This is a genomic window from Duganella sp. OV510, from assembly GCF_900100205.1.
GTDB lineage: Bacteria > Pseudomonadota > Gammaproteobacteria > Burkholderiales > Burkholderiaceae_D > Rugamonas.
Genome location: NZ_FNEQ01000002.1, coordinates 285,301 through 400,643, shown reverse-complemented (window position 1 = coordinate 400,643; position 115,343 = coordinate 285,301). Strand labels below are relative to the sequence as shown.

Below are 115,343 nucleotides of genomic sequence, written 5' to 3'. Positions count from 1 at the left end.
CCATTGACGGTGAAGGAAAGTTATTTTTTCTACCATGCGCATGCGGGAACGGCATATCACTTAGTGCAGCGCAATAATTGGTGAATTTTATTGAATGTGCCTACAATGAGCCTTACTTCAAATCAACGGGAGCGCAGATGGATGTCGTGATACGCAACGCCAATCTGGCGGATGGGCAGCAGGGCGTGGACGTCGCCATCCAGCACGGCCGTATCGCTGCCGTCGGCCCGCATTTGCCACTGCAGGCGGCGCAGGAGATCGACGCCACCGGTGATCTGCTGAGTACGCCTTTTGTCGATGCGCACTTTCACATGGACGCCACCCTGAGCTACGGTCTGCCGCGCGTCAACGCCTCCGGCACGCTGCTGGAGGGCATCGCGCTATGGGGCGAGCTGAAGCCGCAGCTGACCCAGCAGGCGCTGATCGACCGTGCCTTGCAGTATTGCGACTGGGCGGTGGCGCGCGGCCTGCTGGCCATCCGCTCCCACGTCGATGTCTGCGACGACCGCTTGCTGGCAGTGGAGGCGCTGCTGGAGGTGAAGCGCCTGGTCGCGCCTTACCTGGACCTGCAACTGGTGGCCTTCCCGCAGGACGGCGTGCTGCGTGCGCCGAATGCGCTGCTGAACCTGAAGCGCGCCATCGCCATGGGCGTCGATGTGGTGGGCGGGATTCCGCACTTCGAGCGCACCATGGCGGAGGGCACCGAGTCGGTGCGCATCCTGTGCGAGTACGCCGCCGACCAGGGCCTGATGGTCGACATGCATTGCGACGAGTCCGATGATCCGTTGTCGCGCCACATCGAAACGCTGGCCTATCAGAGCAACCGCCTGGGCCTGCACGGCCGCGTCACCGGCTCGCACCTGACTTCGATGCATTCGATGGACAATTATTACGTCAGCAAGCTGCTGCCGCTGATACGCGAGGCCGGCGTCAACGCCATCGCCAATCCGCTGATTAACATCACCTTGCAGGGCCGGCACGATACCTATCCGAAGCGGCGCGGCATGACGCGCGTGCCGGAACTGCTGGCAGCCGGCATCCCGGTCGCCTTCGGCCACGATTGCGTGATGGACCCGTGGTACAGCCTGGGTTCGGGCGATATGCTGGAAGTGGCGCAGATGGGCCTGCATGTGGCGCAGATGACCGGCCAGGACGCCATGCGTGATTGCTTCCGCGCCGTCACCAGCACGCCGGCCGCCATCCTCGGCCTGGAGGGCTATGGCATCGCGCCCGGCTGCCACGCCGACCTGGTGCTGCTGGACGCCGGCGATCCGGTGGAAGCGATCCGGTTGCGCGCCGCACGCCGAATGGTGATGCGTCGAGGAAAAATTATTGCGGAATCGCCACGCGCACATGCACGCCTGGCGCTGCCGGGACGGCCGGAGCAGGTGAATTTCCGTCTCGGGCGCTAAGCCTCAAGCTGGACTTGCTTGCGGAAATACATGACAATTGGACACTGTTAAATCCGCCCGGAGTTGCCTTGAAAGAAATCGCCATCCGACCCGCAACGGAAGCCGACTTTGCCGCCATGTGGGAAATATTTCAGGCGCTGATCGCCAGCGGCGATACCTATTATTTTGCCGCCGATACCAGCCGTGAAGATTGCCACGCCTACTGGTTCGGCCCCGGCATCCAGAGTTTTGTTGCCGTGCTCAACGGCGAGCGCCTGGTCGGCATGTACCGCCTGATCCCCAATCAGCGCGACCGTGGCGCGCATGTCGCCAACGCCTCCTTCATGGTGAGCCCTGCGGCGCAGGGCGTCGGTGTCGGCAAGCTGCTCGGCGCTGATTGCCTGGACCGCGCCCGCGCCCAGGGCTATCTGGCAATGCAGTTCAACTATGTGGTCAGCTCGAATATGCCGGCGGTGCTGCTGTGGAAGAAGCTGGGCTTCTCCATCGTCGGCACCTTGCCGCGCGCTTACCGTCATCAATATCTGGGCTACGTCGACGTTTACGTGATGTATCAGCTGCTTGAAGATCCAACCCATTGGCCGGACGCATGAAAATACTGGAAACCGAACGCCTGACGCTGCGCACCATTCAGCCGGATGATGCGGCTTTTTACTACGAACTGGTCAACGATCCCACCTGGCTGGAACATATCGGCGACAAGGGCATCCGCAGTGTCGAGGGGGCGCGTGCCGCCATCATCGACGGTCCCTGTGTAATGCAGGAGCGCCACGGCCATTCGCTGTATGTGATGGAGCGCAAGAGCGACGGCAAGCCGCTGGGCTTGTGCGGCCTGATCAAGCGCGACACCTTGCCTGACGTCGATATCGGCTATGCCATCCGCCCGGCGTACTTCGGCCAGGGCTACACCTATGAGGCGGCGGTGGCGGTGGTGGCGTATGCGCGCGATGTGCTGCGCCTGAAGCGGCTGATGGGCATTACGAATCCGGCGAACACGGTGTCGATCAGCTTGCTTGGCAAGCTGGGCCTGACGTTTATGGAACACAAAGCGATGCCGCCTGATGATCGTCCTACCAATATTTACCAGCTTGACTTGCAATAAGCTGTTGTAATTTCCGCGTCCTCCTTGGCATTTGTGCACCACACGTGCATGATGGATCACATCCCTTGCCGAGGAGGAAACGATGAAACTCGCCAATCTCAAGATAGGCGTGCGCCTGGCGCTGCTAGGAGCATTCTTCTTTGTCGCACTCGCGATTGTGGCCTTCGCTGGCTGGCGCGCGCTGGAAAACAGCAATGTGCGCAGCGCCGACGCGATGGCGCGCTCGATCGCCTTGAGCCAGGCGATCGATACGGCGCGCAGCGCGCAGGTCGAGTTCAAGATCCAGGTGCAGGAATGGAAGAACATTCTGATACGCGGCAATGATACGGCGCAGCTGGACCGCTACAGCCAGGCCTTCGTCAAGGGCGGCGCAAGCACCCGTAGCGAGTTGCAGAAGCTGGATGGCCTGCTTGGCAAGCTGGATCTGAAAACGCCACTGGTGGGCGAAGCCATCAGCACCCAGAACGAGCTGGTCGCGCGCTACCTGGAGGCGCTGAAGAAATACGATCCCGCCAATCCGGAAAGCGCACAGGTGGTCGATGCGCTGGTCAAGGGCATGGACCGCGAACCCACCAGGAAAATCGATGATATCGTCGACTTCATCGGCAAGGAGTCGGTGCGCCTGACCGCTGCCATGGAAGCGGAGAATGCTGCCGCCCACGCCCGCACGCTGGCCACCATGGGCGTGACGCTGCTGGTGACGCTGGTGGTCGGCTGCGTTACCGTGATGTCGCTGATACGCAGCATCACGCGGCCGCTGGATGCGGCGGTCAGCATGGCGCAGACGGTGGCATCCGGCGATTTGAGCAGCGAGGTGCGGGTCAGCACCCGGGATGAGATTGGCGATTTGCTGGGCGCCTTGAAGGCCATGCAGCACAACTTGAGCAATATCGTCGGCCAGGTGCGCTCGGGGACGGAGACGATACATCTGGCGGCGACCGAAATCGCTGCCGGCAATCTGGATCTGTCGGGCCGCACCGAAGAACAGGCCAGCTCGCTGGAGCAGACCGCCGCTGCGATGGTTGAACTGACCACCACTGTGCAGCAGAATAACGCCAACGCCAGCGAGGCGTGCAAGCTGGCCGATACCGCTTCCTCGGTTGCCGCCAAGGGCGGCGATGCGGTGGCGCAGATGGTGCAGACCATGGGCGAGATCAATGACAGCTCACGCAAGATTGTCGACATCATCGGCGTTATCGACGGCATCGCTTTTCAGACCAATATCCTGGCGCTGAATGCGGCGGTGGAGGCGGCGCGCGCCGGTGAGCAGGGACGCGGCTTTGCCGTGGTGGCGTCCGAGGTGCGCAATCTGGCGCAGCGCTCGGCTGCGGCAGCCAAGGAGATCAAGGAGCTGATCGGCACGTCGGTGGGCCGGGTGGAGGAGGGCAGCCGGCTGGTGGGTCGCGCTGGCGAGACGATGACCGAGGTGGTGGCCAGCGTGCAGCGCGTGACGGCCATCATTGGCGAGATTTCGGTGGCCAGCGTGGAGCAGCGCGATGGCATCGAGCAGATCAGCATTGCCATCAGCCAGATGGATAGCGTGACGCAGCAGAATGCCGCGCTGGTGGAGGAGGCGGCGGCTGCCGCCGATTCGCTGGAGCAGCAGGCGGCGGGGCTGCGCGATGCGGTCAGCATCTTCAAGCTGAATGAGCAGGCTGGCGCGGCTTCCTTGCCGCGCTCGCGCAGCCGCGCCTTGCAGCTTACTTCCTGAAGAACCAGGTCAGCGGAATGTCGACGCGCGCGGCCCACGATTTTTCATTGTGGATGCCGCCTTCGGCTTCGTGGTAGTACAGGTCATAGCCTTTGGCCTGCATGGCGTCGCGCATTTTTCGGGTGTCTTCGATGCCGTCGTTGTTGGTGCCGGCGTCGAGGTAGAACTTGACCGGTGAGCGCGGCGGCAGCTGTTTGATGAACATCTGCTCATTCCACCAGAACGAACTGGATACGCCGGCGGCCTTGGAGAATACCTGCGGGTATTTCTGGCCGATGTACACCGAGGCGATGCCGCCCAGTGAGGAGCCCATGATCGCGGTGTGCTCGCGGTCCTTCAGCGTGCGCAGTTGGGTATCGGCCCAGGGCTTGACCGTGTCGACGATGAAGGCGGCGTAGGCGTCGATCTTGCCGCCGCCGTATTGCTTGTCGCAGCAGGGCGTGTATTCGTTGATGCGCTGTTCGCCGGCGTTGTCGATGCCGACCACGATGATCGGTTCGATGGCGCCGGTGGCGATCAGCTTGTCGACGGTGGTGCCGATTTCCCAGGCGGCGCCGAAGGCGGCGGTCTTGGGATCGAACAGGTTCTGGCCGTCGTGCAAGTAGAGCACCGGATAGCGCTGTTGCGGGTTGGCGTCGTAGCCGGGCGGCAGGTAGATGCGCAGCTTGCGGCTGTTGCCCAGTTGCGGCGAGGCGAAGTTGTCGACGATGCGCAGCGTGCCGGTGCCGATGGCCTTGTTTGCGGCCTCACTTTTCGGTACGGGCATAATGCGCACGCCCTGGATGTCGAACTTGTTGGATGGGCCTTTGACGCCGCCCGCATCGCTGTAGGTGGCGTTGTTCTTCATGTAGCTCATGTTGTAGAAGTCGTCCAGTTGCAGCGTGTAGCTGCCTGGCTTCAGGTTGGCGCGCAGCGGCGTCGAATACTTGGCGCCTTCTTCGGCCGGTGAGTGCGGCAGTTGCACGACGGCGTTGGCGACGGTGTTGCCGCTGCTGTCTTTCAGCGCTGCCCATTTGACGCCGCCACTGACGCCCAGGTTGATCTGGTGGGCGGTGTTGCGGTATTTGATCTGGATGGCGTAGCTGCCTTCGCGGTCGATCTTGAGTTCTTGTGCGAAGGTGTCGGCAGGGGCGCCCCAGGCCGGGCGCTCGACGGCGATTTCCTGGCCGTTGTTCAGGCAGACCGGCATGCTGTGGTGGCTGCGGTTGCCGGAGCGGACGTAGACTGCTTCGACGGCGTAGCAAAGATTGTCTGCAGCGACAGCGTTGCGATCAGCCCACGTCGCCGCCGAAATGCGCGCGCCGACCAGTTGGCCGTTGCGGTAAATGTTGTACACGATGCCGCCGGTGCCCGCAGCTGCCGCCCCCGCCGTCGCGTCCGGGGTGGCGCCTGCGTTGCCGCTGGCGATATGCAGCGTCGGCAAGCCGTAGCTGCCGCGTTCCAGTTGGGTGATGCGCGGCTCGGCCGGCGCGTAGACTGCCGCATCCTGCACCAGCGGCTTGCCGCTGACGCTGCGCTTGGTCTGCTGGCCGGCCGCCAGCTTGCCGAGACGGATCTCGACCACGTTGTCCTCGCCGAGCGCTTCCCACGCCAGCGACGCGCCGGCCGGCTTGCCGTTCAGCGTGATGCGGTCCACCGTGTAGTAGCCGTTGCCCTTGGCCGCAGCCGGCAGCGCGATACGCACGCTGATGCGCTTGCCGCGCAGCGCCAGATTATTCAGTGTAATCGCATCGCTGCCGGCAAACGCTTCGCGCCGCAGCTTGGCGGTAATGAATGGCCGCAGCGCGATGCCTTCGTTGGTGGTCTGCACGCCAAACACGCTGCCGACCACCATGCCGAGATAGCCACCGACAGACCACAACTGACGACGCGAGTTGACCACCGGGCCACTCAGCTTGCCATCATCCAGCATTGGCTGGCCGGACAGCCATTCCAGGTTTTCCATATTGGACAGATTGGTGGCGGCGCCGCGCATCAGCGTATCGTAAGCCGCATCGGCCACGGCGACGTTGCCGCCAAGCGCCGCTGCCTTCAGGCCGTAGGCGGTAACGAATGGCCACATCGCGCGGTTGTGATATACGGCGGTATCCGACTGCTGCGGCCAGATGACCGGCGCGCCCAGCGGGCCATGCGGATAATGCGCAAGAATGCTCTGCGCCTGTCGCTGATCGGCGATGCCGGTAACGATCGCCAGCGACTGGCCCAGCCAGTCGTACTTGTACATGGCCGCGCCGTCGAAGTGGCCGGCCGTCACGCTGCTGTACATGCCGCTGTCGGCTTGCCAGAAGCGTTTGTTGATGGCGGCTTTCAAGGCAGTCGCCCAGCCGCCATAACGTGCTGCGGCGGCGCGGTCGCCCTGTTCGGCGGCCAGTTGCGCGGCCAGCGTCAGCGCCTTGTAGTGCGCCGCATTGGTGGACAGCGCTTTCGAGGTCGCCATGAAGGACAGCTCGTTCGGCATCCACGCAGCATAAGTCTGGTCGCGCCAGTCGAGGAAGGATTCTTCGCCGTTGTACAAACCGTCGGCAGCGTCCCAGATGGCAATGCGGTCATTCTCCAGCGTGTTGCGCAGCGCGCGCAGGGCTTTTTCGGCGAAGACTTTGCGTTCTGCTGGCGGCAGCGCTTTCAAGGCTTCGTCGGCGCCAAAGGCCCAGGTGACGCGGTCGGTGCTGACTGGCCAGCTGCCGCCGCTGCCGGTGTCCTGCACGATCTGATAGCCGTTGTCGTTGTTGACGGCGTGCAGGCCGCCTTGCACGCCGTCGCGGTAGCCGGCCATTTTGAACTCCAGTGAATTGCGGGTGCGCTGCGGGTCCAGCATGCCCAGGCCCAGCGAAGCAGCGTAGGACAGGTCGCGCGTCCAGACGTAGTGCCACAACTCGCCGGTTTCAAAGCACTCGCAAGGGATGGCGTTGCCGCCGTTATAGCTGCCGTCGCGGATTTCGCTGACCGAGTCCAGTTTCATCTCGGCGCCGGCCAGCGCGAACAGCGCATCAAAGGCCAGGTTGCCGCTGCGGACCGTTGGCAGCGCGGCAGATTCCGTGTAGCTGATTTCCTGCTTGCCGCCTTCGCGCACGCGCATGGTGGTGGATTGCGTATAGCTGCGCAGTGCGGCGCCGTCATCCGGCGTGGCGTAGCGGACGGTTTCCTGCTTGCCGTCCCAGGTGGGATAGCTTGCATTGGCGGTGCCCGGTGTGGCGTGTGCGGTCAATGCGAGCGAGCCGATGGCCAGCGCCACAGCGCGCATCACGGCAGACGGGCGGAGCGCGGCAAGCGGGGCAGGGTGGCGTTGTGTGCGCGCGGTGGTTTGCTTCATTGTTCGATCTCCAGTATCAGTGCGGAACGTGCCGGCAATGTCACTTGTCCGTCCAGCGATACACGCTGGCCGCTGATGACATCCACACCTGCGCGCGCGCCATTCAGCATTTCATGGAAGCGCGCGGTTGGCAGCGTGGTGTCGGTCTTGTTCTTATTCAGCGCCACCATCACTTTTTTGGCACCGTCGTAGCGGAAATACACATAGGTGTTCTGTTCCGGCCCATAGTGCATCAGCTTCCCGTGATGAATCACGCCGGCGGTTTTGCGCCAGTTGAGCAGCTTGCGGATGTAGGCCTGCGCGCTGGCCTGCTGCTGCGTCAGTCCCTCGCCGGTGAAGGCGTTCACCTTGTCGCCCGCCCAGCCGCCAGGGAAGTCGCGGCGATAGGAAGCGTCGTCGCGGCCCTTGGTGGTGCTGGTCATCTGGATCTCGGTGCCCGCGTAGAACTGCGGAATGCGCGGCAGCGTCGCCACCACCGCCATCGCCATGCGGAACAGATCCTGGTCTTCGTCGAGCGCGTTGTAGATGCGCGACAGGTCATGGTTGCCTTCAAACAGGACCAGATTGGCCGCATCCGGATACAGATAATCCTGTGACAGCGTTTCGTACAGCGTGGTCAGGCTTTGCTCGGCGCCGTCCGGCGCCACCAGCGCGCGGCGCAAGGCGTCGTTCAGGGGGAAGTCCATCATGCTTGGCATGTGCGACACGTAGCCGTCGAAATTCCGCTTGCCGCGCTGCCAGTGCGCCACCACCGGTATCAGCGGGCTCCATTCCTCGCCCACCAGGTTCAGTTGCGGATACTCGGCCATCACCGCGCCGGACCAGCGGCTGAGGAAGTCGGTATTCGAATAGCCGTAGGTATCCACGCGCAGGCCGGACAGGCCGGCGTATTCGATCCACCAGATGCTGTTCTGGATCAGGTAGTTGGCCACGTAGGGATTGGCCTGGTTCAGGTCCGGCATGCCCTGCACGAACCAGCCCTGCGTGAAGTTGCGCTTGTCCTCGTCCGATGCATACGGGTCCTGCACCGCCACGCGGTGGTGCGCAGTCGGCACATACTTGCCCTGGTAGGTCAGCCAGTCCGGCATCGGCATGTCCTGCATCCACCAGTGCTTGTTGCCGATGTGGTTCAGCACCACGTCCTGTATCACGCCGATGCCTTTGGCGCGCGCCTGCGTCACCAGCTGGCGGAAACCTTGGTTGCTGCCGTAGCGCGGGTCGATGCGGTAATGGTCGGTGGAGGCGTAGCCGTGGTAGGAGCCGTGCGGCATATTCGATTCCAGCAGCGGCGTCGGCCACAGCTGGGTGAAGCCCATGCCGGCCACATAGTCCAGATGATTGATGATGCCCTGTATGTCGCCGCCGTGCCGTCCCGAGCCATCGGCGCGATTCAGCTGGTCGGCATAGCGGGCCACGCTGTCGTTGCCCTGGTCGCCGTTGGCAAAGCGGTCCGGCATCACTTGATAAATGGCGTCGGCGCTGTTGAAGCCGGCGCGCTGCGCCGAGCCGGCTGCCCGCGCCAGCAGTTCATACGGGTAGCGGATGCTTTGCGTACCGCGCTGGAATACCAGCTCCAGCTTGCCAGGCCTGGCCTCGGGGGCGATCTCCAGATCGATAAACAGGTAATTACGGCTGGCCACGCGCGATACGCTGGCGATGCGCACGCCCGGATAGTTCAGTGCCGGGTCCAGATCCGCAATTTGCGGACCGTGTACCATCAGTTGCAGCTTGCTGTTGTGCATGCCGGTCCACCACAGCGGCGGATCCATGTGATCGATGCGGTAGGGGTGTGGTGCGGCGCCGGCGATGGCGGGCGTGAGGGCGGCGAATAAGGTCGCCAGCAGGGCTTTTTTCATGCGGTCTCCGTTTTAGGTAGTCGTACTACATGCCCGTATTTTTTTGCTTGATCAGGCTTAGTGCGTTGATTTTTCGAGAGAATACGCGTAAATCGCTGCGATATCAAACGCATTCACGACGATAAAATTTACTCCAGATACATATTCTTCGTTATTTTCCTTCAAAATTAGTTTCACGTCGGAAAATCCTGTCAATTTGCTTGCCTGAACCTGGTTGTAGCGTGAGTTTTGTTTTCATAAAAGCTGCTATTTGGTGTGTGGCCTGTAGTTCTACTACAAGTTGGCGATCATTCTCTTGTAGCCGAAATACAACGTCAATGCGGCTATCGTAGGGCAAGCCTTGATGTGCGAGGCTTGTAATCCGTAGTGGCAGGGAAGTTTGATTGACACACAATCTAGTTTTAGTACAGAATTCTTCCCCAGAACGTCTTTAGAACGTCGTCATTCCTTGGTTCCCGTGTAGTGCAGCTCTTTGCGGGACTTAAATTTTGTGTCATGAGAGGGGACATTAAATGAACATCTTCGCAAATAAGCGTAGCCACACCGCATTCCCATTGAAACCTGTCGCCGCTGGTTGCGCCCTGCTGATCGCTGCTGCCGCCGCGCCAGCCTATGCGCAAACCACCGCCGCCGAAGCGCCAGCCGCCGAAGAGCCGAAAGTCATGTCGGTCACCGTGGCCGGTATCCGCCGCGGTATCGAAGACGCGATCTCGGTCAAGAAAGACGCCAGCTCGATCGTCGAAGCCATTTCGGCCGAAGACATCGGCAAGCTGCCGGACGTCTCGATCGCTGAATCGATCTCGCGCCTGCCAGGCCTGGCCGCCCAGCGCGTTGCCGGCCGTGCGCAAGTGATCTCGGTGCGCGGCCTGTCGCCGGACTTCGCCACCACCCTGCTGAATGGCCGCGAGCAAGTCTCGACCGGCGACAACCGCAGCGTCGAGTTCGACCAGTACCCATCGGAACTGATGGCTGGCGTCACCGTCTACAAAACTCCGGACGCCAGCCTGGTTGGCCAGGGCCTGTCCGGCACCATCGACATGCAAACCGTGCGCCCACTGAACTTCAGCGGCCGCACCGTGGCGCTGAACGCCCGTGGCGAGAAGAACTCGCTGGGCAAGATCGCCAACGCCAAGGACACCGGCACCCGCTTCAGCGCCAGCTACATCGACCAGTTCGCCAACCGCACGATCGGTATCGCACTGGGCTACGCCCGCCTGGAAACGCCTATCCTGTCCAATGAAACCGGCTTGTATGAGCCATGGACGCTGGACTCGCGCACCGGCCTGCCGGCCAACACCTTCTCCGCCAACGGCATCAAGGCGGTGGCGCGCAGCGGCCGCAACGAACGTGATGGCCTGATGGGCGTGCTGCAATACCGTCCGAACAAGCAATGGACCAGCACTCTGGATGTCTACGCGTCGCGCTTCAAGGCTGAAGAAACCGCCAACCAGCTGGAGATTTCGCTGTCGCAGGGCGAGTCCAGCTACAATCCGGTCACCGTCGCCGACGGCACCATCGCCAGCGGCACGATGAACAATGTGCGTCCGCTGGTGCGCGGCATGTACAACAAGCGCAAGGATGATATCCGCGCGATCGGCTGGAACAATGAATTCAAGACCCAGGACTTCAGCGTTGTCGCCGACCTGAGCTACTCCAAGGCCAAGCGCGATGAGCTGAGCCTGGAAAACAATCTGCAATACAGCAACGGCGGCGCCTCGGCCCTGCTGGACAAGGTCAACCTGGTGTACGGCAATGGCGGCTTCTCGCAGATGACTCCAGGCCTGAACTATGGCAACGCCAGCAACCTGTACATCGGTAATACGATCTATGGTTCCGGCTACGGCAAGACGCCGAGCATCGAAGATGAACTGAAGAGCGCCAAGCTGGCCATCAACGTGCCGATCACCGGCTCGTGGGAAAAGGCGTTCTCCAGCGTCGACTTCGGCATCAACTACGCCGACCGCAGCAAGAGCAAACGCCAGCCTGAGGGTTCGATCAATCTGGTGGGCGCGGACGTTTCCGTGCCGGGCAACCTGCAATACGGCCTGGCCGACCTCGGCTTCGCCGGCGCCGGTTCGATTCCAACCTGGAACGTGCCAGCCATGGTCAGCCAGTATATGTCGTTTGCACCGGTCGACGACCTGAACTACCTGATTCCGAAAACCTGGGTCGTGAACGAGAAGATCGCCACCACCTACGCCAAGGCCAATATCGATGCTGAACTGAGCCCATCGGTCAGCCTGCGCGGCAACATCGGCGTGCAGATCCAGCACACCAACCAGTCGTCGGATTCGCGTTACTACGACAATACTGCGGCAGCCGGCACCAACCCGGTCAAGCCTGTGCATGACGGCAAGAGCTATACCGACTACCTGCCAAGCATGAACCTGGCGTTCGGCTTCGAGAACCAGCAGACCGTACGTGTGGCACTGGCCAAGCAACTGGCTCGCCCACGTATCGATCAGCTGCGCTCGGCACTGGAAATCGGCATCGACAACACCAAGCGTGAACCTGGCGCCAGCGGCGGCAACGCCCGTCTGGATCCATGGCGCGCCAAGGCGTTCGATATCTCGTACGAGAAATACTTCGACAAGAAGGCGTACTTCGCTGTGGCGGGCTTCTTCAAGAAGCTGGATACCTACATCTTCACCCAGGGCCGTCCATATGACTTCTCGGCCTATCTGCCAACCACCTACCCAACCGGCACGCTGCCACCGCTGACCAACATCGGTACCTACACCGCTGCGTACAACGGCAAGGGCGGTATCCTGAAGGGTGTTGAACTGTCGGGCTCGATGCCGCTGAACATGATCAGCAAATCGCTGGACGGCTTCGGCATCAGCGCCAGCACCACCTACACCGAAAGCGCGATCTCGATCCAGGACCCGAGCAGCAATATCGGCTCGAACATTCCGCTGCCAGGCCTGTCGAAGCGTACGACCAACCTGACCGCTTACTACGAGAAAGATGGTTTCGAAACCCGTGTCAGCCAGCGTCGCCGTTCGGACTTCGTCGGTGAGATCGGCAACTTCTCCAACGACCGCACGCTGCGTTATGTCGTCGGTGAAAACGTGATCGACTTCCAGGTTGGTTACACCTTCAACAGCGGCGCGATGAAGGGTGTCGGCCTGGTGCTGCAGATTAACAACCTGCGCAACGCCGCCTACGAGACCTACAACGGCGACCGTTCGCAACAGCTGGAATACGCGAAATACGGCCGCACCGTGCTGGCCGGCCTGAACTACAAGTTCTAAGCTGATTTAGCCGGAAACAAGAATGGCGTCCCAGGGGACGCCATTTTTTTCATGGGTATCAAGGTATGGCTCTCTGTACCGCCTCCCTGTGGTAAACCTTCTGCTTCGCCTTCTCTTTTCTTCTCTTTTCCTCTTTTTTGAACTCTTTTCGCTTCTGCAGATCTAAATAGGAGAAAAGAGAAGAAAAGAGAGGAGAAAAAAGAATGTTTACCACAGTGAGTGTGCAGCTACCTACGGACACCCTGCTCAGTCTTGTTGAACAACTGAAACGCCGCCAGGGCACGCAAGACATCTCGGAGGCCATTACTACGGCGGTAGAGTTGTGGTTGGCCGACCTGACGCAACGCCACAAGACTGCCGATCCGAATGGACTACACGGCTACCAATGGAAAAGCGTGTTTCTTCCGGAAGGCACTGTTGTGCGTTCATGGAGCTACGGAGAGCACAATTACGCGTGCGTTGAGGGCGATCAGCTTGTCCACCAAGGCAAGGTAATGTCACCAAACCAATTCGCTCGCTCGTTTGCGCGCTCGAATCGAAATGCCTGGAGCGACCTCTATATCCGACGGCCTGGCGACAAGCAGTTCAAGCTGGCTTGTGTGCTGCGCAGAGAAATCTTCCGTGAACAGGAAGAAGTGCGCAAAGCACATCCTGCTGCGGCAATCGCGCCGCAGCAGGACGTGGTCGCGGTGACAGCGGTAACATCAACTGCGGCACCGGTTCCCGCCGCCCCGCGCGATACGTCTCCCGGTGAAGGCTGGACGCTGCCGGAGCGCCGCAAGTTCCGCTTCCGTCTTGAAGACGTCGCTTTTGAATAAACAGAACAGGGCAGCAGAGCTGCTGCCCTGGTGGAGGCTTACTTCTTCTCGGCCGCTGCGAAAGCAGCGTTTTGCTGATCCAGCCAGGTCTTCAGCGGTGCGAAGTATTCGAGCAGCGCGTTGCCGTCGATCTTGTCTTCGCCCGAGATGGCTTTCAACGCTTCCGGCCATGGCTTCGACGCGCCCAGTTCCAGCAGCTGTTGCAGCTTGGCGCCAGCCTTGGCATTGCCGTAGACCGAGCAGCGGTTCAGCGGGCCGCTATAGCCGGCCTCGCGGCACAGCGCACGGTGGAACTGGAATTGCAGCATGTCGGCCAGGAAGTAGCGTGCGTACGAAACGTCAGCGGCCACATGGTACTTGGCGCCGGCGTCAAAGCCCTTGGCGTCATCACCGGGCGCCGGGCGCTTCATGCCCATGTACTCCTCGCGCAGCTGCCACCAGCGCTTGTCGTAATCAGCAGGCTTGGTCTTGCCGGCGTAGACATCCCAGCGCCATTTGTCCATGGTGTAGGCAAACGGCAGGATCGCCACCTTGGACAGCGCACGTTCCAGCAGTTGCGGGATATCGGCGTTGACGTCCGGCTCCTGGTCCATCAGGCCGACCTGCTTCAGATAGGCTGGCGTGATCGACAGCGCCACGGTGTCGCCGATGGCTTCATGGAAGCCATCGTTGGCGCCATTGCGGAACAGGAAAGGCTGCCTGGTGTAGCCGAGGAAGTAGTAGACGTGGCCCAGTTCGTGGTGAATGGTGGTGAAGTCTTCCGCAGTCGGCGTGATGCACATCTTGATGCGCACATCATCCTTTTCGTTCATCGGCCAGGCGGAGGCGTGGCACACCACGTCACGGTCGCGCGGCTTGGTCAGCAGCGAGCGCTCCCAGAACGTCGCCGGCAGCTTTTGCATGCCCAGCGAAGTGTAGAAGCCCTCGGCATACTTGGTCATCTGTTTGGCGTCGGTCTTGCGCTGTTCCAGCACTTTGCCCAGGTCGTAGCTGCTGGTGCTGTTGGCCGGCTTCAGGATCGGGTACAGATTGTTCCAGCTCTGGCTCCACATATTGCCGAACAGGTGGGACGGAATCGGGCCGGTCAGCGGCACCACGTCGGCGCCGTAGGTGGCGCGCAGCTTGTAGCGGGTGTAGGTGTGCAGCGAATCGTACAGCGGTTTGACCTGCTGCCACAGGCGCTCCATCTCGGCCGAGAAAGCCTCAGGCGGCATGTCGTACTGCGAGCGCCACAGGGCGCCGGTGTCGGCAAAGCCCATCTGTTGCGCGCCCTTGTTGGACAGGGCAATGTAGTCGGCGTATTTCTGCTTGTAGTCTTGCGCCTGCGCGTGCCAGCCCAGCCACATCTCTTTCAGCTTGGCCTCATCGCGGCTGGTGGCCAGCACTTTTTCCATTTCGCCCAGCGCCATGCAGTCGCCGGTTTGCGGGCAGTATTTGGCTTTGCCGTAGGCGCCGTTCAGCGCCGCTTGCAGCGTGGCGAACTGCTCGCGTTCCTTCGGATCGGCAAATACCACGGTCTGTTGCAGCAGCATCAGCTTGCGTGCCGATGCTGTTGACAGCTTCAGGCCATTGAAGCGGCGCGCGCCGATGGCGGCTTCGCCGGAAGCGCTGAGGTAGCGTTCGGCGAAGTAGGAAGCGATCGCTTCGGTATCGTCGGTGATGAAATTCGAGCCGACCCACGCGGCGCGGGCCTGTTCATTGTTCAGCTTATTGAGTTTGGCTTCGGTGTCGGCGAGGAAGCGTTCGGCTTCGGCGGCGGTCGGTTTGGCGGTGGGGGCGGCCAGCGCGGTGGCGCTGGCGGCTGCGAGGGCGGTGGCCAGCAGCGTGCTGATAATTTTTGGTGTCACAGACATCTCCCTGGGGTTTTATCTAAGCCATCGAACCGATTGTTCGATAGCGCACAATCATACCCGGAGTTGGTTTTACAATAGGCTTTTTATTACGGCGTTCACCATATGGCTCATCTTCACCCTACTGGCTGGCAAGAGATGTCGGCAACCGGCGCGGCGGCGCGTGAGATTGAAACGCTGGCCTACCTGAATGCGACCTTGGCGGAGGCGCCGTATCACATCTACCACGGCGTCCACTGGACCAATGTGGAGAAGGGCTACTCGGCCTTCGATCAGGTGGACTTCGTCATCGTGGCGCCGAATGGGCGCGTGCTGCTGATCGAGCAGATCGCTGGCTTCCTCAACGAGACGCCGGACGGCCTGGTGAAGCAGTACGCCGGCAAGCCGCGCAGGGTGGCGCAGCACATCATGCGTTCCATCAGCGTGCTGACCGAGCGTTTCGGCGCCGAGCTGTCGATCGACTATGTGCTGTACTGCCCTGACTACATCGTGCGCGAGCCGCATCTGGCCGGGCTGGACCCGCGTCACATCATTGACGCCAACAGCAAGCACAACCTGGCGCAGATGGTACGCGACATCTTGCCGGTCACCGATCCCAAGCCGGACGCGCAGTTCGACAAGGTAACGCGCTTCCTTGGCAATATGCTTAGCCTGCGTCCCGATCCCAGCGCGATGATCGGTAATGCCGCGCGCATGGTGGCGCGGCTGTCGGGCGGCCTGGCGACATGGGCACACCGGCTGGAGTTCGAGCCGTTCCGCCTGCGCGTGGTGGGCACGGCCGGCAGCGGCAAGACGCAGCTGGCGCTATCGGAATACGGCGCCGCCATCGACGCCGGTCTGCGTCCGCTATACGTGTGCTACAACCGGCCGCTGGCCGATCATATCGAAAGCCTGATGCCGCCTGGCGGCCGGGTAACCAGTTTCCATTCGCTGAGCGACGCCTTTGCCCGCCAGCGCGGACAGATCCCGAATTACGCCGCGCCGGATGTGTGGAGCGAAATCGAAGCGCAGATGGCGTCCTCCGAGCTGCCGGAAGACTGGCGGTACGACGTGCTGATCGTCGACGAGGGCCAGGACTTCTCCGAGACCTGGCGCGACATCCTGCTGCGCATGTTGAAGGAGGACGGCCGCGCGATCTGGCTGGAAGACCCGAACCAGAACCTGTACGGCAAAGACAGCGTGGCGCTGCCCGGCTGGGTCACGATGCACTCCGACACCAACTACCGCAGCCCGCGCCAGATCGTCGACATCCTGGCCTCAATCGGCGCAACGCAAACGCCGGTGGAAGCGGGCAGCCCGTTCAAAGGCGCGGACATCGAAGAACTGGTGTATCCGCACGGCGATACCGAAGCGATGCTGGCGCAGACGCGCAAGGCCATCACCTCATGCCTGTCGGCCGGCTTCGCGCGGCATGACATCGCGATCGCATCGTTCCGCGGGCGCGAGAAGTCGGTGATCCTGCATCTCGACCAGCTAAGCGAGGTGCATACGCTGAAGTCCTTCACCGGCGAATACGACTTGTTCGGCAATCCGCAGTACCGCGATGGCGGCTTGCTGGCGGAATCGGTCTACCGCTTCAAGGGCCAGTCCGCGCCCGCCATCATCTTTACCGAAATCGATTTCGAAAACATGAACCAGCTGGTGCTGCGCAAACTCTTCGTCGGCATGACGCGCGCGCGCCTCAAACTGGTGCTGGTGTTGAGCGACCGCGCCGAACAGCAACTGCTGGACCGTCTTTGAGCTTGCGCAAGATTGGTAAGATCGCCAGAAAAATCCCAATCCTGAGGCAGGGAGGTAACTCGTCAATCTGGAAGGATGTAGGTAGTTGGATTGTAGTCGCCATACTCCGCAACAATGATGTGCTTGCTTGGTACCTCAACTACGGTGTTGTTGTACCAGAACAGGGAGGTAAGGTACAGCACATCCTTCTCGCTATGCAGTAAACGCGCATAGTATTTGTGTCCCTGATATTTTGGAACGTTGTTCGATATGTCGAATCGTGACGTGATCACATAGGGGGTGTCCTTGTCGAATTCTATACGCATGACAGGGAAGTCTCCGCCACCCAATGCAAGAGGAATGCGTGGGTAGACAGCTGTACTAAAAGCCAGGAGCGACACCAGGACGCTAATTGATAGCCTGACGAGTACGCTGAGAGTGGTGATGCCTTGTTTTACTTTCAGATGAGCTGAAAGCGAATGAAAAGCGATCGATGCCGCTAGAAAGAAAAATAGCCCTTCGCCTTTGTCGAAGACAATCAAGGAGAAATGACTATTGGGTATATGCGTGCCATTGTGTCCCATGAGGTAGGCCAGCTGATTGAGAAACTGCTTATCGAAGATTAGCAGTATCGCTGCTGCCAACTGAATCAACCAGCCAATGACTGAGCGCACTCCCAGTCGCGCTGGAACAAGCAGGGTCAGTCCAGTGAGTACAAGATAAAGTCCGCCAAGGAATATCTGTTGTACGCTGACAGGCTCGAACGGGCGAAGCGAAACGGAGGCAAAGTAGAAGGAGGTGCACAGTAGTCCAATGGCGAAGCAGACAGCCGATATCGCAGATACGCACTTCGCCAGTTGTTCAAGTGAGAATTTTGCGTGCAGATGTTTTGCCGTGCGAACTTTATCTACCGCGAAAATGGTCTTGAGAAAGTCGATCCAAGTCAGGTGACTCGTGTCCGAAGCATTTGGATGTGAATTTTTTGATGTCGCCAAAGCGCCCTCTTGCGTAAAAGATTCGGTAATGGCGACATTCTAGCTTCCCCGTTTCGTGAGCGGGGAACTGGATTACAGCGCTATGTTTATGCTGCGGTTGGCGGCATCACTGGCTGGAAGCTCCACCGTGAGCTGGAAGGTATTTTCATTCCAGGCGAAGACCACGACCTTGCCGTCCACGCGCACCGACGATGGTGCCGAGGTGACATTGTGCACGGTCAGCGCGATCGCCCGTTCCGGACGCTGATACTGCTTGCCGACTTCCGACGCTACCCGCAGTGACAGCGCCTTGCCTTGCAGCTTGCTGCTGAAGCGTACCAGCTCGTACTTGCCTTGCTCGTAGGCTTGCGCGGTCAGTCCATCGTCGTCATACAGCTTGCCGGCAGCGCTGCGCACGGAAGCGTCGTGCCAGTAATGCAGTTCGAGATTGCGGGTGTTGTAGTCGCGCGTGGTCTGGACTACTTTCACCATCGGGATGAATGCGCCGGCGCGGACGTAGACCGGCACATGGTCCGGCGTCAGCGTAACGGCGCGCGTGGCGCCACCGGCCTGCTGCTCGCCGGTGTAGAAATCGAACCACGCGCTGCGGGCAGGGAAGTAGACCTCAGCCGTCTTCTGACCCCGCTTCAACACCGGCGTCACCAGCATGTCCTTGCCCCACAGGTAGGTCGATGACATTGCGCGTACCTTGGCGTTGCCCGGTTCCTCGTACAGCATCGGACGCATCAGCGGCAAGCCTTGCTGGTTGTTGTCGAAGCCCAGCGTGTAGTTATACGGCAGCAGGCGATAGCGCAGGCGGATCGCTTCGCGCGCCAGCGCCTTGGTCTTCTCTTCGCGATACACCGGCTCCGACGGCACTTCTTCCTGCGCGTGCGGACGGAACACCGGCTGGAACACGCCGTACTGCAACCAGCGCTGATACAGCTCGTCGTCCCGCACCGGATTGGCGAAGCCGCCCAGGTCCGAGTGCATATAGCCCAGGCCCTGCATGCCCATCTGCAGCGCGATCTCCGGCTGCGATTGCAATCCATCCCAGCCGCGATTGACATCGCCAGACCACGGCAGGATGCCGTAGCGCTGCGTGCCCGAGTAACCGGCGCGCATCAGGATGAATGGCCGCTCGGCCGGGAAGTCTTTCTGATAGCCCTCCGCTACCAGGCCAGCCCACTGGTGGCCGTAGATGTTGTGCAGCTGGTCGGCCGTGCCGGTGGCGTGACGCAGCTCGGTCGGGTGCACTTCCGGCTCCCCGAGATCGCCCCACACGCCGGCCACGCCCTGCTGGCGCAAGCCTTTGTAGATATCCCAGAACCAGTCCTTGCCCGGCTGGCTGAAAATATCGATCAGCCCAGTGTGGCCGAAGAAGAAGTCATACGCCAGTGGCTTGCCATCCGCGCCGGTGCCCAGCACTTTCTTGTCGACGGCTTCCTGCCAGCGCTTCGAGGTGTCGACCACAAACGGCTCGGTAATCACCACCGTCTGCACACCTTTGTTGCGGAAGTCGGCAATCATCGCCTCCGGCTGCGGGAAGCTATCCTTGTCCCAGGCCAGGTTGCCCATCGTGCCTTTGACTTCCTTGCCGAACCAGTACAGGTCAAACACGATCGCATCCAGCGGGATATCGTCGGCGATGAACTTGTCGACCGTGTCGCGCGCTTCCTTCTCGTTGTGATAGCCGAAGCGCATGGCGAAATTGCCGAAGGCCCAGCGCGGCGGCAATGGCTGCTTGCCGGTCAGGCTGGTGTAGTTGCCGACTACGTCTTCCCACGTGTCGCCAGCGATCACCTGATAGGTCTTGCGGCCGCCAATGGCTTCATAGGTCAGGCTGTTGTTCTTCTTGCTGTCGAAATCGAGGTAGCCGATCTGCGGATTGTCGAAGTGGATCGCGTACAGTTTCGACGACAGCGCGACCGGCATCGTATAGCCCATCAGCTCCGAACGGTCGCCGTAGCCGTAGTGCGCCTTGTTATACAGCGTGAAGCGATGGCCGCGACGGTCCATGCCGACCGCGCGCGAACCAGCGCCGTACAAGGCCTCGTTCTTGTCCAGCGCGAACTCGATGGCTTCCAGTTCGCGCGCCTCGCCTTTGTTGATATCCTTGCTGCCGGTGGCCACATCGTCCTTGACGCGGATGTAGCCGCGCTTCTCGGCGACCAGCGGCTTGCCCTTGTATGCATAAGCGATGCGGAAGGGCGACTTGGTAATGGTGACCACCAGCCCAGGTGTGGCATATTCGATGCTGCCGGCTTTTTGCTTGAGCGAGGTCTTGACGGCTTGCGGCGCCAGCACCACGGCGTGCGACGCCGGATCGGCGCTTTCGCCGTTCGGCACGAAGGTGGTTTCGATGATGCCGGCAGAGTAGGGCTTGATCAGGTAGCTGCCGTCGCTGGTGCGGACTTCCAGGTGGCCGTCGCGCTGGGCGACGCTGTCGAACTTGCGGTCGGCGTTTTGCGCCAGCGCGGTCTGGCTGGCCAGCAGCGTAACGGCGGCCATTGTTGCAAAGGAGTTAATGGTCATGAACTCGGTCTCAGTGGTTGTCTGGGGTTTTGTTGTTTGGCTACATTTGACACCATAGCCAGCCCTCTGAACAGGCTTTTCCCTTTATTTTACTAGGAAGTTCTTGAGATTGACACGCATAGGTCAGCGTGTTATTTTGCTACAAATTTTTAAAATCGGGACGCGCAGCATGCATTCTTCCAGCCACAACAAGCCCATCCTGTCGTTCTGGCAGCTGTGGAATATGAGCCTCGGCTTCTTCGGCATTCAATTTGGCTTTGCGCTGCAAAACGCCAACGTCAGCCGGATTTTCTCCACGCTGGGCGCGAATCCCGACGAGCTCTCGCTGTTCTGGCTGGCCGCGCCGGTCACCGGCCTGCTGGTGCAGCCGATCATCGGCCACCTGAGCGACAACACCTGGCACCCGACCTGGGGCCGCCGCCGCCCATTCTTCTTCATCGGCGCCTTGCTGGCGTCGATCGCGCTGTTCCTGATGCCGAATTCCACGTCGCTGTGGATGGCGGTGGTGGTCCTGTGGCTGCTGGATGGCGCCATCAACGTTTCGATGGAACCGTTCCGCGCCTTCGTCGGCGACAAGCTGGGTCCACGCCAGCAGACCGCCGGCTTCGCGATGCAAACCTTCTTCATTGGCTGGGGCGCGGTGATCGCCTCGCTGCTGCCAACCATCTTCACCCACTTTGGCGTCAGCAATGAAGCCATCAACGGCACGATTCCAGAGACCGTGCGCTATTCCTTCTACGCCGGCGGCGCCGTCTACTTCCTGGCGGTGTTGTGGACCGTGCTGACCGCCAAGGAACTGCCACCGCAAGACCTGGCCGCGTTCCGCGCCGCGCAGCAGCGCAACAAGGGGCTGGGCAAGGCGCTGACCGAAATCTTCAGCGGCTTCACCAAAATGCCGAAGACCATGGTGCAACTGGCTGTGGTGCAGTTCTTCACCTGGATCGCCCTGTTCGCGATGTGGATCTACACCACCAACGCCGTCAGCGAAAACGTCTTCGGCACCGCCGACGCGCAATCGACCGCCTTCCAGGAAGCCGGCAACCATGTGGGCGTGATGTTTGCCGTGTACGGTGGCGTCTCGGCGCTGGCGGCGTTCATCCTGCCGGTGTTCGCGCGCTACACCAGCCGCAAGTTCGTGCACCTGGCCTGCCTGGTCATCGGTGGCGTCAGCCTGTTCAGCATCTATGCGATTCACGACCTGAACACGCTGTTCTACCCGATGATCGGCGTCGGCATCGCCTGGGCCAGCATCCTGACCATGCCGTACGCGATCCTGGCCGGCTCGCTGCCGTCGGACCGCATGGGCTACTACATGGGCGTGTTCAATTTCTTCATCGTCATCCCGCAGATCGTCAGCGGCCTGGTGCTCGGCTTTGTCACCAAACACTGGTTTGCGGGGCATAGCGTCAAGACGCTGATGCTGGGCGGCGTGTGCATGGTCATTGCCGGTGTGTTGACCCTCATAGTGCGCGACGAAGCGGACCCTGTCTGATGTAATATTGTTCGCGAGATAAGGCATTCACCTACCTATGCGGAGCGAACATGAGCATCACGACGATCAATACTACTTCTTTCCCCGGCCAGCGGCCGGGTACTTCCGGCCTGCGCAAGAAAGTCACGGTTTTCCAGCAGGCCCACTATCTTGAAAACTTCGTCCAGAGCGTGTTCGACACGCTGGGCGATGTGCAAGGCAAGACGCTGGTGCTGGGCGGCGATGGCCGTTTCCATAACCGCAGCGCGGTGCAGACCATCCTGCGCATGGCGGCGGCGCACGGCTTTGCCAGGGTGCTGGTGGGGCAGGGCGGCATCCTGTCGACGCCGGCCGTCAGCTGCGTGATCCGCAAGCACGGCGCGCTGGGCGGCATCGTGCTGTCGGCCAGCCACAATCCCGGAGGCCCGGACGGCGACTTCGGCATCAAGTACAACATCGCCAATGGCGGCCCGGCGCCGGAGAACGTCACCGAAGCGATTTTCCACCGCACCGAAACCATCAGCGCCTACCGCATCAGCGATGCGGCCGAGATCGACCTGAATCGCCTCGGCGCCACCCGCGTCGAAGACACCGAGGTCGAGGTGATCGATCCGGTAGCCGACTATGCGGACCTGATGCAGCAGCTGTTTGATTTCGACGCCATCCGCAAGCTGTTCGCCGGCGGTTTCCGCATGTGCTTCGACGGCATGCACGCCGTCTCCGGCCCGTATGCCAAGGCCATCATCGAAGACGAGCTTGGCGCGCCGGCAGGCACCGTCATCAACGCCGTGCCGCTGGAAGATTTCGGCGGCCACCACCCGGACCCGAATCCGGTCAACGCCGCCCAGCTGATCGACATCATGGCCGCCGATAATGCGCCGGACTTCGGCGCCGCCTCCGATGGCGACGGCGACCGCAACATGATCCTCGGCCGCAAGTTCGACGTCACGCCATCCGACAGTCTGGCCGTGCTGGCCGCACATGCGACCGTGGCGCCGGGCTACCGCGCCGGCCTGAAAGGCATTGCCCGTTCGATGCCAACCTCGCAGGCGGCCGACCGCGTGGCGCAGGCGCTGAGCATCCCGTGCTTCGAAACGCCGACCGGCTGGAAGTTCTTCGGCAACCTGCTGGACGCCGGCAAGGCCACGCTATGCGGCGAGGAAAGCTACGGCACCGGCTCGGATCACATCCGCGAAAAGGACGGCCTGTGGGCAGTGCTGTTCTGGCTTAACCTGCTGGCGGCCAGCGGCAAATCGGTCGAGCAGCTGGTCAGCGAGCATTGGGCACGCTTCGGCCGCAATTACTATTCGCGCCACGACTACGAGGCGGTGGAAACCCACGCCGCCAATGAACTGATGGCTTCCCTGCGCGTCAAGCTCGCCACGCTGGTGGGGCAGGACCTGGGCCACTACGTGGTGGCGCTGGCGGACGATTTTGAATACACCGATCCGGTCGACGGTTCGGTATCGAAGCAGCAGGGCGTGCGCATCGTGATGACCAACGGTTCGCGCGTGGTGTTCCGCCTGTCGGGCACCGGCACCGAAGGGGCGACGCTGCGCGTCTACCTGGAACGCTATGAACCTGATCCGGCCTTCCACCATCTGCCGACGCAGCAGGCGCTGTATCCGCTGATATTGATCGCCGAGCAGGTCGCCGGCATTGCCGACTGGACCGGCCGCGCCCATCCCACCGTAACAACATAAAGGACGACAGCATGAAATTGACGACACTCGCATTGACCCTGGCACTGGCCACGACCTCGGCATACGCCGCCGAAAAGCCGAAGCCATTCCTGTGGGAGAATGCGACCGTCTATTTCTTGCTGACCGACCGTTTCAGCAATGCCTTCACCGGCAACGACCTGGCCTACGACCGCCAGAAGGATGCTGCGCCGCTGCGCGGCTACATGGGCGGCGACCTGGCCGGCGTCATCAACAAGATCAACGAAGGCTATTTCGACAGCCTGGGCGTGAACGCCATCTGGATCACGCCGCCGGTGGAGCAGATCCATGCCGGCACCGATGAAGGCACCGGCAAATCCTACGGCTTCCACGGTTACTGGGCATCCGACTTCACCGCCGTCGACGCCAACCTCGGCACCGAGAACGACTTCCGCAACCTGGTCGACGCGGCGCACGCGCGCGGCATCCGCGTGCTGCTGGATGTGGTGATGAACCACACCGGCCCGGTCACCGACGTCGATCCGGTATGGCCAAAAGAGTGGGTGCGCACCGCGCCGCAATGCACCTACAAGGATGCCAGGACCACCATCGAATGCACGCTGGTGAAGAACCTGCCGGACTTCCTGACCGAGAGCGACCAGCCGGTCGAACTGCCGGAACGACTGATGGCCAAGTGGCAGCAGGAAGGCCGTTTCGAGCAGGAGATCAAGAGCCTCAACGAATTCTTCGCCCGCACCGGCTACCCGCGCGCGCCGCGCTACTACCTGATCAAGTGGCACACCGACTGGATCCGCAAATACGGCGTCGATGGCTTCCGCGCGGACACCGTCAAGCACGTGGAAGCGAAAGTATGGAAGGAACTGCAGAAGGAAGCCGCCATCGCCTTCGAGGACTGGAAGAAGGCCAACCCGGACAAGAAGCTGGGCGATGACAAGTTCTACACCACAGCGGAAGTCTACAACTACAAGATCAGCGACGGTCTGTATCACGACCTGGGCGGCGGCCAGAGCGTCAACTACTATCAGGCCAACTTCAACAGCATGATCAATTTCTCGCTGGTGAAGGATGCGGAGAAGGACTACGAAAGCATTTTCAGCAGCTACTCGAACGCGCTGCACGGCGGACGCCTGAACGGCTATTCGGTGCTGAACTATCTGGATTCGCATGACGACGGTGCGCCATTTGACCCGTCGCGCAAGAAGCCGTTTGAAAGCGCCACCAAGCTGCTGCTGGCGCCGGGCGCCGCGCAGATCTACTACGGCGACGAAACCGCACGCAAGCTGGATATCGCGGAAGCCAGCGGCGACGCCAAGCTGCGCTCCTTCATGAACTGGAATGAACTGGCGCAAAACGTCGTGCGCGATGGCTACAGGATCGGCGATGTGCGCGCACACTGGGCCAAGCTGGGGCAGTTCCGCAAGGCGCACGTTTCAGTCGGCGCCGGCGTGCACCAGCAGCTGCAAGCGAAACCGTATGTTTTCAAGCGCACCTACGACAAGGACGGCCTGCGCGACAAGGTAGTGGTGGCGCTCGACCTGCCAACCAACAAATCCACCACCATCAAGCTGCATGGCGTATTCGCCAATGGCCAGCGGGTGAAGGACTACTACTCCGGCAAGACCGCCGTGGTACGCGGCGACAGCGTCAACTTCGGCACGCGCAATGCGCTGGTGCTGATCGGGCAGGAATAAGCGGCAAAATCCGCCGCTTCCAGCGGGGCGGCAAACAGGTAGCCCTGCGCCTCCTCGCAACCGGCGTGGCGCAGGAACGCCAGCACCGCATCGCTTTCCACGCCTTCGGCCACCACGCGGTGGCCGAGATCCTGCGACAGCGTAATCATCGCCGTCACCAGCGCCTGCTGGCGCGTATCGCGCTCCAGGTTGCGGATGAAGGACTGGTCGATCTTGACCACGTCGGCCGGCATCTTCTGCAAATAGGACAGGCTGCTGTAGCCGGTGCCGAAATCGTCGATGGCCAGGCCGACGCCCAGCGCGGCGATTTCCGCCAGCGTCGCATGCGCTTTCACCGGTTGTTCCATGATGGCGCTTTCGGTGATTTCCAGTTCCAAACAATCTGCCGGCAGATGATGACGCGCCAGGCAGGCCGCCACGCTGGCGGCAAAACCGTTCTCGGTCAGGTTGGCCGCCGATACGTTCACCGACACCTGCAACGCCAGGCCGGCGTGCCGCCAGGCCTGCTGGTGGCGCAGCGCCTCTTCCAGCACCCAGGCGGTGGTGGCCTGTGCCAGTCCCGAACGTTCGACGATGGGAATGAATTCGGCCGGACCGATGGCGCCCAACGTCGGATGAATCCAGCGCAGCAGCGCTTCTGCGCCGATGCACTCGCCGCTGGCGACATCGATACGCGGCTGGAACACCAGACGCAACTGATCGCGACTTTGCAGCGCCGCGCTAAAGTCGTTGAGCAGGCTGAATCGGCGCTGGTACAGCGCATCCTCTTCCTGCGAATATACCGCCACGTGATTGGGGCTGGCCATGGCGTCAAAGGCGGCGCTGCGCGCCTTGCGCAACACCGACAGGGCGTCGTCATGGTTGACATCAAACGGCACCACGCCGGCCGATGGCGTGGCCATGTGATGCGAGCGGGCGATGATCTGCGCCTTCTGCATGCGTGCTTCCACGCGCGGCAGCCAGCTTGCCAGCGTTTCGCCGGGTGACGACAGCAGCATGAACTGCGCGGTGGCGACGTGATACATGCGGTGGCCCGGACCGATTTCCGCACGCAGCCAGCGCGCGCCCTCGGTCACCAGCTCGTCCAGGTAGGTCGACTTCATGGCGCGTGCGGCGTGCGTCAGCTGGTCCGGCGTGGCCAGGTTGAGCAGCACTGCCAGCCGCTGTTCGCCTTCGCCGGCGTCCAGTTGCAGGTCGTCGAAGTCCTCGATGAACTGGTGGCGGTTGGGCAGGCCGCTGACGGCGTCGACGCGGCCCAGCGCGTGCTGCAATTCGATCTGCGCCATCACCATGCCGGCCAGATCGCATAGCGCTGTCAGTTCCTCGGGCGTGGTGTCGCGCGGTTCGGTGCCAAGCACGCACATGGCGCCGAGGCAATGGCCGTCGGTGGTGGTCAGCGGAGCACCTGCGTAGTAGCGGATGCCTTTTTCCGCCAGCACGCTGTTGCGATAATAATCGTCCTGCGCCAGGTCGGGGATCACCAATACATCGCTGCTGTCGGCCACCTGGCCGCACGGTGCGCGCATGCGCGGAATCGAATCATGTTCGACACCGACGCGCGACTTGAACCACTGGCGATCGGCATCGGTCAGCGAGATGGCGGCAATTGGCAGCTTGAACAGGTTGGCTGCCATGCGCGTGATGCGATCAAAAGCTTCGCTGGCGGGTGTGTCCAGCAAATTCAGTTTGTACAGTGCGTCGAGGCGGCGTGCCTCGACAGTTAAACAGGAAGTCGGCATATGCGGGTCCGTAAAGCAGGTCAGGCGCAATGCGGGGCGGGGCACTGTCGAGGATCGGGAGCGGGATAAGGCTCAGGATGGTGAAAATATAAACTTTATTTCCACAAGGAAATCACATGGTATCACGAGACGGATTTGCGCGCTTGAAACCAGTTTCAATCATGCTCATAAAAATTTACAATCGACAGCTTTGTCACCCGCCTGATGGTGCCGACATCGAATAAGGCGCATCTGCCGGCGCGGTGCCGCGCTTCTGGTTGGGCTGTGCGCGCATGTCGAAGTCCAGTACCGCGCCTTTTTGCAGCGCGGTGTGATCGAGCCAGTTGTGGGCATACGGTTTGCCATTCACCTTCAGTGTGTTCACGTAGCGGCGTTCGTCGCTGTTGGACGGCGCGTTGATGGTGATGGTGTTACCGTTCTCCAGATGCAGCGTGGCTTTCTTGAACAGCGGTGCACCCACCACATACTGCGGCACCGCCGGCGTGACCGGATAGAAGCCCAGCGCGGAGAACACATACCAAGCCGAGGTCTGGCCGTTGTCTTCATCACCACAGTAGCCGTCCGGTGTCGGCTTGTACATGCGGTTCATGGTTTCGCGCGCCCAGTATTGCGTCTTCCACGGCGCGCCGGCATAGCCATACAGGTAGATCATGTGCTGGATAGGCTGGTTGCCGTGCGCGTACTGGCCCATGTTCGCAATCTGCATTTCGCGGATTTCGTGGATCACCTGTCCGTAATAGCTCTCGTCGTAGATGGGCGGCAGCGTGAACACCTGATCCAGCTTGGCGACGAACTTTTCGCGCCCGCCCATCAGCTCCATCAGGCCGTTGATGTCCTGGAAGACCGACCAGGTGTAGTGCCAGCTATTCCCCTCGGTGAAAGCATCGCCCCACTTGAAGGGATTGAATGGCGACTGGAAGCTGCCATCCTGGTTCTTGCCGCGCATGAGGCCAGACTCCGGATCGAACAGCTTCTTGTAGTTCATGGCGCGCTGCTTGTAGATGCCGATTTCCGATTCCGGCTTGCCCAGCGCTTTGCCCAGCTGCCAGATGGCGAAATCGTCGTAGGCATATTCCAGCGTGCGCGCAGCGTTCTCGTTGATCTTGACGTCGTAGGGCACGTAACCCAGCTCGTTATAGTAGCTGACGCCCTTGCGGCCGACGGCGTCCATCGGCCCCTCGTTGTTGGCGCCGTGCTTGAGCGCCTGCCACAAGGTGTCGATATCGTAGCCGCGCAGGCCCTTGATGTAGGCTTCCGCCACCACCGAGGCCGAGTTATTGCCGATCATGACATTGGCCAGGCCGGGACTGGACCATTCCGGCAACCAGCCGCCTTCCTTGAAGTCATTGGCCAGGCCTTCCTGCATCTCCTTGTTGATCGACGGGTACATCAGGTTGAGGAAGGGATAGAGCGCGCGGAAGGTGTCCCAGAAGCCGGTGCCGGCAAACATATAGCCGGGCAGGATCTCGCCGTTGTAAGGGCTCCAGTGGACGATCTGGTTGTTGGCGTTGATCTCGTACAGCTTGTTCGGGAAGAACAGCATGCGGTACAAGCTGGAATAGAAGGTGCGCGTCTGATCGACGCTGCCGCCTTCAACGCTGATGCGGCTCAGCGTCTTGTTCCAGATATCCTTGCCCTTTTGCGCGGTGGTGTCGAAGCTGTCGCTGGCCAGTTCGCGCCTCAGGTTCAGCTCCGCCTGTTCTTCGCTGATGAAGGACGAGGCAACCCGCATGCCAACCTTCTCGCCTTTTTCGGTCTTGAAGCCGACCACCGCGCCACTGTGTGCGCTGGCCAGTTCGGTCACACCTTCCACCAGCTTGTCGCCGCTCCAGATGTGGGTGGACGTAAATGGCTTGTCAAAGTAGATGACGAAGTAGTTCTTGAAGTTCTTCGGCAGCGGGCCGCGTGCATAGCGGGTGCTGTAGCCGACGATCTTGCGCTGCTCCGGCAGCACCTTGATATAAGAGCCCTTGTCGTAGGCGTCCACCACCACCCAGGCCTCATCGGTCTTCGGCCAGGTGAAGCGAAACTGTGCGGCGCGTTCGGTCGGCGTGATTTCGGTGGTGACGTCGGCGTCCGCCAGATAGACGCTGTAGTAGTAAGGCTTGGCCACTTCCGCCTTGTGCGAGAACCAGCTGGCGCGATCGTCCTGATTGAAGCGCAGCTTGCCCGTCACCGGCATGATGGCGAACTGGCCGTAATCATTCATCCATGGCGATGGCTGGTGCGTCTGCTTGAAGCCACGCAGCTTGTCGGCGTCGTAGGTATAGGTCCAGCCATGGCCCATCTTGCCGGTTTGCGGCGTCCAGAAATTCATCCCCCATGGCAGGGCGATGGTGGGATAGGTATTGCCGTTGGAGAGTTCCGGCTTGCTTGCTGTGCCCATCAGCGGATTGACCCATTCGACCGGATCTTTGACAGGCTCGGCGAAGGCGGTGAGCGTGACCAGCAAGGCTGGCAGTACAAGCGTATACAGTTTCAACAGTTTCATATCCGGGACAAGAGGCGGCTGGCGACGGACCAGTGTAGCAGCCTCGCGCCGCCGCCTGGGCGGAATGTCCTTGTTTAGCACCTTCCACTAAACATCTGGACGCCTTGCGGTCATCAATGTTCGACGAAAACCACCGCGCTGCGTGCAGGGATCGTGTAGCTTCCGCTGGTCTTGTCATACCTGGCTTCCGAGGCCACGCGTTTGTCCGCTGCGGCGATGCCGGTGTGAACAGGATGCAGCGCGTAGTTGCGATTCTTTTCTTCCGCCACGGTGATCGTCTGCGCTGTTTTGTCGACGTTGATCAGGTAGATGATCGACTTGAAGCGCGCGCCTGGATAGCCCTTGCCGTCGATGTGCGCCGCGATCACGGTCGCCACCTGCTGCGGGCCGTTATTGAAGAAGCGCAGGCGCTGCTTGATGTCTTCGGAACTGCGCAGGCGGAACAGCGTGCTGCTGGAGCGGATGGACAGCAGGTCGCGGAAGGCGTCGCGCGCCCAGGCGATGTCCGCTGGCGCTGGCTTGATGGCGGCGTTGCGCAGGATAGGCTTGATCAGCGCATAGTCCTTGCTGTTGTCGGCGGCCGGCGGCAGGCCGGTTCCGTAGTAGTTGTCCTGATAGGTCCAGTCTAGCCGATTGAACCAGTCGCCGGACTCGAAGCTGTTGCGGTCCAGCGATTTGGAACGCAGGATGTCGAAGCCTGCGTGGAAGTAAGCCACGCCCTGGCTGAAGGCGTTGATGGCGGCGCCCAGCATCTGCACCTGCGCGCGTTCGCGTGCGGTGGTGGCTTGCGGCAGCTTGAAGGCGTTGATGTCGTACAGCGTCTGGTTGTCGTGGTTCTCGACGTAGTTGACGGTTTCACCCGGCTCGCTGGCGTATCCGGCCGGCTGGTTGCCACCGTAGACGATGTCTTGCAGTGCGACGGTGCGGCCATCGGTGGTGGTGAGCGGATAGCTGCGGATGGTGCCGGCCAGGCCGGCCTTCACCATGTCCGAGGCTTGCAGCAGGTCCGCCAGCGGACGCCTGGAAGCCTGTTCGTTGGCGTCGTAGACCAGGCCATTGATGTAGCCTTGCTGCGTGATGAGCTGCACACCGCTGTCGCCGGCGCCACCACCACGCACGGCGTCGCGCCCGCGGTCGCTGAAGGTGCCGATGCCGCTGCCGTTCAGCGACAGCTGCGACGCTTGCACGAAGCGCGCGCCATCGGCCACTTCGCCGAAGTTCCAGCCTTCGCCGATCAGGTTGATCTGCTTGCCGACGCGGGCTTGCAACTGTTCCATCGTCGCGCGCGGCTGATGGCCCATCAGGTCGAAGCGGAAGGAGTCGATCTTGTAGTGCTTGACCCACAGCGCAGTCGAATCCACCATCAGCTTGCCCATCATGAGGTTTTCGGTGGCGGTGTTGTCGCAGCAGGTCGAGCGTTCGATGTCGCCCTTGGCGTTGAGGCGGTGGTAGTAGCCGGGCACCACGCGGTCCAATACCGATTTCTCGTTCTGGCCGGCGATGTAGGTGTGGTTGTAGACCACGTCCATGCCAACGCGCAGGCCGGCCTTGTGCAGCGCCTGCACCATCTGGCGGAATTCGATGATGCGCTTGGCGCCGTTGGCGGGATCGGTGCTGTAGCTGCCTTCAGGCGCGTTGTAGTGGTAAGGGTCGTAGCCCCAGTTGTAGCAGTCCTGGAACTTTACCTTTTCGACGGCGGCTTGCTGCGTGTCGCTGTCCGGCGCGGCCGGGGGGATCTGCGGCACGACGCAGCCTTGTTCCGGCACGCTGCCGATGTCGTACACCGGCAGCAGGTGGATGTCGGTCATGCCGGCTTTGCTCAGCGCTGCCAGGTGCTTCATGCCGTTCGACTTCGTCTCGGTGAACGCTGTGTACTTGCCGCGATTGGCCGCGCTGACGGTGTGGTCGTTGATCGAGAAGTCGCGCACATGCAGTTCGTAGACCGTCATGTCGGTTTGCGCGGCGACTTTCGCTGGTGCGGCTGTCTTGTCCCAGCCGGCGGGCTTGAGTTTCGCGGCGTTCAGGTCGACGATGTAGCTGCGTTTGGAGTCTGTCGTCAGGCTGACGGAATAAGGATCGGTGACCAGATTGCGCACCAAACCAGCCGATGGCGCAACCACGTCGACAAGGTATTGATAATACTGGCCATCGCGGCCGGCGCTTGCGGACCAGATGCCGGTGGCGGCGTCGCGCGTCATCGGCGTGATGGCGGCGGCCTTGCTGCTGCCGCTGTCGTAGGTGCACAGCGCGACGTTTTGCGCGGTTGGCGCCCACAGCTTGAAGCCGGCGTCACGCTTGCCGACGGTGACGCCGAGATCATCGGCTTGTGCCGCGCCAGCATAGATATCATCCAGCGCGCCGGCGATTTGCAGCGAAGTCGCATCGCGCACGGTGCCATCGGCGGCTTCCTGCACCAGCAGCACCTGCTGCGTCAGCAAACGGGCGACATCGGCTTGCGCGGCCGCCAGCACCGGGCCGGCGCCGACGAACTTGAAGCGCTGGGCGGCATCCGCTGGCACCGCGCCCTCAAAGCGCGACAGCGTGACGGCGCCATCCGCGCCAGTGACGCGCGCACCGCGCGCAGCACGCAACTGCGCGCCAGCGGAGTAATACAGCTTGAAGACGCCATCGGTGGCAGCGGACGGCCATTTGATCAACTGACGGTTCAACCAATAAGCCCGCGCATCGACGGCCGGCGCAGCGTTCAGCGTGGTCGCAAACGCCCCGTCGCACTCCGCCAGCGATGGCGCCGCTACCGCCGTCAAACAAGACAGCGCCAGCGCGCCCCCCAAACCAACCACCGCCACGTGTTTACCAGCCATACCGTCTCCCAAATCGTCTATATTGAGTAGTGCAGTTACAAAATCTGCAAAATACTCGTGAATTTGGTGATTATGGTACTCCAGAATCTGTAGTTTTACTACTTTGTTGGCGGTTTATCGATACACCTTCCCTCTATGGCCGATGTTAATAACGAGGATGCGTAATACGCTATCTTGTATGTCGCAGATAATGCGGTAATCGCCCACGCGGTAGCGCCAGTAGCTGCCGAGTTTTTGGCCAACTAGCGCTTTGCCGAACAGCGAGGATCGGACTGGAGTCCGACTTGCTGATCCATATAGTCAAGGATTCGCCGCGCGACGGCCTTGTCCAGCTTTGCTAGCTGGCGCTGTGCCTGACGGGTGTAGTCAATCTGCCAGGCCAAGATTTTTCCTGACCTGGGCTGATGAGTAAATGGGTTCTTTTCCGCTAGCAACACGCTGCATTGTGGACTTGGCTAGATAAAGATCTTCCAGATCCTCGATGCCATGCGCGATAAGTTCCTGAAGATGGAAGTCGGGCGTTTTGCCGGTGCGCTTGGCCAGCTCCTTCAAGCGCTGTTCTGTTTCCGAATCAAGCTCAAATGAAATGGCCATAGCTACCTCTCTGTTGTTATGCCGATTTCCGGTAATTATCCACCATCTTGTAGCGCGTGGCGTACAGGGCGAAGATGGCGGTGACGACGGCGGCGAAGGCGGCGAAGAAGAACATCTGGAAGGCGATCGGGCTCAGGCCGCTGCTGGCGATCCAGCCGCCGACCACGTCATTCTTGACCGCCGAATTGACGATCAGCACCCACAGGTTGCCAACCGTAACGGCCAGATACCAGAAGCTCAAGATGATGCCTTTCATCGACGCCGGCGCCTGGCTGTAGGCGAACTCCAGCCCGGTGGCGGACACCAGCACTTCACCCAGCGTCAGCAAGGCATACGGCAGCAGCTGCCACAGGATCGACACGTGATCGCCACCGTCCATCCACAGCTGGATCATGCCAATCACCACCCATGACGAAGCCGACAGCGCAATGCCCAGGCCCATGCGGCGCAGCGGCGTCGGCGTGATGCCGATTGCGCGCATCAGCGGGAACAGCAGCACGTTGTTCAGCGGGATCAGCAGCATCACCAGGATGGGATTGACCGCCTGCATCTGCGCCGGCAGCAGCTTGAATTCCCAGCCAAAGATCGACAACAGCGGGCTGTCCATCGTATTGGCCTGCACGATCCAGGTCGACGCCTTCTGGTCGAACAGCGACCAGAACGGCGTAATCATGGCGAACACGATCAGGATGCGCAGCACCGCGCGCACGCCTTCCACCGCCGCATCGGTATGCACGCCGCGCGCACGATCCAGCTGCATCGACACGCCGATGCCGCCAAACGCCAGCAACAGCACCAGCGCCGTGCAGGCGGCAATGACGAAGCCCCAGGCCGGCGTCATGCACAGCGAGATCAGTGCGGCGACAGCGCCCGCGCCAGCCACCATCAGGCCAGGACGCGATTGGCCCGGTGCGCGTGCCAGCAGGGCAGTGCGGGCGACGCTGCTGAACGAATCCGGATTCGGCGCCGCCGGCGGCACGTGCACATACTTCTTGCGGCCCATCCAGAACACCACGGTGGCAATCGCCATCAGCAGGCCAGGGATGCCGAAGGCAACACTTGGGCCGTAATCGCGCAACAACACCGGCATCAGCAGCGAGGCAAAGAAGGAGCCGAAGTTGATGATCCAGTAGAAAGCGTCGAACACCAGCTTGGCGCGGTTCTTGTTGGTCTGATCGAACTGGTCGCCGACAAAGGCCACCACCAGCGGCTTGATGCCGCCCGAGCCGAAGGCGATCAGCGCCAGGCCGAAGTAGAAGCCTTCCAGGTTGTGCTCAAAGATGGCCAGGCAGGCATGGCCGGCCACGTAGATCAGCGAAAACCAGAACACTGTCTTGTACTTGCCCCAGAAACGGTCGGCGATCCAGCCGCCCAGCAGCGGGAAGAAATACACGCCGATGACGAAGGTGTGGAAGATGTGCTTGGCTTCGGCAGTGCGGTCGCCGATCGGAATGAATAACAGCAGTGTACTGAGCAAGAAAGGCGTCAGGATATTGCGCATGCCATAGAAGCTGAAACGTTCGCAGCCTTCGTTGGCGATGATGTAGGGAATTTGCCGGGGCATCGGCCCGTTGCCGTTGTTGCTCACTATATTCACTCCTGTATTTGTGTAGTTTGACTACTATTTTTATCTTGAAAATTCCGGTAAAAATTCCCAAGAGTTTGTTTTTAAACGATTATTTATGATAATCGCCTAGCGGGTCCATGATTGAAAAAACTGTTTTCGTGATGTATATTCTCTACAAAATCAAATACACCAGACAGCCAACCCCGGATTCTCTTATGACTAAGCAACTTACTCAAGTCTCCCCGCACTCTCCAGACTGGTATCGCGATGCGATCATCTACCAGGTTTACCCACGTAGTTACATGGATAGCAATGGCGATGGCGTGGGCGATCTTCCGGGGATTACGGCAAAGCTGGACTATATCGCATCGCTGGGCGTGGACATCGTGTGGATTTCGCCTTTCTTCAAATCACCGATGAAAGATTTTGGCTACGACATCGCCGATTACTGCGACGTCGATCCGTTGTTCGGCACGCTGGCCGATTTCGACACGCTGGTCGCCACGGCGCATAGCCTCGGCCTGAAGATCATGATCGACCAGGTGATGGCGCACACCGCCGAAGATCACGCCTGGTTCAAGGAAAGCCGTTCCAGCCGCGACAATCCGAAAGCCGACTGGTACGTCTGGGCCGATCCGAAAGCCGATGGCAACCCACCGAACAACTGGCTGTCGGTGTTTGGTGGCTCGGCCTGGCAGTGGGACACGCGCCGCCGCCAGTACTATATGCACAACTTCCTGACCAGCCAGCCGCAACTGAACTTCCACAACCCGGCCGTGCAACAGGCGCACCTGGACGCGCTGCGTTTCTGGCTGGAGCGCGGCGTCGACGGCATCCGTCTGGATGCCAGCAACTACCACTTCCACGACCGCCAGCTGCGTGACAACCCGCCGGCCACCAACCGCGACTCGATCACTGTCACCGACGTCAATCCATACGGCATGCAGGCGCACAACTTCGACAAGACCCAGCCGGAGAACGTGCCCTTCCTGCAAAAGCTGCGCGCGCTGCTGGATGAGTACAAGGCGGTATCGATCGGCGAAGTCGGCTCCGACGATTCGCTGGCGACGATGGCCGAGTACACCGAAGGCGGCGACAAGCTGCACATGGCGTACAGCTTCAACCTGCTGGTCAACCTGCTGTCGTCGCACTACATCCGCGAGCAGGTCGAGCAGTTCGAGAAACGTGTGAAGGGCGGCTGGGCCTCGTGGTCGGTCGGCAATCACGACGTGCCGCGCGTAGCGTCGCGCTGGGGCGGCCCGAGCGCGCCACAGGCGTTTGCCAAGCTGGCGCTGGCGATGCAGCTGTCGCTGAAAGGCACGCCGTGCCTGTACCAGGGCGATGAGCTGGCCTTCGCCGAAGCGGACGTGCCGTTCGAGCTGCTGCAAGATCCGTATGGCATCACCTTCTGGCCGGAGTTCAAGGGCCGCGATGGCTGCCGCACGCCGATCGCGTGGACCGATGAAGCCAATGGCGGCTTCACCACCGGCAAGCCGTGGTTGCCGGTATCGCCGGATCACCTGGCCAAGGCGGCTTCGGTGCAGGAGGCGGATGCGCAATCGTCGCTGGCCTTCACCCGTGCATTCACCGCGTGGCGCCGCCAGCATCCGCAACTGCTGCGCGGCGAGATCGCCTTCTTCGATACGCAGGACAGCGTGCTGGCGCTGCGCCGCGATCTGGCGGGTGAGCGCAGCATCCTAGCGGTGTTCAACCTGAGTGGCGAGGCACAGACGGTGGACCTGCCGGCATCGCAGGACGCCGAAGCGCTGCAAGGCCACGGCCTGCCGGGCAGCGCCGCCGGCGGCAAAGTACAGCTGCCGCCATACGGCGCCTGGTTCGGCTACGCGCAGTAATCCGTCATTCCGCCCACTGGGCGAAATGACTTGCGGCGTAGTGGTAAATCAACATTTCGGGTATGCTTCCGCCAACTGTTTTGACTGAATCGATGATGAAACAAGCTGAAGTGGATCAAAAACTCAACCGTACCGCCTTTGCCGACGGCCCGCGCCTGCTGGCCGACATCGGCGCCACCCACGCCCGCTTTGCCTTGCAGACCGCCCCCGGCGAGTTCCGCGCCGTGCGCGTGCTGAAGTGCGACGACTATCCAGACATCGTCGCCATGCTGCGCTCCTACCTGTCGGACCATGCTGGCGTCAATCTGAATCACGCGGCGCTGGCTGTGGCCAACCCGGTCAGCGGCGACTACATCCGCATGACCAACCGCGACTGGGAATTTTCCACCGACGAAGTGCGCCGCGCGCTTGGCCTGCACACGCTGCTGGTGGTGAACGACTTCACTGCGCTGGCAATGTCGCTGCCGGGCCTGAAGCCGGCCGACCTGATGCAGGTCGGCGGCGGCAAGCCGGCATCGAATTCCGTCATTGGCGTGCTTGGCCCCGGCACCGGCCTCGGCGTGTCGGGCGTGATCCCGACGGTCGACGGTTTCGTCACGCTGGGCTCGGAAGGTGGTCACACCAACTTCGCGCCAGCCGACGAGCGCGAATACGCGATCCTGCAATACGCCTGGCAAACCTGGTCGCACGTATCGACCGAGCGTTTGATCTCCGGCCCTGGCATGGAAATCATCTACCGCGCGATTGCCAAGCGCAACGGCCGCCAGGTGCGCGACCTGAGCTCGCAGGAAATCATCTCCGGCGCATTGACCGACAAAGACCCGCTGTGCCTGGAAGTGCTGGAATGCTTCTGCGCCATGCTGGGCGGCGCCACCGCCAACCTGGCGGTGACATTGGGCGCATTCGGCGGCATGTTCATCGGCGGCGGCATCGTGCCGCGCCTGGGCGACTGGTTCACCACCTCGCCGTTCCGCGCACGCTTCGAAGCCAAGGGCCGCTTCACCAGTTACCTGGCGGAGATTCCGACTTACGTGATTACCACGCCGAATCCGGCGTTCTACGGCGTCGCAACGATACTATCCGAGCACCTGCGCGGACGCAGCGGCGCCAATACGCTGATGGAGCGCGTGCAGCATCTGCAACACGAGCTGACGCCGGCCGAGCAGCGCGTCGCGCAACTGGTGCTGGAACAGCCGCGCCTGGTGCTGAACGAGCCGATTGCCGACATCGCGCGTCTGGCCGAAGTCAGCCAGCCGACCGTGATTCGTTTCTGCCGCTCGCTGGGCTTCCTCGGACTGGCCGACTTCAAGCTGAAGTTCGCCAGCAGCCTGACCGGCGCGATACCGGTGCGGCACAGCCAGGTGCGCGTCAGCGACAGCACGCACGACCTCAGCGCGAAGGTGATCGACAATACCGTTTCGGCGATCCTGAAATTCCGCGATCAGCTGGACGTGCGTTCGCTGGACAAGGCGATTGCGCTGGTGGCCAAGGCCAAGCGGGTCGAGTTCTATGCGATGGGCAATTCGCGCGTGGTGGCGCTGGACGGCCAGCACAAATTCTTCCGCTTCCGCATTCCGACTTCGGCGTATGGTGATTCGCATCTGCTGACGCTGGCCGCCGAGCTGCTGAATCCAGGCGATGTGGTGATCGCGATTTCGAATTCCGGCAAGCTGCCGGACCTGCTGGCGGCGGTGGATGCCGCGCGTGCGGCCGGCGCCGACGTCATCGCCATCACCGCCAGCAACTCGCCGCTGGCCAAGAAGGCCAGCGTTTGCCTGGCGGTCGATCATACGGAGGACAGCACCACCTTCCTGTCGATGATCTCGCGCATCCTGCAACTGCTGCTGATCGACATCCTGTCGGTCGGCATCTCGCTGGACGCGCAGAATTCGCGCCTGGTGGTCGAGCACAAGAGCAGCAACGGCGAGACCGACAATCGCCGCCTGCTGATCTCACACCTCGACGGTTGAATCACGCTGGGTGGCCGCCGCCCGGCGTGCCGCCAGTTCCGAAAACACCAGCGCCACCACGATCAGCGCGGCGCCGATGAAACCAAGGGCGTGCGCGCCCAGCGCATTCACGCCGGCGGCGCCGATCACCCCGGCGGTGGTTACGCCGAGATAAGTGCCGGCGGTGTTAAGCCCCAACAGGACCGGCGCGATCGATGGCGCCAGACTTACCAGCCGGTGCTGCTGCGGCACCAGCACACCCCAGCCCAGGCCACCCCACACCGCCACCGCGATCGCCGCGCTCCACAGATGCGCACTGGTGAAAGGCAGCGTGCCAACCACCAGCACCAGCGCGATCAATAAGCGTTGCACTACCTTGCGTGCATCGGCGCGATCAATCAGGCGGCCGGCGAACAGATTGGCCGCCGTGCCTGCCACACCCCAGGCCGCAAGCAGGCCGCCCAGCACATAAGCATCGCCGGCGATGGCGCGGTCGAACGCTACAGCGAAGTAGTTGTAGACGGTGAAAGTGCCGGCCATGGCGATCAGCGTAGTCATCAGCAACAGCCCGGCGCGCACATCTGCCAGTGGCGCCAGCCGCTGGCGCAGCGTGACTTTCGGCGGCAGCGGGATGTCGGCCAGGAAGGCCCAGATCCCCAGGCCGGACAGGCCCCCGAGCACGCTCACCAGCACCATGGTCCAGCGCCAGTCACCGACGCCGCCGACGACGGCGCCGATCGGCGAGCCGAGCGCCGTGGCGGCGCTGAAGCCGGCCATTACCACCGACAGCGCAGTAAACGGTGGTCATCTGGCCAGCTGCGGCGATGCTGACGCCATAGTTGACGGCAATCTGTGGCAGCACGCCTGCCATCACATAGCTGTCCGTGCCGAGCGCGAACATGCCGACCGCCAGCACGATTAAACGTGGGTCCATGGGTGTTCCTTAATTGGTTTCGTTACGCAACTATATTTTACCGAGTTGCGTAACGCAACTAATTTTGCTAAACTTTTTGCATGACACGAAAAAGCCTGGATGCAATGAACTGTTCGATCGCCAAGTCGCTGGATCAGGTTGGTGATGCGTGGACGCTTTTAATCGTGCGCGAATGCACGATGGGCAAGACGCGCTTTGACGAATTTCAGCATGGCCTGGGAATCGCACGCAACATCCTGACCAACCGGCTCAACCAGCTGGTGGCGGATGGGATACTGGAAACTTTTCCGGCGCCGGACCGGGTCAACACCAATGGATATCGCCTCACGCGCAAGGGAGAGGAACTGTATCCGGTGCTGGTGGCTTTGATGCAGTGGGGCGACCGCTGGCGCACCGCTCATGGCAAACCGCTATTGACGCTGGCCGACAAGCGCACCGGGCAAGCGGTGCAGCCGGTGGATATCCGTTCGGCCGATGGCGCGCTACTTTCGTACCGCGACATCCGCCTGCTGCCCGGCCCCGGCGCAACCGACAGCACGCTTGCTGTCATCGACAGCCGCAATCAGCGCGTGCTGGGCGAGGAATAAGCTGTAATGGCCTACAGCTTGTAGCGCAGCGTCAGCGCGATGCTGCGTGGTGCGCCTGGCTGGCTCAGGTTGGGGCTGGAACCGTGACCGGAGACGATGTAGCCGGTGTCGCCGATGTTATTCAGATTCAGCTGCACTTCATACTTCGCCGCCTGGTAGGCCAGCATCGCGTCAGCCGTCACATAACCCGCCAGCGTCACCGTGTTGCCCGGATTGGCGAAACGGCTGCCGACTGCGTTGATGCCGCCACCGGTGCGGAAGCCATAGCCCAGTTCTTTCGTCAGCCACAGATTGCCGCTGTTGCGCGAGGTCAGCGTCGCACGTTTGCCTTGCACCGGTATGCGCGCGGCCGTCGTCGTGCCAGCCTGGTTGACGCTGGTGTCGATCGCCAACGATTCTATAATGGTGGCGTCGGTATAGGCGTAGCCGGCCATGACCTTCCATGCGTTGCCGAGGTCGGCGTTGAAGGTCAGCTCCAGGCCATCCGAGCGCTGCTTGCCGATCGGGACGATGCGGTTGGTCAGCGGATCGGTCACCTTGATGTTGTCGCGCTCCAGGCGGTACAGCGATACGGTCGCATTCGCGCGACCGCCCCACAAATCGTATTTGCCGCCGAGTTCGGCGTTGCGGGTGATTTCCGGCGCCAGATCGGCATTGTTGGCGGCCAGCGCGAAGTTTTCGCCGCTCGGCTGGAATGAGCGGCTCCACGAGGCGTAATACGATTGTTGCTGGTCCGGCTGCCATACCAGGCCGGCGCGAGGGCTCCAGGCGGTGTCGATGCGGCTCAGGTTGGCGGTGGTGACGCCGGCGGCATTTTGCAGACGCGATTGCTGTTCAAAGCGGTCATAGCGGGCGCCGAGCAGGGCTTTCCATTGGTCGCTGAACACCAGCGCATCCTGCACATAGCCGGCCGAGGTCTTGTACGTGCCGTAGGTGTCGGTGCGCGGGCCGAGGCGAGCCGGATCGACCACCGGCAGCACCGGCCTGAAGATGGAGACGTTGCTCGCGACCGCCACGGCGGCATTGGTGAACGCGTCCTTGCTTTGCTCGCCGTATTCGATGCCGTACAGGACTTCATGCTGCACGCTGCCGGTGGCCAGTTTCTGCGTCAGCTCGGTCTGGTTGGACCAGCCATGTTCCTTGCGCACCAGCCTGGCGTGGCCGAGCGACATGGTGCCGGCCACTTCGTTGACGGTGCCGGAGATGTTGGTGTTGTTGCGATCCAGCGTGTAGTCGTAGAAGCGGAAGCCGTTGCGCAGCGACAGGGCAGGGCTGAATTTATGCGTCAGCGTGGCGGCGTAGGATGTCACGCGCGACTGGCTGTAATCGGCCAGGCTGGCGTTGGCGGCGCCGTAGTATTGGCCGGCGTCGACATCGACCGGGCGGCCGTTGTACGACGGAATGCCGAAGTCGGTCAGGCGGCGGTCTTCCAGATAGTCGGCCTGCAACAGCAGCCTGGTGTCGGCCGAGATGCGCAGCGCGAGCGATGGCGCAATCGCGCTGCGGTCGAGGAATTGCTGGTCGCGGTAGCTGTCGGCTTTTTCGCGCGCACCGGTCAGACGCCACGAGACGGTTTCACCGGCGCGGCCAAAGTCGATTTCGCCACGGCGGCCCGCATGGTCGCTCAGGCTGAGGCTGATGTCATTGATGTCGGCGCCCGGTTTCCTGGTGACGCGGTTGACCAGGCCGCCCGAGGAGCCGCGGCCATACAGCACTGCCGCCGGGCCTTTCACCACTTCCAGTTGCTCGATGTTGGACAGGTCGCGGAAGTACAGCGCGTCATCGCGGAAGCCGTCGACGAACTGGTCGCCAATCGCGGTGAAGCCACGGATGAACACCTGGTCGCGCTGGCCATCGCCGGTGGACAGGCCGACGCCCGGCACCGTCTTCAGCACGTCTTGCAGCGAGGTGGCGTGCATGTCCTTGATGACTGCGGCAGGGATGACGTTGACGGTTTGCGGCACGTCCTTCAGGTCCATATCGGTTTTGGTGGCGCCGCCCGAGCTGCGTGGCACGTAGCTATTGGTATTCTCCTTGGCGCCGGTTACTTTCACCACCTGCAACTGCTCATCTTCCGCATGTGCCGCCAGTGCCAGTGCGGACATGACCGCAACGCTTACCGCCTTCCTGCTTAAACTCATTTCATCCTCGATTGCAAAACGTAAAGATTGGATTCTAGTCGCAAATGAGAATCAATCGCAATAAAAAGTTACAAATGTATGCTTGAGATTTGCAAGAGATGAGTTAAGATATATCTAAACAAGTTATATCTTAAGGAGTTTTACATGTTCCATCGTCACCATCATCATCACCCGCATGGCCCACATGGGCATCATCCTCATCCGGGCGGCCACGGTCCGCGCGGTCGCGGCCCGAAAATGTTCGACGCTGGCGCCATGCGCTATGTCGTGCTGCAACTGATTGCCGAGAAGCCGCGTCATGGCTACGAGATCATCAAGGAGCTGGAGCAGCGTTCCGGTGGCGGCTATACGCCTAGCCCGGGCGCCATTTATCCGCTGCTGTCCATGCTGCTGGACATGGGCCACGTGGTCGCTACGCCGGACGGCAACAAGAAGCTGCACACCATCACGCCGGAAGGCGAGGCTTTCCTGGCCGAGAACCGTCAGTTTGTCGATGCCATCCTGGCCCGCCTGGCCGATCCCGACGAGCACCGCGAAGGCCTGCGCAGCGCCATGCATGATCTGAAGCATGCAGCCATCGAGCAGGCGCGCGCCAGCAATCACCATCCGGAACGCATCGAGCAGATCCGCGCCATTCTGCGCAAGGCGGTCGAGGAGATCAACGCCTTATGAGTGTGCCACTGACTCCGGCGCGCGAGCGCCTGGTGCTGTGGCTGTTGGCGCTGACGCAGTTCACCGTCATCATGGATTTCATGGTGATGATGCCGCTGGCGCCGCAGCTGATGCGCGCCTTCGCCATCGAACCGGCCGCCGTGTCGGGTGCGGTGTCGGCCTATGCCTGGTGCGCCGGCCTGTCCGGCCTGGCCGCCGCCATGTATATCGACCGCTTCGACCGCCGCAAGCTGCTGCTGACGGTGTTTGCGTTGTTCACGCTGTCCAACCTGGCCTGCGCCGCCGCGCCGAACTTCCATGTGCTGGTGCTGTCGCGCGCCTTTGCCGGATTGTCCGGCGGCATCCTCGGCGCCATCGTCATGGCCATCATTGGCGACCTGATTCCGGCCAACCGCCGTGGCGCCGCCACCGGCATTGTGATGACCTCGTTCAGCCTGGCGTCGGTGGCTGGCGTGCCGACCGGCGTGATGCTGGCTGCGCATTACGGCTGGGCGTCGCCGTTCTATATCCTGGTGCTGTGCTCGCTGCCTATCCTGCTGTTGGCGGCGCGCGTGCTGCCCGCGCTGGACAGTCACCTGCCGAACCACACGCCGCTGTCGCAGGCGCTGCCCGGCCTGATCGCGCTGTACAAGCAGCCGATGCACCTGAAAGCCTTCTTCCTATCGGTGGTCAACATGATGACCGGCATGATGGTGATTCCCTTCATTTCGCCGGTGCTGGTGAATAACGTCGGCCTGCAGCCGGCCGAGATCACCTATGTCTACCTGGCCGGCGGCCTGGCGACCTTCTTCACCGCGCGCATGATCGGCAAATGGTCGGACCGCTATGGCGCGCAGAAGGTATACCGCATCGTCTCGCTGCTGTTTATCCTGCCGGTGCTGTTCATCACCCACATGCCGGTGATGCCGCTGGCAGGCGTGATGCTGTTCTTCCCGTTCTTCATGGTGCTAGCCTCGGGCCGCAATATTCCGATGCAGGCGCTGATGACCACAGTGCCGGAACCGGGCCGGCGCGGCGCCTTCCTCAGCGCTAACGCCGCCATCCAGCAGGTGGGCACTGGCGTCGGAGCCTTGCTGGGCGGACTAACCTTGCACACGGAAGCCTCCGGCCATATCGCCGGCTACGGGCTGAATGGCTGGATCGCGGCCGGGATGGCCGTCATGACGGTGTGGTGGGTAGGGCGGGTACGCGGCGCCGCGCCAGTAGCGGCGGCGCCGGTGGTGAAGGCGGCTTAGTTGTCGACCGCAGTGCGCTTGCCGGGATGCTTCTCGCGGCGCCAGCGGCCCAGGCTGATGGCCTCGTCGCTGCTGGCGTCTTCCACCAGGATTTCCTCGTCGCTGGACGAGACCAGGAAGCTTTCCCAGCGCAGCGCCGCTTCGGTGCTGTTTTCGACGAAGCTGAACTGCCAGTAACTTTTGCCATTCAGCTTGCGCGGCGTCGGATCGTATTCCAGCAGGCCGCCGTGGGCTTTGCCGCCGGAGTTCTTTTCGATGGCGGCCGACCAGGTTTGCAGCTCAGGCAGCGCCATCAGCGCGGCGGCGCCTTGCTCCTTGGTGCGGATGGCTGGTGGTTCAGTTGGCGGCGGCGGGTCCTTGATCTCCGGCTGACGCTGTGGCACGGCGGCCGGCGCCGGCTTCTTCACCGAGGCCGAACTGCTGGCGCTGGCCGGCGGCGTCACCGGCGCCTTGACCGTGACCTGGGTTTCGACCGATGGGGCGCGGCTGAACCAGGCGGCCAAACCCAGCGCGACGACTGTCGTTGCCACGCCGGCGATAACCAGTTTGCGGGAGGACTGCTTGCTTAATTCCATGAGGTGGATAGCTGAGACTATTTTATTGTCGGCCATACTAAACTAAAGGCATCACAGGGGCAACTTTAGCCCCTTTTTTACGCCTTTTCACTTGTTTGTTTGGCATGAAAACGTGGCTATCCTATACTATTTTGGTATTACTCCGTTGAGATAATTCATTGGCTGTTGAGGGCGCTTTTCCGTACCATCGACGCAGCACGAGTAAAGGACACGCCTGTGAACAAGCATATTTTGGGGATAGATTGGGGCACCAGCAACCGACGCGCCTATCTGATAGATCAATCCGGCGCCTGTCTGGCCGAGCATGACGATGGCCAGGGCATGCTGGCGGTCGGCGGCCGCGAGCAGTTCGGCGCCTCGCTGGCCGGCCTGCTGGCGGCGATGAAGCTGCCGGCCGACGTGCCTGTGATCATGTCCGGCATGGTCGGCAGCGCCTCCGGCTGGCAGGAGGTCGACTACCTCGACGCCTCAGTGCCGCTGGAAGAACTGCCGCGCCACCTGGCGGCCGTCACCGATCCAGCCTGGGCCGGTCGCGCCACCATCGTGCCCGGCTATGTCTACCGCAACGGTACTTCCGCCGACGTCATGCGCGGCGAGGAAACCCAGCTTCTGGGCGCGGTCGCGCTTGGCCATCGCGATGGCTGGATTGTGCTGCCAGGCACCCACAGCAAGTGGGTGCTGCTGCGCGACGGCGTGATCCAGTCGATTGCCACCTATATGACCGGCGAACTGTTCGCCATGCTGTCGAAGGGCGGCACGCTGTCGGCGATGCTGACCGGCGACGCCGCCGACGCTGCCGGCTTTGCCACCGGCCTGGCCCAGGCGGCGCGCAATGAGCCGCTATCGAATTCGCTGTTCCGCGTGCGCGCCGGTGTGGTGTCGCGCTCGGCGCCAGCCGGGCAGGCGGCCGCCACCATCAGCGGCCTGCTGATCGGCGCCGAATTTGCCGCCGCAGCGCGCGCGGCCGAAGGGCAGGGCATCACCGTCATCGGTTCGCCGGCGCTGGCGGCGCGTTATGAGATCGCCGCCCAACATTTCGGCTTGAAGTGCGCGGTGCTCGACCCACATCAGGTGTATTGCACCGCTGTTTCCCAATTCCTCAAGGATAGACCATGACTACTTTATCCCACCCGACCACGCCGCTGGTTGCCATTCTGCGCGGCCTGGCCCCTGCCGAGGCGGTTGATGTCGCCAAAGTGCTGTACAACGCCGGCTTCCGCGCGCTGGAAGTGCCGCTGAACCGCCCTGGCGCGCTGGAAGCGATTGCCTCCATCGTCGAACTGGACCTGCCGGACACGCTGGTCGGCGGCGGCACCATGCTGAATGTCGGCCACGTCGACGCCGTTTTCGAAGCGGGCGGCCGTTTGCTGGTGTCGCCGAACTGCGTACCGGCGGTGATCCGCCGCGCCGCCGACCTGGGCATGTACTGCTCGCCAGGCGTGGCCACGCCGAGCGAAGCATTTGCAGCGCTGGACGCTGGCGCGCATGCGCTGAAGATTTTCCCGGCCGAGTCGGTTGGCCACGGTGGCGTCAAGGCGCTGAAGAGCGTGCTGCCGGCCGGTACGCCGGTATGGCCGGTGGGCGGTGTGACGCCGGAGACGATGGCCGACTGGGTCAAGGCGGGCGCCACCGGCTTCGGCATTGGCGGCGCGCTGTACACGCCGGGCGTCACGCTGGAACAACTGAAGGAACGCGCGGAAGCCTTCGTCAACACCTGGCGTGCCTTGGCCGTCTAACTACGGAATCGAACTGATGAGCAAGCATGATGTGCAGTGCCTGTGGCAAGCGGGCGCGCAACTGGGCGAAGGCCCGCTGTGGGTGGCGGAACAGAACCGTCTGTACTTTGTCGACCTGAAAAACCAGACGCTGCATGCGATTGAAGTCGGCAGCGGCGAGCGCCGCAGCTGGGCGATGCCGGACTTCATCTGCTGGCTGATCGCGCGCCGCGACGGTGACGGCTTCATGGCCGGCCTGCGTGACGGTATCGCCCGCGTGTGGCTGGAGCCGGAACTGCGCATCGAATACCTGCATCGTCCGTTTGCCGAAGGCAGCGGCCTGCGCATGAACGACGCCAAGGTCGACAGCACCGGCCGCATCTGGGCCGGTTCCATGCACAACACCGATTACGCGCAGGCGGTGGGCAAGCTGTTCCGCCTGGAGAAAGATCACTCGCTGCATGTGGCCGATGACGGCTACCATATCTGCAATGGCCCGACCTTCAGCCTCGATGGCGCGACCATGTACCACACCGACAGCTACGAAGGCCGCACCTACGCCTATCCGCTGTCGGCCGACGGCACGCTGGGCGAGCCGCGCGTGTGGCGCCAGTTCGGCGAAGGCGAAGGTTCGCCGGATGGCATGACGGTCGACAGCGAAGGCTGCGTGTGGATCGCGCAATGGGGCGGCAGCCGCGTCTGCCGCTACTCGCCGGCTGGCGAGTTGCTGGACACGATACCCGTACCAGTTCGCAATCCCGCCTCCTGCACGTTCGGCGGCGCCGACCTGAAGACGCTGTACATCACCACCGCCAGCGAAGACAACACGCCGGAACAGCTAGCCGCCCATCCGCTGACCGGCGCCGTATTCGCAGTCCGCGTCGACGTGCCAGGCCTGCCAGCCGCCCGCTTCGGCTAAAATGCGGGCTTTAGCAATCGCGTTACGCCATGCAAAGCCCAGCTCCCAAATATCTTCACCTTAGCCCTGACGCAGACCTTCCCATACTGGAAGGCCTGCGCCAGTTCAAAACCGTTGTCGTTGCCGAAGCCGATGTGCAGGAGACGATGATGTGGGACATCAGCCGCTGGCTGATCGAATCCGGCTGCCTGTATGCGCTGACGTGGGGCAAGGACAGCGAGCAGTGGCGCGAAGCGCTGGAAGATGCCGCCCTGGAAGCCGTCAACTATGAAGACGTGCCTGAAGAGCGCCGCGTGCTGATTACCGCACATGACGATGACGACCTGGAAGAAGTCTTCTGGTTCGCCCGACACCGCGCCTCGCACCCGGCCGACTTGCAAGAAACCCTGATTCTCCATATCGCCGACACCCCACGCCGCGAAGAACTCGAAGCCCAATACCGCGACGCTTGATGGTTTGAGGTGACGGAATGCGCGCCGTCATCCGGTAGTTCACACGCCTAGAACGTAATCTGCACCGATGGCGCGCTGCGTTTGGCGTCGCCGTGGAAGACGGCTTCGATGTTGTTGCCGTCCGGGTCCAGCACGAAGGCGGCGTAGTAGCCGGGATGGTAGGGGCGTTCGCCCGGCGCACCGTTGTCCTTGCCGCCGGCGGCCAGCGCGGCCTGGTGGAAGGCTTCTACTGTCGCGCGGTCTTTTGCCTGAAACGCCAGGTGATGACGGCCGGTCAGCACACCCAGCGCCGCTTCGCTGTCCGCCGTGGAGACAAACAGCTCATCCGCCCAGAAATAGGTGTCGCCAGTGCCGCCGATAGGAATGTCGAGCACCTCCAGCACAGCGGTATAAAATTTTTGCGAAGCAGGCAGGTCGCGCACGACCAGCTGAAGATGGTCGATCAGACGACCGCGATGCAATTCCTGTGTTTCCATGCTGCACTCCTGAAGGAAGTCCATGGGAGCGCAGATTTTAGCGCACAAGCGCCTTCTGCACGCGCCACGATAGCGGCAGCGTCAGAAGCAGAAGTGCTGCCAGCGCGCACAGCGCTACCGATACGCCCATCGCATCGCCGAGACGCCCGAATAACACCGGCGACAATGCGCCCGCGCCAATGGTGCCGGTATAGAACCAGGCAAACGCCTGCTCGTGCTTGCCTGCTGCGGCCAGTTCCGGCACCACGCCATACAGCACCGACGAGGTGCCATTCAACGCCAGTCCCAGCACTGGCAGCATGACCATCACGCCGCTTAACGGCAGCCACACCGCCAGCACGATGCACAGCGAGGTCAGCGACTCGGTCGCCCACACCGTCTTCATCATGCCGATACGCGCACCCAGGTAGCCGCAGAACAGCTTGCCAAACGCGCCACCAACAAACAGCAGCGATAAGGCCATGCCGATGCCGGCCGTGCCGGCACCCTTGTTCTTCAACAGGAAAGGCAGGAAGGTCAGGAAGCCCATGCGCACGGCGCTGTCCAGCGTGCCGGTCGCCAGCAGTGCGCGCAGACCGCTGACGGAGCCTTTGCCATGCGATACACGGTTGGCCTTTTCGCTTCCGGCGGTGGGGCGCGACGGCAGCAGCCACCATAGCAGCAACGCTGCCCCCAGGCCGAGCGCGCCGATCAGCATCACGCTGGTCTGCCAGCTGAGCACCACCAATAGCAAGCCGACCGCGCCAGGTATCAAGGTCTTGCCGATATCGCCGGCAAAGTTGTACTGAGATAGCGCCTCCTTGACGTTGCCGCCAGCTGCGTACGCATCCGTCACCAGCGACGAGGCCAGCGGATGCTGCGTGCTGGCGCCCAGGCCGCCGAGCATCAGCGCAAACAACAGCAGCGGCAGGCCGCCGCCCACGCCGGCAATCAGGTAGGCGATGCCGGCCAGCGCCGTGCCGCCGATCAGCATGCGTTCGCGTCCCCAGCGCCGCGCCAGCCGGCTGGCCAGCAGCTGAAAGCCGGCCATCACGCCGGAATACGACGCGCGCAACAAGCCGATCATCGCATAGCTGATGGCAAACTGCGCCTGCCAGATCGGCAGCAAAACGTAGATCAGATCAGTGGGGCCGTCATGCACGGCATGGGCGCTGCTGGCGGCGATCAGGGAGCGTCGGCGGGAGGACATCTTGCGAGTGTACAAGAAAAAAGCCCGCATCGCCGAAGCGATCGCGGGCTTTGATAGCAGGCTGGTTTAGCCGGCCGGCGTGATTACATCATGCCGTCCATGCCACCCATGCCGCCCATGCCACCCATACCGCCCATGCCGCCGGCTGGTTTGTCTTCGGTGACTTCAGCAACCATGCAGTCGGTGGTCAGCATCAGGCCAGCGATCGATGCTGCGTTTTGCAGTGCCGAACGGGTGACTTTAGCTGGGTCCAGAACGCCCATTTCGACCATGTCACCGTACGTGCCGTTGGCAGCGTTGTAGCCGTAGTTGCCCGAACCGGCCAGCACAGCTGCTACCACCACCGACGATTCTTCGCCGGCGTTTTGCACGATCATGCGCAGTGGCTCTTCCATGGCGCGCAGAACGATCTTGATACCTGCGTCCTGGTCTGGGTTGTCGCCTTTCAGACCCTGGATTTGCGCGCGGGCGCGCAGCAGGGCAACGCCGCCGCCTGGCACGATGCCTTCTTCCACAGCAGCGCGGGTAGCGTGCAGAGCATCTTCCACGCGGGCTTTTTTCTCTTTCATTTCAACTTCGGTGGCAGCACCGACTTTGATCACGGCAACACCGCCAGCCAGCTTGGCCACGCGCTCTTGCAGTTTTTCGCGGTCGTAGTCCGAGGTCGCTTCTTCGATCTGCACGCGGATTTGCTTGACGCGGGCTTCGATGTTGGCGGCCTGGCCAGCACCGTCGATGACGATGGTGTTTTCTTTGCCGACTTCGATACGCTTGGCTTGGCCCAGTTCTTCCAGCGATACTTTTTCCAGGGTCAGGCCGACTTCTTCAGCAACCACTTGACCACCGGTCAGGATAGCGATGTCTTCCAGCATGGCTTTACGACGGTCGCCGAAGCCTGGGGCTTTCACGGCAACGGTTTTCAGGATGCCGCGGATGTTGTTGACCACCAGGGTAGCCAGCGCTTCGCCTTCGATGTCTTCAGCGATGATCAGCAGTGGACGGCCCGATTTGGCGATCTGTTCCAGGATAGGCAGCAGGTCACGGATGTTCGAGATTTTCTTGTCGCACAGCAGAACGAACGGGTTGTCCAGAGCGGCAACTTGTTTGTCCTGGTTGTTGATGAAGTATGGCGACAGGTAGCCGCGGTCGAACTGCATACCTTCAACGATGTCCAGCTCGTCGTTCAGCGATTTGCCGTCTTCAACGGTGATGACGCCTTCCTTGCCGACTTTTTCCATCGCTTCAGCGATGCGCTCGCCGATCGACGAATCCGAGTTGGCCGAAATCGAACCAACCTGGGCGATTTCCTTGGTGGTGGTGCATGGACGGGCGATGGCAGCGATCTGCTCAACGGTTGCAGCAACCGCTTTGTCGATGCCGCGTTTCAGGTCCATCGGGTTCATGCCGGCGGCAACGAACTTCATGCCTTCGCGCACGATGGCTTGTGCCAGCACGGTGGCGGTGGTGGTGCCGTCGCCGGCGTTGTCGCTGGTGCGGGAAGCAACTTCCTTGACCATTTGCGCGCCCATGTTTTGCAGCTTGTCTTTCAGCTCGACTTCTTTGGCAACGGATACGCCGTCCTTGGTGACGGTAGGGGCGCCGAACGAACGTTCCAGCACAACGTTGCGGCCTTTCGGGCCCAGGGTGACTTTAACGGCGTTGGCCAGTACATTTACGCCTTCAACCATTTTGGCGCGCGCTGCGTCGCCGAAGATAACTTCTTTAGCTGCCATGTTTATTACTCCTTGAGGTGTTGGGTGGGATCAGTCGGACCAGTAATTACTTGGTGACGATCGCCATGATGTCTTCTTCGCGCATGACCATCAGTTCCTGGCCGTCGATCTTGACGGTCTGGCCGGCGTATTTGCCGAACAGGACGCGGTCGCCTACTTTGACATCCAGAGGACGTACTTTGCCGTCTTCCAGGATCTTGCCATTGCCAACCGCCAGGACTTCGCCTTGATCTGGTTTTTCAGCGGCCGCATCAGGGATGATCAGGCCGGACGCAGTTTTGGTTTCCTGGTCGAGGCGTTTGACGATTACGCGATCGTTCAAAGGGCGAAGGTTCATACAAAACTCCTTAATTATTAACAATGGTACAGTTTGTTTAACAGAGGATTGTTAGCACTCCTCCGTATCGAGTGCTAATTATAGGGTCGACCTTGGGGCATTTCAAGGCACCCGGGCTTGAGTATCATCAAAAAGACGTCAAAATAGTATCGATATGACTACAGCGCATGATCTGCACCGGGAATTTGAGCCACCTGAAGCGCTGCGAGGCACCATCAGATGCTTCTGGCATACCCGCCGGGAATTCCATGGACGGGACTTCGAGATCATTCCAGATGGGTATGCGGAGATTATTTTCTACGTCGGCAATTGTTATCTTGAAGGCAATTCTTTGCCGTCGCCCTTCCTGATGGGACTACTGAATCAGCCGGTGGTGCTGAGCACCGATGGCCGGCTGGATGTGATCGGCATCCGCTGTTATCCATGGACGGTGTTTGATTTGCTCGGCCTGCCGCCCGGCAAAGATGGCTTGCGCCTGCTAGCGCATCCGGTGGCGCAGCTGCAGGACGCTTTCCAGGCGCAGGTCGCAGCCGGCCGCATTGAGGACGCAGTGGCGCTGCTGGCACAGTATTTTCTGCACACGCAACCTGCGTCGGTGGACAGCACGATCTATAAAGCCGGGTTGGCGATGCTTGCGGCGCAGGGGGCGCTGGCCGTCAGCGAGGTAGCAGCCGCCGCCCACGCGACGGTGCGCACGCTGGAGCGCAAGTTCAAGCAGTCGTCCGGGCATACGGTGAAGGACGTGGCGGGCCTGATGCGCTTCGAGCAGGCGCGTAACCGCTTGTGGACCGAGCCGGAGACCAGCCTGGCCGCGTTGGCGCAGGCGCTCGGCTATACGGATCAGTCTCACCTGAGCCGGGAATTCAAGCGCTACAGCGGCATGACGCCAGCGGCATTCGCGCGCGAGCGGCAACGCTGATTTGTCGCGTTTATACAAGCCGTCGCCCCGCTGTGGTCCTTAGACTGGCGGCATGAATACTACTTACGATGTGATGATTTCAGGCGCCGGCCCGGTCGGCTTGTTCCTGGCTGGCGAACTGGCCTCGGCCGGCTGCTCGGTGCTGATACTGGAGAAAGCGGAAGATCCTTATTCGCCGTTGAAGCAAATGCCGTTCGGCATACGCGGCCTGTCGGCGCCGACGATTGCGGCGTTCGCGCAGCGTGGGCTGCTTGATCAGCTGGAGGTACCCAAGCGTGTCAAGAATCCGTTCGGCCATGTGGCCTCTGCGCAGGCTGGACACTTTGCCGGCTTGCCGTTCTTGTACGGCGACATCGATACTTCGCGCTGGTCGAATGCACTGCCTACCAATCTGATTTCGGAGATGGCGGAGACGGAAGCCGTGCTGACCCGCCGAGCGCTGGCGCTGGGCGTCGAGATACGGCGCGGTGTCGCCGTCACCGGCGTGGAACAGTGTGCAGACGTGGTCAAGGTGCAGACTGCGGAGCAAAAGTTTGCGGGCCGCTGGCTGGTCGGCTGCGATGGCGCGCGCAGCGTAGTGCGCAAGGCTGGCGGCTTTGAGTTTGCCGGCACGGAACCGGAGTTCACCGGTTACACCGTGCAGGTGGCGTTTGCCGATCCCGGCACGCTGAAGCCCGGCCGCAACCTGACGCCCGACGGCATGTACTTCCAATCGCAGCCTGGCTATCTCGCCATGCTGGATTTCGATGGCGGCGCGTTCCATCAAAGTGGCGCGCCGCTGACGCTGGAGCATGTGCAAACGGTACTGCGCCGCATCTCGCAAACTGACGTGACGCTCCACGCGCTGCATGTGGCCACCACCTGGACCGACCGTGCGCGCCAGGTCACCAGTTACCGCAACGGCCGCATCCTGCTGGCAGGCGATGCCGCGCATATCCATTCGCCGCTGGGCGGGCAGGGACTGAACCTGGGCATCGGCGACGCGGTGAGTCTGGGCTGGAAGCTGGCGGCGACCTTACGCGGCGATGCGCCGGAAGGGCTGCTGGATACGTACCACGCCGAACGGCATCCGATAGGCGCGCAGGTGCTGGACTGGTCGCGCGCGCAGGTGGCCATCATGCGTCCAAGCGCGGAGGCGCGCGCCTTGCGCGCCATCTTCAGCGATCTGCTGAAGACACGCGACGGCGCGACTTATATCGCCGGCCGCGTGTGGGGCGTGTCCTGACTCAGCGGCGCTCGCCGCGTGTCTTGAGCTGGTCCAGCAGCACAGCGACCAGCAGAATCAGGCCGCGCATCAGGTACTGATAGAAGGCGTCGACGTCGAGCAGATTCATGACGTTTTCCACCGTGCCCATAATCAGCACGCCGATCAGCACGCCGAAGATGCGCGCCTTGCCGCCTTGTAGCGAGACGCCGCCAAGCACGCAGGCGGAGATGACATCCAGCTCAAAGCCCTGCGCGGCATTCGGCTGTCCACTGGTGATGCGCGAGGCGAGGATCAGGCCGGCCATCGCGGTAATCAAGCCTTGCAGCAGGAAGATCCACACGCGCAGCCGTTCGACGCGCACGCCGGCCAGCCGCGCGGCTTCGGGATTGCCGCCGATGGCCAGCGTGTTGCGGCCAAATACCGTCTGGTTGAGCAGGACGCCGAACACGATGAAGCAGGCGCCTGCCACCAGTACCGGCAGCGGCATGCCGAAGATGCGCGTATCGCCGAAGTCGATGAAGTTGTCGTCGTTGATGCCGACCGCCTGGCCCTTGGAGACGATGAAGGCCAGGCCGCGCACCATCAGCATGGTGGCCAGCGTGGCGATCAGCGCGTTGACGCGCAGGTAAGCGATCAGCACGCCGTTCAGCGCGCCGATCAAGGCGCCGGCACCCAGGCCGGCGGCTACGGCGATGGTGACGCTGCCGCTTTGCTCCAGCACGATGGCGCCCAGCACGCCGGCAAAGGCGATGGTGGAGCCCACCGACAGGTCGAAGTCACGCGAGGCGAGGCAGAACATCATGGTGCAGGCGACCATGCCGATCTGCGCCACCGAAAGCATCAGTCCGACCACATTGGTCACGGAGAAGAAGTTGTCCACCGTCGCCGACAGCACGGCGAACAGCACCAGGTAGGCCAGCGGCATGCTGTAGTCCGACAGCCATTGGCGCGAGATCAGCGGCGAGGCCTCAGCGGCAGGATTGAGTTGGGTCGCGCTCATGCGATGCTCCGTGTAGGTTGGGCAGGCGTTTCGATATAAGTCGGCGCGGTGGCGATGTTTGCGCCATGTGCGGGGATCGGGGCCGGGCTGGCGGACGTGGCGCCGTCGGGCAGGGCGAGGCGCAGCACTTCGGTTTCGTTGGCCATGGCGCGTGGCAGCTCGCCGCAGATGGCGCCTTCGCGCATGACGATCACGCGGTCGGAAATGCCCAGCACTTCGGGCAGCTCGCTGGACACCACGATGACGCAGCAGCCGCGTTCCGCCACTTCGTGGATGATACGGTAGATATCGTTCTTGGCGCCGACGTCGATGCCGCGCGTCGGCTCGTCCAGTATCAACACCTTTAGCCCCGGCTCGGCCAGCCAGCGCGCCAGGATGACTTTCTGCTGATTGCCGCCGGAGAGCAGGCGTATCTCCTGCTGGCGGTTGGGCGTCTTGATGCGCAGGCGGGCGATGAATTCATCGGCCAGCGCGGCCTCGCGCTTGTGGCGCAGGAATACGCCGCCGCGCAGGTCGTTGCGGCGCACGCTGATGTTGATGTTTTCCGCCACCGAGGCGGTGGCCAGGATGCCTTGCTCCTTGCGGTCCTCCGGGCACAGCACGATGCCGGCGGCGATGGCGTCGGCCGGGCCGCCTGTGGCGACAGGCACGCCATCCAGTAGCACTGTGCCTGCGGTGCGCGCATCAGCGTTGTACAGCAGCCGCATCAACTCGCTGCGTCCGGCACCGACCAAGCCAAAAAAGCCCAGTACCTCGCCGCCGTGGACGGCGAAGCTTTGCGGGCCTTTGACGTGCTTGCCATTCAGTCCTTGTACCTGCAAGCGCGCTTCGGTGTGCGGGCGCTCGCGGTAATCGTAAATATCGCTCAGTTCACGGCCGACCATGTCGCTGATCAGGCGGTCGCGCGGCACATCGGCCATCACCTCATGCGTGATGATCTTGCGGCCATCACGGAAGATGGTGCAGGCGTCGCACAGTTCGTACAGTTCTTCCAGCCGATGCGAGATGTAGATCAGGGTGCGGCCATCGGCACGCAACTCCTTCACCAGGCGGAACAGGATGTCGGTCTCGCGGTGCGACAGCGAGGAGGTGGGTTCGTCGAAGGCGATCACCTGTGCGTCTTGCATGATGGCCTTGCAGATCTCCACCATCTGCCGCTGCGCGATCGACAGGTCCGCCAGCCGCGCGGACGGCGACAGGTCGACGCCGATCGCGGTCAGCTTCTCCGCCACCAGGCGATGCGCGCGGGCCTTGTCGAGAAAGCCGAAACGCGTTGGCATGCGGCCCAGTAGCACGTTCTCCGCCACCGTCAGTTCCGGCACGTATTGCAGTTCCTGGTGAATGATGGCGACAGCGGCGCGGATGGCGTCCTTGGCGCTGGTGAAATGACGTTCCGTGCCATCGACCAGCAGGCGCCCGCCATCCGGCTTGTACTGGCCGCCGAGGATCTTCAACAGCGTCGACTTGCCCGCGCCGTTCTCTCCCAGCAGGCCATGCACCTGCCCGGCGTGGGCCGCGAAGCTCACGCCGTTCAGCGCCTTCACGCCGGGGAAGAATTTGCAGACCTGGTCGAATTCCAGATATGCGGCCATGATTACTGGCCCATCGCCTTGCGTACCTGCGCCTGGTTGGCGCGGGTCATCAGCATGCCTTTCGTCAGAACTTCTGCCGGCGGCACGCCTTTGCCGTTGATCCAGTTGACCAGGTTGATCGAGGTCTGATAACCGTGTTCTTTGGCGCTGATCATGATCGAGCCAAAGAAGCCGGTCGGCTGCGGCTTGTTCAGCTCACTCTCGGCAGCCTTGGCGCCGCCGATGCCGATGCCGATCATGTTGTCGGCCTTGATGCCACGGCCCTCAGCGGCGCGCACGGCGCCCAGCACCGCTTCATCGTTCAGGCCTACGGCCACCCAGTATTTGAACTTGGCGTTCTTGGTCAGCGCGATGTTGGCGGCGTTGAAGGCGTTTTCGGTATCGGTCTTGGCTTGCGGTGCATCGATGATGTTCGCGGCCGGGAAGCCTGCAGCTTTCAGCGCATCGATGGCGCCGGTGGTGCGGTCCTTGCCGGTCGGTAGCTGGTCGTAGGCGACGCGGATGGCGCCCACTTCGGCCATATTCCATTTGCGCGCCTTGATCTCGGCGACGATGCCTTCGCCGACCTGCTTGCCGATCTGGTAGCCGGAGATGCCCATGTGCGGGATCGATGCGATCGGCTTGCCGCTGCCGTCGACCAGGCGGTCGTCGACAGAAACGACTTTGAGGTTGTTGCGCCTGGCGGCGCGTTCAATCGCCTTGCCCAGCTTGACGTCCGGCGCGCAAATGACGAAGCCCTGCGCCTTCTGCGCCGCCAGGTTGTCGATCGCGGCCATGGTTTTTTCGCCGTTCGGGATGCCGATCTTCACCAGTGTGAAGCCTTTCTCCTTGGCGGCGACTTCCGCGTAGCGCCACTCTTCCTGGAACCACGGCTCCTCGACCTGCTTGACCAGGAAGCCAATTTTTACCGGTTCAGCGGCATGTGCCCAGGCTGCGGCGCACAGCGCCGCAGCTGCCAACAAAGTACGTTTCATATCGTGTCTCCATGCGATTTATATCGTTATTATGGGTTGATACGTAGTTGATACACTGGAATCACCGTCACACCGCGCACGGTTGCCATCTGCTTGGCGCCGCCGAAATCGGGGCGTGCCTCTTTGGGCAGGTAGATGGGCGCATCGGCGCGCAGCGGCAGTACGGAGACGGTCAAGGGCTGGTCGAGCAGCGCGGCCTGCTGTTTCAGACCGAACTGCCATTGATAGCCGCTGTAATACCAGTCGTCCAGCATGCGGGTGCCGGAGTACAGGCGGCCGATGTCGCCGACAAAGTCGATTTGCAGCAGGGCGTCATCGAGGCCTTTCAGCTGCTCGCGCGGGACGTTGATCTGCCATGCGCCGGCGGCCTTGAAATTCTCCGGCAGTGGCTGGATCGCTGACTTGGCGTTGCCGCCAATGGTGATCGGCGCCGCTTCCTGCGCTTCGCGCGTTTGCGTAACGGTGGCTTTCACCTCGCGCGCCGGCAGTGTCGCTTCAAAGACCTGGAAGATGCCGTCGTTGCCTGCTGCCTGCACGGCAACGGTGGCCGACTGTGCATCGCCTGCCGCGTACGCGCCGGCATTGGATGGTGCGCCTGACGCTGCGCGCGCGGCGGCTGCCGATGCCTTGGCGGCCGGAGCGCTCCACGCTGCGCCGGTGCTGGTGGCCTTGGGGGCGCTGGCCAGCGCCGGATAGACGGCGAAGCGGAACTTGCTGTCGCCAACCGAACGCAGTTGCAGCGCGTTGCCGTCGGCGTAAGCCTGATCGGCGCTGAGCAGCAGGCGCTTCTGGCCAGCCAGTTGCACCACGCTCAGTTGCTGCGATTGTTCCGGCGTCAGCACCACGATGGTCAGCGGGCGCTTGCCGGCACGCTGCACGGTGACTGCCGTACCGGCGCCGGGTTGCACGCCAGTGACCAGCGTATGGCCGCTGACAGTGGCGATCTGCGCACCTGGCGCGGCAAGCTTGGCGCCCGCGTCAAACGACAGCTCGACCGGCACGCCGGCGCTGGCGGCAAACACCGCCAGCATGCCTGCCTTGCCCTGATCCAGCAGCGTCACCGGCTGCGCGGTGGCGTAGTGCAGGTTGGTGCCATCCAGATCCAGGTTCAGCGGCCAGATGAAGTAGGCGCCGTCAGCGATGTCCACCGGCTTGCTTGGCAGCGTGATGCTCTGGCCTGGCAGCTTGACGGCAAACTGCGTCGCTTTCTGCGCCGCCATCGGATACTGGCGCACATGGTTATTCACGAACAGGAAGCCGCGATCTCCTTCGCTGCGCACGGCAAAGCGCGCGGTCTTCAGGTCATCCGGCTTGGCTGGCGATACCTCCGGCTTACGCACCGTCATCGGCGCGAGGCGCGAGCCAAAGGCTTGCGTGAACAGGTGGAACGGGCGCAGCTTCTCCAGCACCTTGCGCTGCTGGCCGTCCGGGCCGAGCGGCGCCTGGAAGTCGTAGCTGATCATGGTGGTGTCGTTGTAGCCGCCGCTCAGCGTGCTTTCTTCCATGCCGGTGCCGCCGATGGACAGCGGATTGCGACCGCCATGGAACATGTAGTAGCCCATCAGGTTGACGCCGGAACCCAGCTGCACCGGCAGCATGGAGGCGATATCGTCAGCCGATACCACGGTGCGGCGGCGGTACATGAACGGCAGGCCGCCGCCATATTCGGCGCCGAGGAAAGGCGTGACTTCCTTGTCGGTTTCGGCGGTGCCCGGCGCGTGGGCAGCGGTTTGCGCACCCAGGTCACCGCTGACGCGCGTGTCGAAGCGGAAGGCGTAAGTCTCTTTCGGCGGCAGCTCCTTGGTGCTGACGCCCCACGGTTCATCAGGGTAGCCGCCAAATACCGGCGTTACTTCGCCCGCTGGATAAATGGTGCCGTCCCAGCCGGTGACGGTGTAGTAGGGCACATCCATGCCCGCCTTCAGCGCCAGCTTTTTCAGCGCGCTGATATGCGCGGCGCCCTTGCCGGGGCCATCGATGTTGTATTCGTTTTCCAGCTGGATGCCGATGACGCGGCCGCCATCCTTCCATAGCTGGCCTTTCAGTTGCTGACCGATCTGCTGGTACAGGCGGTCGACGAAGGCCATGTATTGCGGGTCGTTGCCGCGCGATGGCATGGTGTTGACCACCCAGTCCGGAATGCCGCCGTAGCGGACTTCCGCGTGCACCCACGGGCCGACGCGCACCACCACGTCCAGCCCGGCCTTGCTGGCCAGCTGGATGAAGCGGCGCAGGTCGCGGTTGCCGGACCAGTCGAATTTGCCTTCCTGTTCTTCGTGGTGATTCCACATGACGTAGCTGGCGACGATGTCGATGCCGGCCGCTTTCATCTTGCGCAGTTCCGCATCCCACTGCGAGGCGGGCGTGCGGCTGTAGTGGAATTCGCCCATGATCGGCAGCCATGGGGCGCCGTTGCGGGTCAGGTAGCGGGCGTTGGCGCCGAGGGTGTCGCCATTGGGGGCGGTGGCGCTGCCGAGGCGCAGCGCGGCGGCGAGCGGGGCGGGTGTAGCGGCGCTGGCGTCGATGGACAGGGTGTCAGCGTTGGCAGCGGCGGCTGCCAACACACCAGCCACCACCGCCGCCACCACCGCCGCGCAAGTGCGGAGGCGGAGCGACATTACCATTCCGCGACGCTGCCGTCTTCGTGGCGCCACACCGGGTTGCGCCAGTCCGGCGCGTTCTTGCTGGCTTCAATGACGCGCGCTTCATCCACTTCCACGCCCAGACCTGGTTTCGGCAGCGGGTTGCAGTAGCCGTCGATGATCTTGAAGTCTTCCTTGTTGATGACGTAGTCCAGCAGTTCGCCACCCTTGTTGTAGTGGATGCCCATGCTTTGCTCTTGCAGCACGGCGTTGTACGACACGAAGTCCACTTGCAGACAGGCCGCCAGCGCGACCGGGCCCAATGGGCAGTGAGGCGCCAGCGTGATGTCGTAGGCTTCGGCCATCGAGGCGATCTTCAGGCATTCGGTGATGCCGCCGGCGTGCGACAGGTCTGGCTGCACAATCGACAGGCCACCGGCCGCGAACACGTTCTTGAATTCGAAGCGCGAGTACATGCGTTCGCCTGCCGCCAGCGGGATGGCGGTCATCTCGGCCAGGCGCGGGTAGTATTCGGCCTGTTCGGCCAGCACCGGTTCTTCGACGAACAGCGGACGGAATTGTTCCAGCTCGCGCAGCAGCATCTTGGCCATCGGCGCGGCCACGCGGCCGTGGAAGTCCAGGCCGAATTCGATGGTGGTGCCAAAGGCGGCGCGGATCTCGGCCACGCGGGCCACCGCTTCATCGACCTTGGCCGAGGTGTCCAGCATGCCCAGTTCCTCGGTGCCGTTCATCTTGAAGGTGTTGAAGCCGCCTTTTTGCAGCGTGCGGATCTGTTCGATGATGTCCGACGGACGGTCGCCGCCGACCCAGCTGTACATCTTCATGCGGTCGCGCACCAGGCCGCCCAGCAGTTCGTACACCGGCTTGCCCAGCACCTTGCCCTTGATGTCCCACAGCGCCTGGTCGATACCGGCGATCGCGCTCATCAGGATGGCGCCGCCGCGATAGAAGCCGGCGCGGTACATGGTTTGCCACAGGTCGTTGATGCGCGACGGGTCCTGGCCGATCAGATACGGTTCCATTTCCTGTACCGCAGTCTCCACGGTGCGGGCGCGGCCTTCGATGACCGGTTCACCCCAGCCGACGACGCCTTCATCGGTTTCGATTTTCAGCAGCATCCAGCGCGGTGGAACACGGTAGGTCGTCAGTTTTGTGATTTTCATAGGGTCAGGTCTGGGTGGAGTTCGGGGAACAGCGCTCAGTCTAAGGCCGGTCGCTAGACTGGAAATATGATTAATTCGCAAGGAGCCATATCATTATCGGATAGCTGCCGGAAGCCGCAGCTATCCGATATCGGCATGGCTGGCGGCGGTTTATTCATAGCTGTGGCATGGCGCATTCCCTTAGACTTTCCGATGTCTAAAACCGTTGCAGGACTTCCATGAATGTAGCCACTACTGTCACCTCCACGCCCGGCATCATGTTGCTGCGGGTGGGACAGGCCGGTTGTGCACTGCGATGGGATGCTATGCGGCAATGTTGGCGCTGGCCGGACCCCTCAGGCAGCCAACTATACGCCTGGCCGGCGCCTCCAGCGATGCCTAGTGGCTTGCGTATGTTGGAAAGCGCACGCGTGATGGCATGCTGCGCATCCGGGCGTTTGCTGCTGGGACTGGGTAAGCGGCTGGGCATGGTTGACCTGCCGCAGCCGGGCCAGCCGAGCCGACCGTTGCAGGCCCAGGTATTGATTACCGTCGACGCCGCCGAGCCGCGCACCAGCATCAGCGACGGCTGCGCCGACCGCCATGGCAATTTCGTCTTCGGCACCGCCAACACGGCGCAGGACCAGCGGCCGATCGGCAGCTTTTACCAGTATTCACAGCGCCACGGCCTGCGCCGGCTGGCGCTGCCGGCGGTGGTCAAGGCCGCCAGCATCGCCCTCAGTCCGGACGGCCGCCGCCTGTATTGTGCCGACGCCGCCGCTGGCGCCATCCTGCAATGCGACTATGACGCCGAACGCGCCAAGGTCAGCAACACGACAACGTTTACCGATCTGTTGGAACCAGGCGCCGGCGCCGCCATCGCGGACAGCCAGGGCAATATCTGGAGCGTGCAGGGCGGCGTACTGGTGCAGTACGACAGCGCTGGCCAGGTCCAGCAGCAGATCGCGCTGGCGCGCGAAGCGGCCGCGTCAGTGGCGTTTGGCGGCGAGGGACTGGCGCAATTGCTGGTGCTGGGCGAGCAGGGCGGCCTGTATGGCTTGCCGCCGGATCTGGCGCGCGGCCTGGCGCCCGGTGTCGCGGATGGCTTGTTTATTGACAGCGGTAGCGCTTCCACGGCGCCTTCGCACGCATAGCGGTGATTGACGCTGGTTCAGCCCGCATTTATGATGGGCAATCAAACCAATCAACAATATGACTGATTCCCGCTCGGACCGCTTTGTTCGCTCCCACCTGAAAACCCGCCACCTGGTCCTGCTGGTCGAACTGGGCCGGCATGGTTCCATCGCGCACGCGGCGCAAGCCGCCAACCTGACGCAGCCTGGCGCCTCCAAATTGCTGGGGGAGCTGGAGCACGCGCTCGGGGTGCAGCTGTTCGAGCGCCTGTCGCGCGGCGTGTCGCCGACCTGGTATGGCAAGGTGCTGATACGCCGCGCCGGCGCTGCGCTGGCGGAGATGGACGCGGCGCATCAGGAGGTGATGGAGCTGCTGTCCGGTCTGCGCGGCCGCGTTGGTCTGGGCACCGTGCTGGCGCCGGCCACCGGCCTGGTGCCGAAGGCCATCAAGCTGCTGAAGCAGCGTCACGCGCGCGTGCATGTCGCAGTGAATATGTCGACCAGCAAGGTGCTGGTCGAGCGCCTGCGCGGCGGCGAGCTGGATCTGGTGGTCGGCCGCATCCTCGATACCGAGGCGGCTGATGAACTGAATTTCGAGCCGCTGACCGACGAGCCGCATTTGCTGATCGCGCGTGCCAGCCATCCGCTGATGTCGCGCACCAATCTCAAGCTGGACGACCTGATGGACCAGTGCTGGATACTGCCGCCGGCCGGCTCGATCCTGCGCGACCGCCTGACCGCGCTGTTCCTGTCGCACGGACTGGAGCAGCCGCCGGAAACCGTGGAGACGCTGGACATGCCGGTGGTCGCCAGCCTGCTGCTGAATGACGACATGATCGTCGCGCTGCCGGCCGAAGCGGTGCAGCCCTATCTGGATGCCGGGCTGCTGAAGATACTGCCGTTCGACCTCGGCGTCAGCATGGATTCCTTCGGCATTGTGACGCGTAAGCGACATCAGTTGTCGCCCGGCGCCGACGCCATGCTGCTGGCGCTGCGCGACGCTGCAGCCAGCATCTATCCTCACTATCGCGCGCCAACGCAGGGCTGACTTGCAGGCTGATATACGAACTTGGTATGGCCTGCGTTAAATAAGCTATTGGTTGGAAAATCAACGTTTCGTTAGCATCCAGCGTATCCGTCCACATCCTCAACAGAGACGGGACTAATACAAACACTGGAGATGCACAATGAAACATAAAAAAATGAGCTGGCTGATTGCCACGCTCTTCACTTCGCCGCTTCTGGTCCAGGAAGCATTCGCACAGCAGGCAGCCGCACCAGCAGCCACCGACGAAATCCAGCAAGTGAACGTGACCGGTATCCGCGCCTCCGTGCGCAACGCGCTGGCGGCGAAGGAAGCGTCGAACAGCATCGTGGAAGTCGTATCGTCGGAAGACATCGGCAAGCTGCCGGATACCACCATTGCCGAATCGCTGGCGCGCCTGCCGGGCCTGTCGTCAGGCCTGGATCGCGGCAACGCCTCGCAGATCGTCGCCCGTGGCATGGGCCCGCGCTTCATCGGCGCGACGCTGAACGGCCGTGAGCTGGCATCGTCGGAGCCTAACCGCGCCGTGCGTTTCGAGCAGTTCCCGTCGGAGTCGATCAGCGGCGCGACCGTGTATAAAACGCAGAACGCCGACCTGGTGGAAGGCGGCGTCGCCACCACCATCGACCTGCAAACGGTATCGCCACTGCGCTACAACGGCCGCCAGATCAATCTGAAAGCCGACGCGCTGTACTACCCGATCTCGAAAGACATTCCTGGCGCCGACAAGACTGCGCCACGCGTGGGCGGCATTTATATCGACCAGTTCCTGAACAAGACGCTGGGCGCGGCAATCGCCTTCAGCTACCAGGACCAGCCATCGGTGCAGAAGAACGTGCGCCACTGGGGCTTTGACGAAAGCGCCGCCACCAACCGCACGCCCTGGGGCTTCCAGGATGACGTGCGCCGTGGCGACAACAAGCGTAGCAGCGTGCTGGGTAAAGTCGAGTGGAAACCGAACAGCGATGTGCTGATCACCGCCGACACCTACTACGCGCAGACCAAGATCGATGAAGACCAGTTGCAGCACTGGACCGAAGGCTTGGCCAATTTTGGCAACTACACCAACGTCAACCTGATCGATGGCTACGTTGCCGGCGCCACCGCCGACTGGACCAAGGTAGTCAACAACCACTCGCGCTGGAAGCAGGATGCCAGCGTGGCCGCCACCGGTTTGAATGGCAAGTTCACCGCAGGCGACTGGAAAGTGGAAACCGACCTGTCGACTTCGCACGCGCTGCGCAGTAGCCAGTGGATCGATGTGCGCCAATGGAGCAACGACTACACCAAGACCACCTGGAACTTCACCGGCAACGAGAACCAGTCCTATAGCTTCGGCATGGACACCGGCAATCCAGCCAACTTCAGTGCCGCCACGCTGTATGTCGACACTGACGGCCACGTGAAGGATCTGTTGAACGCCGTGTCGGTCAGCGCTGCCCGTCCGATCGACAACAGCATCGTCAGCCGCCTGAAGATCGGTATCCGCGCCACCGACCGCGAGAAGAGCTACCGCCAGACCACCTGGGATATGGGCTCGCAGGCGATTCCAACGTCGGCCTTCGAGACCGTCAAGGTGGACGGCTTCCCTGCCTACGTCGGCCTGAAAGACTTCGACGGCACCATCGCGTCGGTCTACGGCGCCAATGCCACCAACCCGACCGGCCGCGTGCAGACCTTTAACGACCTGCTGTCCGGCTGGAAGGTCAAGGAGCGCAGCACCTCGGCTTATGTACAGGGCGACCTGGATGGCGAAGCCTTCGGCAAAACCTATCGCGGCAATGTCGGCGTGCGCCTGGTGCACACCAGGACCGACAGCTACGGCATGCAGTCGATTGGCGGCGCCACGCCTGCGCCGGTGGAAGGCGGCACCTCGTACACCGAGATCCTGCCTAGCCTGAACCTGATCTTCAACCTGGACGAAGCACAGGAACACCAGCTGCGTTTCAGCCTGGCGCGCGCCATGTCGCGTCCTCCGCTGGACGAGTTGCGTGCCTCGCGTTCGCTGAGCCTGGCGGGCACCGGCCAGCCGCAGACCGGCAGCGCCGGTAATCCAGACCTGAAGCCGATGATGGCCAACCAGCTGGACCTGGCTTACCAATGGTACTTCGCCAAAGGTTCGCTGCTGTCGGCCGGCCTGTTCTACAAACAGGTACAGCGTTACATTGCCATCACCCAGAGCGAGAACATCACCCGTTCGGTGAACGGCGAAGGCGGCAATATCCGTGGCCTGGAACTGGCCTACCAGCAGCAATTCACCTCGCTGCCGGCGCCGTTCGATGGCCTGGGCATCGCCAGCAACTACGCTTACACCAACAGCTCGATCCGTGAACAGGTGCCAGTCGGTAATCCGTTCCCGGTCGAGGGCCTGATGAAGCACAACGGCGGCATCACCCTGTGGTACGAGAAGGCAGGCTACGAAGCGCGCCTGTCGGCCAACTACCACAGCGAATTCGTGCGCAACCCGACCTGGAGCGCCGGCCAGCTGCTGGTCAACGACGCCGAAACCTATGTGACGCTGAACCTGGCCAAGCAACTGACGCCTAACATCCAGCTGCGCTTCGGCATCGACAACCTGACCAACCAGAAGGCTGTCTACACCAGCGCCAACAATCCGCTGCAACAGGAAGTGACCGAGTTCGGCCGCCGCTACAACCTGGGCCTGTCCTTCAAGCTGTAAAGCGCGCTGAAAAGTTTTTATCGTGGTTTTGCGGAGCGGTGCGTGATGGCGCTGCTCCGCTTTTTTTATCAGGGAGACTGATTTGAAAATAAGATTATTCGCCACCATCCTGCTGATGCTGGCCTGCACGCTCAACGCCCAGGCGGCCACGCGTGAGCGCCTGTCGCTGGATCGGGGCTGGCTGTTCCACCAGGGCGATCTCGTCGAACCGCCTATCGTCGGCCACGAGGAATCCTATAGCAACGCCAAAGCCGGCAACGCCAGCGGCGCCGCCGGCAATGAATACGACGATTCGGACTGGCGCCGCCTCAACCTGCCGCACGACTGGGCGGTGGAAGGCCCGTTCGATCCGAAGGCCAATGTGTCGCAGGGCTACCGTCCGCGCGGCATCGGCTGGTATCGCCGCTACCTGAAAGTCGATCCGGCCGATCGCGGCAAGCACTTCGAATTGCAGTTCGACGCCATCGCCACCCACGCCACCGTCTGGGTCAACGGCAATGTGGTCAACCGCAACTGGTCCGGCTACAACGCCAGCTATATCGACATCACGCCTTACCTGCGCTACGGCGATTCGCTGAACACCATCGCCATCCGCGTTGATGCGGAAGCGATGGAAGGCTGGTGGTATGAAGGCGCCGGCATTTACCGCCACAGCTGGCTGGTGAAGCGCAGCCCGGTGCACGTGATCACCGATGGCGTGCACGCCACGCCGCGCCAGGTGAAAGGCAAGCAGTGGAGCATTCCGGTTGAAATCACGCTGAACAACAGCGGCAAGACTGCCGGCGATGTACTGGTGGAAGTGACCGTGTACGACCCGTCGGGCAAGCAGGTAGCCAGGCGTACCGAGCGCGCCAACATCAACGTGCTGGCCACCAGCGCCGTCAAGCTGCCGGTTACCATCAACGATCCGGCCCTGTGGTCGATCGAGAAGACCAATCTGTATCGCGTGACCACGCGCGTGCTGCAAGCCGGCAAGGTGGTGGACGAGACTTCGCTGCACACCGGCTTCCGCACCATCCACTTTGATGCCGCCAAGGGCTTCTTCCTGAATGGCGTGCACGTCAAGCTGCAAGGCGTATGTATTCACCAGGACCACGCCGGTGTTGGCGTGGCGGTGCCGATCTCGGTGTGGGAATACCGCCTGCGCCGCCTGAAGGAAATGGGCGTCAACGCCATCCGCTTCTCGCACAACGCCGTGGCTTCGGAGGTGCTGGACATGGTGGACCGCATGGGATTTGTCGTCATGGACGAGAACCGCAACTTCAATCCATCGCCGGATTACATGAAACAGCTGGAGTGGATGGTCAAGCGCGACCGTCACCATCCTGGCATCGTCCTGTGGTCGGTGTTTAACGAAGAGCCGGTGCAGGCCAGCGAAGTCGGTTACGAGATGGTGCGCCGCATGGCGGCAGTGGTGAAGGCCCTGGATGATACCCGCCCGGTCACCGCTGCGATGAACGGTGGCTTCCTGACCGAGCTGAATGTCTCGCACGCGGTGGACGTGGTGGGCTCCAACTACCAGGTGCCGGATTACGACCGCTATCACAAGGCCAATCCGAACAAGCCGTTCACCAGCTCGGAAGATACCTCCGCCTTCATGACGCGCGGCGAGTACAAGACGGTCAAAGAGAAGAACATCATCGCCAGCTACGACGATGACGCCGCACAGTGGGGCAACACCCACCGCGATGCCTGGCAGGCGATCGACACCCGCCCGTTTGTCGCCGGCGGTTTCGTCTGGACCGGTTTTGATTATCGCGGTGAGCCGACGCCAAACGACTGGCCTTCGGTCAGCTCGGTGTTCGGCATCATGGACCTGAACGGCTTTGCCAAGACCGCGTACTACATCCACCAGGTACAGTGGATCAAGAACAAGCCGCTGATCCACATCGCGCCGCACTGGAACTGGAAGCAGGGCGAGAATGTGCGCGTGATGGTGATGGCGAATGTCGAAATCATCAAGCTGCTGCTGAACGGCCGTGAACTGGGCGAGCAGAAGGTTGATCCCTACCGCATGAATAACTTCAACGTCGCTTTCGAGCCGGGCAAGCTGGAAGCCATCGGCTACCAGGGCGGCAAGGAAGTGGTGCGCACGGCGGTGGAGACCACCGGCGAGGCGGTATCGCTGGAGCTGGTGCCGGATCGCGGGCAACTGACCGGCGACGGCTTCGACGCACTGCCGATCACCGTGCGTGCGCTGGACGCGCAAGGCCGCGCCGTGCCGCTGGCGCAGAATGAAGTGACCTTCGCCGTGACTGGCGGCGGCCGCTCCATTGGCCATGGCAATGGCGATCCGAATTCGCACGAGGACGAAAAGGGCGCCACCCGCCGTCTGTTCAACGGCCTGGCGCAGCTGATCGTGCAGACCAGCTACGAGGCAAGCGATGACATTACCGTCAGCGCCACCGCTGCCGGCCTGAACGCCGCGCGCGTGACGATTCCGGTCAAGCGCGTGGCCGCCGTGCCGTATGTGGAACTGGCCGATGCGCCGCTGACCTTTGTGCGCAGCTGGCGTATTGCGCCGGATGGCGATGCGCGTCCCGATCCGAACCAGAAGCTGGCCGGTTTCGACATGAATACCTGGGGCTGGGGCTCGCCGCCAATGCGCGCGGCCGCCGGCAGCAAGTATCACCTGTACCGCGCCAGCTTCACGCCGCGCAAGAACCTGGCTGACGGCACGGGCCTGATCCGCTTTGCGGCGATCAAGGGCAAGGCGGAAATCTGGCTGAACGGCCAGTTGATCGGCAAGAAGGACAGCTACGCCGCCGCGCCGCTGGACGTCAGGCTGCCAGCCGGTGCCAGCAAGCGGGAGATCAATGTGCTGATCGAGGCGGAGGCCGGGCAGGGTAGCGGGATCGAAGGCAACGTCACCATCGAATCGTCGAAGTAGTTGACGATGAGGAAATAAATCGCGGGCTTGCCGCTTGCAAACACGCGATTCGGTTGACGGCATCCCGCGCGCTGCCTATAGTGGCGGGATGATTTCAGAATTCCACGACCTCTCCGACAAAATCGACCAGTTGGCCGAGATGACCGCGCAACTGCGCCGTGAAAACGCACAGCTGCGCCAGGCTAACGCCGCCCTCGTGGTGGAAAATATGGGCTATCAGCGCCGTCTGAGCGAGGCGTCCACGCGGGTCGAGGCTTTGCTGGAACAAATCCCTGCCCTCGACGCCGACACCGAAGAAGAAAAACAGCCTGAAAACGAGGAAGCACGATGATCCAGGTGGACGTAACCATCATGGGCAACAGCTATAAGCTGGCCTGCAAGGAAGACGAGGAAACGGCGCTGCGCAAGGCGGCATCGGTCGTCGACCGGAAAATGTGTTCGATTCGTGACGCCGGCAAGATCAAAGGCAACGACCGTATCGCCGTGATGGCGGCGCTGGCTGTGGCGGCGGAATTCCTGACGGTGAAAGCACCGCAAGGTCCGTTGTCTGACATGTCGCTGCTGGAGGTGCAAACCAGGATCGCCGCCATGCATAAAGTGCTGGACGCCGCGTTGACGCCACAGGAAGCGCTGTTTTAATCAGTTTTTAATTGGATCAGCCCTTCCTTTGCGGCGCACATCGGAGTAAACTAGTCTCACCCTGCAGTGTTCGAGACTTGTCATATATTCCTTGAACCATTTTTTTGCACCGGTTACGGAAATTTGTTCGATGGGCGAGAGCGTCGCTAGTCCGATGAACCCGAAATTGAACTAACTGTGACCACCTGAGCCTTTTGGTTCGGGATGCCGGCAAGACGGCACACGTGGGGCCCTATTCAACTAGAAAGCGGTTGCAAGCATGTGAATGCGCAGCCGCTTTTTTTCGTCTGGAGTATCCGATGCAATATTGGTTGATGAAGTCCGAGCCGGATGAGGTGAGTATCGACGACGTCATGGCGTCGAAGGACCAGACGACAGCGTGGTTTGGCGTGCGCAACTACCAGGCGCGCAATTTCATGCGCGACCAGATGCAAGTTGGTGATGGCGTGCTGTTTTATCACTCCAGCTGCCCGGAGCCCGGCATTGCCGGCCTGGCGGAGATCGTCAGCACTCCTTATCCGGACGCCTCGCAGTTCGACAGCAAAAGCAAATACCACGACGCCAAGGCCACGCAGGAGCAGCCGCGCTGGATTTCGATCGATGTGAAAGGCACGCGCAAAACGCGCCTGCTGTCGCTGGCCGAGATGCGCACCATCCCGGCGCTGGAAGACATGGTGGTGCTGCAGAAGGGCAGCCGCCTGTCCATCACGCCGGTCACACCGGCGCAATGGAAAGCTGTCGTCAAGCTTTTGAAGGAATAAGCGGCGCGCGGCCGCGTTGCTTCACTTTGTAGGCCCACACCAGCATGGCGATGGCGGCGACGATCATTGGCAGCGACAGCACCTGGCCGGAGGTGATCGGCAGGCCCAGCACCGTGGTTTCCCAGTCCGGCGTGCGGAACCACTCGGTGAAGAAACGCGCGCAGCCGTACAGCAGCGTGTAGAACGCGCCGACCGCCAGGCGCGGACGCTCCTTGCGCGAGAACAGCCATAGCAGCACAAACACCAGCAAGCCGTCGATCAGCATCTGGTACAGCGGCGATGGATGACGCAGCCCTTGCAGGAATACCGGGTCCGGATGCAGCGGGTAGCGGATATCCGGCCACAGCATCGCCCATGGCAGCGACTGGTCGCTGACCACGCGGCCCGGCAGCTCGGCGTTGATGAAGTTGCCCATGCGGCCTGCGGCGTAACCCAGCGGCACCAGCGGCGCGATGAAGTCGTAGACATCGAGGATGTTGCGGCCGACCTTGCGCGCCCACAGCGACATCGCCACCAGCACGCCGATAAAGCCGCCATGGAACGACATGCCGCCATGCCATACCTTGAAGATCTCGATCGGATCGGCGAAGTATTTGGCCGGCTCGTAGAACAGCACCTCACCCAGACGGCCGCCGATGATGACGCCCATCATGCCGTAGAACAGCATGTCGTCCAGATCCTCCTTCTTCCACTGCTGCGCGGCGATGTGCGGCTGCTTGATGCGCACGCGGCCCAGCGCGATGAATAGCGCAAAAGCCAGTACATACATCAGGCCATACCAGTGGATGGCGACTGGGCCCAGCTGCAGGGCGATCGGATCGGGCATCGGGTGTATCAGCATATGAGGTTCTTTCGTAGTAATTCCAAAAAGCCGTGCAGCACCGGCGAGGTGTTGTCGCGCCGCCAGGCCAGGCCGGTTTCGACCAGTGGCGTGGCATCCGCCAGCGCCCGGTATTCTACCCCGGTCCGCATCAGGTTGGAGACCGACTGCGGCACCAGCGCCATGCCGATGCCGGCCGATACCAGGCTGACAATGGTTTGCATCTGGATCGCTTCCTGGCCGATCTGCGGCGTGATGCCGGCGTCGTGGAATACGGACAGGATGGTGTCGTGCAGCGCCGGCGAGATCGTGCGCGGGAAGATGATCAGTGGCAGCGGCGGCAGGGCGGACAAGGCCAGCTTGCCTTTCTTCTTCAGCGCCGGCAGGCCGGAGGGCAGCGCCAGCACCAGCGCTTCGTTCAGCACCGGCAGGTAGTCGAGCGTCTCGCGCGCCTTGTCAGGCAATGGCGGGATCAGCAGGCCGGCGTCGATGCGCTTGTGCAGCAGGTCGTCCAGCTGCAAATCCGACGTGGCCTCCTGCAGTGTGATCTGTACTTGCGGATAGGCGGCGCGGTAGGCGCGCAGGAAGGGCGGCAGTACGCTGTAATCGGCCGAGGAGACGAAGGCCAGCGTCAGCCGGCCCACTTCGCCGCTGGCGGCGCGTTGCACCAGTTGCGGCAGTTCCTGCGCCTGCGCCAGCATCCGCCGCGCCTCCGGCAGCAGTGCGGCGCCGGCCGGCGTCAGCGCGACGCCACGGCGGTTGCGGTCGAACAGCGCCGCGCCCAGTTCTTCCTCCAGCGCCTGGATGGTTTGCGACAGCGGCGGCTGCGTCATGTGCAAGCGTAGCGCGGCCTTGCCGAAGTGGAGTTCTTCGGCGACGGTGACGAAGTAGCGCAGCTGTCGTAATTCCATGTGGTTAGCCCTCTGTGATATTTTATACGACTCACCGAGGCGTGAATCATATATTTGACACTAGGGTAGGGACGTCGCAAACTATGATACTAAGCCAGCATAGTTAAGCTCGCCTTAGCAGTCGAGCAACACCAGGAGAAAGCATCATGCCGCAATACCGTTCCCGCACCACCACCCACGGCCGCAACATGGCCGGCGCCCGCGCCCTGTGGCGCGCCACTGGCATGAAAGACGGCGATTTCGACAAGCCGATCGTTGCCGTGGTCAATTCCTTTACCCAGTTCGTGCCGGGCCACGTGCACCTGAAGGACCTGGGCCAGCTGGTCGCGCGCGAGATTGAAAAAGCCGGCGGCGTGGCGAAAGAATTCAATACCATCGCGGTCGATGACGGCATCGCCATGGGCCACGGCGGCATGCTGTACTCGCTGCCGTCGCGCGACCTGATCGCCGACTCGGTCGAGTACATGGTCAACGCCCACTGTGCCGATGCGATGGTGTGCATCTCCAACTGCGACAAGATCACGCCGGGCATGCTGATGGCTGCGATGCGCCTGAACATTCCGGTGATCTTTGTTTCCGGCGGCCCGATGGAAGCCGGCAAGGTGGTCAAGGTCGTCAATGGCGGCCAGAAGATCATCAAGCTGGATCTGGTGGATGCGATGATCAAGGCTGGCGACACCACCGTCAGCGATGCCGATGTGGCGGAGATCGAGCGTTCGGCCTGTCCGACCTGCGGTTCGTGCTCGGGCATGTTCACCGCCAACTCGATGAACTGCCTGACCGAGGCGCTGGGCCTGTCGCTGCCGGGTAATGGCACCATCGTCGCCACCCACGCCGACCGCGAACAACTGTTCCTGCGCGCCGGCCGCCTGATCGTTGAACTGGCCAAGCGCCACTACGAGCAGGACGACTACACCATTCTGCCGCGTTCCATTGCCACCAAGGCGACCTGGGAAAATGCGATGGCGCTGGACGTGTCGATGGGCGGTTCGACCAACACCGTGCTGCACCTGCTGGCGGCCGCGCACGAAGCAGGCGTGGATTTCACCATGGCCGATATCGACCGCATCTCGCGCAACGTGCCATGCCTGTGCAAGGTGGCGCCAATGACCGACAAGTTCCATATCGAAGACGTGCACCGCGCCGGCGGCATCATCTCGATCCTCGGCGAACTGGCGCGCGCCGGTTTGCTGGATACCTCCCGTCCTACGATCCACGCGCCAACGCTGGCCGACGCCATCGAACGCAACGACATCAAGCGTAGCGACGATCCGGCCGTACACAAGCTGTTCAGCGCCGCGCCGGGCGGTGTGCCGACGCAGGTGGCCTTCTCGCAGTCGGAGCGATTTGCGTCGCTGGATCTGGACCGCAGCACCGGCTGCATCCGCGACAAGGAACACGCTTACTCGCAGGATGGCGGCCTTGCTGTCTTGTACGGCAACCTTGCGGAGAAGGGCTGCATCGTCAAGACTGCTGGCGTGGACGAGAGCATCCTGAAGTTCAGCGGCAAGGCGCGCGTGTTTGAATCGCAGGACGCGGCGGTTGAAGCGATCCTCGGCGATACCGTGCATGCCGGCGACGTGGTCATCATCCGCTACGAAGGCCCGAAAGGCGGCCCTGGCATGCAGGAGATGCTGTACCCGACTTCGTACATCAAGTCGAAGGGCCTGGGCAAGGCATGCGCGCTGTTCACCGATGGGCGTTTCTCGGGTGGTTCGTCGGGGCTGGTGATTGGTCATGCGTCGCCGGAAGCAGCGGAGGGCGGTGCCATCGGCCTGGTGGAAGAGGGCGATATGATCGATATCGACATCCCTAACCGCAGCATCGCCCTGCGCGTTACTGATGCGGAGCTGGCGGCGCGCCGCGCAGCGATGGAAGCCAAGGGTGCCGATGCGTGGCAGCCGGTCAACCGCGACCGCTACGTCTCGCAAGCGCTGCAAGCCTACGCCGCGCTGACCACCTCCGCTGATCGCGGCGCGGTGCGCGACCTGTCGCAGCTGAAGCGCTGATTATTTCTTGTCGAAGGTCTGCTTGACGCGTTCCTTGCGGCGTTTTTCGTCTTCGTTATGGGCTTTGCGCTTGTCAAAGCCCAGCATCGGTTCGAGGAATTCAAACCACAGGAACGCTATCACCATCAGGGCGCCGATCGCCCACCATGACAGCTCGGCAAACTTCCACACTTCAAAGTAGCGCAGCGCAACCAGCGCAACGATCAACAGGATCAGCGGCATGATGTTCTCCTTTGGCGTTATCTTACCTCACGTAGTCAACCTTTAACTTGACTTAAGCGTTAAATGCATAAGGGCAAAACGCGGTAGAATGCCCAAGCAGCATTTAGTCGCATTTACCTGGAGAACAGACAATGAAACGCAATTTGATGATGGTTGGTGTTGTAGTCGCCTCGGCCTTCGCCTCGCAAGCCGCCATGGCGGACGCAGGCTCGGATCTGGCCAAGGCAAAAAATTGCATGGCTTGCCACGCCGTTGCCACCAAGCTGGTCGGTCCTGCCTACAAGGACGTGGCCGCCAAATATGCTGGCCAGAAAGACGCTGAAGCGAAACTGGTCACCAAAGTGATGAAGGGCGGTTCGGGCACCTGGGGCGCGATCCCGATGCCGGCCAATCCACAGGTGAGCGAGGCCGAGGCCAAGACGCTGGTGAAATGGGTATTGGCACAGAAATGACCTGTGCGCTGGCTTGAAAAAAGCCCCGTCGGCACTGAGCGCGATCTTGAGCGCGTTCAGGCTGACGGGGCTTTTTCATTAGTGGATCACTTCGATCTTGGTCTTCTTGCCGTCCTTGTAGGTGAACAAGGTTAGCGCGCCGTCCTTGATGTCGCCCTTGGCGTCAAACGTGATCAGGCCGGTCACGCCCTGATACTTGATCTTCTGCAGGAAGGGCAGGTACTTGGCCGGCTGAGAGGACTTGGCTTCCTGCATCGCGGTGGCCAGCGTCATGACCGCGTCGTACACATACGGCGAGTAGATCTGCACATCGGCGTTGTACTTCTTCTTGTAGCGGGCGACGAAGTCGTCCATGCCCTTCTGCTGCTCGGCGCTGACGCCGCCGGCTTCCGCGCAGGTGACGATGCCGTTGGCGTTGGCTGCACCGGCCAGCTTAGGCATCGATTCGGTGCAGATGCCGTCGCCGCCCATGTACTTGGCGTTGATGCCCAGCGCTTTCATCTGGCGCAGCAGCGGGCCGCCGACCGAATCCATGCCACCGAAGAACACCAGGTCCGGATTCTTGGCCTTGATCTTGGTCAGGATGGCGTTGAAGTCGGTGGCCTTGTCGTTGGTGAATTCCTTGGCGACGATCTGCACGCCTGGCGAGGCTTTCTTGGCGCCCTTGACGAACTCGTCCGCCACGCCCTGGCCGTAGGCGGTGCGGTCGTCGATCACCGCGATATTTTTGGCGCCCAGTTTGCTGATGGCGTAGCTGCCCAGCGAACCGCCGAGCTTGGCGTCATTGGCGACCACGCGGAAGGCCGACTTGAAGCCTTGTTGCGTGTACTTGGTCTGGGTGGTGGCTGGCGAAATTTGCGGGATGCCGGCGTCGTGGTAAATCTTGGAGGCAGGGATGGAGGTGCCGGAGTTCAGGTGGCCGATCACGCCGTTGACCTTGGCGTCGACCAGCTTCTGCGCGACCGCCGTGCCTTGCTTCGGATCGCTGCCGTCGTCTTCCAGTTGCAGCACAAATTTGACCGGTTTGCCGTCGATGGTGAAGCCCTTGGCGTTCAAATCTTCCACCGCCATCTTGGCGCCATTTTCGTTGTCCTTGCCCAGGTGCGCCGATGGACCGGAGACGGGGCCGACGTGGCCGATCTTGATCACTTCTTGCGCGCCGGCGCTGCCGGCAAACGCCAGGGCCAGGGCCAGAGGAATGAATTTGAACCGCATGTGCCATCTCCAAAAGTTATATGCAAGGCCACCAAGGTACAACAAAAAAATCGCCGCGCAAAGCGGCAAACAGGTGGTTTTGAACTTTTTTGGAGCGTTTCCCTGATTTGATGCAAGGCTGCTTCAGGAGAGTGCGGTCCGTGCACACGATGGGTGCGCGGACCGGGGGGGGGCTTACTTCTTCTGCGCTTGCAGATGGGTGAGTTCCTGCGTGACGGCGCGCGAGACGATCTTCTCGATCGTGTCATGCAGGCCGATGCGGATTTCGTTGGTCAGGTCATGCAGCGCGTGGCTCAGCACTTCAGCCATGCTGTCCTTGATGCGCTGCTCCAGCACGAAGTCGACGCGCGATTGCAGCTGGTGCATGATGCGCACCGACAGGCGGTGCTCCATGACCGCCCATTCGGCGTCGGTCCAGCCGTCGATGGCCTCGGCTTCGAGCTGGGCGGCGGCGGCGAGCGGCGGCGGTGGCGCTCCTTCGTCGCCCAGCGGTTCCGCCTTCAATACTTCGGTCAGTACAGGGATGCTTGCGTCAAACGATGCTTGGCTCATGATTTACCTGCGACAAAGTGGGTAAGTGGATAGTCTTGCTGCTTGTATGCGACGTAACGCTTGCGGCCGGCAGCCGCATCATCTTCTTCAGAAGAAATCACTTCGATCATGCGCGCAAACTGCGTCATCTGCGAGGGTGCGCGGCGCGACAGATTAACCAATAATTCTTTGTGCGTGTGTGGTAATTCCGCCTCATCATTGTCCGTCAGCAGGATCGGCGTGTGCGCCGCCAGCGCATCGTCCGCCAACACGTGCGGCAGGAAGTCGGTGGCGGAAAAAGTCCACATCGCCGCGTCAAGTTCCGCCAGTTGCGCCGCATCGTCGGTCATCAGCACCACGCGGTTGTTGGCGGCCCAGGCCTTGCGCACGAGGCGGCAGGCGTAGGCTACTTTGTCCGGGACATTGGTGTGGAAGTCGATGCGTGTCATGGTAAATCCAGTGTAGGCGAAAACGCCGGAAACCGCTGGCATCGATGTTGCTACCGAACGGTTCCCGGCGTCGGGAGAAGTGTGACTTGTTACGCGGCCATGCCGCTGTGGCGCAGCAATGCGTCGATGCTCGGCTCGCGGCCGCGGAAGGCGGTGAACGATTCCAGCGCCGGACGCGAACCGCCGACCGACAGGATTTCCGCCAGGTAGCGTTTGCCGGTTTCCGACACGGCGGCCGGGCCCAGCTTTTGCGCTTCCTCGAAGGCGGCATAGGCGTCGGCCGACAATACCTCTGCCCACTTGTAGCTGTAGTAGCCCGCTGCGTAGCCGCCGGCGAAGATGTGGCCGAACGAGTTCTGGAAGCGGTTGAACGATGGCGGTATCACCAGCGAGAACTGGCGGCGCACGTCGTCGATCAGCTGCTGCACGGTCTGGCCGGTGCTGGCGTCGTAGTCGTAGTGCAAGTGCATGTCCAGCAGCGAGAACTCGACCTGGCGCAGCGTTTGCAGGCCGGACTGGAAGTTCTTGGCGGCCAGCATCTTGTCGTACAGCGCGCGTGGCAGCGGCTCGCCGGTGACGGCGTGCGAGGTCATGTGCTGCAGCACTTCCCATTCCCAGCAGAAGTTTTCCATGAACTGCGATGGCAGCTCGACCGCGTCCCATTCAACGCCGGAGATGCCGGATACGCCCAGCTCGTCCACCTGCGTCAGCATGTGGTGCAGGCCGTGGCCGAACTCGTGGAACAGCGTGATCACTTCATCGTGGGTGAACAGCGATGGCCTGGTGACACCGTCCTCCACTGCAGGTTCGGTGAAATTGCAGGTCAGGTAGGCGACTGGCGTTTGTACCTCAGTTGCGTCACCCCTGGCATCGGCGCGGCGGCCACGGGCGTCGTCCATCCAGGCGCCGCCGGACTTGCCGGGACGGGCGTACAAATCCAAATAGAACTGGCCGATCAGCTTGCCGTCGCGTTCGATGCGGAAGAAGCGCACGTCCTTGTGCCATACCGGGGCGTCGTCCGGCTTGATCTCGACGTTGAACAGGTTCTGGATCTGGCGGAACAGGCCGTCGACCACTTTGTGTTCAGGGAAGTATTGCTTCACTTCCTGTGCCGAGAAGGCGTAGCGCGCTTCCTGCAGTTTTTCGGAGGCGTAGGCAATGTCCCAGGCTTTCAGGTCATCGATGCCAAGTTCGTCCTCGGCGAAGTTGCGCAGCTCTTCCAGGTCTTTCTCGGCGAACGGGCGGGCGCGCTTGGCCAGGTCCTCAAGGAAGGCGATCACTTCGTCTGGCGACTTGGCCATCTTCGGCACCAGCGAAACTTCGGCGAAGTTGTTATAGCCGAGCAGCTTGGCTTCTTCGTCGCGCAGCTTGAGCAGGGTGACAATGTTGTGCGTGTTGTCCCAGTCTTCCTTCTTGCTGAACACCTCGCCTTGCTCGGAAGCTTTGGTGGCGTTGGCACGGTAGATGGTTTCGCGCAGTTCGCGCTTGTCGGCGAATTGCAGGATGGGGTAGTAGGACGGGAAGTGCAGCGAGAATTCCCAGCCTTGTTTTTCGGCTTTCTCGGCGGCGGCGCGGGCGGCGGCCTTGACGTCGTCCGGCAGACCGGCCAGGTCGGCTTCATCGGTCACCAGCAGCTTGTAGTCATTGGTGGCGTCCAGCACGTTTTCCGAGAAGCGCGTGGAGGTCATCGCGTGTTCTTCCTGGATGGCGGCAAAGCGCAGCTTTTTATCTTCCGGCAGCTCGGCACCGCCCATGCGGAAGTCGCGGATGGCGTTTTCAATGATGCGCTTGCGGGCTGGCGACAGCGTGTCGAATTCGGCCGAGGCGCGCAGGGCCTTGTATTTGGCGAACAGCGCTTCGTTCTGGCTGACTTCGGTCCAGAATTCGGTCAGTTTCGGTTGGTTCTCGTTGTAGACGGCGCGCAGTTCGGGCGTGTCCACCACGTTGTTCAGATGACTGACGATGCCCCAGGCGCGGCCCAGCAGCTCGGTGACGTTTTCCAGCGGGGTGACGAAGCTGTCCCAGCTGACGTTGTCGGATGGCGCTTGCAGCTGCTCGACCACGGCGCGGCTTTTGGCCAGCAACTGGTCGATGGCCGGCGTGACGTGCTCCGGTTGGATGGCGTCAAAACGCGGCAGGCCTCTGAAGTCGAGCAGGGGATTTTTGTCAGTCATCTTGTGGTCCTATAAGGTTATGCGGTGCGCTCGGCCGCTTCCACCGTGTTCATCAGCAGCATGGTGATGGTCATCGGGCCCACGCCGCCTGGGACGGGCGTGATGTGCGATGCCACTTCCTTGATGCCGTCGAAGTCGACGTCGCCGCACAGCTTGCCCTCGTCGTTACGGTTGATGCCGACGTCGATCACGATCGCGCCCGGCTTGACCATATCAGCAGTCAGGGTATTGCGGCGGCCGGTTGCGGCCACGACCACGTCCGCCTGGCGGGTGTACACGCCGATGTCCGGGGTCGCACTATGGCAGATGGTGACGGTGGCGTTGGCTTGCAAGAGCAGCAGCGCCATTGGTTTGCCGACCGTGTTGGAACGGCCGATCACCACCGCATGCTTGCCGCGCAGGTCCACGCCGGTGCTTTCGATCAGTTTCATGCAGCCATACGGCGTGCATGGACGGAAACCTTCCAGGCCGGTCATCAGCTCGCCCGCGCTCAGCACCGCATAGCCGTCCACGTCCTTCTTGACCGAAATCGCTTCGATGACCTTGTGCGGATCAATGTGCTTCGGCAGCGGCATCTGCACCAGGATGCCGTGGATCGCCGGATCGGCGTTCAACTCGGCAATACGGGCCAGCAGCGCGGCTTCGCTCAGCTCGGCAGGGTACTGGTCCTTCAGCGAGTAGAAGCCAGCGTCCTCGCACGCCTTGACCTTGTTGCGCACGTACACATGGCTGGCCGGGTCGTCGCCGACGATGATCACGGCCAGGCCCGGCTGCTTGCCGGCGGCGGTGAGTTTTTCAGCACGTGCAGCAATTTCCGCGCGCAGTTTTTTGGAGAGGGCGATTCCGTCGATCAGTTGTGCAGACATGATTTAACCAGGGTGGTAGAGGGAGAACAGCATTATAAGGCCGTCCAGCCCATCCCGCCGCGTTTTCCACATCGGCCGCATGCTGCACTGCACAAGGTTTTCATAGGGAAATTTCACTATACGAAATGCCTTATCGCAATTTGAAAAAGGCAAAATAGGCTGCTAGAATCCCCACACGTCATCAAAGTAATAGTAAATAATCAGCAAACTCTCAACCCGGAAGCCGCATGGTTCGGGGCACAATCTCAACTCAGGAGACTTAATAAATGTCAGCTCAACTTGACCAGGTAACGGCAAACACCGACCCGGATTCGCAAGAAACTAAAGAATGGTTGGATTCCCTGGCCTCTGTGCTGGAACAAGAGGGTCCTGAGCGTGCTCACTACCTGCTGGAGCGTCTGATTGACCTGGCCCGCCAAAGCGGCTCGGACATCCCGTTCTCGGCGAATACCGCTTACGTCAACACGATTCCATTGTCGCAGGAGCAACACTGCCCAGGCAATCTGGAATACGAAGAAAAACTGCGCTCGTGGATGCGCTGGAACGCCATGGCGATGGTGGTCAAGGCCAACCGCGTGGACGGCGACCTGGGTGGTCACCTGTCCTCGTTCGCCTCGCTGGCCAACATGCTGGGCATCGGCTTCAACCACTTCTGGAAAGCGCCAAGCGAAAACCACGGCGGCGACCTGCTGTACATCCAGGGCCACTCGTCGCCTGGCGTCTACGCACGCGCCTTCCTGGAAGGCCGCCTGAGCGAAGACCAGCTGCTGCACTTCCGTCGCGAAGTTGACGGTGGCGGCCTGTCGTCGTACCCGCACCCGAAACTGATGCCGAACTTCTGGCAGTTCCCGACCGTGTCGATGGGCCTGGGCCCGCTGATGGCCATCTATCAGGCGCGCTTCCTGAAGTACCTGCACGCACGCTCGATCGCCGACACCACCGACCGCAAGGTCTGGGCATTCTGCGGCGATGGCGAGATGGACGAGCCGGAATCGCTGGGCGCGATCGGCATGGCCGCACGCGAGAAGCTGGACAACCTGGTCATCGTGGTCAACTGCAACCTGCAACGCCTGGACGGTCCGGTACGCGGCAACGGCAAGATCATCCAGGAACTGGAAGGCGAATTCCGTGGCGCCGGCTGGAACGTGGTCAAGGTCATCTGGGGCCCAGGCTGGGACGCGCTGCTGCAACAGGATAAAGAAGGCATCCTGCGCAAAGTGATGATGGAAACCGTCGACGGCGAATACCAGAACTACAAGGCCAAAGACGGCGCGTACGTGCGCAAGCACTTCTTCGGCAAGCATCCGAAGCTGCTGGAGATGGTTGCCAACATGACCGACGACGACATCTGGCGCCTGACCCGTGGCGGTCACGATCCGCACAAGATCTACGCTGCGTTCAAGGTCGCACAGGAACACAAAGGCCAACCGACCGTGCTGCTGGTGAAAACCATCAAGGGCTTCGGCATGGGCAAGCACGGCGAAGCACGCAACACCGCGCACAACACCAAGAAACTGACCGACGAAGCCGTGCGCGAAATGCGCGACCGCTACTCGATCCCGATTCCGGACGATCAACTGGCCGATATCCCGTTCTACAAGCCAGCCGATGACGCGCCTGAGATCAAGTACCTGCACGAGCGCCGCGCCGCGCTGGGCGGCTACCTGCCGGCCCGTCGCCAGCAGGCTGACGAGAAGCTGACCGTGCCGCCACTGACGGCATTCCAGAACGTGCTGGACGCCACCGCCGAAGGCCGCGAAGTGTCGTCGACCCAGGCTTACGTGCGTATCCTGACCACGCTGCTGAAAGACCAGAGCGTCGGCCCGCGTATCGTGCCAGTGCTGGTCGATGAATCGCGTACCTTCGGTATGGAAGGCCTGTTCCGCCAGGTCGGTATCTTCAACCAGCAAGGCCAGTTGTACGAGCCGGTCGACAAGGACCAGGTGATGTACTACCGCGAAGACAAGGCCGGCCAGATTCTGCAGGAAGGTATCAATGAAGCGGGTGGCATGAGCTCGTGGATCGCTGCGGCGACTTCGTACTCGACCAACAACCGCGTGATGATCCCGTTCTATACCTACTACTCGATGTTCGGTATGCAGCGTATCGGCGATCTGGTGTGGGCTGCTGCCGACATGCGCGCCCGTGGCTTCCTGATGGGCGGCACCGCCGGCCGTACCACGCTGAACGGCGAAGGCCTGCAGCACGAAGATGGTCATAGCCATCTGTTCGCAGCCGCTGTGCCAAACTGCATGCCGTACGACCCGACCTTCGGTCACGAGCTGGCAGTCATCATCCAGGACGGTATGCGCCGCATGGTGGAAGAACAGGAAGACGTGTTCTACTACATCACCATCATGAACGAGAACTATCCGCACCCGGGCATCAAGCCAGGCCAGGAAGAGGGCATCCTGAAGGGCATGTACCTACTGCAAGAGGGCGACAAGAAAGCCAAGCAGCGCGTGCAGCTGATCGGTTCCGGCACCATCCTGCGCGAATCGATCTTCGCCCAGGAACTGCTGCTGAACGATTGGGGCATCGCTGCCGACGTGTGGTCCGCTCCGTCGCTGACGCTGGTAGCGCGCGACGGCCAGGACGCCGAGCGCTGGAACCTGGTCAATCCTACCCAGCCACAGCGCGTGCCTTACGTCGCTCAGCTGCTGAAGGACACCAAGGGCCCGATCGTCGCGACCACCGACTACATGCGTGCGTTTGCTGAGCAGATCCGCGCTTTCATTCCGAAAGACCGCACCTACCGCGTGCTGGGTACCGATGGCTTCGGCCGTTCGGACAGCCGCGCCAAGCTGCGCGAGTTCTTTGAGGTGAACCGTTACTACATCACGGTTGCCGCACTGAAGTCGCTGTCGGAAGAAGGCAAGATCGATGTGAAGATCGTGGAACAGGCGATCGCCAAGTACAACCTCGATCCGAACAAACCAAATCCGGTGACCCAATAATCCGCTTAGAAAAAATACGGAGCAAACGCTATGAGCATTGTGGAAGTTAAAGTCCCGGATATCGGCGATTTCAAGGAAGTTGAGATCATCGAGGTGATGGTCAAGGTCGGCGACACCATCAAGGTGGACCAGTCGCTGATCACCGTTGAATCGGATAAGGCCAGCATGGAGATCCCTTCGTCCGCCGCCGGCGTGGTGAAAGAGATCAAGGTGAAGGTTGGTGAGAAGGTTGCCATGGGTTCGCTGGTGCTGCTGGTGGAGGCTGACGGCGCTGCTGCTGCCCCTGCTGCTGCCCCGGCCGCCGCTGCACCGGCGCCTGCGCCAGCCGCTGTATCTGCACCTGCCGCTGCGCCAGCTGCCTCGGTCGGCCCGGTTGAAATCAAGGTGCCGGACATCGGCGACTTCAAGGAAGTGGAAGTCATCGAAGTCATGGTCAAGGTGGGCGACACCATCAAGGTCGACCAGTCGCTGCTGACCGTTGAATCGGACAAGGCTTCGATGGAGATTCCATCGTCGCACGCCGGCGTGGTCAAGGAAGTCAAAGTCAAGGTTGGCGACAAGGTTGCCATGGGCTCGATCGTGTTCGTGGTTGAAGCTACCGGTGGTCCGGTGAGCGCTGCTGCCGCACCGGCATCGGCTGCGCCATCGCCAGCCACTGCTGCCGCACCGGCGCCTGCGCCTGCCGCAGCACCGTCGCCAGCGCCTGCCGCTGCTGCGCCGGCTGCCTCGCAAGGCTCGGTCCAAACCGGCAAGCTGGCGCACGCTTCGCCATCGATCCGCAAGTTCGCCCGCGAACTGGGCGTGGATCTGGGCAAAGTGCCAGGCTCCGGTGCGAAAGGCCGCATCACCCAGATCGACGTGCAGAACTACGTCAAGGGCGTGATCGCCGGCACCGTCGCCTCGCCAGCTGCTGCTGGTGGCGCGGTCGGTGGCGGCGGCAACTTCAGCGTGCTGCCATGGCCGTCGCTGGACTTCAGCAAATTCGGTGAAACCGAACTGCTGCCGCTGTCGCGCATCAAGAAGATCTCCGGTCCTAACCTGCACCGCAACTGGGTGCAGATCCCGCACGTCACGCAATTCGATGACGCGGACATCACCGACCTGGAAGCCTTCCGCGTTGAATCCAACGCCGCTACCGCCAAGAACAAGGACGCGACCAAGCTGACCATGCTGGCCTTCGTCATCAAGGCATCGGTGGCCGCGCTGAAGAAATTCCCGACCTTCAATTCGTCGCTGGACGCGAAGGGCGAGAACCTGATACTGAAGAAGTACTACAACATTGGCTTCGCGGCGGATACGCCAAACGGCCTGGTGGTGCCAGTGATCAAAAACGCCGACCAGAAATCGGTGACGCAGATCGCCAAGGAAATGACCGAGCTGTCGCTGCAAGCACGCGAAGGCAAGCTGAAACCGGCCGACATGCAGGGCGCGACCTTCACCATTTCGTCGCTGGGCGGTATCGGCGGCACGCACTTCACGCCGATCGTGAATGCGCCGGAAGTGGCGATCCTGGGCCTGTCCAAGGCATCGCTGAAGCCGGTCTGGGATGGCAAGGCCTTCCAGCCTCGCCTGCTGATGGGTACTTCGCTGTCCTACGATCACCGCGTGGTCGATGGCGCGATGGGTGCCCGCTTCTCCGTGTATCTGAGCGAAGTGCTCGGCGACATGCGCAAAATTCTGCTGTAAGGAGCTACGATGAGCACAGAAGTGAAAGTGCCGAATATCGGCGACTTCGCAGAAGTAGAAGTGATCGAGGTGATGGTCAAGGTGGGCGATACGATCAAGGTCGATCAGTCGCTGATTACCGTTGAATCGGACAAGGCCAGCATGGAAATCCCGTCGTCGCATAGCGGTGTGGTGAAGGAAGTGCGCGTCAAGGTTGGCGACAAGGTCAAGGAAGGCGTGGCGCTGCTGGTGGTGGAAGCCACCGACGGAGCCGCCGCCGCTCCTGCCGCTGCCGCGCCGGCGCCTGCTGCTTCGGCGTCCGCCGCCGCAGCGCCGGCACCCGCTGCGGCTCCAGCCGCACCGATCGCCGCGCCAGCCGGTAGCAGCTACACCGGCCAGGTCGACATCGACTGCGACATGATGGTGCTGGGCTCCGGCCCTGGCGGCTACTCGGCTGCCTTCCGCGCGTCCGACCTGGGCCTGAACACGGTGCTGGTGGAGCGCTACGATGTGCTGGGCGGCGTCTGCCTGAACGTCGGCTGCATCCCGTCGAAAGCGCTGCTGCACGTGGCTGCTGTGATCGACGAGACCTCGCACATGGCCAAGACCGGGGTGACCTTCGCCAAGCCGACCATCGACATCGACCAGGTGCGCAAGCACAAGGAAAGCGTCATCAAGAACATGACCAACGGTCTGGCCGGCATGGCCAAGGCGCGCAAGACGCAAGTGGTCACCGGCGTCGGCCAGTTCCTGAGCGCTAACCACATCGAAGTCACCGCCAATGATGGCTCGAAAAAAGTGGTGCAGTTCAAGCAGGCGATCATCGCTGCTGGTTCGTCGGTGGTAAAGCTGCCGTTCGTGCCGGAAGATCCGCGCATCGTCGATTCGACCGGCGCGCTGGAACTGCGCCAGATCCCGAAACGCATGCTGGTCATCGGCGGCGGTATCATCGGCCTGGAAATGGCGACTGTCTACTCGACTTTCGGCGCGCGCATCGACGTGGTCGAAATGATGGACGGCCTGATGCAAGGCGCGGATCGCGATGCGGTCAAGGTCTGGCAGAAGTACAACGAAGCGCGCTTCGACAACATCATGACCAAGACCAAAACCGTTGGCGTTGAAGCGCTGCCGGAAGGTATCAAGGTTACGTTTGAAGCCGCAGAAGCCGGCGCGCCAGCGCCTGCGCCGCAGGTCTACGATCTGGTGCTGGTGGCCGTCGGCCGCAGCCCGAACGGCAAGAAGATCGCTGCCGACAAGGCTGGCGTGATCGTCACCGATCGCGGCTTCATCCCGGTCGACAGCCAGATGCGCACCAACGTGCCTAACATCTTCGCCATCGGCGACCTGGTGGGCCAGCCGATGCTGGCGCACAAGGCGGTGCACGAAGGCCACGTGGCGGCGGAAGCTGCGGCCGGCCAGAAGTCGCACTTCGACGTCAAGGTGATTCCATCGGTGGCGTACACCGATCCGGAAGTGGCGTGGGTCGGCATTACCGAGGACGAAGCCAAAGCCAAGGGCATCAAGATCGAGAAAGGTCACTTCCCTTGGGCGGCGAGCGGCCGCGCTGTGGCCAATGGCCGCGCCGAAGGCTTCACCAAGCTGCTGTTCGATGCTGAGACGCACCGCATCATCGGCGGCACCATGGTCGGCACGCACGCCGGCGACATGATTGGTGAAATCGCGCTGGCGATCGAAATGGGCGCCGACGGCACCGACATCGGCAAGACCATCCACCCGCACCCAACGCTGGGCGAGTCGATCGGCATGGCGGCCGAAGTCTACGAAGGCGTCTGCACCGACCTGCCACCACCGCGCAAGCGCTAAGCAGGTAGTTGTCAGCAAAACCGGGACATGTTCCCGGTTTTTTTACGTCCTCAGCGCAGCACGGTCACCGGTGGCAGCAATCCCAAAGCCGCTACCCGCCGCGCGAACTTGCGATCATCAAAAGACGCCATGCTGTCGCAGTTGCTGTAACTGGCATGATGGAGCGCATCGCCAAACGCAACACCGCTTTTGTACGAGGCTAGTGCGCGAGTAACGGTTTGAGTGTCCTCAATCAGGACATTAGTGCGGCTTAGCAGGTGGTGCAACACAGTAAGGACTTGCGCGCGATCATGTTGATAGTAGCCGCGCAACAACCATTCAAGCTCCAGAATCACGGTCTTGCTGACTGCGAGTTTTTTATCTGATTCGATCAGCCTTTGTGCCAAGGGCCGCTGACGCACAGCCTCCGCGTCGCTCTGATCGATGACGTAGTAGCGCGCTAAAACATTTGTATCGAGTCCGATCATCATTTCAATACTGCTGCTGGATCGAAATCCACAGGGGCCGGAGGGCGATTGCTCTTTAGCATCCCGTAGCCGCTTGAAGGCATGCTAGGCGGGGTGGCATCTATTGCTCCTTGAACTAGCATTTCAAGCTGGCGGCCAAAGATGACGAATTCCACGGAGGCACCCATATGGATGCCTAGTTTTTCGCAGATTTCCTTTGGCACCGTTACGGTGCCGTCTTCGTTGACTGAAGCAGTTGTCATGGCTTCCTCCTACGCGATTCAGCCATGGTAGCACTGGATACTCTTGCAGAGTTTGATCTATCTCCCGCTTAACGCGTCAGGCGGTAGAGCAAGATGGCGGTGCGGATGGTGGCGCGTTCGATCGAGGCGATTTCCAGGTCTTCGTCCGGCGAGTGGGCGCCGTTGCCGGTGGCGCCGAGGCCGTCCAGGCTGTCCAGCAGCGGGGCGACGAACTGCACGTCGCCGGCGCCGCGCTGGCCCGGTGGAAGCGCGGGGATCTCGCCCAGGCCGGCGTCCTTGCTGGCTTGCGAATAGACCTTCAATACCGCCAGGTTGCCGGCGCTCGGCGACATCGGCGGATAGGCATCGCGGAAGCTGATGCTGGCGCTGGTGCCTGGCAGGTGCTGCGCGACGATCGCCTTCATCTTCGCATGCGCGCGGTCGCGCTGTTCGAAGCTCAGGTAGCGCAGGTCGCCTTCCACCGTCGCTGTGCGGGCGATGACGTTGCTCTTGCCGGACGCCTGGCCGGCCGTGCCCAGCGCGTCGGCGCCGGCATCGGTGCCGCCAACGATCAGGCCAGGGCTGAAAGTCAGATCAGGTTCGATTACCTGCTGGCGGAAGCCATCGATGATCCGCGCCGCCTCGTAGATGGCGCCATAGCCGGCGCCGTCGCTGAAGATGCCGCTGGAATGCCCCTGCTTGCCACTGACTTTCAATTCCCACGACGATGCCGCGCGGCGGCCGATGGTGCCGGTGTCGCGGCCGTCCTTGTCGCGCACCGTCGCCTCGAAGGCGAGCGCGATGTCGCTGCGCTTGGCGGCGTTGACCATGTCCGCGCGCGAGACCGCAATCGGCTCGCCGGCGTTTTCCTCGTCGCCGGTGAATACCACCGTAATGCTTGTGTTATCCAGCGCGCCGACGCGATGCAACGCGCGTAGCGCTTCAATGATGATGACGTCGCCGCCCTTCATATCGTTGACGCCCTGGCCGCGCACGCGGTCGCCAATGCGTTGCCACAGCTGTACCGGGCTGTCCTTCTCGAACACCGTATCCAGATGGCCGATCAGCAGCAAGCGCTTGCCCTGCTTGCCTTCGCGCGTGGCGACCAGGTGGCCGGCGCGCTGCATCGCCGGCGGCATCTCGGACCAGCGTGTGGCAAAGCCCAACTGCGCGAACTGCTCGCCAAACAGCTTGCCGACCGCGCGCACGCCCTCGTGGTTCATGGTGCCGCTGTTGATGTTGACCGATTGCTCCAGCAGCGCCAGTCCCTGCGCTGAATGCGCCTTCACCTCGGCGACGATTTTCTGCTCGGCCGGCGACAAGCCCTCGGCGCGCGCGGCGCCCAGCGCCAAGGTCAGGATTGCGAAAGCAAGCGGTTGCAACTTCATATGGGCTCCAGGTGATCGTCTGCCATCGATTGTAGCTCAGCCCTGCGCCGATGCGGGCAGGCCGAAGATGCGGTCGAAGCTCAGGCTGAACAGATAGGTGTAGACCATGAAGAACAGCAGCAGGCCGAGGTCCAGCAGCAGCGCTTCCCACAGCGAGATATTCAGCCACCAGGCGAACAGCGGCACCAGCAGCAGTACCAGTCCGCCCTCGAAGCCGATCGCGTGGGCCAGGCGGCGCTTCCAGTTGCGCCCGCGCGTGGCCTGGCGCTTTTCCCATGCTTCAAACGCGTAGTTGAAGACGAAGTTCCAGATGAAGGCGATGCTTGACGAGGCCACCGCCGCCACGCCTGCATGGCCGGCATTGTGGCCGGCGCCGAACATCAGCAGGCTGCTGGTCAGGCCGATGGCGATCAGTTCAAACAGGGAGGCGTAGACGATTTTGCGTTTCAAACCTTGCATGAGCGTTCCTTTCTTGTGACAACATTCAACATGGTATGAAAGTTTTTCTGATTGAAAAAGTCGGCAGCTATCAGTTTTTCTGATAGGCTAACTGACATGGCTTTTTCATCCGATAACATCGCGGTCTTCCTGGCCGTCCTCGACCACGGCTCCTTCTCGGCTGCCGCGCGGGCGCTGGGCAGGGTGCCGTCGGCGATCAGCATGACCATCGCCCACCTGGAGGCGGAACTGGGCATCGAGCTGTTTGAGCGCAGTTCGCGCGAGGTGCGGCCGACCGAATCGGCGCGGGCGCTGGAGGCGGAGGCTCGGCAGATGGCCGGCCAGCTGCGCCGCCTGCAGGCGCACGCGCTGTCGCTGCATCAGGGACTGGAGCGGCGCCTGACGCTGGCGGTGGCGCCGGAGCTGCTGTCGGCGCCGTGGAGCGATCCGCTGGCGCGGCTGGCGCAGGAGTTCCCGTCGCTGGAGGTGGAAGTGCTGTCGGCGCCGCAGGACGATGCGCTGCGCCTGCTGCACGATGGCGCCGCCCAGCTGGCATTGCTCTACGAGCGACCCAGCGTCGACGAGCACGAAAGCTTCCAGGAGCTGGGCAGCGAGGTGCTGGTGCCGGTGATCTCGCCGCGCCATCCGCTGGCGCTGGAACGCAACGGCAGCTTCCGGCTGGAAGACCTGGTCGACCTGCGCCAGGTCGCCATCTTCAGCCGCGCGGTGCAGGAGGCCGATCAGCGCGTGCTGATCTCGCGCAAGCTGTGGCGCACCGACAGCCATCTGGCCACGCTGGGCCTGGTGCGCGCCGGCCTCGGCTGGGCCTACCTGCCGCGCCGCCTGGCGCAGCCGCTGATGGACAGCGGCGAGCTATTGGGCATCCGCTTTGAACACATGAGCAGCGAGCTGCGGCTGTGGGTCGACCTGGTGTGGGCCAACGACCGCCCGCAGGGCCTGGGGGCCAGGCGGCTGATCGCGCTGATGCAGGATATTGCAGGTTTGGAGGCGCGCCCGCCGCAGAAGTGATACTCTGCTGTTTTTGCACCTTTGGAGTTTCCGACATGCGTTTGATGAAGATTGCCCTGGTGGTGGCCGGCCTGTGCGCCGCTACCGCGTTTGCCTCGCCAACCGCGCCGCGCAACGGCGCCGAATACACCACCCTGAAAACCCCGCAGCCGGTGCAGGCACAGGGCAAGAAGGTCGAGGTGATCGAGTTCTTCATGTACCACTGCCCGGCCTGCTACGCGCTGGAAGCGGACATGGTGGCCTGGGTGAAGAAGCAGGGCGACGGCATCACCTTCCGCCGCATCCACCTGCCGCTGACCGGCGAGAACGATCCGGAAGCGCACCTGTTCCTGACGCTGGAAGCGATGAAGCTGGAAGAGCAGCTGCACGCCAAGGTACTGAGCACCTGGCACGTGGAGCGCAAGCGCCTGAAGTCGGACGCCGACAATATCGACTGGGCGGTCAAGAACGGCATCGATAAAGAGAAGTTCACCGCCACCTACAATTCGTTCGCAGTGATCACCCGCCTGAAGAATGCCGGCCGTGTGGCGGCCACCTATGAAGTCAACAGCACCCCGACCATCATCGTCGACGGCCGCTATCTGACCACGCCGTCGCAGGTGGATGGCGCCAATCCGGGCACGCCGCGCGCGCAGCTGAACGCTGCCACGCTGCAGGTGCTGGATGCGCTGGTGGCGCAGGCGCGCGCCAGCAAGAAGTAAGCCTTACAGGTGACACTGGTACAGGTGGGACGTGTGCGCGGCACCGTTCACCTGGACCACATGCGGCGCCGCCAGGGCGTCGCGGCTAAAACCACATTTCTCCAGGATGCGCCGCGAACCGAGGTTGTGCGGCGAGATCCACGCGTTCAGCATGCGCAGGCCGTACTGCTGGCGCGCCACTTCCATCAGATGCGCCAGCGCCAGGCTGCCTAGCCCCTGGCGTGCATGGCTGTGGGCGATGCGGTAGCCGACTTCGCCGCTGCCGGCCGCGCGCTCGATGCGGCGCAGGTTGGCGCGGCCGAGGATGACGGCGCCGTCGTCGCTGGTCAGCACGCACGGATGCATGCGGCCGGCCGCGTGGCTGTCCAGGCAATCGGCGATGTGCGCCTGGACCCCGTCCGCCGAATAAAACGCCGGGTCGCGCGCTTCCACATGCTGTTCGAACCAGCTACGGTTGTCCAGTTCGAAGGCCAGCAGGCGTGTGTCGTCGTCAGCTTGCAACAGACGGATGTTCATCGTGGGCCGTCCGGCAGCTGCATGATCCGGTGGACGGCGCGCATGCTTAGTTGACGGTGAAGCGGGCAGGGATTTCGATGCCACCGCTGCGCGCTGCTTCGGCGTACGCCTGCAGTTCCGCGACAACGGCATCCAGCTGCTCCTGGCCGGGATTGGCCTGGAAGTGTTTGATGCGCTCGTTCATGAGCGTGATTTGCTTGCTCCAGTCGAGACGATTCGTTTTGCTCATGTGTACTCCGATTTGCAAAAAATCAGTATAGAACAAATGGCAAAACTGTGGCGAGTTTTAGTGTGCGCTGGCGAACTTAGCGGCGCACTGCGTGCAGGAACAGGTCCAGCCCTTCGGCGGCGCGCTGGCGCAGCTCGGCGCCGCGCAGCGGTGCGTCGGCCGGGAACAGCAGGCGCGACATGTAGTCGCCCATCAGGCAGTTGATCAGGAATACCGGCACCATCTCGGGACGCAGGTCGGGGCGCAGCTGCGCCTGGATGTCGGGACGGGCGAAGAAGCGCCCCAGTTCCTCGCGCGTCAGCTGCGGACCTGCCTTGAAGAAGGTTTCGGCCAGCTCCGGTGTGCTCTTGGCTTCGGCCACCACCATGCGGTGCAGATTGTTGAAGGTCGGCAGCGACACCAGTTCGAGGAAGCGCAGCGCGAAGTCGCCGAGGATTTCTTCCATCGGGCGCGGGTCGGTTTCCATGCACGCCATGCCGGACATATAGTGCTCGCGGCCGTTGGCGATGATGGCGTTCAGCAGCCCGGCCTTGCCGCCGAACTTGACGTAGATGGTGCGCACCGCCACGTGGGCTTCGCGCGCGATCATTTCCAGGCTGACCTTGCTATAGCCTTTTTCCAGGAACAGCTGGCCGGCGGTGGCCAGCAGTGCTTCGCGGCGGGCTGCCTTGTCGGCGGCGCGTGGGCGGCCGGCCGCCTTGCCGAAGCAGGGCGAGTCGGAGGAGTAATTGCCTTCCGGACAATCTTGCTCGTCCAGCGGGGCAGCGTCGGTAAGGTCGGTAGAAGTCATGGGCGGAAATGATAACCAATGCCACCATGCTAGTCCACAATAAAATGAAATGCAATCGTTTCATTTCTTGACTTTGCGCAGAAACCAGCGATAATGCTCCTATCTCATTTCATTTCTCTGGAGCTACTCCATGTCCACCCAAGAACAAAAACTCAGCGCCGTGCAGGCTCCGGCAGCGGCCGCCTCGGCGCCGCCGCAGCAACCGAACCGCCGCGTGCTGGTGGTGGCTGCCATCGTGGCGCTGGCCGCGCTGGCGACCGGCGGCCGCATGTGGTATCGCAGCCATTACTATGTCGAGACCGACAATGCTTACGTGGCGGGACACGTGCATCCGGTGTCGTCGCGCATCGCCGGCGTGGTCACCAAGGTGCTGATCGATGACAACCAGCTGGTCAAGGAGGGCGATGTCATCGCCGAGCTGGACCCGTTCGACCAGGGCGTGAAAGTGGAACAGATCCAGGCGCAGATCGCCTCGGCCCAGCAGCAGGTGCTGCAGGCTGACGCGCAGATCGCCCAGGTGCAGGCGCAGGCCAGCGCCGCCGCCGCCCAGGTGGCGCAGTCGGAAGCGCAGCTGGTGCGCGCCAAGCAGGACGCCGAACGTTTCGGCCAGCTGTATAACAGCCAGATGAAAGCCGTGTCGAAAGCGGAACTGGACGCTGCTGTCGCCACGCGCGCCAGCGCCACCGCCGATGTCGCCGCGCGCAAGGACAGCGCCACCGCCGCCAAGGCGCAAATCGCCTCGGCAAGGTCGGCGCGTGAAGTGCTGAACGCGCAGATCGGCGTGCTCCAGGTGCAGCTGAAGGACGCCAGACAACAGCTGGCCTATAACAAGATCCTGGCGCCGGTGTCGGGCCGCATCGGCAAGCGCTCCATCGAGGTGGGCCAGCGCGTGCAGCCGGGCCAGTCGCTGACCGCCATCGTGCAGGAAAACGTCTGGCTGACCGCCAACTTCAAGGAAACCCAGCTGGCCGAGCTGAAAAAAGGCCAGCCGGTGCATGTGTCGGTCGATGCGCTGCCGGGCAGGGAACTGATGGGCACCGTGGACAGCTTCTCGCCAGCGTCAGGCGCGCAATTCGCGCTGCTGCCGGCCGATAACGCCACCGGCAACTTCACCAAGATCGTCCAGCGCGTGCCGGTCAAGATCACCTTCAAGCCGGAAGACGTCAAGGCGCTCAACGGCCGCCTGGTGCCGGGCATGTCGGCGATCGCCGAAGTGTCGCTGAAGTCTGACGCTGCCCACTAAGGAGCCGCGTCATGGCTAGCACCACAATCGATACCGGCGTCGACACGCCGGGCGGCGGCAAGCCGCTCGCGCCGGCGATGCCAAGCGAGAAAGTCTCCGGCCGCACCTGGCTGGCGGTGGCTGCCGGCATGCTGGGCGCCTTCATGGCAGTGCTGGATATCCAGATCACCAATTCGTCGCTGAAGGATATTCTCGGCGCGCTGTCGGCCACCCAGGAAGAGGGCTCGTGGATCGCCACCGCCTACCTGGTGGCGGAGATCATCGTCATTCCGATGACCGGCCTGTTCGTGCGCGTGTTCGGCATGCGCAGCTACATGATGGGCACCACCGCGCTGTTCCTGCTGTTCTCGACGCTATGCGGCTTCGCCTGGAACCTGGAAAGCATGATCGCCTTCCGCATGTTGCAGGGCTTTACCGGCGGCGCGCTGATCCCGATGGCGATGACGCTGGTGATGGCCAAGCTGCCGCCATCCAAGCGCGCCACCGGCATGGCCATCTTCGGCCTGACCGCCACGCTGGCGCCGTCGATGGGGCCGACCCTGGGCGGCTACCTGAGCGAGCTGTATGGCTGGCCGTCGATCTTCTACATCAACTGGGTGCCCGGCCTGCTGCTGATCGGCGGCATCGCCGTCGGCCTGGACAAGGAAAAGTCGAATCTGTCGCTGCTGTATAACGCCGACTGGCTGGGCATCGCCTTCATGGCGATGGGCCTCGGCAGCCTGACGGTATTCCTCGAAGAGGGCAATACCAAGGACTGGTTCGACTCGGCCTTCATCAACATCTTTGCCGCGCTGGCCGTCATCGGCCTGCTGGGCTGGGTGGTGACCGGCGCCACGCGCAAGCAGCCGTTTGTCAACCTGGCCCTGTACGGCCAGCGCAACTTCGCTGCCGCCACCGCGCTGTCGATGGCGATGGGCATGGGCTTGTACGGCTCGGCCTTCATCCTGCCGCTGTTCCTGGCGCAGATCCCCGGCTACTCGCCGATGCAGATCGGTGAGGTCATCATGTGGGCCGGCCTGCCGCAGCTGTTCATCATGCCGTTTGTCGCCAAGCTGTCGTCGAAGGTCGACAACCGCATCCTGTGCACCTTCGGCCTGCTGCTGTTCGGCGGCTCGTGCATGATGAATGCCTATATGGACGCCACCACCGGCTACGATCAGCTGCTGCTGTCGCAGATCGTGCGCGCGCTGGGCCAGCCCTTCGTCATGCTGACGCTGTCGAACTTCGCCATGAATGGCATCCAGCCGAAGGACATGCCGTCGGCATCGAGCCTGATCAACATGACCCGTAACCTGGGCGGTTCGATCGGCATCGCGCTGCTGGCGACTTCGCTGACCAACCGCGAGCACTTCCACTCGGTGCGCATCGGCGAATCGGTCAGCAGCTTTGCGCTGGCCACGCAGGAACGCCTGGACACGCTGACCTCGTCGTTCATCGGCAAGGGCTTCGATAGCGCCACCGCAGCGGACATGGCGCTGAAGGCGGTCGACGGCATCGTGCGCCGCGAGTCGTATGTGATGGCCTATAACGACGGCTTCTTCCTGGTGGCGATGGTGCTGTTTGCCTGCATCGGCGTGCTGTGGTTCTCGGACAAAGTCAAAGCCCCCTCCGGTGGTGGCGGCGGCGGCGCCCACTAACAAAATCAAACAAGAGGTAATCATGTTGAATTCAGCTCTGAAGCGCCTGACGCTCGCTGTTTCCGTCACCCTGGCCGTGACCGGCTGCGCTACCGTGGGTAGCGATTTCAAGGCGCCGGCGAATGTCGCCGATACGTCGTTCCGCCACCTGCCGCAAGCCGGCGCCAGTGAAGCGCGCCTGCCGGCGCAATGGTGGACCGTGTTTAACGATGCGACGCTGAACCGCCTGGAAGACACCGCGCTGCGCGACAATCCCAGCGTCAAGGCGGCCGCGCAACGGCTGGTGCAGGCGCTGGAACAGGCCGGTGTCACCCGCGCCAACCAGCAGCCGCAGCTGAGCGTCAACGCCGGCATCTCGAATGCGCGCACTTCCGCCGAGACCTCGCAAGGGCTGGCGCTGGGCGGCCGTTCGATCAAGGGTAACAACTATTCGGTCGGCTCCAATTTCTCCTACGAAGTCGACCTGCTGGGGCGCGTGCGCCGCCTGGTCGAAGCCTCGGACGCGCAAGCGCTGGTGGCTGAAGCCGACCGCGATGGCGTGCTGCTGATGCTGTCGTCGCAACTGGCCACCACCTACTGGCAGCTGCGCGGCCTGGATGCGGAAATCGCCATCCTCAACGGCGCGCTGGATACCCGCCGCGAAAGCGAGGAGCTGGTCACCGCGCGCTTCGACGCCGGCCTGTCGAATGAGCTGGACGTGTCGCGCGCCCGCATCGAGCGCGCCAATGCGCAGGCCGACCTGCATGAGGTGCAGCGTCAGCGCAACCTGCTGGAACACAGCCTGGCGACGCTGGTCGGCGCTTCGCCGTCGGCCATGCTGACTGCGTCGAATGCTGACGCCTCGTCGCTGCCGCTGCCGCCGGCGATTCCGGTCGGCCTGCCGGCCAGCCTGCTGTCGCACCGTCCCGACCTGGCCGGCAGCGTGGCGACGCTGCGCGCCAACAATGCGCAGATCGGCGTAGCGGAAGGCGCCTTCTATCCATCGCTGTCGCTGACCGGCAACTTCGGCTTTGCGTCGGAGAGCCTGAGCAATCTGTCCAAGGGCGATGCGCGCCAGTTCAGCGCTGGTCCGCTGGCGCTGTCGCTGCCGATCTTTGACGGCGGCCGCAACAAGGCCAATCTGGCCATCGCCAAGGCGCGCTACGAAGAAGCGCTGGCCAATCATCAGAGCAAGCTGCTGACCGCGTTGCGCGAAGTGGATGATGCGCTGTCGGATGTGCAGCAGCGCCAGTTGCAGGGCGATGCGCAGCAAGCGTCGCAGGTGGCTGCTGCGCGCGGCTATCTGGTGGCGCGGGCACGCTATGAACGTGGCGTCTCGACCTATCTCGATGTGACCGATGCGCAGCGCAGCGCGCTGGCGGCCGACCGCGCGGCGGTGCAGATCAACACCCAGCGCCTACTGGCGGCGGTGTCGGTGGCGCGCGCGCTGGGCGCTGGCTGGCAGCCATCGCCACAGCTGGCGCAGGTCGCGCAGTAACGCGGCAACGCAGCAGCGCGGCAACGCAGCAACGCAGCAACGCAGCAACGCGGCAACGCAGCAACGCAGCAACGCAGCAACGCAGCAACGCAGCAAAGCAGTAACGCCGCGCTGCGCCAACGATTACGCGGAAGAGGCCAGCGGCAACGATGCCGCTGGTCCGAGGCGTTCCACCATGAAGTCGATGAAGGTGGTCAGCTTGGGCGTGGCCCGGCGGTCGCGCGGGTAGACCAGATTCATCGGACGCGGTGCCGGCAAATGCTCGCGCAATATCGGCACCAGCCGGCCGGCCGCCATGTCCTGCGCCAGCAGCACCTCGGCCTGCATCACAATCCCGAAATCATGCAGTGCCGCCTGGCGCAAGGCCTGGCCGCTATTGGCGCGCAAGCGGCTTGCTTGCAGCGGGCGCTTGCCGTGCACCGATTGCAGCCGCCAGCTGATACCTACATCTCCCACCACAAAATCCAGGCACTCATGCTCGGCCAGGTCGGCCGGCGTGCGTGGCGTGCCGCGTGCTTGCAGGTAGCCGGGCGAGGCACAGATCGCCATCGTGTACGGCCGCAGCGGGCGCGCGATCATGCTGGAGTCTTCCGGCGCGCCAATGCGGATGGCGGCGTCGTAGCCTTCGTCCACCAGGTCGACCATGCGGTCGTTGAGGTTCAGGTCCACGCTGACTTCGGGATGCAGGCGCAGGTAGTCGGTCAGCGCCGGCGCCAACCACTCGTTGCCGAACGAGGTGGAGGCGGTCAGGCGCAGACGGCCGCGCGGCACGCTGCGCATCGCTTCGGCGCCACGCTCGGCCGCTGCGATCTGCGCCAGGATGATGCGGCACTGCTCGGCGTACTGGGCGCCGATTTCGGTCAGGCTTTGCCGGCGCGTGGTGCGGGCCAGCAGCCGTGCGCCCAGTGTCGCTTCCAGTTGCGCGATGTGCTTGCCGACCATGACCGGCGAGATGTTGAAGCGCGCGGCGGCGGCGGTGAAGTTGCCGGCGTCAACCACGGCGACGAAGATTTCCATGCTGCGCAGCTTGTCCATCGATTGCTAACTGTGGGTTGGTAATGTTCTTCATCTTAGCGCATTTATTCTTTGGATGAAGCAGAACATACTGCTGTTTTCTGAAAGGAGCACAGCATGAAAGTCATCGTGATAGGCGCAACGGGCGCCGTGGGCAAGGCGGTCGTCTCGGAACTGGGGCAGCGGCATGAGGTGGTGACGGTGGGCGCGCGCGGCGGCCAGCATCAGGTGGATTTTGCGGATATTGCGTCGGTGCGTGCCTTGTTCGCCAAGGTGGGCAAGGTGGATGCGGTGGTGGTGGCTGCCGGCAAACTGCACTTCGCGCCGCTGACGTCGTTCACGCCGGAACAGTTTTACATTGGCTTGAACAGCAAGTTGATGGGGCAGGTGCATGTGGCGCTGGTGGCGCAGGAGTACCTGAACGATGGCGGTTCGATTACGCTGACCAGTGGCATCGTGGCGGATGAACCGATACGTCACGGCGCCAGCGCCACCATGGTCAATGCAGCCATCGAAGGCTTTGTGCGCGGCGCTGCCATTGAGCTGCCGCGTGGCCTGCGCATCAATGTAGTCAGCCCGACGGTGCTGCAGGAATCGATGGACAGCTACGGCCCATTCTTCGTCGGCTTCGAACCCATCGCCGCCAGCCGCGCCGCCTTGTCTTACGCCCGCAGCGTCGACGGCGCGCAAACCGGACAGATCTACCGCGCCTGGTAAGGGAGCATACCCCTTCTATATTTTTTCGGACTCTAAAAACTCTAAAAGCTCTATTTCGCTCTATTTCACTCTAAAACAGAGGGGCTTTTAGAGGAAATAGAAAAAATAGAGCGAAATAGAGTGTGCAACTTTCTATTTTTAGAACGTTTTCTAACGTTCTATAACGATTTAGAGCGAAATAGAGTTTTTAGAGCTTTTAGAGGAGAGAAAAAATGGACCACCCTATAGGCGGCCTGTATTTGCCGAGCAAAGTATTCTGCGCGCTGACTGAGCACAGCGGTGAAGGCTACTATGGCCCCAAAACCGAAGCCATACTAAGCAGTCTGGTCCTGCACTGGATCGCCACAGCGAAAGCCTCGCCTCGCCCCTGGCTAGGCGAAAGCGATGCTGACGACAGCGAGCCGGCCGCCGCGCCGCTGGACGCTGACGCTCCAGTACTCACATCGAACACCAGCGAGCCCTCCGCCAGCCGTGGCTACCAATGGAAGCAGGTCTTCCTGCCCAACGGCACCGAGCTGCGCGTCATCCACGGCGGCCGCTCCACCTATGCCAAAGTAGAAGCTGAACAAATCATCAGCGATGGCATCCAGACCACGCCATCGCGGCTGGCCAATGCCAGCGGCTGTGGCACATGCAATGCCTGGCAAGCCATTCGGCTGCGCTTCCCGGGCAGCACGCGCTGGCAGCGGGCCGCCGGGTGCCGGCGCTGACCGGCTGGATTACAATGTGGCCCTCACTCCACAAGAGGACCCCATGAAAAAAATCCTGCTCCCGTTGACGCTGGCGATTGCCTGCGCCACCGCCTATGCCGCACCGGCCGACGTCAATCAACTCAACCAGATGAGCAAGCGTTATGCGCCGGTCGCGCTGACCGCCGACACCAGCCACCTGTCCGCCGGCGACAAGCAAGCCATCGCCAAGCTGATCGAGGCGGCCAAGATCATCGACGTGCTGCAACTGCGCCAGCGCTGGTCCGGCAACGAAGCGCTGTGGGCCGCGCTGCAAAAAGACACGACACCGCTGGGCAAGGCACGCCTGAACTACTTCTGGCTGAACAAAGGCCCGTGGTCCATCCTCGACGATCACCTATCCTTCCTGCCGGCGGAAGTGGCCGGCATCAAGGTGCCAAACAAGAAACCGGAAGGCGGCAACTTCTATCCTGAAGGCGCCACCAAGGCCGAACTGGAAACCTGGATCAACGCGCTGCCGGCGGTGGATAAAGAGCAGGCACAATGGTTCTTCACCACCATCCGCAAGAACAAGGACGGCCTGTTCACCACCGTCAAGTATTCCGATGAATATAAAGCCGACCTGGAAAAAGCCGCCGCGCTGCTGAAGCAGGCTGCCGCCGACACCGACAACGCCTCGCTGAGGAAATTCCTGCAACTGCGCGCCGACGCCTTCCTCAGCAACGACTACCTGGCTTCCGACTTCGCCTGGATGGACCTGGAAGCGCCGGTCGACATCACCATCGGCCCGTACGAAACCTATAACGACGAGCTGTTCGGCTACAAGGCCGCGTTTGAAGCCTACGTCAACATCCGCGACCAGAAGGAAACGCAGAAACTGGACTTCTTCGCCAAGCACATGCAGGAGCTGGAAGACAATCTGCCGCTGGACGCGCAATACCGCAACCCGAAAGTCGGCGCGCTGGCGCCAATGGTAGTGGTGAACCAGGTGTACGGCGCTGGCGACGGCAATATGGGCGTGCAGACCGCCGCCTACAACCTGCCGAACGACGAGCGTATCATCAGCCAGCGCGGCTCCAAGCGCGTGATGCTGAAGAATGTGCAGCAGGCCAAATTCAAATCGACGCTGACGCCGATCGCCAAGCTGGTGCTGCGCCCCGCCGACCAGAAGGATGTCGACTTCGACTCTTTCTTCACCCACATCCTGGCGCACGAAATCACCCACGGCCTCGGCCCGCACATCACCCGCCAGGACGGCAAGGAATCGACGCCGCGCCAGGACCTGAAAGAAGCTTATTCGACCATCGAGGAAGCCAAGGCCGACATCACCGGCCTGTACGCGCTGGCCTACATGATGGACAAGGGCCAGCTGCAAGGCACGCTGGGGCAGGGCGCGGCCGCCGAGCGCAAGCTGTACACCACCTTCCTGGCATCGGCCTTCCGCACGCTGCACTTCGGCCTGACCGACTCGCACGCGCGCGGCATGGCGATCCAGGTCAACTACATCCTCGATAAAGGCGGTTTCATCTCGCACGGCGACGGCACTTTCGCGGTTGACTTCAAGCAGATCAGGCAGGCCGTGACCGACCTGGACCGCGAGTTCCTGACCATCGAAGCCACCGGCGACTACGCGCGCGCCAAGGCGATGATGAGCAAGTACGTGGTGATCCGCCCGGACGTGCAGAAGGCCTTGGATAAAATGAAAGCTGTACCAAACGATATCCGTCCCGAGTTCAAAACGGCAAACACCTTGTTGGCACAGTAAGCATTCCTGTTTTTCTACGTAGTAATTTACCTGCCACCGGGCAATAATTCTTGCCCGGTGCATGCTACAGTTTGATCACCATGATCAAGCGCACCTTACTCCTCCTGCTGTTGTTGAGCGCCAATCTGGCCGCCGCCGCCGAGCTGACCGAGATGGAAATCCGCTGGCTGAAAGCCGGTTCCGCCGTGCTGAACTACGCCAAGCAGCAGCTGAAGCTGCCGATCGATATCACCGTGCAACCGCAGGCGCGCGCCAACGACGTGCCGCTGGCGCTGGGCTACGACAAGGGCCGCTGCAAACTGGTGCTGTCGATGCGCGGCAACCCGAACGCCGAAGACATCCTCAACCATGTACCAGCCACGCAACAAGCGCTGATGATCGAAGCCATGGTGGCGCACGAGATCGGTCATTGCTGGCGGTATGCGCAAGGCAGCTGGCACGCCGTGCCAGCCGGCTTCGAGGAACGACCGGCACCTGCCGGCGCCGAGGAAGAGCTGCGCGACACCCGCCGCGAAGAGGGCTTTGCCGACCTGGTGGCGCTGGCCTGGATCCACCAGCAGCATCCGCAGCAGTACGCCAGCGTGGCGGCGTGGATGCGCTCGGTGCGCGAACCGTCAGCGGCAGCCGGCACAGCCGGCTCATACGGCACGCACAGCACGCTGAGCTGGTTGCAACTGGCGCCCACCGGCGCCGCCTTCACGCCCGGCCTGCCTATCTTCGAGCAAGCCAGTGTGGTGTGGCGCCAGGGGCTGTTGCGCGACCAGTAAATGGCGCCAGTGTACGTTTGCGCACGGAGCCGATAGCCCGGCAGGCGTTTAATGTGTCCACCAACCACCACAAAGAGGGACACATACCATGAACAAATTACTCTGCTTCGTGCTGGCCACCGCCGCTAGCGCAGCCTTCGCCGCCACCCCTGCCAACGACACGGTTGCCTACAAAGCCGCCATCAACAAATCGGACGCCGACTACAAGACCGCCAAGGCTGCCTGCGATGCACAATCGGGTAATGCCAAGGATGTCTGCGAAGCCCAGGCCAAAGTGGCCCGCGCCAACGCCGAATCGAACGCGGTCATGCAATTCAAGAACGACAAGAAATCGGTGGAAAAAGCCCAGACCAATGTGGCTGACGCCAACTATGACCTGGCCAAGGAACAGTGCGACAACCGCAGCGGCGCCGACAAGGACAGCTGCCTGAGCGGCGCGAAACAGCAGCACACCGCCTGGGTCAATGACGCCAAGGCCGGCAAGAAAGCCGCCGATGTGGCGCAGACCGGCATCGACTGCAGCAGCATGAGCGGCACCGACAAGGCCTCGTGCGAAGCCCGTTCGAAAACCGAGCTGGCCAAGGACGCGATCGCCGACACCACCATCACCACCAAGGTCAAAACCGAGCTGATGGCCGAGCCAGCACTGAAATCGCTGGACGTGCACGTGGAAACCAACAACGGCACCGTCATGCTGAGCGGCTTCGTGCCATCGCAGGCTGAAGTCGACAAAGCGGTCGACGTGGCGCGCAATGTCAAGGGCGTCAACAAAGTACAAAGCTCGCTGCGCATCAAGTAAAGGGTAGGGCGGAACTCCCCCTCCGCCCGCTCCCCGGCGCCCGGCGCGTTTGCGAACGCCCCGGGCGCCGCCTTTTTGGTTGTATTCATGATGATCATCATTTAAAATGGACGCAAGCGTGCTTCCGCGCGCATTGCCATCGTGAGGACCTGATGTTTGCACAAGCTTTATCCAACTGGCTGCACCGCCGCGGCCTGCACTTTTCGTGGGTGATCGTCACCCTGACCTTTTTAACCGCGTTGAGCTCGTCGGCGGCGCTGGGCTTGCCGGGCGCGCTGCTGCTACCCTTGTCGAAGGAATTCGGCTGGGACGTCGAACAGATCTCGTCGGCGCTGGCGCTGCGCTTCGCGCTGTTCGGCCTGATGGGGCCGTTTGCCGCCATCCTGATGGAGCGCTTCGGCCTGCGCAATGTCGTGGTCACGGCGCTGGCGCTGGTGGCGGCCGGCATGGCGCTGGCCACGCAGATGACACAGTTCTGGCACCTGGTGCTGTTCTGGGGGATCATGCTGGGCGTCGGTTCCGGGCTGACCGCGCTGGTGCTGAGCGCAGTGGTGTCGAACCGCTGGTTCGACAGCCATCGCGGCCTGGTGATCGGCCTGCTGACCGCCAGCTCGGCCACCGGCCAGCTGATCTTCCTGCCGGTGGGGGCGTGGCTGGTCGAACACTACGGCTGGCGGCTGGCGGTGCTGCCGGTGTTTGCCGCCTGCGCGCTGGTGGCGCTGGCGGTCTACCTGCTGATGCGCAACCGCCCGGCCGATGTCGGCCTGGCGCCCTTTGGCGCGGTGCCGGGCGCGCCGGTGACCGCTGCCGCGCCGGCCATGCGCATCACCTTTGCCACGCCGTTCAAGGTGCTGCAAGAGGCGGCGCGCCACCGCGTGTTCTGGGTGCTGGCCGGCACCTTCTTCATCTGCGGCCTCAGCACCAACGGCCTGATCCAGACCCACTTCATCTCGCTGTGCGGCGACGCCGGCCTCGGCCCGGTGCCGGCCGCTTCGGTGCTGGCGATGATGGGCGCGTTCGACCTGGTTGGCACGATCGCCTCCGGCTGGCTGTCGGACCGCTACGACAACCGCAAGCTGCTGTTCGTCTACTACGGCTTGCGCGGCCTGTCGCTGCTGTGGCTGCCGTACTCCGAATTCACGCTGTACGGGCTGTCGCTGTTTGCCATGTTCTACGGCCTCGACTGGATTGCCACCGTGCCGCCGACGGTGCGCCTGGCTGCCGCCACGTTCGGCAAGGAAAAAGCCGGCATGGTGTTTGGCTGGATCTTTGCCGCCCACCAGCTGGGCGCGGCGGTGGCGGCCTACGGCGCCGGCCGCGTGCGCACGCTGCTACTGACCTACGATCCGGCGCTGTTCGCCGCCGGTGCCGCCTGCCTGGTGGCAGCCGCGACGATCTGGCTGATCCGCAAGCCGGCCCCCGCCAGCGCCAGCGCCACGCCAGCCGTCGCCAAGGCGGCATAAAAAGTTTGGTAACGCTTCCAAAATGTAATCAGGCGGTCATTTGCCGGTGTGACAATGCGCGGTTTTCAACCAGCCTGATGGAGTTTTGCATGCGTTACGCCTTTCCTGCGGCGGCCCTGGCGGCCGCCGCCACCCTGCTGGCCGCCTGCGGCAGCGATCACGAAGCGGCGCCGGTGGCCGACACCAGGCCGCCGGCCGACACGGTCAACAGCACCGCAGTCGCCTTCATGAGCGACGTCCACTTCGAGAACATCTACGGCGACCTGAAGAGCAGCCAGTTCGCCGGCATCCCGACCAAGGATGGCAAGAACGCCACCATCCGCACCATGTACGCGCAGCTGACGTCGACGCGGCTGTTCAACGAGAACTACTTCGCCTTCCGCGCCGCGCTGGACGACGCCTACGGCAAGGGCATTCGCCTGGTCGCGCTGCCGGGCGATATTTCGGACGACGCCCAGCCGGTCAACATCGACGGCCTGGCCGACATCCTGCACGAATACCAGGCCAAGGGCATGCGCTTCTTCATCGCGCCGGGCAACCACGATCCGAACGAACCGTATGACGACGACGAAGCCGGCAAGAACGACTTCCTGACCAAGGACGGCAAGGAACAAAAGATCTACGCCGTCAACAACAGCGCCTGCAAGGCCAAGGACCCGGCAGTGGTGTGCACCAACCAGCTGATGGAGCAAGGCTATGACAAGCTGCTGACCAAGCTGGCCGAATTCGGCTACGCGCCGAACAAGAACGACGTCTACTGGGAAACCCCGTTCACCAGCTACACCGACGGCAAGTACAGCTACGAAGCAGCCACGGCAGCGGCCGACCTCGGCAAGCGCCAGTTCGAAATCTGCAGCGAAGGCGAGGGCGGCAAATACAAGGTGGCCGGCAAGACCTACAGCCGCTGTACCAACATCATCGACGCCAGCTACCTGGTGGAGCCGGTCAAAGGCATCTGGCTGCTGGCGCTGGACGCCAATGTGCACGTACCGAACGCCAACTTCGACCCGGCCAGGCCAACCTACTTCAAAGGCTTCGACAACGCCGGCGACGCCGGCTGGAACAAGGTGCAGACGCACAAGATCCACCAGATGGAATGGATCAAATCGGTGGCGGCGCGCGCCAAGGCGCAGGGCAAGCAGCTGATGTCGTTCTCGCACTACCCGACCATGGACTTCTACGCCAACCAGACCGACGCCATGAAAGCCGTATTCAAATCGGGCGCCTTCCAGGTGACGCGCATGCCGGCTGCCGCCACCACTGCCGCCATGGTCGCCACCGGTCTGCCGCTGCACGTCGGTGGCCACATGCACTTCAACGGCACCAACGACGTCAAGGACGCCGCCGGCAACTACCTGGTCAACGTGCAATCGCCGTCGCTGGCGGTGTTTGGCGCCGCGTACAAGATCGTCAGCTACCAGAGCGAGGACCTGATCGACGTGCAGACGGTCGGCCTGAACACGGTGGCACGCCACAACGAACTGTTCCCCCACTACCAGGTTGAATACGACTACCTGCAAGGCAGCACGGCTGCCGGCGACGTCGCCAAGCGCTGGAACCGCAGCATCCTGGACAGCAAATCGTATGGCGAATTCACCCGCACCTACTTCGGCGAACTGTCGCGCCTGCGCTTCATGGGCGACTACTGGCCGTGCGAGATGAAGGAAGCGGCGATGGCGCTGGACCTGCGCCAGATGCTGATCCTGTCGCAGCTGCAAACCAAGGTCACGCTGGCGCAGCTGAAGGACAACCCATCGGTGCTGCCGCTGACGGCCAGTTGCGCCGCCAAAGGCACGCCAGGCAGCGACGTGGTAGCCGCCAGCCAGCTGACAGCTGACTGGGCCGCCGCCACCGCCAGGGCCGAGCAAGTAGCGGCCGCCGCCAACCTCAAGCTGGCCGACTTCGCCAAGGTCAGCGCCTACGAGTTCTACGGCGACTTCCACCGCACCACCTACGCTGGCGAACTGGCGCTGCGCGACATGGGCACTGAACGCGTAGCACAGTACAAGGTGCTGATGAGCGCCTTCCCGGCCTCGCCTGCGGTGATCGTCAAGGTGGGTGAACAGCTGTCCGACCAGAACCCGGTGCAGGTAGCGTTCCAGTCGCAGTTCAAGCAAGTGTTCGCGATCCTGAAAGGGCTGGGCTCAGGCAAGCCAAGCGACCACTTCACGATCGACCTGAAAGCGCAAAAGCTGAACAACGTCAGCAACAGCGGCCTCAGCTTCAACTAAAAAACCGGGGTCAGTTCTGCCAAACGTACACGGGCTCAACTGCGTAGCAGTTGAGCCCGTGTACGTTTGGCAGAACTGACCCCGGAGTTTATTTCAGGTACTTGGCCAGCCAGCCGTGGACTTCGCTGTAGAAGTAGCGGCTATTTTCGCCTTTTAACACCCAGTGGTTTTCGTCGGGGAAGACGATCAGCTTGCTCGGGACGTTCAGGCGCTGTTGCGTGGCGAAGTTCATCAGCGCGTTGTTGGCGGGGACGCGGTAGTCCAGCTCGCCCACCGAGATCAGGATCGGCGAGGTGAAGCCGGTGCCTTTGGCGTGATTGCCGCCCTGTAGCACCGGGCTCTGTTCGCGCCACACAGCCTTGTCGCCCCACACCGGGCCGCCGCTGTTGACTTCACGGCCCCAGACGCTGTCGCTGCTGCCCCATTGCATGATCAGGTCCATCTCGCCGGCGTGCGAGACGATGGCCTTGTAGCGCGTGGTGGTGGCCTGTAGCCAGTTGGCCAGGTGGCCGCCGTAGCTGGCGCCGCCGGCCGCCAGCTTGCTGCTGTCGATGTAGCTGTATTTTCTGATCGCTTCGTCGACCGCTTCGTTGATTTCGTCGGCCGGGCCTTTCAGCGGATCGCCCTGGATGGCGCGGGCGAATTCTTCGCCGTAGCCGGTCGAGCCCTTGTAGTCGGTCAGCAGCACCACGTAGCCCGGCTGCGCCAGCAGGTGGTAGTTCCAGCGGATGACGAACTGGTCGCGCCACATATTGGCGGCGCCGCCGTGGATGACGGCAAACAGCGGGTATTTTTTCGCTGGATCAAAGCCGGCCGGCTTGATCACCATGTTGTGGATCATGCGGCCGTCGCTGGCCTTGAACCAGAAGTGCTCCGGCGCCTGCCAGTCGATGCCGGCCGCGCGCTCGGTGTTGAAGGCGGTCAGGCGCTTTGGCGCGCCGTTGCCGAAGGCGTAGATTTCCGGCGGATTGATCGACGATTCCCACACGCCCACCAGCGCCTTGCCGCCCGCGTTCAGCGCGCCGATCGAACCGGTCGGCAGCGATGGTTCGTCGCGCAGGTCGGCGCCGGCGTAATTGATCGAATGCAGCTGCTCCAGGCCGGCGTGCTCGTAGCTGAACACCACGCGGTTGCTGCCGGCCGGCAGCGCGTAGCGCGAGATCGAGCGGTCCAGCGAGGCGGTCAGCATCTTCGGCGTGGTGTTGACCAGCGGCCAGGCAAAGCTGGCGAGGCGGCTGACGTCGTAGACCTTGCCTGCTTCTTCCGCTTCGGTCAGCGTGAACAGCGTCTTGCCGTCGGCGCTGAATTTCAGGTTGCCGTAGCTGTGCTGGTCGGCGGTCAGCTGGGTGCTGTCGCCGCCGGCCACCGGCACGCTGAAGATTTGCGTGTAGGCCGAGTTGCGCGCCAGTTCGTCGCGGTTGGTCGAGGCGGCAAACACGATGGCCTTGCCGTCCGGTGCCCAGATGGCGTCCAGCGACTGGCCTTCATCGCCCTGGCCGCCGCCGAAGCCCGGCAGCGCGGCCAGCCGGGTGCCGCTCAGCAGGTCGCGCGGCTTGGCGCCGATGGCGGCGTCCATGACGAACAGGCGGACTTTTTTATCATCCAGCCATTTGTCGAAATAGCGCGGCGGGAAGCTTTCATAGGCGCGTGCCGAATATTTGCGGTCCTTGCGCTCCTTGGCGGTTTTTTTGACGTCGTCTTCGCTGACGTTGCCGGGGAAGATGTCGCTGACGAACAGGATCTGCTTGCCGTCCGGGCTGAACTTCGGCGTGCGCGCACCCAGCGTCAGCGTGGTCAGGCGCTGCGCCTCGCCGCCGCCAGCGATGTCGATGCGGTAGATCTGGCCAGCCTCGTCGCCATCCCGCTTGGCGACGAAGATTAGTTGCTTGCTGTCTGGTGACCAGTTGATCGCTCCTTCGCCACCCTTGCTGAAGGTCAGGCGCCGCGCCGGCGTATCGTCGCCCAGCGCCTTGATCCACAGGTCCGACCATTGTTCCTTGCTGTCGTAGGCCGGATCGGTGACCGAGAACACGGCCCAGCGGCCATCCGGGCTCGGCTGCGGTGCGCCGACGCGCTTCATCAGCCACACATCTTCATGGGTGATGGCGTGCCTGGTCGGCACGGCGTCCACCGCCAGCGCATGGCCCGCCAACTGGGCCGAAATGATGAAGGCAAGAATCGAAAGTCGCGGTATAGTCATGGCGAATATGCGTAAAAGTCAGTGAAACAAAGATAGTGGCCACAACCGTCATTGCTGTCAATAAAGTTTTCCCCAAGGAGACAAGATGCAGACCATTACCAAGGTTCACAAGGTTGCAGCATTTACAGCAGGTGAGCAGGGCGGCAATCCGGCCGGCGTGATGATACGCGCGGCCTTGCCGGAGGAGCCGGCGATGCAGCGCATCGCCGCCGAGATGGGCTATTCCGAAACCGTGTTTGCCGCGCCGCATGAAGACGGCTGGCGCGTGCGCTATTTCTCGCCGGATGGCGAGGTGCCGTTCTGCGGCCATGCGACCATCGCGCTGGGCGCGGTGCTGGCGCAGCAGAATGGCGACGGCATTTTCCCGCTGACCACCAACCATGCGCGCGTCACCGTCGAGGGCCACGCCCTGGGCAATGGCGCGCATGCGGCGCTACAGTCGCCAGCGACGTCCAGCGCGCCAGCCACGCCGGCGCTGGTGCAGGAAGCACTGGCGCTGTTCGGCTACAGGCTGGCCGACTTGGATGACCGCATCCCGCCAGCAGTGGCCAACGGCGGCGCGCAGCACCTGGTGCTGGCGCTGAACAGCCGCGATAAGTTGCGCGCGATGCGCTACGACCTGGCCGTCGGCCGCGAGCTGATGCGCCGTCATGGCTTTGCCACCATTTCGCTGCTGTATGCGGAAACCCCGCAGCGCTTCCATGCGCGTAATGCGTTTGCCTCGGGCGGCGTGTATGAGGACCCGGCCACCGGCGCGGCGGCCGCGGCACTGGCAGGCTATTTGCGCGACCTCGACTGGCCGCATGGCGGCGCCATCGACATCCTCCAGGGCGAGGACATGGGCGCGCCGTGCCACCTGCAAGTGCAGATCGGCGATGAACCAGGCAGCTCGATCCGGGTTGCGGGTCACGCCCGCATGATCGCCGACTGAGTCAGTCCCACTTCTTCAGCATGCGCTGCAGCTCGCCGCTGCGGTTGAGCTGTTCGATCGCGCGCTGCACGCGCAGCCGCACGGCAGGATCGACGTGGGTGCCCATCGCCATGTAGACATTGGTGGTGGCCATCACCGTCGGCAGGATCTTGACCTTGCCGGCCAGGCCGGCGCGGTCGATGAAGCCCTGGGCGCCGGGCGCGCGGTGCAGGAAGAAGCGGCCGCGCCCGGCCGCCAGCTTCTCCAGGTTGTCAGCCGGCGTGTTGGCGCTGGCGTCGATCTGCAAGCCGCCGATCTGCTCCAGCATGATCGGCGTGATGTAGCCGCTGTTGGTCAGCAGCACGCCTTGCGCGCCGAGCTTGCGCACATCGTTCCAGTTGTTGATGACGGCGGAGTCGCCGGTGCGGGCGATCAGCTGGTAGCGCAGCTGGAACAGCGGTGGTTCGAGGAACACATACTGGCGCGTGCGTTCGTCGGTGCGCAGCACGGCGCACAGCGCGTCGTGCTGGTGCGCGGCCAGTTCGAAGTGGGCACGCAGCAGCGGCAGCCAGGTCTGGTCGCCGACAAACTGGATGCCGGGATCGACCCGCTCGATGGCGCGGTACAGGTCGACGCACAGTCCGACCACGCGGCCGATGCCGGCCGGGATGAACTTGGGCTCGGTGCCTTCCTGCGCCACCACTTTCAACACGGTGGGGGCGGCCAGCACAGGCGCGCCCAGCAACGCACACAGCAGCGTCAGCCCGCAGCGCAATCCCTTCAGCCCCATCGCACTCCCTCTCCGTGTGTAGAAACGGCCAGTATAAATCAGTCCCACTTGCGCATCAAACGCTCCAGCTCGCCTTTGCGTTCGAGCTGGTACAGCGCGGCGGCCAGGCGTTCGCTGACGCGGCGGTCGAGTTGCCGGCTGGTGGCGAAATACAGCCGGGCGCTGAACATCACCTGCGGCAGTATCCTGACCTTGTCGGCGGTGCCGGTGCGTTGCAGCAGTTGCTGCAGGCCGGGACCGCGATGGAAGTACAGGCGGCCCCGGCCGGCGATCAGTTTCTGCAGGTTGAGGTCCTGGCTGGTGGAGCTGGCGTCAACCTCGATGCCGCCCATGGCGGTGAGGATATCCCCGGCGGCAAAGCCACGGTTGACCAGCACCACATTGTTCGGCGCCAGCCGCCGCACATCGTCCCAATTTTGGATGGTCACGGGGTCGTTGGCGCGGACCAGGAAATGGTATTCGATGGTGTACAGCGGCGGGCCGATGAAATGGAAGCGCTTGCCGCGCTCAGGCGTGTGCTGGACCGCGCACTGCACATCCTCGATGCCGCTTTCCAGTTCGGAGTAGGCGCGGATCAACGGCTTCCAGCGCTGGTCGCCGACAAAGCGCAGGCCGGGATCTGCCTGTTCGACAGCGCGCATGATGTCGATGCATAGCCCGGTGATGCGGTCCTTGCCGGCGGCGATGAATTTCGGATCGGTGCCTTCCTGCGCGGCGGTGCGCAGCACGATGGCCTGAGCGGGCTCGGCGGCCAGCAAAGGGGTGCAGCACGCTGCCAGCAGCAGCGCCGTCACCATGCTGTACATGCCTCGCATAACGTCCCCAAAAGTCCGGCGCCTCGCGCTCTTGCCCCCTAGCTTACACCAGCGGCCGCTTGTGAGGAAGTCAAGGATACTGTTGGCGTGCGTGTAGCACGGAAAGTATTTCGATATAGGTAGTTCGAAGGCGGTAGACAATGATGTAATGGTGATGTACCACTATTTCACGAGTGCCAGGCATTTTCCCTCGCCGGTAGAGGAGGGGATGATGTGGGAGTCTGTTGGTCGTATCAACCAGTTCTGCGTGCAGAGCGGCAGCAGCCGAGGGGCTTCGCTCGGCAATGTACTGAATGATGAGTTTCAGCTTAGCCCTCGCTATCGGACTCCAGATTACCGGAAGCATGGGCACGCAGCTTAGCCTCAATGATCGCCAGCATCTCCGCCATGACGACCTCGTTTGGGATACCTGGGCGTGTATCGTCAATCGCTTGCTGAACTTGGGCGCGATACCAGCGGTCGTAGGCCTCGGCTTCTTCGGCCGATGCGTATCCTTCGTGGTCTTGGGCGGGAAGTGAGGACATGATGAACGATTATATGCCGGCAGCGGATGCCCGCTTTGATGTGCGTCAGGCGAAAAAAAAGCTCCCTTGAGGAAGCTTTTTTAGGAATTCGGTGGTAGGCCGTGCGGGATTCGAACCTGCGACCAACGGATTAAAAGTCCGCTGCTCTACCAGCTGAGCTAACGACCCCCGAAAGAGGCCGTATTATATACACATCGGCGATCATTGCAAAGAGGTTTTTATTTCATCCCCAGCGCTGCCGTTACTTTGAGCACTTCGTCGGCGGTGGTGACGCCTTCCTGGATCTTCAGCGCGCCAGCGATGCGCAGCGGTTTCATGCCATCGGCGACGCTCTGCCGGCGCAGCGCCTGGATATCGGTTTGCTCGCGCACCTGGGAACTGAACGCTTCGCTCACGGTCAGCAGCTCGTACAGGCCGGTGCGGCCGCGATAGCCGGTCTGGCGGCATTCGGGACAGCCGACCGGCTTGTACACCTGCTCCGGCCTGGGGAGATCCCATTCACCAGCCAGGCTGTGCCAGATCTCGTCGCTCAGTTCGCCGCCGGCGACCTTGCAGTCCGGGCACAGCGTGCGCACCAGGCGCTGCGCCATGATGCCGATCAGCGTCGCTTCCAGCAGGTAGTAGGGCACGCCCAGCTCCAGCAGCCGCATCACGGCGGACGGCGCGTCGTTGGTGTGCAGCGTCGACAGCACCAGGTGGCCGGTCAGCGCCGCCTGGATGGCCATTTCGGCGGTGGCCAGGTCGCGGATCTCGCCGACCATGATGATGTCGGGGTCCTGCCGCATCAGCGCCCGCATGCCGTCGGCAAACGATAGCTCGATGCCGGGCTGCACCTGCATCTGGTTGAAGGCCGGCTCCACCATCTCGATCGGATCTTCCACCGTGCAGACATTGACCTCGGAGGTGGCCAGCGCCTTCAGCGTGGTGTACAACGTGGTGGTCTTGCCGGAACCGGTCGGGCCGGTGACCAGAATGATGCCGTGCGGGTGCTGCGTCAGCGCGTCCCAGCGCTGGGCGTCGTCCAGCGGGAAGCCCAGCTCAGGCAGCGTCTTGACCACCACGTCCGGATCGAATATGCGCATCACCAGCTTTTCGCCAAAGGCGGTCGGCAGCGTCGACAGACGCAGCTCGACTTCCTGGCCGCCGGCGGTGCGGGTCTTGATGCGGCCGTCCTGCGGCCGGCGTTTCTCGATCACGTCCATGCGCCCGAGCAGCTTGATGCGCGCGGTCATGGCGATCATCACCACCGCCGGCACCTGATAGACCTGGTGCAGCACGCCGTCGATGCGGAAGCGGATCGCCGCGATGTCGCGCTTGGGTTCGAGATGGATGTCGGACGCGCGCTGCTCAAACGCGTACTGCCACAGCCAGTCGACGATGTTGATGACGTGTTGGTCGTTGGCGTCGACCTGCTTGTTGCTCTTGCCCAGCTCCACCAGCTGCTCAAAGTTGTTGCGCAGCGTCAGGTCGTTGCTGTTGGACTTGTTGGCCTTCTTGATCGACTTGGCCAGGCTGAAGAACTGCGTGATGTACTGCGCGATGTCGAGCGGGTTGGCGATCACCCGGCGCACCGCGCGGCGCGAGATCTTGGCGATCTCCGCCTCCCATTCCTGGGCGTTGGGATCGGCGGTGGCCACCACCAGCGTGTCGTGCGTCAGCTCCACCGGCAGGATGTTGAAGCGGGCGGCGTAGTTGGCCGACATCACGTCGGCCACCTTGGTGAAATCGATCTTCAGCGGATCGATGCGGATGAAGGGCAGGTTGGCGCGCGCGGCCAGCCATTCGCATAGCGCGTCCAGCGTCAGCAGCTTGTGCGGCGGCTTGGCCGACAGCAGCTTGGCGTGCGCGACCGCGCACAAGGGATGCATATAACCGCTGGTGTTCTTCAGGATGGCGGAACTTTGCGCGTACAGGTCCTTGACTTCGGCCTTGCGTATCATGCCGTCGGCCAGCAGCCAGGTGTAAATCTGTTGCAGATCGAGCGGTGTCATCGTCCAGCCACCTTTCAGCAGAGTTACTTCGTCGTGATGCCCTTGACCCAGGATTTCGCCGGCAATTTGGTGTCGGCAACGATGTGCGCGGCGCGCGCTTTCAGCGCTTCGACATCGATGTCGCGGGCGCGCTTGAAGGCGATCGCAACCACGTTACCATCATGTACCTCCGGCAGGCAAATCAGCTGGGCGAAAGCGAACTTGATGGCCTTGAGATTGCGAGCGTAGCTTGGATGGTCGCCGAACAGGTTGACCGTCATCACGCCATCGTCAGTCAGGCAGGCATTGCAGGCCTGGTAGAACTCCGGCGTGTCCAGCACCGGGCCGCGCGCGGTGGCGTCATAGAGGTCGACTTGCAGCGCATCCAGCGTGTTGACGTTAGCCTTGTCGTTGACAAAGGCCAGCGCATCCATTTCCAGCACCTGCAGGCGCTCATCGTTGGGCGGCAGCTTGAACATCGATTCGCAGATGGTGATGACCGACGGATTCAGTTCCACCGCCGTCACCTGCGCCTGCGGGAAGGTGGCGTAGCAGAACTTGGTCAGCGCTGCCGTGCCCAGGCCCAGCTGGGCAATGCGGCGCGGCTGCTCGATCCACAGCATCCAGCTCATCATCTGTTGCGCGTATTCCAGCTCCGGCCAGTTTGGCTTGCGGATGCGCATCGCGCCTTGCACCCATTCGGTGCCGAAGTGCAGATAACGCACGCCGTCGAATTCCGACAGCGTCACCGGCGCATACTTCGGCTTGCGCGCCGGCTTGGCGGCAGCTGACGCCGAGGCCGAGGCCGGCCGGGAGGATTCTTCTTTTTCGATGGATTTGCGTTTGATCAGCATGGGATGTGAAGACAGGGAATGAACAGGCATTATCCCGCGAGGCCTTCCTGCTAGGCAAGGCCCGACTAATATTAGGGCGTTGCCAGCAATTGCATTTCGATGCGTAAGCCTGCTGCGGCGGCCATATTGACCAGTGTGTCAATGGTAAAGAGATTGATTTTTCCGCGCACCAGATCAGAGATACGTGGCTGGGTCACGTTGAACACCTTGGCAGCTTCAGTCTGACTCAATGCCGTGCTAGTGATGTATTGCCGCAGTTGAGTCATTAGCTGGGACCGCAACTTCATGTTTTCCGCCTCTTCAGAAGTGTCCTCAATGGCATCCCAGACGCTACTAAATCGTTTAATCTTCATTTCCCCAACTCCCGCCGTAGTTCGTGATAACGCTGCTTCGCCAAGTTGAGATCCGATACCCTGGTCTGCTGCGTTTTTTTGTGAAAGCAATGTAGAACGTAAATGGTATCGGCAAACTTGGCGACATAAATGATCCGAAATGCGCCCAGTGCGTCGCGAATGCGGATCTCCTTCACACCTGGCCCTATTGTGGACACGGGCTTCCAGTCGTCTGGGTTTTCTCCGTTTTGCACGCGGTCGATCTGATATCCTGCCTCGCGCCTCATCAGTAGGGGAAAGGCGCGTAAGTCGTCAAGGGAACTACCGCGAAACTCTACCTGTTTGGAGGCACTCATTATTTGAATATACAAAATTTTGTATATTCAAACAAGCGCCCAAATGCAACAAAGCCCCGTTGCCGGGGCTTTGTTTGAGCCGGATCAACGCTGCATCGGTTCCACGACCACGCGCAGGCGGACGCGCTCGCCCGGGTCATACGACATGACGTTGGTGTAGTTGCGGCCACGGTAGTCGTAGGTGACTTCGTAGCCGGAAGTGCGCGATTCCCAGTGGTCGACGGTGCGGCATTGCTTGACCGCTTGCTCCTGCACGCCGCCGCTGCTTGGCGTGTTGGCGTTGTCGACGCGGTCGCCGACCAGCGCGCCGGCGATGGCGCCCGCTGCGGTGGCCACCGAACGGCCGCTGCCGCCGCCGACCTGGTTACCGGCCAGGCCGCCAACGATGCCGCCCAGGATGGCGCCACCCACGCCGCGCTCCGGCGGCGGCGCCTGCACCTGCACGTACTCGGTGCGGCATTCCTGGCGCGGACGGTTGATCTGTTCCACTTGCGGGGTCACGCGCACCACGCGGCCGTAGTCCTCGAAATCGGCAGCCTGGGCGAAAGGCAGGGCGCTCAGGCACAGGGCCGATGCGATCAGTTTGGCTTGCAAGTTCATTTGATACCTCGTTTTCGTTCAGGGTGTCTATCAGGGGGATTCTGATATTGCATGAACGTATGGTAATCCGGCCGCCCTCCGGCGACTAGTAGCCGGGCGGTATCTGTGGCAACAAATTGTAACAGCCCGCCGCGCCCGAGCGAATTGTGCCGATTTAGCCCCTAAAACCAGCAAAAACCTTCTGTTTTTAACAAATATTGCGTGGAATATCATATACGTGTTGATCTGAGAGGAACAACACGTTACCCTAATATGCGTATGGGAATCGATGGCCGGCACCGACCTGCAGGCCATTTTAGTGGACAGGTGCTCAAATTATTTACTCATTAATTCACAAGTTAGGCACTCCCGACAGCAAAGTGGATACAC

At 62.3% G+C, this 115,343-nt stretch carries 96 protein-coding genes, 1 tRNA gene and 1 other RNA gene; 47 read left to right on the top strand and 51 right to left on the bottom strand.

The genetic code is table 11. The features are described from left to right. The first annotated feature begins 137 nt into the window (after positions 1 to 137). The 4 genes from BLS51_RS08860 (at position 138) to BLS51_RS08845 (ending at position 4,222) form a co-directional block, all read left to right on the top strand. Entirely contained in the window at positions 138 to 1,412 is a 1,275-nt protein-coding gene (locus BLS51_RS08860) for an amidohydrolase family protein (protein ID WP_090181491.1), read from the top strand. 68 nt (positions 1,413 to 1,480) lie between these two features. Next, complete coding sequence (locus tag BLS51_RS08855; RefSeq protein ID WP_090181492.1) at positions 1,481 to 2,002, top strand: GNAT family N-acetyltransferase; 522 nt, start codon at positions 1,481 to 1,483, stop codon at positions 2,000 to 2,002. Next, positions 1,999 to 2,511, top strand: coding sequence for a GNAT family N-acetyltransferase (locus tag BLS51_RS08850; RefSeq protein WP_090181494.1), 513 nt, complete (start codon positions 1,999 to 2,001; stop codon positions 2,509 to 2,511). The genes BLS51_RS08855 and BLS51_RS08850 overlap by 4 nt, the downstream gene beginning before the upstream one ends. A gap of 82 nt (positions 2,512 to 2,593) precedes the next feature. After that, the gene (locus BLS51_RS08845; RefSeq protein WP_090181496.1) at positions 2,594 to 4,222 is read left to right on the top strand and encodes a methyl-accepting chemotaxis protein; all 1,629 of its coding nucleotides are present in this window, start codon (positions 2,594 to 2,596) and stop codon (positions 4,220 to 4,222) included. Here the strand turns inward: BLS51_RS08845 and BLS51_RS08840 are convergent. Together BLS51_RS08840 and BLS51_RS08835 are read right to left on the bottom strand one after the other, a co-directional pair. Further along, positions 4,212 to 7,532 carry an alpha/beta hydrolase-fold protein gene (locus tag BLS51_RS08840; protein ID WP_229207498.1) on the bottom strand — a complete coding sequence of 1,107 codons (3,321 nt, stop codon included), beginning with the start codon at positions 7,530 to 7,532 and terminating at the stop codon, positions 4,212 to 4,214. The two genes, BLS51_RS08845 and BLS51_RS08840, sit on opposite strands and share 11 nt — an antisense overlap. Beyond that, on the bottom strand, positions 7,529 to 9,388 hold the full coding sequence (locus BLS51_RS08835) for a glycoside hydrolase family 13 protein (protein ID WP_090181498.1): 1,860 nt from the start codon (positions 9,386 to 9,388) through the stop codon (positions 7,529 to 7,531). Before BLS51_RS08835 ends, BLS51_RS08840 begins: the two co-directional genes overlap by 4 nt. Before the next feature lie 512 nt (positions 9,389 to 9,900). Here BLS51_RS08835 and BLS51_RS08830 point away from each other — a divergent pair. Then, positions 9,901 to 12,642 carry a TonB-dependent receptor gene (locus tag BLS51_RS08830; RefSeq protein ID WP_090181500.1) on the top strand — a complete coding sequence of 914 codons (2,742 nt, stop codon included), beginning with the start codon at positions 9,901 to 9,903 and terminating at the stop codon, positions 12,640 to 12,642. Positions 12,643 to 12,845: 203 nt separating this feature from the next. Then, positions 12,846 to 13,460: a hypothetical protein gene (locus tag BLS51_RS08825; protein WP_090181502.1), complete on the top strand. Its 615-nt coding sequence runs from the start codon at positions 12,846 to 12,848 to the stop codon at positions 13,458 to 13,460. A 38-nt stretch (positions 13,461 to 13,498) separates the two neighbouring features. Here the strand turns inward: BLS51_RS08825 and BLS51_RS08820 are convergent, their stop codons facing one another. Further along, complete coding sequence (locus tag BLS51_RS08820) at positions 13,499 to 15,313, bottom strand: M2 family metallopeptidase (protein ID WP_090181504.1); 1,815 nt, start codon at positions 15,311 to 15,313, stop codon at positions 13,499 to 13,501. Positions 15,314 to 15,415: 102 nt separating this feature from the next. Here BLS51_RS08820 and BLS51_RS08815 point away from each other — a divergent pair, with 102 nt between their 5' ends. Continuing rightward, positions 15,416 to 17,050 (top strand): ATP-binding domain-containing protein, encoded by a 1,635-nt coding sequence (locus tag BLS51_RS08815; protein WP_090181506.1) that lies wholly within the window; start codon positions 15,416 to 15,418, stop codon positions 17,048 to 17,050. A gap of 62 nt (positions 17,051 to 17,112) precedes the next feature. Here the strand turns inward: BLS51_RS08815 and BLS51_RS29260 are convergent, their stop codons facing one another. Together BLS51_RS29260 and BLS51_RS08805 are read right to left on the bottom strand one after the other, a co-directional pair. After that, entirely contained in the window at positions 17,113 to 18,024 is a 912-nt protein-coding gene (locus BLS51_RS29260; RefSeq protein ID WP_090181508.1) for a hypothetical protein, read from the bottom strand. A 72-nt stretch (positions 18,025 to 18,096) separates the two neighbouring features. Next, positions 18,097 to 20,538 carry a TIM-barrel domain-containing protein gene (locus BLS51_RS08805; RefSeq protein ID WP_090181510.1) on the bottom strand — a complete coding sequence of 814 codons (2,442 nt, stop codon included), beginning with the start codon at positions 20,536 to 20,538 and terminating at the stop codon, positions 18,097 to 18,099. 169 nt (positions 20,539 to 20,707) lie between these two features. Between BLS51_RS08805 and BLS51_RS08800 the strand changes: the two genes are divergently transcribed. From BLS51_RS08800 to BLS51_RS08790, 3 genes are read left to right on the top strand one after another with little or no spacing between them, the layout of a single operon-like run. Then, positions 20,708 to 22,030: an MFS transporter gene (locus BLS51_RS08800; RefSeq protein WP_090181511.1), complete on the top strand. Its 1,323-nt coding sequence runs from the start codon at positions 20,708 to 20,710 to the stop codon at positions 22,028 to 22,030. 50 nt (positions 22,031 to 22,080) lie between these two features. After that, on the top strand, positions 22,081 to 23,712 hold the full coding sequence (locus BLS51_RS08795; RefSeq protein ID WP_090181513.1) for an alpha-D-glucose phosphate-specific phosphoglucomutase: 1,632 nt from the start codon (positions 22,081 to 22,083) through the stop codon (positions 23,710 to 23,712). An 11-nt stretch (positions 23,713 to 23,723) separates the two neighbouring features. Then, positions 23,724 to 25,382: an alpha-amylase family glycosyl hydrolase gene (locus tag BLS51_RS08790; protein ID WP_090181516.1), complete on the top strand. Its 1,659-nt coding sequence runs from the start codon at positions 23,724 to 23,726 to the stop codon at positions 25,380 to 25,382. On the opposite strand, the gene BLS51_RS08785 is transcribed toward BLS51_RS08790, so the two are convergent. The 6 genes from BLS51_RS08785 to BLS51_RS08760 all read right to left on the bottom strand — a co-directional run bounded on the left by BLS51_RS08785 (position 25,298) and on the right by BLS51_RS08760 (position 34,592). Then, a complete protein-coding gene (locus BLS51_RS08785) occupies positions 25,298 to 27,121 on the bottom strand; it encodes a bifunctional diguanylate cyclase/phosphodiesterase (RefSeq protein ID WP_090181519.1) in 1,824 nt (607 codons plus the stop codon). The two genes, BLS51_RS08790 and BLS51_RS08785, sit on opposite strands and share 85 nt — an antisense overlap. A gap of 193 nt (positions 27,122 to 27,314) precedes the next feature. Next, positions 27,315 to 29,612: a GH92 family glycosyl hydrolase gene (locus BLS51_RS08780; protein WP_090181521.1), complete on the bottom strand. Its 2,298-nt coding sequence runs from the start codon at positions 29,610 to 29,612 to the stop codon at positions 27,315 to 27,317. Positions 29,613 to 29,725: 113 nt separating this feature from the next. Beyond that, the gene (locus tag BLS51_RS08775) at positions 29,726 to 32,434 is read right to left on the bottom strand and encodes an alpha-1,6-glucosidase domain-containing protein (protein WP_090181523.1); all 2,709 of its coding nucleotides are present in this window, start codon (positions 32,432 to 32,434) and stop codon (positions 29,726 to 29,728) included. Positions 32,435 to 32,548: 114 nt separating this feature from the next. Continuing rightward, complete coding sequence (locus BLS51_RS30165; protein ID WP_229207499.1) at positions 32,549 to 32,641, bottom strand: type II toxin-antitoxin system RelE family toxin; 93 nt, start codon at positions 32,639 to 32,641, stop codon at positions 32,549 to 32,551. Between the two features lie 159 nt (positions 32,642 to 32,800). Next, on the bottom strand, positions 32,801 to 33,028 hold the full coding sequence (locus tag BLS51_RS08765; protein WP_090181527.1) for a type II toxin-antitoxin system RelB family antitoxin: 228 nt from the start codon (positions 33,026 to 33,028) through the stop codon (positions 32,801 to 32,803). 16 nt (positions 33,029 to 33,044) lie between these two features. Further along, entirely contained in the window at positions 33,045 to 34,592 is a 1,548-nt protein-coding gene (locus BLS51_RS08760) for a POT-type proton-dependent oligopeptide transporter (protein ID WP_090182214.1), read from the bottom strand. Positions 34,593 to 34,810: 218 nt separating this feature from the next. Between BLS51_RS08760 and BLS51_RS08755 the strand changes: the two genes are divergently transcribed. Together BLS51_RS08755 and BLS51_RS08750 are read left to right on the top strand one after the other, a co-directional pair. Further along, positions 34,811 to 36,448, top strand: coding sequence for an alpha-glucosidase (locus BLS51_RS08755; RefSeq protein WP_090181529.1), 1,638 nt, complete (start codon positions 34,811 to 34,813; stop codon positions 36,446 to 36,448). A 95-nt stretch (positions 36,449 to 36,543) separates the two neighbouring features. After that, positions 36,544 to 38,418 carry a glucokinase gene (locus BLS51_RS08750; protein ID WP_090181531.1) on the top strand — a complete coding sequence of 625 codons (1,875 nt, stop codon included), beginning with the start codon at positions 36,544 to 36,546 and terminating at the stop codon, positions 38,416 to 38,418. Here the strand turns inward: BLS51_RS08750 and BLS51_RS08745 are convergent. Together BLS51_RS08745 and BLS51_RS30160 are read right to left on the bottom strand one after the other, a co-directional pair. After that, positions 38,401 to 39,174: an MFS transporter gene (locus BLS51_RS08745; RefSeq protein WP_229207500.1), complete on the bottom strand. Its 774-nt coding sequence runs from the start codon at positions 39,172 to 39,174 to the stop codon at positions 38,401 to 38,403. The genes BLS51_RS08750 and BLS51_RS08745 overlap by 18 nt on opposite strands. Further along, positions 39,107 to 39,331, bottom strand: coding sequence for a hypothetical protein (locus BLS51_RS30160; protein ID WP_229207501.1), 225 nt, complete (start codon positions 39,329 to 39,331; stop codon positions 39,107 to 39,109). Before BLS51_RS30160 ends, BLS51_RS08745 begins: the two co-directional genes overlap by 68 nt. Before the next feature lie 104 nt (positions 39,332 to 39,435). Here BLS51_RS30160 and BLS51_RS08740 point away from each other — a divergent pair, with 104 nt between their 5' ends. Next, positions 39,436 to 39,918, top strand: a complete 483-nt coding sequence (locus BLS51_RS08740; RefSeq protein ID WP_229207502.1) for a winged helix-turn-helix transcriptional regulator — start codon at positions 39,436 to 39,438, stop codon at positions 39,916 to 39,918. 11 nt (positions 39,919 to 39,929) lie between these two features. Here BLS51_RS08740 and BLS51_RS08735 read toward each other — a convergent pair whose 3' ends face one another. Beyond that, positions 39,930 to 42,023, bottom strand: a complete 2,094-nt coding sequence (locus BLS51_RS08735) for a TonB-dependent receptor (RefSeq protein ID WP_229207503.1) — start codon at positions 42,021 to 42,023, stop codon at positions 39,930 to 39,932. Between the two features lie 180 nt (positions 42,024 to 42,203). On the opposite strand from BLS51_RS08735, the gene BLS51_RS08730 reads away from it, so the two are divergent. Then, entirely contained in the window at positions 42,204 to 42,731 is a 528-nt protein-coding gene (locus BLS51_RS08730; RefSeq protein WP_229207504.1) for a PadR family transcriptional regulator, read from the top strand. After that, positions 42,728 to 43,966, top strand: a complete 1,239-nt coding sequence (locus BLS51_RS08725; RefSeq protein ID WP_090181543.1) for an MFS transporter — start codon at positions 42,728 to 42,730, stop codon at positions 43,964 to 43,966. The genes BLS51_RS08730 and BLS51_RS08725 overlap by 4 nt, the downstream gene beginning before the upstream one ends. Here the strand turns inward: BLS51_RS08725 and BLS51_RS30155 are convergent. Beyond that, positions 43,963 to 44,541, bottom strand: a complete 579-nt coding sequence (locus BLS51_RS30155; RefSeq protein ID WP_229207505.1) for a hypothetical protein — start codon at positions 44,539 to 44,541, stop codon at positions 43,963 to 43,965. The genes BLS51_RS08725 and BLS51_RS30155 overlap by 4 nt on opposite strands. A gap of 216 nt (positions 44,542 to 44,757) precedes the next feature. Here BLS51_RS30155 and BLS51_RS08715 point away from each other — a divergent pair, with 216 nt between their 5' ends. The 4 genes from BLS51_RS08715 to BLS51_RS08700 are packed head-to-tail and all read left to right on the top strand — an operon-like array spanning position 44,758 to position 47,627. After that, positions 44,758 to 45,657, top strand: a complete 900-nt coding sequence (locus BLS51_RS08715; RefSeq protein WP_090181545.1) for a 2-dehydro-3-deoxygalactonokinase — start codon at positions 44,758 to 44,760, stop codon at positions 45,655 to 45,657. Further along, the gene (locus BLS51_RS08710; RefSeq protein ID WP_090181547.1) at positions 45,654 to 46,277 is read left to right on the top strand and encodes a 2-dehydro-3-deoxy-6-phosphogalactonate aldolase; all 624 of its coding nucleotides are present in this window, start codon (positions 45,654 to 45,656) and stop codon (positions 46,275 to 46,277) included. The genes BLS51_RS08715 and BLS51_RS08710 overlap by 4 nt, the downstream gene beginning before the upstream one ends. Positions 46,278 to 46,293: 16 nt before the next feature. Beyond that, the gene (locus BLS51_RS08705; protein WP_090181549.1) at positions 46,294 to 47,175 is read left to right on the top strand and encodes an SMP-30/gluconolactonase/LRE family protein; all 882 of its coding nucleotides are present in this window, start codon (positions 46,294 to 46,296) and stop codon (positions 47,173 to 47,175) included. A gap of 29 nt (positions 47,176 to 47,204) precedes the next feature. Next, entirely contained in the window at positions 47,205 to 47,627 is a 423-nt protein-coding gene (locus tag BLS51_RS08700; protein WP_090181551.1) for a DUF7684 family protein, read from the top strand. 47 nt (positions 47,628 to 47,674) lie between these two features. Here the strand turns inward: BLS51_RS08700 and BLS51_RS08695 are convergent, their stop codons facing one another. From BLS51_RS08695 to groES, 4 genes are all read right to left on the bottom strand, one after another. Continuing rightward, positions 47,675 to 48,103: a VOC family protein gene (locus BLS51_RS08695; RefSeq protein ID WP_090181554.1), complete on the bottom strand. Its 429-nt coding sequence runs from the start codon at positions 48,101 to 48,103 to the stop codon at positions 47,675 to 47,677. Positions 48,104 to 48,140: 37 nt separating this feature from the next. Further along, the gene (locus BLS51_RS08690) at positions 48,141 to 49,292 is read right to left on the bottom strand and encodes an MFS transporter (protein ID WP_229207506.1); all 1,152 of its coding nucleotides are present in this window, start codon (positions 49,290 to 49,292) and stop codon (positions 48,141 to 48,143) included. An 83-nt stretch (positions 49,293 to 49,375) separates the two neighbouring features. After that, positions 49,376 to 51,025, bottom strand: a complete 1,650-nt coding sequence (gene groL, locus BLS51_RS08685; RefSeq protein ID WP_090181558.1) for a chaperonin GroEL — start codon at positions 51,023 to 51,025, stop codon at positions 49,376 to 49,378. Positions 51,026 to 51,071: 46 nt separating this feature from the next. Next, on the bottom strand, positions 51,072 to 51,362 hold the full coding sequence (gene groES, locus BLS51_RS08680) for a co-chaperone GroES (RefSeq protein ID WP_026637491.1): 291 nt from the start codon (positions 51,360 to 51,362) through the stop codon (positions 51,072 to 51,074). Between the two features lie 154 nt (positions 51,363 to 51,516). On the opposite strand from groES, the gene BLS51_RS08675 reads away from it, so the two are divergent. Both BLS51_RS08675 and BLS51_RS08670 read left to right on the top strand, forming a co-directional pair. Then, complete coding sequence (locus BLS51_RS08675) at positions 51,517 to 52,281, top strand: helix-turn-helix domain-containing protein (protein WP_090181560.1); 765 nt, start codon at positions 51,517 to 51,519, stop codon at positions 52,279 to 52,281. Between the two features lie 52 nt (positions 52,282 to 52,333). Next, positions 52,334 to 53,506 carry an FAD-dependent monooxygenase gene (locus BLS51_RS08670; protein WP_090181563.1) on the top strand — a complete coding sequence of 391 codons (1,173 nt, stop codon included), beginning with the start codon at positions 52,334 to 52,336 and terminating at the stop codon, positions 53,504 to 53,506. 1 nt (position 53,507) lies between these two features. Here BLS51_RS08670 and araH read toward each other — a convergent pair whose 3' ends face one another. Genes araH through dgoD form a run of 5 tightly spaced genes read right to left on the bottom strand, consistent with a single transcriptional unit; the run spans position 53,508 to position 60,820 of the window. Continuing rightward, complete coding sequence (gene araH, locus BLS51_RS08665; RefSeq protein ID WP_090181565.1) at positions 53,508 to 54,488, bottom strand: L-arabinose ABC transporter permease AraH; 981 nt, start codon at positions 54,486 to 54,488, stop codon at positions 53,508 to 53,510. Then, positions 54,485 to 56,080, bottom strand: a complete 1,596-nt coding sequence (araG, locus tag BLS51_RS08660; RefSeq protein ID WP_090181567.1) for an L-arabinose ABC transporter ATP-binding protein AraG — start codon at positions 56,078 to 56,080, stop codon at positions 54,485 to 54,487. Before araG ends, araH begins: the two co-directional genes overlap by 4 nt. Positions 56,081 to 56,082: 2 nt before the next feature. Next, complete coding sequence (locus tag BLS51_RS08655; protein WP_090181569.1) at positions 56,083 to 57,054, bottom strand: arabinose ABC transporter substrate-binding protein; 972 nt, start codon at positions 57,052 to 57,054, stop codon at positions 56,083 to 56,085. Positions 57,055 to 57,083: 29 nt separating this feature from the next. Beyond that, positions 57,084 to 59,672, bottom strand: coding sequence for a beta-galactosidase (locus tag BLS51_RS08650; RefSeq protein WP_090181571.1), 2,589 nt, complete (start codon positions 59,670 to 59,672; stop codon positions 57,084 to 57,086). Next, entirely contained in the window at positions 59,672 to 60,820 is a 1,149-nt protein-coding gene (dgoD, locus tag BLS51_RS08645) for a galactonate dehydratase (protein ID WP_090181576.1), read from the bottom strand. The genes BLS51_RS08650 and dgoD overlap by 1 nt, the downstream gene beginning before the upstream one ends. A gap of 218 nt (positions 60,821 to 61,038) precedes the next feature. Here dgoD and BLS51_RS08640 point away from each other — a divergent pair, with 218 nt between their 5' ends. The 8 genes from BLS51_RS08640 to BLS51_RS08605 all read left to right on the top strand — a co-directional run bounded on the left by BLS51_RS08640 (position 61,039) and on the right by BLS51_RS08605 (position 69,947). Continuing rightward, positions 61,039 to 61,953: an SMP-30/gluconolactonase/LRE family protein gene (locus BLS51_RS08640; protein ID WP_229208060.1), complete on the top strand. Its 915-nt coding sequence runs from the start codon at positions 61,039 to 61,041 to the stop codon at positions 61,951 to 61,953. Positions 61,954 to 62,011: 58 nt separating this feature from the next. Then, a complete protein-coding gene (locus tag BLS51_RS08635) occupies positions 62,012 to 62,980 on the top strand; it encodes a LysR substrate-binding domain-containing protein (RefSeq protein WP_090181580.1) in 969 nt (322 codons plus the stop codon). Between the two features lie 139 nt (positions 62,981 to 63,119). Further along, the gene (locus tag BLS51_RS08630) at positions 63,120 to 65,657 is read left to right on the top strand and encodes a TonB-dependent receptor (RefSeq protein ID WP_090181583.1); all 2,538 of its coding nucleotides are present in this window, start codon (positions 63,120 to 63,122) and stop codon (positions 65,655 to 65,657) included. A gap of 82 nt (positions 65,658 to 65,739) precedes the next feature. Continuing rightward, positions 65,740 to 68,547 (top strand): beta-galactosidase GalA, encoded by a 2,808-nt coding sequence (galA, locus tag BLS51_RS08625; protein ID WP_229207508.1) that lies wholly within the window; start codon positions 65,740 to 65,742, stop codon positions 68,545 to 68,547. Between the two features lie 34 nt (positions 68,548 to 68,581). Then, a complete protein-coding gene (locus BLS51_RS08620) occupies positions 68,582 to 68,878 on the top strand; it encodes a hypothetical protein (protein ID WP_373994322.1) in 297 nt (98 codons plus the stop codon). Then, positions 68,875 to 69,186, top strand: a complete 312-nt coding sequence (locus tag BLS51_RS08615) for a cell division protein ZapA (RefSeq protein WP_090181587.1) — start codon at positions 68,875 to 68,877, stop codon at positions 69,184 to 69,186. Before BLS51_RS08620 ends, BLS51_RS08615 begins: the two co-directional genes overlap by 4 nt. Before the next feature lie 55 nt (positions 69,187 to 69,241). Beyond that, positions 69,242 to 69,421, top strand: a non-coding RNA gene (ssrS, locus tag BLS51_RS08610) — 6S RNA. Positions 69,422 to 69,485: 64 nt separating this feature from the next. Then, positions 69,486 to 69,947, top strand: coding sequence for an EVE domain-containing protein (locus BLS51_RS08605; RefSeq protein ID WP_090181590.1), 462 nt, complete (start codon positions 69,486 to 69,488; stop codon positions 69,945 to 69,947). Here the strand turns inward: BLS51_RS08605 and lgt are convergent. Then, the gene (lgt, locus tag BLS51_RS08600) at positions 69,928 to 70,788 is read right to left on the bottom strand and encodes a prolipoprotein diacylglyceryl transferase (protein ID WP_090181592.1); all 861 of its coding nucleotides are present in this window, start codon (positions 70,786 to 70,788) and stop codon (positions 69,928 to 69,930) included. The two genes, BLS51_RS08605 and lgt, sit on opposite strands and share 20 nt — an antisense overlap. After that, entirely contained in the window at positions 70,782 to 71,678 is an 897-nt protein-coding gene (locus BLS51_RS08595) for a LysR family transcriptional regulator (protein WP_090181596.1), read from the bottom strand. The genes lgt and BLS51_RS08595 overlap by 7 nt, the downstream gene beginning before the upstream one ends. A gap of 146 nt (positions 71,679 to 71,824) precedes the next feature. Between BLS51_RS08595 and ilvD the strand changes: the two genes are divergently transcribed. Continuing rightward, positions 71,825 to 73,687, top strand: a complete 1,863-nt coding sequence (gene ilvD, locus BLS51_RS08590) for a dihydroxy-acid dehydratase (RefSeq protein ID WP_090181598.1) — start codon at positions 71,825 to 71,827, stop codon at positions 73,685 to 73,687. Here the strand turns inward: ilvD and BLS51_RS08585 are convergent, their stop codons facing one another. Continuing rightward, complete coding sequence (locus tag BLS51_RS08585; protein ID WP_090181600.1) at positions 73,688 to 73,909, bottom strand: TIGR04438 family Trp-rich protein; 222 nt, start codon at positions 73,907 to 73,909, stop codon at positions 73,688 to 73,690. A gap of 131 nt (positions 73,910 to 74,040) precedes the next feature. Between BLS51_RS08585 and BLS51_RS08580 the strand changes: the two genes are divergently transcribed. Continuing rightward, positions 74,041 to 74,361, top strand: a complete 321-nt coding sequence (locus BLS51_RS08580; protein ID WP_090181602.1) for a c-type cytochrome — start codon at positions 74,041 to 74,043, stop codon at positions 74,359 to 74,361. A 78-nt stretch (positions 74,362 to 74,439) separates the two neighbouring features. Here BLS51_RS08580 and BLS51_RS08575 read toward each other — a convergent pair whose 3' ends face one another. The 5 genes from BLS51_RS08575 to folD all read right to left on the bottom strand — a co-directional run bounded on the left by BLS51_RS08575 (position 74,440) and on the right by folD (position 79,596). Next, positions 74,440 to 75,576 (bottom strand): branched-chain amino acid ABC transporter substrate-binding protein, encoded by a 1,137-nt coding sequence (locus BLS51_RS08575; RefSeq protein WP_090181604.1) that lies wholly within the window; start codon positions 75,574 to 75,576, stop codon positions 74,440 to 74,442. Positions 75,577 to 75,750: 174 nt separating this feature from the next. Next, entirely contained in the window at positions 75,751 to 76,128 is a 378-nt protein-coding gene (locus tag BLS51_RS08570) for a hypothetical protein (protein WP_090181606.1), read from the bottom strand. Continuing rightward, the gene (locus tag BLS51_RS08565) at positions 76,125 to 76,556 is read right to left on the bottom strand and encodes a DNA polymerase III subunit chi (protein WP_090181608.1); all 432 of its coding nucleotides are present in this window, start codon (positions 76,554 to 76,556) and stop codon (positions 76,125 to 76,127) included. The genes BLS51_RS08570 and BLS51_RS08565 overlap by 4 nt, the downstream gene beginning before the upstream one ends. An 89-nt stretch (positions 76,557 to 76,645) precedes the next feature. Further along, positions 76,646 to 78,730, bottom strand: coding sequence for a M3 family metallopeptidase (locus BLS51_RS08560; protein ID WP_090181610.1), 2,085 nt, complete (start codon positions 78,728 to 78,730; stop codon positions 76,646 to 76,648). A gap of 17 nt (positions 78,731 to 78,747) precedes the next feature. Further along, the gene (gene folD / locus BLS51_RS08555; RefSeq protein WP_090181612.1) at positions 78,748 to 79,596 is read right to left on the bottom strand and encodes a bifunctional methylenetetrahydrofolate dehydrogenase/methenyltetrahydrofolate cyclohydrolase FolD; all 849 of its coding nucleotides are present in this window, start codon (positions 79,594 to 79,596) and stop codon (positions 78,748 to 78,750) included. 266 nt (positions 79,597 to 79,862) lie between these two features. Here folD and aceE point away from each other — a divergent pair, with 266 nt between their 5' ends. The 3 genes from aceE to lpdA are packed head-to-tail and all read left to right on the top strand — an operon-like array spanning position 79,863 to position 86,042. After that, positions 79,863 to 82,553: a pyruvate dehydrogenase (acetyl-transferring), homodimeric type gene (gene aceE, locus BLS51_RS08550; protein ID WP_090181613.1), complete on the top strand. Its 2,691-nt coding sequence runs from the start codon at positions 79,863 to 79,865 to the stop codon at positions 82,551 to 82,553. Positions 82,554 to 82,583: 30 nt separating this feature from the next. Then, a complete protein-coding gene (gene aceF, locus BLS51_RS08545) occupies positions 82,584 to 84,239 on the top strand; it encodes a dihydrolipoyllysine-residue acetyltransferase (RefSeq protein WP_090181616.1) in 1,656 nt (551 codons plus the stop codon). Positions 84,240 to 84,248: 9 nt separating this feature from the next. Continuing rightward, the gene (lpdA, locus tag BLS51_RS08540; RefSeq protein WP_090181618.1) at positions 84,249 to 86,042 is read left to right on the top strand and encodes a dihydrolipoyl dehydrogenase; all 1,794 of its coding nucleotides are present in this window, start codon (positions 84,249 to 84,251) and stop codon (positions 86,040 to 86,042) included. 50 nt (positions 86,043 to 86,092) lie between these two features. Here the strand turns inward: lpdA and BLS51_RS08535 are convergent, their stop codons facing one another. From BLS51_RS08535 to BLS51_RS08525, 4 genes are all read right to left on the bottom strand, one after another. Further along, positions 86,093 to 86,512, bottom strand: a complete 420-nt coding sequence (locus tag BLS51_RS08535; RefSeq protein WP_090181621.1) for a type II toxin-antitoxin system VapC family toxin — start codon at positions 86,510 to 86,512, stop codon at positions 86,093 to 86,095. After that, on the bottom strand, positions 86,509 to 86,751 hold the full coding sequence (locus BLS51_RS29255; protein ID WP_139168673.1) for an AbrB/MazE/SpoVT family DNA-binding domain-containing protein: 243 nt from the start codon (positions 86,749 to 86,751) through the stop codon (positions 86,509 to 86,511). The genes BLS51_RS08535 and BLS51_RS29255 overlap by 4 nt, the downstream gene beginning before the upstream one ends. Before the next feature lie 68 nt (positions 86,752 to 86,819). Next, complete coding sequence (locus BLS51_RS08530; RefSeq protein ID WP_090181625.1) at positions 86,820 to 88,118, bottom strand: M20/M25/M40 family metallo-hydrolase; 1,299 nt, start codon at positions 88,116 to 88,118, stop codon at positions 86,820 to 86,822. Positions 88,119 to 88,154: 36 nt separating this feature from the next. Beyond that, on the bottom strand, positions 88,155 to 88,577 hold the full coding sequence (locus BLS51_RS08525; RefSeq protein WP_090181629.1) for a PACE efflux transporter: 423 nt from the start codon (positions 88,575 to 88,577) through the stop codon (positions 88,155 to 88,157). Positions 88,578 to 88,673: 96 nt separating this feature from the next. Between BLS51_RS08525 and BLS51_RS08520 the strand changes: the two genes are divergently transcribed. Both BLS51_RS08520 and BLS51_RS08515 read left to right on the top strand, forming a co-directional pair. Further along, positions 88,674 to 89,585 (top strand): LysR family transcriptional regulator, encoded by a 912-nt coding sequence (locus BLS51_RS08520; protein WP_090181631.1) that lies wholly within the window; start codon positions 88,674 to 88,676, stop codon positions 89,583 to 89,585. 35 nt (positions 89,586 to 89,620) lie between these two features. Continuing rightward, positions 89,621 to 90,286 carry a thiol:disulfide interchange protein DsbA/DsbL gene (locus tag BLS51_RS08515; protein WP_090181633.1) on the top strand — a complete coding sequence of 222 codons (666 nt, stop codon included), beginning with the start codon at positions 89,621 to 89,623 and terminating at the stop codon, positions 90,284 to 90,286. A 3-nt stretch (positions 90,287 to 90,289) separates the two neighbouring features. Here BLS51_RS08515 and BLS51_RS08510 read toward each other — a convergent pair whose 3' ends face one another. From BLS51_RS08510 to BLS51_RS08500, 3 genes are all read right to left on the bottom strand, one after another. After that, positions 90,290 to 90,802 carry a GNAT family N-acetyltransferase gene (locus tag BLS51_RS08510; RefSeq protein ID WP_175472539.1) on the bottom strand — a complete coding sequence of 171 codons (513 nt, stop codon included), beginning with the start codon at positions 90,800 to 90,802 and terminating at the stop codon, positions 90,290 to 90,292. Positions 90,803 to 90,848: 46 nt separating this feature from the next. After that, positions 90,849 to 91,031 (bottom strand): hypothetical protein, encoded by a 183-nt coding sequence (locus BLS51_RS08505; protein ID WP_090181637.1) that lies wholly within the window; start codon positions 91,029 to 91,031, stop codon positions 90,849 to 90,851. A gap of 76 nt (positions 91,032 to 91,107) precedes the next feature. Beyond that, positions 91,108 to 91,821, bottom strand: coding sequence for a TetR/AcrR family transcriptional regulator (locus BLS51_RS08500; RefSeq protein WP_090181639.1), 714 nt, complete (start codon positions 91,819 to 91,821; stop codon positions 91,108 to 91,110). 130 nt (positions 91,822 to 91,951) lie between these two features. Here BLS51_RS08500 and BLS51_RS08495 point away from each other — a divergent pair, with 130 nt between their 5' ends. The 3 genes from BLS51_RS08495 to BLS51_RS08485 are packed head-to-tail and all read left to right on the top strand — an operon-like array spanning position 91,952 to position 96,178. Beyond that, positions 91,952 to 93,064 carry an HlyD family secretion protein gene (locus tag BLS51_RS08495; RefSeq protein ID WP_090181642.1) on the top strand — a complete coding sequence of 371 codons (1,113 nt, stop codon included), beginning with the start codon at positions 91,952 to 91,954 and terminating at the stop codon, positions 93,062 to 93,064. A gap of 11 nt (positions 93,065 to 93,075) precedes the next feature. Next, entirely contained in the window at positions 93,076 to 94,701 is a 1,626-nt protein-coding gene (locus BLS51_RS08490) for a DHA2 family efflux MFS transporter permease subunit (RefSeq protein ID WP_090181644.1), read from the top strand. A gap of 22 nt (positions 94,702 to 94,723) precedes the next feature. Then, positions 94,724 to 96,178, top strand: a complete 1,455-nt coding sequence (locus tag BLS51_RS08485) for an efflux transporter outer membrane subunit (protein ID WP_090182217.1) — start codon at positions 94,724 to 94,726, stop codon at positions 96,176 to 96,178. A gap of 123 nt (positions 96,179 to 96,301) precedes the next feature. Here the strand turns inward: BLS51_RS08485 and BLS51_RS08475 are convergent, their stop codons facing one another. Next, complete coding sequence (locus BLS51_RS08475) at positions 96,302 to 97,213, bottom strand: LysR family transcriptional regulator (RefSeq protein WP_090181645.1); 912 nt, start codon at positions 97,211 to 97,213, stop codon at positions 96,302 to 96,304. 96 nt (positions 97,214 to 97,309) lie between these two features. Here BLS51_RS08475 and BLS51_RS08470 point away from each other — a divergent pair, with 96 nt between their 5' ends. From BLS51_RS08470 to BLS51_RS08440, 7 genes are all read left to right on the top strand, one after another. Beyond that, entirely contained in the window at positions 97,310 to 97,909 is a 600-nt protein-coding gene (locus BLS51_RS08470; protein ID WP_090181647.1) for a short chain dehydrogenase, read from the top strand. A 212-nt stretch (positions 97,910 to 98,121) separates the two neighbouring features. Then, the gene (locus BLS51_RS08465; RefSeq protein ID WP_175472538.1) at positions 98,122 to 98,619 is read left to right on the top strand and encodes a hypothetical protein; all 498 of its coding nucleotides are present in this window, start codon (positions 98,122 to 98,124) and stop codon (positions 98,617 to 98,619) included. 43 nt (positions 98,620 to 98,662) lie between these two features. Continuing rightward, positions 98,663 to 100,363, top strand: coding sequence for a dipeptidyl-peptidase 3 family protein (locus tag BLS51_RS08460; protein ID WP_090181650.1), 1,701 nt, complete (start codon positions 98,663 to 98,665; stop codon positions 100,361 to 100,363). An 80-nt stretch (positions 100,364 to 100,443) separates the two neighbouring features. Further along, the gene (locus BLS51_RS08455) at positions 100,444 to 101,130 is read left to right on the top strand and encodes a DUF2268 domain-containing putative Zn-dependent protease (protein ID WP_090182219.1); all 687 of its coding nucleotides are present in this window, start codon (positions 100,444 to 100,446) and stop codon (positions 101,128 to 101,130) included. Positions 101,131 to 101,218: 88 nt separating this feature from the next. Then, positions 101,219 to 101,929 carry a BON domain-containing protein gene (locus BLS51_RS08450; protein WP_090181652.1) on the top strand — a complete coding sequence of 237 codons (711 nt, stop codon included), beginning with the start codon at positions 101,219 to 101,221 and terminating at the stop codon, positions 101,927 to 101,929. Between the two features lie 152 nt (positions 101,930 to 102,081). Then, positions 102,082 to 103,392, top strand: a complete 1,311-nt coding sequence (locus BLS51_RS08445) for an MFS transporter (RefSeq protein WP_090181654.1) — start codon at positions 102,082 to 102,084, stop codon at positions 103,390 to 103,392. Positions 103,393 to 103,481: 89 nt separating this feature from the next. Beyond that, positions 103,482 to 105,623 (top strand): metallophosphoesterase family protein, encoded by a 2,142-nt coding sequence (locus tag BLS51_RS08440; RefSeq protein WP_217636434.1) that lies wholly within the window; start codon positions 103,482 to 103,484, stop codon positions 105,621 to 105,623. Between the two features lie 88 nt (positions 105,624 to 105,711). Here BLS51_RS08440 and BLS51_RS08435 read toward each other — a convergent pair whose 3' ends face one another. Beyond that, positions 105,712 to 107,823, bottom strand: coding sequence for a dipeptidyl-peptidase 5 (locus BLS51_RS08435; RefSeq protein WP_090181656.1), 2,112 nt, complete (start codon positions 107,821 to 107,823; stop codon positions 105,712 to 105,714). A gap of 85 nt (positions 107,824 to 107,908) precedes the next feature. On the opposite strand from BLS51_RS08435, the gene BLS51_RS08430 reads away from it, so the two are divergent. Next, on the top strand, positions 107,909 to 108,754 hold the full coding sequence (locus BLS51_RS08430) for a PhzF family phenazine biosynthesis protein (protein WP_090181658.1): 846 nt from the start codon (positions 107,909 to 107,911) through the stop codon (positions 108,752 to 108,754). Position 108,755: 1 nt separating this feature from the next. Here BLS51_RS08430 and BLS51_RS08425 read toward each other — a convergent pair whose 3' ends face one another. From BLS51_RS08425 to BLS51_RS08380, 10 genes are all read right to left on the bottom strand, one after another. Beyond that, positions 108,756 to 109,523, bottom strand: coding sequence for a substrate-binding periplasmic protein (locus BLS51_RS08425; protein WP_090181660.1), 768 nt, complete (start codon positions 109,521 to 109,523; stop codon positions 108,756 to 108,758). Positions 109,524 to 109,561: 38 nt separating this feature from the next. Then, positions 109,562 to 110,338 (bottom strand): substrate-binding periplasmic protein, encoded by a 777-nt coding sequence (locus BLS51_RS08420; RefSeq protein WP_090181662.1) that lies wholly within the window; start codon positions 110,336 to 110,338, stop codon positions 109,562 to 109,564. A gap of 70 nt (positions 110,339 to 110,408) precedes the next feature. Further along, a complete protein-coding gene (locus tag BLS51_RS08415) occupies positions 110,409 to 110,684 on the bottom strand; it encodes a type II toxin-antitoxin system RelE/ParE family toxin (protein WP_090181664.1) in 276 nt (91 codons plus the stop codon). Then, positions 110,647 to 110,862: a type II toxin-antitoxin system RelB family antitoxin gene (locus BLS51_RS08410; protein ID WP_090181665.1), complete on the bottom strand. Its 216-nt coding sequence runs from the start codon at positions 110,860 to 110,862 to the stop codon at positions 110,647 to 110,649. The genes BLS51_RS08415 and BLS51_RS08410 overlap by 38 nt, the downstream gene beginning before the upstream one ends. Positions 110,863 to 110,954: 92 nt before the next feature. Continuing rightward, positions 110,955 to 111,030: transfer RNA gene (locus BLS51_RS08405), tRNA-Lys, on the bottom strand. Between the two features lie 50 nt (positions 111,031 to 111,080). Continuing rightward, entirely contained in the window at positions 111,081 to 112,853 is a 1,773-nt protein-coding gene (locus BLS51_RS08400; protein ID WP_090181667.1) for a type IV pilus assembly ATPase TfpB, read from the bottom strand. Positions 112,854 to 112,876: 23 nt separating this feature from the next. Further along, a complete protein-coding gene (locus BLS51_RS08395; protein WP_090181669.1) occupies positions 112,877 to 113,686 on the bottom strand; it encodes a spermine/spermidine synthase domain-containing protein in 810 nt (269 codons plus the stop codon). Positions 113,687 to 113,757: 71 nt separating this feature from the next. Continuing rightward, entirely contained in the window at positions 113,758 to 114,039 is a 282-nt protein-coding gene (locus BLS51_RS08390; protein ID WP_090181671.1) for a helix-turn-helix domain-containing protein, read from the bottom strand. Next, on the bottom strand, positions 114,036 to 114,374 hold the full coding sequence (locus BLS51_RS08385) for a type II toxin-antitoxin system RelE/ParE family toxin (RefSeq protein ID WP_090181673.1): 339 nt from the start codon (positions 114,372 to 114,374) through the stop codon (positions 114,036 to 114,038). Before BLS51_RS08385 ends, BLS51_RS08390 begins: the two co-directional genes overlap by 4 nt. 84 nt (positions 114,375 to 114,458) lie before the next feature. Continuing rightward, positions 114,459 to 114,974: a glycine zipper 2TM domain-containing protein gene (locus BLS51_RS08380; RefSeq protein ID WP_090181675.1), complete on the bottom strand. Its 516-nt coding sequence runs from the start codon at positions 114,972 to 114,974 to the stop codon at positions 114,459 to 114,461. Positions 114,975 to 115,343: the final 369 nt, after the last annotated feature.

Coding starts and splice junctions, on each gene's coding strand:
- BLS51_RS08560 (WP_090181610.1), bottom strand. CDS start 78,730: ATGACTGACAAAAATCCCCTGCTCGACTTCAGAGGCCTGCCGCGTTTT.
- BLS51_RS08735 (WP_229207503.1), bottom strand. CDS start 42,023: ATGTCCGCACTGGCACTGGCGGCACATGCGGAAGATGAGCAGTTGCAG.
- BLS51_RS08780 (WP_090181521.1), bottom strand. CDS start 29,612: ATGAAACTGTTGAAACTGTATACGCTTGTACTGCCAGCCTTGCTGGTC.
- BLS51_RS30160 (WP_229207501.1), bottom strand. CDS start 39,331: ATGGACCCACGTTTAATCGTGCTGGCGGTCGGCATGTTCGCGCTCGGC.
- BLS51_RS08670 (WP_090181563.1), top strand. CDS start 52,334: ATGAATACTACTTACGATGTGATGATTTCAGGCGCCGGCCCGGTCGGC.
- BLS51_RS08850 (WP_090181494.1), top strand. CDS start 1,999: ATGAAAATACTGGAAACCGAACGCCTGACGCTGCGCACCATTCAGCCG.
- BLS51_RS08445 (WP_090181654.1), top strand. CDS start 102,082: ATGTTTGCACAAGCTTTATCCAACTGGCTGCACCGCCGCGGCCTGCAC.
- BLS51_RS08515 (WP_090181633.1), top strand. CDS start 89,621: ATGCGTTTGATGAAGATTGCCCTGGTGGTGGCCGGCCTGTGCGCCGCT.
- lgt (WP_090181592.1), bottom strand. CDS start 70,788: ATGCTGATACACCCGATGCCCGATCCGATCGCCCTGCAGCTGGGCCCA.
- BLS51_RS08805 (WP_090181510.1), bottom strand. CDS start 20,538: ATGACCATTAACTCCTTTGCAACAATGGCCGCCGTTACGCTGCTGGCC.
- BLS51_RS08530 (WP_090181625.1), bottom strand. CDS start 88,118: ATGAAGTTGCAACCGCTTGCTTTCGCAATCCTGACCTTGGCGCTGGGC.
- BLS51_RS29255 (WP_139168673.1), bottom strand. CDS start 86,751: ATGACAACTGCTTCAGTCAACGAAGACGGCACCGTAACGGTGCCAAAG.
- BLS51_RS08765 (WP_090181527.1), bottom strand. CDS start 33,028: ATGGCCATTTCATTTGAGCTTGATTCGGAAACAGAACAGCGCTTGAAG.
- BLS51_RS08795 (WP_090181513.1), top strand. CDS start 22,081: ATGAGCATCACGACGATCAATACTACTTCTTTCCCCGGCCAGCGGCCG.
- groES (WP_026637491.1), bottom strand. CDS start 51,362: ATGAACCTTCGCCCTTTGAACGATCGCGTAATCGTCAAACGCCTCGAC.
- BLS51_RS08840 (WP_229207498.1), bottom strand. CDS start 7,532: ATGAAGCAAACCACCGCGCGCACACAACGCCACCCTGCCCCGCTTGCC.
- BLS51_RS08690 (WP_229207506.1), bottom strand. CDS start 49,292: ATGTCCTCCCGCCGACGCTCCCTGATCGCCGCCAGCAGCGCCCATGCC.
- BLS51_RS08830 (WP_090181500.1), top strand. CDS start 9,901: ATGAACATCTTCGCAAATAAGCGTAGCCACACCGCATTCCCATTGAAA.
- BLS51_RS08470 (WP_090181647.1), top strand. CDS start 97,310: ATGAAAGTCATCGTGATAGGCGCAACGGGCGCCGTGGGCAAGGCGGTC.
- groL (WP_090181558.1), bottom strand. CDS start 51,025: ATGGCAGCTAAAGAAGTTATCTTCGGCGACGCAGCGCGCGCCAAAATG.
- BLS51_RS08500 (WP_090181639.1), bottom strand. CDS start 91,821: ATGACTTCTACCGACCTTACCGACGCTGCCCCGCTGGACGAGCAAGAT.
- BLS51_RS08820 (WP_090181504.1), bottom strand. CDS start 15,313: ATGTCTGTGACACCAAAAATTATCAGCACGCTGCTGGCCACCGCCCTC.
- BLS51_RS08705 (WP_090181549.1), top strand. CDS start 46,294: ATGAGCAAGCATGATGTGCAGTGCCTGTGGCAAGCGGGCGCGCAACTG.
- BLS51_RS08485 (WP_090182217.1), top strand. CDS start 94,724: ATGTTGAATTCAGCTCTGAAGCGCCTGACGCTCGCTGTTTCCGTCACC.
- BLS51_RS08525 (WP_090181629.1), bottom strand. CDS start 88,577: ATGCAAGGTTTGAAACGCAAAATCGTCTACGCCTCCCTGTTTGAACTG.
- BLS51_RS08450 (WP_090181652.1), top strand. CDS start 101,219: ATGAACAAATTACTCTGCTTCGTGCTGGCCACCGCCGCTAGCGCAGCC.
- BLS51_RS08430 (WP_090181658.1), top strand. CDS start 107,909: ATGCAGACCATTACCAAGGTTCACAAGGTTGCAGCATTTACAGCAGGT.
- BLS51_RS08425 (WP_090181660.1), bottom strand. CDS start 109,523: ATGGGGCTGAAGGGATTGCGCTGCGGGCTGACGCTGCTGTGTGCGTTG.
- BLS51_RS08455 (WP_090182219.1), top strand. CDS start 100,444: ATGATCAAGCGCACCTTACTCCTCCTGCTGTTGTTGAGCGCCAATCTG.
- BLS51_RS08745 (WP_229207500.1), bottom strand. CDS start 39,174: ATGGCCGGCTTCAGCGCCGCCACGGCGCTCGGCTCGCCGATCGGCGCC.
- BLS51_RS08845 (WP_090181496.1), top strand. CDS start 2,594: ATGAAACTCGCCAATCTCAAGATAGGCGTGCGCCTGGCGCTGCTAGGA.
- BLS51_RS08415 (WP_090181664.1), bottom strand. CDS start 110,684: ATGCTTCCGGTAATCTGGAGTCCGATAGCGAGGGCTAAGCTGAAACTC.
- BLS51_RS08490 (WP_090181644.1), top strand. CDS start 93,076: ATGGCTAGCACCACAATCGATACCGGCGTCGACACGCCGGGCGGCGGC.
- BLS51_RS08760 (WP_090182214.1), bottom strand. CDS start 34,592: ATGCCCCGGCAAATTCCCTACATCATCGCCAACGAAGGCTGCGAACGT.
- BLS51_RS08725 (WP_090181543.1), top strand. CDS start 42,728: ATGAGTGTGCCACTGACTCCGGCGCGCGAGCGCCTGGTGCTGTGGCTG.
- BLS51_RS08755 (WP_090181529.1), top strand. CDS start 34,811: ATGACTAAGCAACTTACTCAAGTCTCCCCGCACTCTCCAGACTGGTAT.
- BLS51_RS08580 (WP_090181602.1), top strand. CDS start 74,041: ATGAAACGCAATTTGATGATGGTTGGTGTTGTAGTCGCCTCGGCCTTC.
- BLS51_RS08635 (WP_090181580.1), top strand. CDS start 62,012: ATGACTGATTCCCGCTCGGACCGCTTTGTTCGCTCCCACCTGAAAACC.
- araH (WP_090181565.1), bottom strand. CDS start 54,488: ATGAGCGCGACCCAACTCAATCCTGCCGCTGAGGCCTCGCCGCTGATC.
- BLS51_RS08505 (WP_090181637.1), bottom strand. CDS start 91,031: ATGAGCAAAACGAATCGTCTCGACTGGAGCAAGCAAATCACGCTCATG.
- aceE (WP_090181613.1), top strand. CDS start 79,863: ATGTCAGCTCAACTTGACCAGGTAACGGCAAACACCGACCCGGATTCG.
- folD (WP_090181612.1), bottom strand. CDS start 79,596: ATGTCTGCACAACTGATCGACGGAATCGCCCTCTCCAAAAAACTGCGC.
- BLS51_RS08825 (WP_090181502.1), top strand. CDS start 12,846: ATGTTTACCACAGTGAGTGTGCAGCTACCTACGGACACCCTGCTCAGT.
- BLS51_RS08410 (WP_090181665.1), bottom strand. CDS start 110,862: ATGTCCTCACTTCCCGCCCAAGACCACGAAGGATACGCATCGGCCGAA.
- BLS51_RS08785 (WP_090181519.1), bottom strand. CDS start 27,121: ATGCCGACTTCCTGTTTAACTGTCGAGGCACGCCGCCTCGACGCACTG.
- BLS51_RS08710 (WP_090181547.1), top strand. CDS start 45,654: ATGACTACTTTATCCCACCCGACCACGCCGCTGGTTGCCATTCTGCGC.
- BLS51_RS08575 (WP_090181604.1), bottom strand. CDS start 75,576: ATGCGGTTCAAATTCATTCCTCTGGCCCTGGCCCTGGCGTTTGCCGGC.
- BLS51_RS08650 (WP_090181571.1), bottom strand. CDS start 59,672: ATGTCGCTCCGCCTCCGCACTTGCGCGGCGGTGGTGGCGGCGGTGGTG.
- ilvD (WP_090181598.1), top strand. CDS start 71,825: ATGCCGCAATACCGTTCCCGCACCACCACCCACGGCCGCAACATGGCC.
- BLS51_RS08730 (WP_229207504.1), top strand. CDS start 42,204: ATGTTCCATCGTCACCATCATCATCACCCGCATGGCCCACATGGGCAT.
- BLS51_RS08595 (WP_090181596.1), bottom strand. CDS start 71,678: ATGGAATTACGACAGCTGCGCTACTTCGTCACCGTCGCCGAAGAACTC.
- BLS51_RS08565 (WP_090181608.1), bottom strand. CDS start 76,556: ATGACACGCATCGACTTCCACACCAATGTCCCGGACAAAGTAGCCTAC.
- BLS51_RS08390 (WP_090181671.1), bottom strand. CDS start 114,039: ATGAAGATTAAACGATTTAGTAGCGTCTGGGATGCCATTGAGGACACT.
- BLS51_RS08520 (WP_090181631.1), top strand. CDS start 88,674: ATGGCTTTTTCATCCGATAACATCGCGGTCTTCCTGGCCGTCCTCGAC.
- BLS51_RS08775 (WP_090181523.1), bottom strand. CDS start 32,434: ATGGCTGGTAAACACGTGGCGGTGGTTGGTTTGGGGGGCGCGCTGGCG.
- BLS51_RS30155 (WP_229207505.1), bottom strand. CDS start 44,541: ATGGAATTAAGCAAGCAGTCCTCCCGCAAACTGGTTATCGCCGGCGTG.
- BLS51_RS08815 (WP_090181506.1), top strand. CDS start 15,416: ATGGCTCATCTTCACCCTACTGGCTGGCAAGAGATGTCGGCAACCGGC.
- BLS51_RS08395 (WP_090181669.1), bottom strand. CDS start 113,686: ATGCTGATCAAACGCAAATCCATCGAAAAAGAAGAATCCTCCCGGCCG.
- BLS51_RS08800 (WP_090181511.1), top strand. CDS start 20,708: ATGCATTCTTCCAGCCACAACAAGCCCATCCTGTCGTTCTGGCAGCTG.
- BLS51_RS08700 (WP_090181551.1), top strand. CDS start 47,205: ATGCAAAGCCCAGCTCCCAAATATCTTCACCTTAGCCCTGACGCAGAC.
- BLS51_RS08860 (WP_090181491.1), top strand. CDS start 138: ATGGATGTCGTGATACGCAACGCCAATCTGGCGGATGGGCAGCAGGGC.
- BLS51_RS08460 (WP_090181650.1), top strand. CDS start 98,663: ATGAAAAAAATCCTGCTCCCGTTGACGCTGGCGATTGCCTGCGCCACC.
- BLS51_RS08695 (WP_090181554.1), bottom strand. CDS start 48,103: ATGGAAACACAGGAATTGCATCGCGGTCGTCTGATCGACCATCTTCAG.
- BLS51_RS08510 (WP_175472539.1), bottom strand. CDS start 90,802: ATGAACATCCGTCTGTTGCAAGCTGACGACGACACACGCCTGCTGGCC.
- BLS51_RS08400 (WP_090181667.1), bottom strand. CDS start 112,853: ATGACACCGCTCGATCTGCAACAGATTTACACCTGGCTGCTGGCCGAC.
- BLS51_RS08630 (WP_090181583.1), top strand. CDS start 63,120: ATGAAACATAAAAAAATGAGCTGGCTGATTGCCACGCTCTTCACTTCG.
- BLS51_RS08605 (WP_090181590.1), top strand. CDS start 69,486: ATGCAATATTGGTTGATGAAGTCCGAGCCGGATGAGGTGAGTATCGAC.
- araG (WP_090181567.1), bottom strand. CDS start 56,080: ATGGCCGCATATCTGGAATTCGACCAGGTCTGCAAATTCTTCCCCGGC.
- BLS51_RS08420 (WP_090181662.1), bottom strand. CDS start 110,338: ATGCGAGGCATGTACAGCATGGTGACGGCGCTGCTGCTGGCAGCGTGC.
- BLS51_RS08740 (WP_229207502.1), top strand. CDS start 39,436: ATGAACTGTTCGATCGCCAAGTCGCTGGATCAGGTTGGTGATGCGTGG.
- BLS51_RS08440 (WP_217636434.1), top strand. CDS start 103,482: ATGCGTTACGCCTTTCCTGCGGCGGCCCTGGCGGCCGCCGCCACCCTG.
- BLS51_RS08655 (WP_090181569.1), bottom strand. CDS start 57,054: ATGAAACGTACTTTGTTGGCAGCTGCGGCGCTGTGCGCCGCAGCCTGG.
- BLS51_RS08475 (WP_090181645.1), bottom strand. CDS start 97,213: ATGGACAAGCTGCGCAGCATGGAAATCTTCGTCGCCGTGGTTGACGCC.
- BLS51_RS08835 (WP_090181498.1), bottom strand. CDS start 9,388: ATGAAAAAAGCCCTGCTGGCGACCTTATTCGCCGCCCTCACGCCCGCC.
- BLS51_RS08495 (WP_090181642.1), top strand. CDS start 91,952: ATGTCCACCCAAGAACAAAAACTCAGCGCCGTGCAGGCTCCGGCAGCG.
- BLS51_RS08570 (WP_090181606.1), bottom strand. CDS start 76,128: ATGAGCCAAGCATCGTTTGACGCAAGCATCCCTGTACTGACCGAAGTA.
- BLS51_RS08465 (WP_175472538.1), top strand. CDS start 98,122: ATGGACCACCCTATAGGCGGCCTGTATTTGCCGAGCAAAGTATTCTGC.
- BLS51_RS08435 (WP_090181656.1), bottom strand. CDS start 107,823: ATGACTATACCGCGACTTTCGATTCTTGCCTTCATCATTTCGGCCCAG.
- BLS51_RS08380 (WP_090181675.1), bottom strand. CDS start 114,974: ATGAACTTGCAAGCCAAACTGATCGCATCGGCCCTGTGCCTGAGCGCC.
- BLS51_RS08615 (WP_090181587.1), top strand. CDS start 68,875: ATGATCCAGGTGGACGTAACCATCATGGGCAACAGCTATAAGCTGGCC.
- BLS51_RS08585 (WP_090181600.1), bottom strand. CDS start 73,909: ATGCCGCTGATCCTGTTGATCGTTGCGCTGGTTGCGCTGCGCTACTTT.
- lpdA (WP_090181618.1), top strand. CDS start 84,249: ATGAGCACAGAAGTGAAAGTGCCGAATATCGGCGACTTCGCAGAAGTA.
- BLS51_RS08385 (WP_090181673.1), bottom strand. CDS start 114,374: ATGAGTGCCTCCAAACAGGTAGAGTTTCGCGGTAGTTCCCTTGACGAC.
- dgoD (WP_090181576.1), bottom strand. CDS start 60,820: ATGAAAATCACAAAACTGACGACCTACCGTGTTCCACCGCGCTGGATG.
- BLS51_RS08675 (WP_090181560.1), top strand. CDS start 51,517: ATGACTACAGCGCATGATCTGCACCGGGAATTTGAGCCACCTGAAGCG.
- aceF (WP_090181616.1), top strand. CDS start 82,584: ATGAGCATTGTGGAAGTTAAAGTCCCGGATATCGGCGATTTCAAGGAA.
- BLS51_RS08640 (WP_229208060.1), top strand. CDS start 61,039: ATGAATGTAGCCACTACTGTCACCTCCACGCCCGGCATCATGTTGCTG.
- BLS51_RS08750 (WP_090181531.1), top strand. CDS start 36,544: ATGAAACAAGCTGAAGTGGATCAAAAACTCAACCGTACCGCCTTTGCC.
- BLS51_RS08535 (WP_090181621.1), bottom strand. CDS start 86,512: ATGATGATCGGACTCGATACAAATGTTTTAGCGCGCTACTACGTCATC.
- BLS51_RS08790 (WP_090181516.1), top strand. CDS start 23,724: ATGAAATTGACGACACTCGCATTGACCCTGGCACTGGCCACGACCTCG.